The sequence below is a fragment of the Streptomyces sp. NPDC026673 genome, from assembly GCF_040638135.1.
Taxonomy (GTDB): Bacteria; Actinomycetota; Actinomycetes; order Streptomycetales; family Streptomycetaceae; genus Actinacidiphila.
Map to the genome: position 1 here is coordinate 1 of NZ_JBEZXR010000035.1, position 91521 is coordinate 91521.

At 69.6% G+C, this 91521-nt stretch carries 80 protein-coding genes, 2 tRNA genes and 3 pseudogenes; 36 read left to right on the forward strand and 49 right to left on the reverse strand.

The window, feature by feature from the left end; genetic code table 11:
• The first annotated feature begins 280 nt into the window (after nucleotides 1–280).
• The 3 genes from AB0F62_RS23170 (at nucleotide 281) to AB0F62_RS23180 (ending at nucleotide 3912) form a co-directional block, all read left to right on the forward strand.
• Complete coding sequence (locus tag AB0F62_RS23170; protein WP_361802139.1) at nucleotides 281–520, forward strand: hypothetical protein; 240 nt, start codon at nucleotides 281–283, stop codon at nucleotides 518–520.
• 537 nt (nucleotides 521–1057) lie between these two features.
• Nucleotides 1058–3061, forward strand: coding sequence for an LpqB family beta-propeller domain-containing protein (locus AB0F62_RS23175; protein ID WP_361802142.1), 2004 nt, complete (start codon nucleotides 1058–1060; stop codon nucleotides 3059–3061).
• 419 nt (nucleotides 3062–3480) lie between these two features.
• Nucleotides 3481–3912 (forward strand): hypothetical protein, encoded by a 432-nt coding sequence (locus AB0F62_RS23180; protein ID WP_361802145.1) that lies wholly within the window; start codon nucleotides 3481–3483, stop codon nucleotides 3910–3912.
• A gap of 243 nt (nucleotides 3913–4155) precedes the next feature.
• Here AB0F62_RS23180 and AB0F62_RS23185 read toward each other — a convergent pair.
• A tRNA-Ser gene (locus tag AB0F62_RS23185) sits at nucleotides 4156–4225 on the reverse strand.
• Nucleotides 4226–4478: 253 nt separating this feature from the next.
• Nucleotides 4479–5306 carry a hypothetical protein gene (locus AB0F62_RS23190; RefSeq protein WP_361802148.1) on the reverse strand — a complete coding sequence of 276 codons (828 nt, stop codon included), beginning with the start codon at nucleotides 5304–5306 and terminating at the stop codon, nucleotides 4479–4481.
• A 683-nt stretch (nucleotides 5307–5989) separates the two neighbouring features.
• Here AB0F62_RS23190 and AB0F62_RS23195 point away from each other — a divergent pair.
• The 3 genes and pseudogenes from AB0F62_RS23195 to AB0F62_RS23205 form a co-directional block, all read left to right on the forward strand.
• Nucleotides 5990–6682 (forward strand): hypothetical protein, encoded by a 693-nt coding sequence (locus tag AB0F62_RS23195; protein WP_361802151.1) that lies wholly within the window; start codon nucleotides 5990–5992, stop codon nucleotides 6680–6682.
• Between the two features lie 259 nt (nucleotides 6683–6941).
• The gene (locus tag AB0F62_RS23200) at nucleotides 6942–7295 is read left to right on the forward strand and encodes a VOC family protein (protein WP_361802154.1); all 354 of its coding nucleotides are present in this window, start codon (nucleotides 6942–6944) and stop codon (nucleotides 7293–7295) included.
• Nucleotides 7296–7412: 117 nt separating this feature from the next.
• A pseudogene (locus tag AB0F62_RS23205) lies at nucleotides 7413–7907 on the forward strand (site-specific integrase); the annotation flags it as partial.
• Between the two features lie 198 nt (nucleotides 7908–8105).
• Here AB0F62_RS23205 and AB0F62_RS23210 read toward each other — a convergent pair.
• The 8 genes from AB0F62_RS23210 to AB0F62_RS23245 form a co-directional block, all read right to left on the reverse strand.
• Nucleotides 8106–11381, reverse strand: a complete 3276-nt coding sequence (locus tag AB0F62_RS23210; protein WP_361802157.1) for a tetratricopeptide repeat protein — start codon at nucleotides 11379–11381, stop codon at nucleotides 8106–8108.
• Nucleotides 11382–11695: 314 nt separating this feature from the next.
• Complete coding sequence (locus AB0F62_RS23215; RefSeq protein ID WP_361802160.1) at nucleotides 11696–12223, reverse strand: hypothetical protein; 528 nt, start codon at nucleotides 12221–12223, stop codon at nucleotides 11696–11698.
• 123 nt (nucleotides 12224–12346) lie between these two features.
• A complete protein-coding gene (gene fxsT / locus AB0F62_RS23220; RefSeq protein ID WP_361802163.1) occupies nucleotides 12347–14686 on the reverse strand; it encodes an FxSxx-COOH system tetratricopeptide repeat protein in 2340 nt (779 codons plus the stop codon).
• Between the two features lie 235 nt (nucleotides 14687–14921).
• The gene (locus tag AB0F62_RS23225) at nucleotides 14922–16121 is read right to left on the reverse strand and encodes a NaeI family type II restriction endonuclease (protein ID WP_361802166.1); all 1200 of its coding nucleotides are present in this window, start codon (nucleotides 16119–16121) and stop codon (nucleotides 14922–14924) included.
• Nucleotides 16122–16298: 177 nt separating this feature from the next.
• Nucleotides 16299–17393, reverse strand: coding sequence for a DNA cytosine methyltransferase (locus AB0F62_RS23230; RefSeq protein WP_361802169.1), 1095 nt, complete (start codon nucleotides 17391–17393; stop codon nucleotides 16299–16301).
• Nucleotides 17394–17530: 137 nt separating this feature from the next.
• A complete protein-coding gene (locus AB0F62_RS23235) occupies nucleotides 17531–18484 on the reverse strand; it encodes an HNH endonuclease signature motif containing protein (RefSeq protein ID WP_361802172.1) in 954 nt (317 codons plus the stop codon).
• A gap of 437 nt (nucleotides 18485–18921) precedes the next feature.
• Nucleotides 18922–19596 (reverse strand): hypothetical protein, encoded by a 675-nt coding sequence (locus tag AB0F62_RS23240; protein WP_361802175.1) that lies wholly within the window; start codon nucleotides 19594–19596, stop codon nucleotides 18922–18924.
• 96 nt (nucleotides 19597–19692) lie between these two features.
• Nucleotides 19693–20496: a DUF4145 domain-containing protein gene (locus AB0F62_RS23245; protein WP_361802178.1), complete on the reverse strand. Its 804-nt coding sequence runs from the start codon at nucleotides 20494–20496 to the stop codon at nucleotides 19693–19695.
• A 208-nt stretch (nucleotides 20497–20704) separates the two neighbouring features.
• Between AB0F62_RS23245 and AB0F62_RS23250 the strand changes: the two genes are divergently transcribed.
• From AB0F62_RS23250 to AB0F62_RS23265, 4 genes are all read left to right on the forward strand, one after another.
• The gene (locus tag AB0F62_RS23250) at nucleotides 20705–20935 is read left to right on the forward strand and encodes a hypothetical protein (RefSeq protein ID WP_361802181.1); all 231 of its coding nucleotides are present in this window, start codon (nucleotides 20705–20707) and stop codon (nucleotides 20933–20935) included.
• A gap of 254 nt (nucleotides 20936–21189) precedes the next feature.
• Nucleotides 21190–21495 (forward strand): hypothetical protein, encoded by a 306-nt coding sequence (locus tag AB0F62_RS23255; RefSeq protein ID WP_361802184.1) that lies wholly within the window; start codon nucleotides 21190–21192, stop codon nucleotides 21493–21495.
• A complete protein-coding gene (locus tag AB0F62_RS23260; protein WP_361802187.1) occupies nucleotides 21467–22651 on the forward strand; it encodes an XRE family transcriptional regulator in 1185 nt (394 codons plus the stop codon). Before AB0F62_RS23255 ends, AB0F62_RS23260 begins: the two co-directional genes overlap by 29 nt.
• A gap of 211 nt (nucleotides 22652–22862) precedes the next feature.
• Entirely contained in the window at nucleotides 22863–23432 is a 570-nt protein-coding gene (locus AB0F62_RS23265) for a hypothetical protein (RefSeq protein WP_361802190.1), read from the forward strand.
• A gap of 181 nt (nucleotides 23433–23613) precedes the next feature.
• Here AB0F62_RS23265 and AB0F62_RS23270 read toward each other — a convergent pair whose 3' ends face one another.
• The 3 genes from AB0F62_RS23270 to AB0F62_RS23280 all read right to left on the reverse strand — a co-directional run bounded on the left by AB0F62_RS23270 (nucleotide 23614) and on the right by AB0F62_RS23280 (nucleotide 26036).
• The gene (locus tag AB0F62_RS23270; RefSeq protein WP_361802193.1) at nucleotides 23614–24321 is read right to left on the reverse strand and encodes a creatininase family protein; all 708 of its coding nucleotides are present in this window, start codon (nucleotides 24319–24321) and stop codon (nucleotides 23614–23616) included.
• A 19-nt stretch (nucleotides 24322–24340) separates the two neighbouring features.
• Nucleotides 24341–25525, reverse strand: coding sequence for a helix-turn-helix transcriptional regulator (locus tag AB0F62_RS23275; RefSeq protein WP_361802196.1), 1185 nt, complete (start codon nucleotides 25523–25525; stop codon nucleotides 24341–24343).
• Between the two features lie 130 nt (nucleotides 25526–25655).
• Nucleotides 25656–26036 (reverse strand): GntR family transcriptional regulator, encoded by a 381-nt coding sequence (locus AB0F62_RS23280; protein WP_361802199.1) that lies wholly within the window; start codon nucleotides 26034–26036, stop codon nucleotides 25656–25658.
• A gap of 441 nt (nucleotides 26037–26477) precedes the next feature.
• Here AB0F62_RS23280 and AB0F62_RS23285 point away from each other — a divergent pair, with 441 nt between their 5' ends.
• The 12 genes and pseudogenes from AB0F62_RS23285 to AB0F62_RS23340 all read left to right on the forward strand — a co-directional run bounded on the left by AB0F62_RS23285 (nucleotide 26478) and on the right by AB0F62_RS23340 (nucleotide 36857).
• Nucleotides 26478–26777 (forward strand): hypothetical protein, encoded by a 300-nt coding sequence (locus AB0F62_RS23285; RefSeq protein WP_361802202.1) that lies wholly within the window; start codon nucleotides 26478–26480, stop codon nucleotides 26775–26777.
• Complete coding sequence (locus tag AB0F62_RS23290) at nucleotides 26774–27736, forward strand: DUF2637 domain-containing protein (RefSeq protein WP_361802205.1); 963 nt, start codon at nucleotides 26774–26776, stop codon at nucleotides 27734–27736. Before AB0F62_RS23285 ends, AB0F62_RS23290 begins: the two co-directional genes overlap by 4 nt.
• Nucleotides 27733–28212, forward strand: a pseudogene (locus AB0F62_RS23295) (GGDEF domain-containing protein); the annotation flags it as partial. The gene AB0F62_RS23290 and the pseudogene AB0F62_RS23295, both read left to right, overlap by 4 nt.
• Before the next feature lie 202 nt (nucleotides 28213–28414).
• Nucleotides 28415–30664, forward strand: a complete 2250-nt coding sequence (locus AB0F62_RS23300; protein WP_361802208.1) for a cell division protein FtsK — start codon at nucleotides 28415–28417, stop codon at nucleotides 30662–30664.
• Between the two features lie 141 nt (nucleotides 30665–30805).
• Nucleotides 30806–31057, forward strand: a complete 252-nt coding sequence (locus AB0F62_RS23305) for a hypothetical protein (protein WP_361802211.1) — start codon at nucleotides 30806–30808, stop codon at nucleotides 31055–31057.
• Nucleotides 31058–31096: 39 nt separating this feature from the next.
• Entirely contained in the window at nucleotides 31097–31288 is a 192-nt protein-coding gene (locus AB0F62_RS23310; protein WP_361802214.1) for a hypothetical protein, read from the forward strand.
• Between the two features lie 12 nt (nucleotides 31289–31300).
• The gene (locus tag AB0F62_RS23315; protein WP_361802217.1) at nucleotides 31301–31768 is read left to right on the forward strand and encodes a hypothetical protein; all 468 of its coding nucleotides are present in this window, start codon (nucleotides 31301–31303) and stop codon (nucleotides 31766–31768) included.
• A gap of 86 nt (nucleotides 31769–31854) precedes the next feature.
• Nucleotides 31855–32583, forward strand: coding sequence for a DNA methylase (locus tag AB0F62_RS23320; RefSeq protein ID WP_361802220.1), 729 nt, complete (start codon nucleotides 31855–31857; stop codon nucleotides 32581–32583).
• Nucleotides 32580–33473: a bifunctional DNA primase/polymerase gene (locus tag AB0F62_RS23325; RefSeq protein WP_361802222.1), complete on the forward strand. Its 894-nt coding sequence runs from the start codon at nucleotides 32580–32582 to the stop codon at nucleotides 33471–33473. The genes AB0F62_RS23320 and AB0F62_RS23325 overlap by 4 nt, the downstream gene beginning before the upstream one ends.
• Before the next feature lie 355 nt (nucleotides 33474–33828).
• The gene (locus tag AB0F62_RS23330; RefSeq protein ID WP_361802225.1) at nucleotides 33829–34971 is read left to right on the forward strand and encodes a DUF3631 domain-containing protein; all 1143 of its coding nucleotides are present in this window, start codon (nucleotides 33829–33831) and stop codon (nucleotides 34969–34971) included.
• Between the two features lie 222 nt (nucleotides 34972–35193).
• Nucleotides 35194–35382 carry a helix-turn-helix domain-containing protein gene (locus tag AB0F62_RS23335; protein WP_361802228.1) on the forward strand — a complete coding sequence of 63 codons (189 nt, stop codon included), beginning with the start codon at nucleotides 35194–35196 and terminating at the stop codon, nucleotides 35380–35382.
• 59 nt (nucleotides 35383–35441) lie between these two features.
• Nucleotides 35442–36857 carry a site-specific integrase gene (locus AB0F62_RS23340; protein ID WP_361802231.1) on the forward strand — a complete coding sequence of 472 codons (1416 nt, stop codon included), beginning with the start codon at nucleotides 35442–35444 and terminating at the stop codon, nucleotides 36855–36857.
• Nucleotides 36858–36992: 135 nt separating this feature from the next.
• Here the strand turns inward: AB0F62_RS23340 and AB0F62_RS23345 are convergent.
• Nucleotides 36993–37074 (reverse strand) — tRNA-Tyr (locus AB0F62_RS23345).
• A 186-nt stretch (nucleotides 37075–37260) separates the two neighbouring features.
• Between AB0F62_RS23345 and AB0F62_RS23350 the strand changes: the two genes are divergently transcribed.
• From AB0F62_RS23350 to AB0F62_RS23365, 4 genes are all read left to right on the forward strand, one after another.
• Nucleotides 37261–37749: a YajQ family cyclic di-GMP-binding protein gene (locus AB0F62_RS23350; RefSeq protein ID WP_018558836.1), complete on the forward strand. Its 489-nt coding sequence runs from the start codon at nucleotides 37261–37263 to the stop codon at nucleotides 37747–37749.
• Nucleotides 37750–37960: 211 nt separating this feature from the next.
• Entirely contained in the window at nucleotides 37961–39283 is a 1323-nt protein-coding gene (locus AB0F62_RS23355; RefSeq protein ID WP_361802234.1) for a radical SAM protein, read from the forward strand.
• Nucleotides 39284–39736: a flavodoxin family protein gene (locus AB0F62_RS23360; protein WP_361802237.1), complete on the forward strand. Its 453-nt coding sequence runs from the start codon at nucleotides 39284–39286 to the stop codon at nucleotides 39734–39736.
• 73 nt (nucleotides 39737–39809) lie between these two features.
• Complete coding sequence (locus tag AB0F62_RS23365; RefSeq protein WP_361802240.1) at nucleotides 39810–41192, forward strand: FAD-binding oxidoreductase; 1383 nt, start codon at nucleotides 39810–39812, stop codon at nucleotides 41190–41192.
• A 60-nt stretch (nucleotides 41193–41252) separates the two neighbouring features.
• Here the strand turns inward: AB0F62_RS23365 and AB0F62_RS23370 are convergent, their stop codons facing one another.
• The 12 genes from AB0F62_RS23370 to AB0F62_RS23425 form a co-directional block, all read right to left on the reverse strand.
• Nucleotides 41253–41654, reverse strand: coding sequence for a YccF domain-containing protein (locus AB0F62_RS23370; RefSeq protein ID WP_361802243.1), 402 nt, complete (start codon nucleotides 41652–41654; stop codon nucleotides 41253–41255).
• Between the two features lie 143 nt (nucleotides 41655–41797).
• Nucleotides 41798–42658: a zinc metalloprotease HtpX gene (htpX, locus tag AB0F62_RS23375; RefSeq protein ID WP_361802246.1), complete on the reverse strand. Its 861-nt coding sequence runs from the start codon at nucleotides 42656–42658 to the stop codon at nucleotides 41798–41800.
• A 119-nt stretch (nucleotides 42659–42777) separates the two neighbouring features.
• A complete protein-coding gene (locus AB0F62_RS23380) occupies nucleotides 42778–44322 on the reverse strand; it encodes an NADH-quinone oxidoreductase subunit N (protein ID WP_361802249.1) in 1545 nt (514 codons plus the stop codon).
• Nucleotides 44322–45887 (reverse strand): NADH-quinone oxidoreductase subunit M, encoded by a 1566-nt coding sequence (locus AB0F62_RS23385; protein WP_361802252.1) that lies wholly within the window; start codon nucleotides 45885–45887, stop codon nucleotides 44322–44324. The genes AB0F62_RS23380 and AB0F62_RS23385 overlap by 1 nt, the downstream gene beginning before the upstream one ends.
• Nucleotides 45888–45890: 3 nt before the next feature.
• Nucleotides 45891–47894, reverse strand: a complete 2004-nt coding sequence (locus AB0F62_RS23390; RefSeq protein WP_361802255.1) for an NADH-quinone oxidoreductase subunit L — start codon at nucleotides 47892–47894, stop codon at nucleotides 45891–45893.
• Nucleotides 47891–48268, reverse strand: coding sequence for an NADH-quinone oxidoreductase subunit NuoK (gene nuoK / locus AB0F62_RS23395; protein WP_361802258.1), 378 nt, complete (start codon nucleotides 48266–48268; stop codon nucleotides 47891–47893). The genes AB0F62_RS23390 and nuoK (AB0F62_RS23395) overlap by 4 nt, the downstream gene beginning before the upstream one ends.
• A complete protein-coding gene (locus tag AB0F62_RS23400; protein WP_361802261.1) occupies nucleotides 48268–48825 on the reverse strand; it encodes an NADH-quinone oxidoreductase subunit J in 558 nt (185 codons plus the stop codon). The genes nuoK (AB0F62_RS23395) and AB0F62_RS23400 overlap by 1 nt, the downstream gene beginning before the upstream one ends.
• Nucleotides 48822–49400: an NADH-quinone oxidoreductase subunit I gene (locus AB0F62_RS23405; RefSeq protein ID WP_361802264.1), complete on the reverse strand. Its 579-nt coding sequence runs from the start codon at nucleotides 49398–49400 to the stop codon at nucleotides 48822–48824. The genes AB0F62_RS23400 and AB0F62_RS23405 overlap by 4 nt, the downstream gene beginning before the upstream one ends.
• Nucleotides 49400–50362 carry an NADH-quinone oxidoreductase subunit NuoH gene (gene nuoH, locus AB0F62_RS23410; RefSeq protein WP_361802267.1) on the reverse strand — a complete coding sequence of 321 codons (963 nt, stop codon included), beginning with the start codon at nucleotides 50360–50362 and terminating at the stop codon, nucleotides 49400–49402. Before nuoH (AB0F62_RS23410) ends, AB0F62_RS23405 begins: the two co-directional genes overlap by 1 nt.
• The gene (locus tag AB0F62_RS23415; protein ID WP_361802270.1) at nucleotides 50359–51564 is read right to left on the reverse strand and encodes an NADH-quinone oxidoreductase subunit C; all 1206 of its coding nucleotides are present in this window, start codon (nucleotides 51562–51564) and stop codon (nucleotides 50359–50361) included. Before AB0F62_RS23415 ends, nuoH (AB0F62_RS23410) begins: the two co-directional genes overlap by 4 nt.
• Nucleotides 51561–52178: an NADH-quinone oxidoreductase subunit B family protein gene (locus tag AB0F62_RS23420; protein ID WP_361802273.1), complete on the reverse strand. Its 618-nt coding sequence runs from the start codon at nucleotides 52176–52178 to the stop codon at nucleotides 51561–51563. Before AB0F62_RS23420 ends, AB0F62_RS23415 begins: the two co-directional genes overlap by 4 nt.
• Nucleotides 52169–52537, reverse strand: a complete 369-nt coding sequence (locus tag AB0F62_RS23425; RefSeq protein ID WP_018558821.1) for an NADH-quinone oxidoreductase subunit A — start codon at nucleotides 52535–52537, stop codon at nucleotides 52169–52171. The genes AB0F62_RS23420 and AB0F62_RS23425 overlap by 10 nt, the downstream gene beginning before the upstream one ends.
• Before the next feature lie 201 nt (nucleotides 52538–52738).
• Between AB0F62_RS23425 and AB0F62_RS23430 the strand changes: the two genes are divergently transcribed.
• The 5 genes from AB0F62_RS23430 (at nucleotide 52739) to AB0F62_RS23450 (ending at nucleotide 60187) form a co-directional block, all read left to right on the forward strand.
• Nucleotides 52739–53902 (forward strand): sensor domain-containing protein, encoded by a 1164-nt coding sequence (locus AB0F62_RS23430; RefSeq protein ID WP_361802276.1) that lies wholly within the window; start codon nucleotides 52739–52741, stop codon nucleotides 53900–53902.
• Nucleotides 53903–54677: 775 nt separating this feature from the next.
• The gene (locus tag AB0F62_RS23435) at nucleotides 54678–55991 is read left to right on the forward strand and encodes a sensor domain-containing protein (RefSeq protein WP_361802350.1); all 1314 of its coding nucleotides are present in this window, start codon (nucleotides 54678–54680) and stop codon (nucleotides 55989–55991) included.
• Nucleotides 55992–56265: 274 nt separating this feature from the next.
• Nucleotides 56266–56925: a response regulator transcription factor gene (locus AB0F62_RS23440; RefSeq protein ID WP_361802353.1), complete on the forward strand. Its 660-nt coding sequence runs from the start codon at nucleotides 56266–56268 to the stop codon at nucleotides 56923–56925.
• A 258-nt stretch (nucleotides 56926–57183) separates the two neighbouring features.
• Nucleotides 57184–59109, forward strand: a complete 1926-nt coding sequence (locus AB0F62_RS23445) for a 2-oxoacid:acceptor oxidoreductase subunit alpha (protein ID WP_361802279.1) — start codon at nucleotides 57184–57186, stop codon at nucleotides 59107–59109.
• Nucleotides 59102–60187, forward strand: a complete 1086-nt coding sequence (locus AB0F62_RS23450; protein ID WP_361802282.1) for a 2-oxoacid:ferredoxin oxidoreductase subunit beta — start codon at nucleotides 59102–59104, stop codon at nucleotides 60185–60187. Before AB0F62_RS23445 ends, AB0F62_RS23450 begins: the two co-directional genes overlap by 8 nt.
• Before the next feature lie 37 nt (nucleotides 60188–60224).
• On the opposite strand, the gene AB0F62_RS23455 is transcribed toward AB0F62_RS23450, so the two are convergent.
• A complete protein-coding gene (locus tag AB0F62_RS23455) occupies nucleotides 60225–60620 on the reverse strand; it encodes a helix-turn-helix domain-containing protein (protein ID WP_361802285.1) in 396 nt (131 codons plus the stop codon).
• A gap of 105 nt (nucleotides 60621–60725) precedes the next feature.
• Between AB0F62_RS23455 and AB0F62_RS23460 the strand changes: the two genes are divergently transcribed.
• Nucleotides 60726–61583, forward strand: a complete 858-nt coding sequence (locus AB0F62_RS23460) for an SDR family oxidoreductase (RefSeq protein ID WP_361802288.1) — start codon at nucleotides 60726–60728, stop codon at nucleotides 61581–61583.
• 185 nt (nucleotides 61584–61768) lie between these two features.
• Nucleotides 61769–62713: an EamA family transporter RarD gene (gene rarD, locus AB0F62_RS23465; protein ID WP_361802291.1), complete on the forward strand. Its 945-nt coding sequence runs from the start codon at nucleotides 61769–61771 to the stop codon at nucleotides 62711–62713.
• Here the strand turns inward: rarD and AB0F62_RS23470 are convergent.
• Nucleotides 62703–63341, reverse strand: a complete 639-nt coding sequence (locus AB0F62_RS23470) for an ABATE domain-containing protein (RefSeq protein ID WP_361802294.1) — start codon at nucleotides 63339–63341, stop codon at nucleotides 62703–62705. The two genes, rarD and AB0F62_RS23470, sit on opposite strands and share 11 nt — an antisense overlap.
• 65 nt (nucleotides 63342–63406) lie before the next feature.
• Between AB0F62_RS23470 and AB0F62_RS23475 the strand changes: the two genes are divergently transcribed.
• Together AB0F62_RS23475 and AB0F62_RS23480 are read left to right on the forward strand one after the other, a co-directional pair.
• Complete coding sequence (locus AB0F62_RS23475; RefSeq protein WP_361802297.1) at nucleotides 63407–63856, forward strand: VOC family protein; 450 nt, start codon at nucleotides 63407–63409, stop codon at nucleotides 63854–63856.
• Nucleotides 63857–63986: 130 nt separating this feature from the next.
• Complete coding sequence (locus tag AB0F62_RS23480; protein ID WP_361802300.1) at nucleotides 63987–64544, forward strand: NAD(P)H-dependent oxidoreductase; 558 nt, start codon at nucleotides 63987–63989, stop codon at nucleotides 64542–64544.
• 21 nt (nucleotides 64545–64565) lie between these two features.
• On the opposite strand, the gene AB0F62_RS23485 is transcribed toward AB0F62_RS23480, so the two are convergent.
• The 21 genes and pseudogenes from AB0F62_RS23485 to AB0F62_RS23585 all read right to left on the reverse strand — a co-directional run bounded on the left by AB0F62_RS23485 (nucleotide 64566) and on the right by AB0F62_RS23585 (nucleotide 90080).
• Nucleotides 64566–65438: an ABC transporter permease subunit gene (locus tag AB0F62_RS23485; RefSeq protein ID WP_361802303.1), complete on the reverse strand. Its 873-nt coding sequence runs from the start codon at nucleotides 65436–65438 to the stop codon at nucleotides 64566–64568.
• Complete coding sequence (locus AB0F62_RS23490) at nucleotides 65425–66390, reverse strand: ABC transporter ATP-binding protein (protein ID WP_361802306.1); 966 nt, start codon at nucleotides 66388–66390, stop codon at nucleotides 65425–65427. The genes AB0F62_RS23485 and AB0F62_RS23490 overlap by 14 nt, the downstream gene beginning before the upstream one ends.
• Nucleotides 66391–66418: 28 nt before the next feature.
• Nucleotides 66419–67693 (reverse strand): sigma-E factor regulatory protein RseB domain-containing protein, encoded by a 1275-nt coding sequence (locus AB0F62_RS23495; protein ID WP_361802309.1) that lies wholly within the window; start codon nucleotides 67691–67693, stop codon nucleotides 66419–66421.
• 236 nt (nucleotides 67694–67929) lie between these two features.
• Complete coding sequence (locus AB0F62_RS23500) at nucleotides 67930–68916, reverse strand: polyprenyl synthetase family protein (protein ID WP_361802356.1); 987 nt, start codon at nucleotides 68914–68916, stop codon at nucleotides 67930–67932.
• 720 nt (nucleotides 68917–69636) lie between these two features.
• Nucleotides 69637–70851, reverse strand: coding sequence for an FAD-dependent oxidoreductase (locus AB0F62_RS23505; protein WP_361802312.1), 1215 nt, complete (start codon nucleotides 70849–70851; stop codon nucleotides 69637–69639).
• The gene (locus AB0F62_RS23510) at nucleotides 70848–71984 is read right to left on the reverse strand and encodes an ATP-grasp domain-containing protein (RefSeq protein ID WP_361802314.1); all 1137 of its coding nucleotides are present in this window, start codon (nucleotides 71982–71984) and stop codon (nucleotides 70848–70850) included. The genes AB0F62_RS23505 and AB0F62_RS23510 overlap by 4 nt, the downstream gene beginning before the upstream one ends.
• A 419-nt stretch (nucleotides 71985–72403) precedes the next feature.
• Nucleotides 72404–73463 (reverse strand): annotated as a pseudogene (locus AB0F62_RS23515) (NAD(P)/FAD-dependent oxidoreductase).
• A gap of 702 nt (nucleotides 73464–74165) precedes the next feature.
• Complete coding sequence (gene nuoN, locus AB0F62_RS23520) at nucleotides 74166–75818, reverse strand: NADH-quinone oxidoreductase subunit NuoN (RefSeq protein ID WP_361802317.1); 1653 nt, start codon at nucleotides 75816–75818, stop codon at nucleotides 74166–74168.
• Nucleotides 75815–77410 (reverse strand): NADH-quinone oxidoreductase subunit M, encoded by a 1596-nt coding sequence (locus AB0F62_RS23525; RefSeq protein WP_361802320.1) that lies wholly within the window; start codon nucleotides 77408–77410, stop codon nucleotides 75815–75817. The genes nuoN and AB0F62_RS23525 overlap by 4 nt, the downstream gene beginning before the upstream one ends.
• Nucleotides 77410–79308 carry an NADH-quinone oxidoreductase subunit L gene (nuoL, locus tag AB0F62_RS23530; protein WP_361802323.1) on the reverse strand — a complete coding sequence of 633 codons (1899 nt, stop codon included), beginning with the start codon at nucleotides 79306–79308 and terminating at the stop codon, nucleotides 77410–77412. The genes AB0F62_RS23525 and nuoL overlap by 1 nt, the downstream gene beginning before the upstream one ends.
• Before the next feature lie 12 nt (nucleotides 79309–79320).
• Nucleotides 79321–79620 (reverse strand): NADH-quinone oxidoreductase subunit NuoK, encoded by a 300-nt coding sequence (gene nuoK / locus AB0F62_RS23535; protein ID WP_018558801.1) that lies wholly within the window; start codon nucleotides 79618–79620, stop codon nucleotides 79321–79323.
• Nucleotides 79617–80423: an NADH-quinone oxidoreductase subunit J gene (locus AB0F62_RS23540; RefSeq protein WP_361802326.1), complete on the reverse strand. Its 807-nt coding sequence runs from the start codon at nucleotides 80421–80423 to the stop codon at nucleotides 79617–79619. The genes nuoK (AB0F62_RS23535) and AB0F62_RS23540 overlap by 4 nt, the downstream gene beginning before the upstream one ends.
• Nucleotides 80420–81073, reverse strand: coding sequence for an NADH-quinone oxidoreductase subunit NuoI (gene nuoI, locus AB0F62_RS23545; protein WP_361802329.1), 654 nt, complete (start codon nucleotides 81071–81073; stop codon nucleotides 80420–80422). Before nuoI ends, AB0F62_RS23540 begins: the two co-directional genes overlap by 4 nt.
• Complete coding sequence (gene nuoH, locus AB0F62_RS23550) at nucleotides 81066–82388, reverse strand: NADH-quinone oxidoreductase subunit NuoH (RefSeq protein ID WP_361802359.1); 1323 nt, start codon at nucleotides 82386–82388, stop codon at nucleotides 81066–81068. Before nuoH (AB0F62_RS23550) ends, nuoI begins: the two co-directional genes overlap by 8 nt.
• A gap of 11 nt (nucleotides 82389–82399) precedes the next feature.
• The gene (locus tag AB0F62_RS23555; protein WP_361802332.1) at nucleotides 82400–84901 is read right to left on the reverse strand and encodes an NADH-quinone oxidoreductase subunit G; all 2502 of its coding nucleotides are present in this window, start codon (nucleotides 84899–84901) and stop codon (nucleotides 82400–82402) included.
• Complete coding sequence (nuoF, locus tag AB0F62_RS23560) at nucleotides 84898–86229, reverse strand: NADH-quinone oxidoreductase subunit NuoF (RefSeq protein ID WP_361802362.1); 1332 nt, start codon at nucleotides 86227–86229, stop codon at nucleotides 84898–84900. Before nuoF ends, AB0F62_RS23555 begins: the two co-directional genes overlap by 4 nt.
• Nucleotides 86230–86231: 2 nt before the next feature.
• Nucleotides 86232–87059, reverse strand: coding sequence for an NADH-quinone oxidoreductase subunit NuoE (nuoE, locus tag AB0F62_RS23565; RefSeq protein WP_361802365.1), 828 nt, complete (start codon nucleotides 87057–87059; stop codon nucleotides 86232–86234).
• 26 nt (nucleotides 87060–87085) lie between these two features.
• Nucleotides 87086–88420 carry an NADH-quinone oxidoreductase subunit D gene (locus tag AB0F62_RS23570; RefSeq protein ID WP_361802335.1) on the reverse strand — a complete coding sequence of 445 codons (1335 nt, stop codon included), beginning with the start codon at nucleotides 88418–88420 and terminating at the stop codon, nucleotides 87086–87088.
• Nucleotides 88417–89154, reverse strand: a complete 738-nt coding sequence (locus tag AB0F62_RS23575; protein WP_361802338.1) for an NADH-quinone oxidoreductase subunit C — start codon at nucleotides 89152–89154, stop codon at nucleotides 88417–88419. The genes AB0F62_RS23570 and AB0F62_RS23575 overlap by 4 nt, the downstream gene beginning before the upstream one ends.
• Nucleotides 89151–89705 (reverse strand): NADH-quinone oxidoreductase subunit B family protein, encoded by a 555-nt coding sequence (locus AB0F62_RS23580; RefSeq protein WP_361802341.1) that lies wholly within the window; start codon nucleotides 89703–89705, stop codon nucleotides 89151–89153. The genes AB0F62_RS23575 and AB0F62_RS23580 overlap by 4 nt, the downstream gene beginning before the upstream one ends.
• Before the next feature lie 15 nt (nucleotides 89706–89720).
• Nucleotides 89721–90080, reverse strand: a complete 360-nt coding sequence (locus AB0F62_RS23585) for an NADH-quinone oxidoreductase subunit A (RefSeq protein WP_361802344.1) — start codon at nucleotides 90078–90080, stop codon at nucleotides 89721–89723.
• 555 nt (nucleotides 90081–90635) lie between these two features.
• Between AB0F62_RS23585 and AB0F62_RS23590 the strand changes: the two genes are divergently transcribed.
• A complete protein-coding gene (locus AB0F62_RS23590) occupies nucleotides 90636–91418 on the forward strand; it encodes a C40 family peptidase (RefSeq protein ID WP_361802347.1) in 783 nt (260 codons plus the stop codon).
• Nucleotides 91419–91521: the final 103 nt, after the last annotated feature.

The following is a 91521-nucleotide window of genomic DNA, read 5'->3' on the forward strand; positions in this document are numbered from 1 at the left end:
AGCGTAGAGAACTCCATGATCACTTTGGCTCGTGCCTGCTCTACTTCCGGGTGCCTGCCATCAACTCCACACCCGCCTACTGCCGAGCCCTCTAAGCCTCCCGGCTTCCTACCGTGCCTTCATCACCACGGTAGGCAGCGGGGGCGCGGGTCCCTGTTACGGGCTGTTCCGGTTCGGCAGTGACGTATGGGCACGTCAGCAGGCCGACCTCGGAGAACGCTGGGCAGACCTGCTGGCCACTCCGTTCCCCCACACCGACCGCTTCCAGCCGTGGCCCGACGTGACGTCCTGTCCACGGCACGCTCCCGAGGACGAGTACTACGACCCCTGCTGGTTCACCGGCTCACTCGTCCTCGCCGAGATCGGCTGTGCCTCCTACTACCGCCTCGTGGTGACCGGCGACGCCCGCGGACAGGTCTGGTCGGATCACCTCAACTCCGACCAGGGACTCTTCCCCGGACCGGACTTCCACGACTGGTACATGCATTGGCTGGAGAACCCGGGCGCCATCGGCACATGACGCCTTCACCGCTCACAGCGAAGCACGCGTGTCGGCTCTTGCCGGGCCAGGATCGCGAACTTCCCCGGCAAGGGCTGCCGGAGTTGCCGGGGCGGGCCGATGAAGCGATGCAGGCGGCCGAGCACACCTGCGCTTGGATCCGACGGGGGCAGGCGGCTGTTCGCCACCGTGGCAGGCCGCCGCCGTGTCGGGCGCCGTGACGCGATGGTGTCACGCGCCGGCGTTCGGCGTGGAATGTCAGAAGTCGCTCATCAGGCCATCCACTCCTCGTGGTCTCGATGCCGCCCCGACCCCACGGATGAGAACTCGTCCTCGACGCCGGCCACTGCTCCCAACCGCCGTGGCGCTTGGGAGATCGGACTGCCGGCAGGCGGAAAGGGCCGGCCCTCCTCACGCTCTTCGCTCCTGTTCCCCCGCCTTCACAGCCGCCGGGACCTGCACTAATGTGTCGCCGCCGCCGTATGGACGAAGAACACGACGCCGTCCGTGCACCTCGTGGAGAGGTCCGGCGGCCATTCATTGACATGTGGGGGCACATTGAACACATCAACGCGCCGCGGATTCGCGGCGCTCACGACCGTTGCCGCGCTCGCGGCCGGTCTCGTCGCCGGGCTTCCGGGCCAGGCGACCGCCGACACCGCCGGCTGGCCGGCCGTGGAAGGCAAGCTGCTGTACACCGACGTCGGCGGCAACATGTTTCTCGTCAACCCCGACGGGTCCTCACACTCCCAGTTCTACCCGACCGGAAACCAGGGTGCCTGGTCCGCCGACGGCAGCCAGATCGCCTACGTGAACGGCGACTACATGCACACGGAATGGGCCGGCCAGGAAGCAACCGGTTCCAGCATCCCCATGCCGGCGGGCAGCGGCTGGCATCCGGCCGATCCGACGTACTGGTACGGCGGCGGCGACATCGTCTTCACCGCCGCGGGCCGGCTGCGGGTGACCGCGGCCGACGGCACCCGGACCCCCAAGGCCCTGTTCGGCACCGACGTCGACGGCTGCGACTCCAAGCCCAGCGGCGCGGTCAACGGCATGCTGGCCTTCGTGCGCACCGGCACGAGCTGCGCCACCGCCGGCGCCCCGGCCGTGTGGGTCCACAACGGCCGGACCGGGGCGTTCACCAAGCTGGCCGACGACGCAAAGGACCCGAGCATCTCCCCGGACGGCCGGTCGGTGGCCTTCACCCGCTCCGTGGACGGGTACGAGCAGCTGTTCACGGTCAAGACCGACGGCACCGGGCTGACCCAGGTCACCACGGACGCCACCGACCACAACCGGCCCGCCTGGTCGCCGCAGGGCGACCGGATCGCCTACGACAACCCGGACGGCCCGCAGGACGCCCAGGTGTGGATCCACGACCTCGGCACAGGCACGGCCACGCGGGTTTCCCAGGGCGACGGCCTCAATGTGGCCTGGCAGCCGATCAGGGACAACGCGATCTCCCGGGTCTACGGCTCCGACAGCTACGACACCAACATCGCGTCGTCCAAGTGGACGTGGAACACCGTCGGCACGAGCGCGCCCGGCCTGGCCAACGCGGGCGCTGCCGTCCTCATCAGCAAGTCGAGCCCGTCGTACGCCACCACCGCGACCTCGCTGGCCGGCAAGAAGCGCGGACCGGTGCTGATGACCTCCGGCACGTCCCTGGACTCCTCGGTGCAGACCGAGCTGAAGCGCATGCTGCCCAAGGGCAAGACGGTCTACCTGGTCGGCGGCACCGGCATCCTCGGCAGCTCGGTCGCGTCCAAGGTGACCTCGCTCGGCTACGTCGCCAAGCGGCTGTCCGGCACCTCGCGCTACTCCACCTCGGTGGCCGTGGCCAAGACAGTCACCAGCGCGCCGAAGTACGTGTTCCTGGCCACCGGAAACGACTACCACAACGCCCTCGCGGCCAGTGCCGCCGCAGGCTCCATGGGCACCTCGGGGACCGCGGTCGTACTGGTGACCGACGGCTCGACCATGACCGCGTCCGTGTACGGCTACCTCAACAAGTACCGCCCGAGCACGACGAAGATCATCACCGTGGGAGTCGACGCCGAGTCCGCGCTGTCCAAGGCCTACAAGGCGGGCAAGATGCCCAGCTGGCCCAGCAAGTACAGCTACTACCGGGTCGCCGGCAGCACTCCGGAGTCGAACGCCAGTCAGCTCGCCCAACTGTGGTGGTCGCTGCCGTCGAACGCCGCAGTGGCCTCCGTGGACAGCTGGCGCGGCGGGGTTTCCGCGGCATCGGCGATGACCACCTACGGGCCGCTGCTGTGGACCGACGTCACCTCACTGCCGTACGCCACCAAGAACTACCTGATGCGCAGGTCGGCGAGCATGAACCACGTCGCCGTCTTCGGCGGCACAGGCTCGGTCGACGCGGCCGTCCTCGCCAAGATCGGTACCTCGATCAGTGTCGGCAGCCACTACACCTACACCCCGTACTACAAGGGAGCAGCCCCGCAGAGCCTGACCGCGCAGCCGCAGTCCGCCGACGGCAACAAGCCGGCTCCCAGCCCGGACCTTGCCCCATTCCGGATGACGGCCGAGAAGTAGCCCGCCGTGCCTGGGCCGCCCACAGCTGCGGCCCAGGCCATGGCTTGTCCCCCAAGCCGCATCACGGAAGGCGCGTGAACCAACGGTCGGTTGGCCTGTCGGGGACCTGCCGGGAGAAGGCATCCGCCGGGCCGTGCAACCACGCCGGCAAGCAGTCCGCAGGCTGACCCGAGCCTTGTGGCGGGGGTCTACCCATGACGACGAGGGCACTGCAGCGTCCGCCTGAGCCGAAGCCGGGGCACACCTGGGCGCGGCCTGCCGCGTGATCGCCATGCGCTGGTGCGGTAGCTGTCCGGGACCTCCCTATGGCTGGCTGCAGTCGCGGGCCAGAAGGATTGTGGTGATGCTGTCAGGGAGGCGTGGTCTCCTTCGCAGGTGCGTGTGCGTCGGTTAACTGCGCGGACAGGAAGGCGGCAGCCATGACAGCGATGCCCAACGCACAGCAAGGACACGGAGGGCCCGACAGCGGCAAAACGCTCAGCGGCGCGTCCCTGGCCGCCGGGGCCCTGCTGATGCTCAGCGGCCCACTCAGCATCCTCATGGGCGCATCCGGCATCGCACAGGACACCGTGCTCGCCTCCTCGTCCCAGTACGCCTACCGGTTCGACCTGACCACCTGGGGCGTGATCCACCTCGTTGTCGGAGTGGCGCTCGTCATCGCCGGCCTGGGAGTCCTGACCAACCAGAGCTGGGGCCGCGGGGCAGGTGCAGCGGTGGCGGGGATCAGCCTGATCACCCAGTTCATGTTCGTTCCGTACTACCCGGCATGGGCTATCCCCGTGATGGTCCTCGACCTCATCATCGTGTTCGCCCTGACCCGGTTCCATGTCGGAACCAGCGGCGGCCACTGAACCCCAACGGGATCGTTGCCAACACGCATGGGCCAACCTTCTCGGCCGTGACACTGTCTCCCGCACACAGGCCCGGTTCGTTGCGGCAGATGAGAGCCGGGATGCTGGTCCACACGTGGTCCAGAGAAGCTGGTAGAGAGCGTGTCCGAGTGAGACGGCGCGAGACGGCGAACTGATTCGTTCGCGCGCAGCAAAACAGCCCCTGCGCTGCGTTTCCGCAGATCAGGGGCTGTGTTTCCACTGTGGCGGCGCCAGGATTCGAACCTGGGTAGGCTAAGACGACGGATTTACAGTCCGCGTGAGGTAACCCGCCTGGCCTGGTTCTTGTTCGGCCTGCTGCCCATCTGCCCCACCGGCACCCCACCAGCGACTCCGCAGTGACTCGTGACCTCTTGCGATCATCACTGGTGTTCCGTACGGCCCCGCCCGCTACGCCTCGGCCTGGATGCGACCCCACCGACCGCCGCCAAGCTGACCGCCGTGGCGGAACGCGGGCTACGCGGTCTGACGGGGGGCACGCTGACGACGGCCGAGGGCGGCGAGATCCCGACCCTGTGCTGAGGACGTCAGCGCACGTCGACGTAGTCGGCCGCGCTGGTGGCGACGCCGGTCGTGGAGTTGCCGTAGTACACCCAGCGGTAGGAGCCGTCGACCGTGGCGGTGACCGTGGCCTTCAGACCCCCGGTGCTGCTGGTGGTGGCCTTCTTGACCGTCTTGAAGGTGTCGGTGCCCTTGGCGCGGAACTGGAGGCTGACCGTACGGCCGCTGTAGGCGTCGTACTTCTTCGTGCTCCAGTTCGCCCGGGTCACCTTGCCCGTGACCGTGATCGACTTGCCCTTGGTGACCGGCTCCGGCGAGGCGTTGGTGGTGGCCCTGGCCGCGCGCTTGAGCTGGGCGGTCGTGGACCGCGTCTCCAGTTCCCCGGTCTTGAGGCCGCCGTCAGCCTTCCACAGCCGCAGCGAGACGCCGACCTTCCAGGTCGTGGCGTCGCTGTTGGAATCGACGTGCTCCTGGCTCGGGTGCGGGTCGATGTAGAGGTTGCCCTCGCAGCGAGCGTGCTTGGAGTCGATCTCGTAGCAGGTGTAACTGCCCGGCTGGATGAAGTTCTCCCCGGTGTCGGCCGCCGTCTTGATGCTGCCGCGGTAGAGGAAAGGGTAGGCGTCATAGCGGGAGGGGTCGGCGGTGCTGTACCCGGAAGGCAGCGCGATGTTGAAACTGATGGGCGGCTCCACCTCCTTCGACGTGCCGACGACGATCAGCTTGCCGTTGTTGATGACGATCTTCGACACGGTGATACCGGTGTCCGCCGCCTGAGCCGCCGGCGCGTTCAGCGCTGAGAGCCCCAGCGCCCCCACGAGCGTGGCCACCGCGACGGATCGTCTGCCTGTCTTCATTTACACCTCTTCAGGAGGATGCCATTACAAGAGGCGGCAGCCTATCTGACGAGTTCATGACCTCTAGCCCCTGACCGCCCAGCTCACCGCCCCGCAGCCAATCCCTCCCGCAGCTCCTCATACGCCAGCTTCCCCCGCAGCCGTACGCCGACGTTCAGACCAGCCATACTCGCGGGCAACGGTGATCTTGCTGACGAGCAGCGACGGTTCGGCCAGTTCGGCGTCCGCTCACAAGCCCTCTTCCGCGTCAGTCGGCAGGGTGATGGTGCCAGCGGTGGTCTGGCGTCACGGGCCATGGACACCGTTCCAGCGTGGTGCCGGCTTTACAGACCGCGCGGCCCATCGGGTCTGACCTGGTCGTTTCATCTAACGCCGCCGTGCCGTCCCACAGCAGCCCCAGAAATACTGTTCTACGTCGATGGTGACTGCCTTAGTGTGGATCTCTCCCGTCCTACGTGAGCTGTCTTCCACGTTGCCCCCTCTCTTGGCGGCACCTGGGGAAAGCGGGCGAGGTGCGGCGGTCACTGGCGGTCTGGCCACTCGGTGACGCCGCCGGCCGGCGCTTCGGCACGAATTGCGGGATCAGGGATGCCATCGAATGTGGATGCCCGGGACGGGGCATGGGGGTACGACCAGGCATGGGCGTTCGCAGTATCGGAATACGAACCATCGTTGGCGCGAGCGTGACGGCCGCCCTGACGCTCACCACCGCGTGCGGCGGGGGCGGAGAGGGCGACACCGCAGGTCGCAGGACGACATCAGCCGAAGCCGAGAAGAGGCTCAGCCAGCAAGACCTCGACCGCCTGGCACTGAATACACACGAGGTCCCGGGCTACACGGCCAAGGCCGTCACAGGGAAGGGGGCCCCGGTCGACCACGACATGCTCGCGACGTACCGCGCCGTCACACCCGCCACCTGCCGACCGGTCTACGCAGCTGCCGATTTGGGCAGTCTCCACGACTTCTCGGCCAAGGTAGAGGGGGATGTCGTGTCAGACTCCGACGGGCTCGCGCATCACGCGAGCGTCGGTCTGACGTCCTACACCCGCCCCGACGCCCTCAAGGTCATGGCCGAATTGCGCGCCGCGCTCCCCCTCTGCACGACCGCCTCGATGCTCCCGTCCGCATCCCACCCGGGCGCCGGGCTGGGATATTCCGGTACCCGCGGCCGGTCCGCCGGCGATTACGGCGACGACTCCATCGCCTTCGACACGACCCAAGTCATCGCCGAGGCGGGCGGGGGCCCCACGATCCCCCTGACCGTTCTCGTCGTCCGCAAGGGCTCCACCGTCGCCGCCTTTGCGTCCCTCAACCCGACCCAGCCCCCGGTTATCCCCGAGAACATCATCGAAGCTCAGCTGAAGAAGCTGGGGTGACAGTCACTCACACACGCGGCACTAGCCGCGCCGGCCGCAACAGCCACCCGTCGCCGACGTCACCAAGCTGGATCAACTAGGTGAACAGGTGAGGTGGTGTCCCCTGGAGTGGTGTAGCAGCGATCACTTCTCGCGACTTGCTGCTACCACACCGCGCTACTACACCGCTCTGCGGGACACGATCCGCACACCGGACCGGCGGTCGACGGCAGTCACCCCCAGCCCTGGCAGCCAGCCGACCCTGTTTATGCTCACGCCCATGGCACTCGAATGGGAACAGATCATCGTCGACTCCTCCGACCCCATCGCCCTCGGGCGCTGGTGGGCCGAGGCTCTCGGCTGGGTAGTGGTCGACGAATCCGAGGAGATCATCGAGATCCGGCCTGAGCCGGACCAGATGCCGGGGCTGCTCTTCGTTCCTGTCCCCGAGGGCAAGACGTCGAAGAACCGGCTCCACCCCGACTTCCGCCCCGACGACCAGGAGGCCGAGGTCGCCCGGCTGCTCTCCCTCGGTGCCCGGCGCGCCGACACCGTGCAGGCCGAGCAGCACTGGGTGACCCTCCTCGACCCGGAGGGCAACGAATTCTGTGTCCTGGGTGAGCGGAAGAGCTGAGCGGGGCCGGGCAGCCGTTCGGGCCGAGGTGCCGGACGGTTTCGCCCACCCGCAGGTGCCCCAGCAGCTGTTCGCCGACCCGGCTACACCACTACACGGGACATGACCGACCTCGAAGGGTGGGGCACGCTCCACCTGGATGGTTCACGGCCGCGCGTCGGAAGCTCTTGGACCGACTCCGGCACCGCCCATGACGAGCGTGGACTGAAGTGGCGCCCCCGCAAGGACGTGCGGCACGTCCCTATCCCGCCCGGCTTTGTGGTCATGCTCCGCGAGCACCTGGACCCGTACGGCACCACCCCCGACGGCCGCCTGTTCCGGACGGCCCGCGGTGGCCTGATGCAGGAGAGCGGCTACGGGGAGGTCTGGGCGCGGGCCCGCAAGCAGGCGCTGTCACCCGAGCAACAGGCGTCACCTCTGGGCGCCCGCCCGTACGACCTGCGGCACGCCTGCGTCTCTCTGTGGCTGAACTCGGGGGTGGACCCGGTGGAGGTCGCCCGACGCGCCGGCCACACGGTCGCAGTGCTTCTCAAGGTATACGCCAAGTGCTTGGACGGCGCTACGGCCATGGCCAACGCCCGGATCGAGGCCGCGCTGAAGAACTGGGAGTGATCGCCAACCCTGCCCCACACATGCCCCACAAACGCTGGTCAGCACGCGGTTTCGGGAAGTGGGACTAACCAGGCATGTCGGGCACCCCTTCGTCCACAAAAAAGAACCCCCGTTGCGCTGCGTTTCCGCAGGTCAACGGGGGTTTCTCCCAGTGTGGCGGCGCCAGGATTCGAACCTGGGTAGGCTAAGCCGACGGATTTACAGTGGGCCCTTCTCACCCCTGCGACCTGCACTTTCCCCATCCGCTCCCTCGTTGGGGGACGCACGGGGGATAGGGGTCGACTGGGCACTGCCCGCGTGGTGAGCATTGGCGAGCGCGATCCGGACTTTCATCGTGCGAGGGTGCTGCGGACCAAGCGCTCGCTCACAGTCGGCAAGTTTCCGTCTCAATAGGGGAATTGCCCGCTTGCGATCGCCCACCGCTAGGTAGGCTGAAATCAACTCGCTACGCGAGTCGAGAGTAATAGGGTGATGCGACCCCAGGATCTTGGCCGAGTCAGCCAAGACTTTCTTCAGCGGCGGGATCGCTTGCTTGGGAGAGCCAATCGCTCGGTAGGCCCGGGCCAAGCTATATCGCGTGGCAACGGTGACAGGATGTTGGGACCCCAACGTTCTTGCGTGTTCAGCCAATGACACCTCAAACAGGGGGATAGCTCGCTCTAGATCACCCATCTCTTGGTAGGTCAAGGCTAGGTTGCTACGTGCAGCATAGGTGTCCGGATGATCAGTCCCTACGATGCGTTCAAATTCACTGAGCGCCTTCTCGTAAAGGACGGCGGCGCGCTCCAGATCGCTGGCCTCACCGTAGGCGTGGGCCAGATTATTATAGGATGCAATTGTCTTGGGGTGGTCAGGCCCCAGGACGCGTTCGCGATCGGCCAAGGTCTGCTCAAGCACCGGGATTGCCCGTTCTGGATCACCAGCTGCCACATAGGCATTACCCAGGTTATTGCGTGAGGTAAGTGTATCCGGATGCTCTGATCCCGAAATCCGCTCTCGGTCCGACAGAGTTTTTTCATAGAGCGGAATCGCGCGCTCTACATCACCGGATTGACGGTAGGCGTAGGCAATGTTATTCCGCGCCAGGAGCGTCAAAGGATGATCTGACCCCAGAACGCGTTCATAGTCGGCCAACGACTGCTCGAAGAGTGGAATAGCCCGGGTCGACCGTCCGGCTGCTTCGTACGCGTAAGCAACATTGTTCCGCGCCATAAAAGTCTGCAGATCCTCAGGCCCCATTAGCTTCTCATGATCGGCCCAGCACCGCTCAAGAATAGGGATTGCCCGCCTCATGTCGCCTACATTTCTATAGGCCATGCCGAGATTGTTCCGGGACATAAGCGTTCGAGAGTCGTTCGGTCCCAGTACTCGTTCACTAACGACCAACGCTTTCTTCAGTAGCCTGATCGCGCGCCCCCAATCGCCCGCGTCTTGATATGAGACAGCGAGGCTGTTCTGATAAGTCAACGTGTCTGGGGCCTTTGGACCTGAAACTCGATAGGAGTCCGCCAGATTCTGTTCCAGGAGAGGAATCGCCCGCTTCAAGTCACCTGTCGCGTTATAAGCCAGGCCAAGGCTGTTCCGATTGGAGAGCACGGCGACGTCGTCAGTACCCAAGAGCGCTTCTAGCTTTTGGCCACGCCGAAAATATGCGTTTGCGGCACTTGCGGGTTGTCCAGTTTCGTAGTCGTAGCCAGCAACTAGGCCAAGCAGGTTCAGCGACACGGGGGTACCAAGGTGCTCGGTCAGCACACGTGCGTGTGGAATGATCTCGGCTAGCTCGAGATAAGCAGGCTGGTCCCCAGGCTCCATTAGGGCGAGCGTGGCAGCGGAGACTACCTCGCGAATGGTGTCAATTTCGTCCCGTGGGTCGGGTTGCAACGTCAAGGTACGACTCACAAGGGCGTGCAGAAGCCAGGCGCCAGCTGGGTCACCGGTCTGCCGAATTAGAGACCGGCGTTGTGCATGGCTCAATGCACGACGGCTGGTGCGCTCGGCGGTTCGCATGTCGGTCTCAAACATGGCGCCGGTGATAGCGGTCAACAAGCGGCTTGGGATGGGAGCTGACGCCAAGGTGGCAGCTGCACGCAGTACAGTGAGGGCCTCAGCGTCAAGGTGACGCAGGCTTCGTCTAAAAGTGGCGGCGATGTCCGCAGTGTGGTCGGTAGGGACTTGGAGGTAAAGGTCGTCGACAAGTTCCTGAAAGGCGTCACCATGTTGGGTGTCGTCGAGTTCGTTAAGGAGGTCGCTGTAGGTCAATCCTGGCTGGTCTTCCAGGCATCCGCGGGCCAAGTCGGTGGCCAGAGCATGACCGCCGAGCCGGGTAACCAACGCCTGGGCGGCATCCTCTTCCTGTGGGGCAGCGGCCGGGCGAGCGCTGGTCAGGAGTTGGTAGGCCTCATTCGGACTGAGAACATCAAGATCGATCCTAGACAGACCGTAGCCACGCCAACGAGTGGTGAAAAGCGTACGACCTAACGGATGCGGGGCGGCTAGTTCCCGCAGGGTAGCAGGCGTGAGATAGCCAGGTAGATCGTCGACAATCCAGAGACAGGGTTCTTCGGCGATCTCGATGTGTCGGCGTGCGGCTTCGCGGATTTCATCGGGCGCGTGCTGTCCGGGGTCAATACTCAGCGCGCCGGCGACCTGTTGGTAGTGCTGGGCAATTACCTCGTTGTTCAGGGCATCTGCGTCAATCGCAGCCGACCGGCCGGCGGGCTGGGCGCTGGTTGTCTCGGGGGCATGGCTGGCAGCGGCCGTGAACCAGAAGATTCCTCCTGGGTAGAACGATGAGAATCGGCGCGCATACTCTTCGGCTAGCAGGGTCTTGCCCACACCGCCGAGCCCCATGACGACGGCTTGCCCCATGCTCGCCTCATTCTGGGTAGCAGCGTATTCATGTGCATGGAGCTTACTGTGCACATCCCAGAGCTCGGATGCCCGACCAACGAAACGTTCGGACCCAAGATGCTCGTTTGGACGCCACACCGGTCGCAAACTCTGAACGGCTTCGCCGAACGGCCCAGGAGACTCAGTCAGCCGCTCTCGGACTCGCTCGACCAGGGTAGCTACTGCGTCCTCACCGGAGACATCCAAATAGCGGGCGTCGGCCAATTCTACTGGCTGGATATGAGTAGGAGATTGTTCCGGATTCAAGACGGCGATTCGTTTACCTGGCTGCCCTAAAGCTGCGGATACTCGAAAAGCAGTCAACAGCTCCCATTGACAAGCAGGGCGCAACGGATAGGTCTTTGAATAGTAGGCTACGAAGAGACGGGCATTGGACAGAGCTTTGCGAATCGCTGGCGTGATCCCGTCGAACTCATCAATCCGTTGATCGTCCAGGAAGACAGAGAGTCCGGCTGCACGTAGAGCAAAGACCAGAGGAAGAACTCGGTCCCGATCCGCCCGTGCATAGCTGAAGAACACCTCGTCCGACTCATCGTTCAGCATGCCTTGCCTGACGCTTGCCACGCTCCGCCTCCTGATTCGTGATTGCCGGGCACCCAACACTGACGGTCAGTCACAGACGTTTAGAGTAGCGACTCATAGCGCTGCGTTCGGCGGGTTGGGCCTGCGACCGGCTACTCGACAGCACCTCCCCGTCTCCTCCACGAAACCGGCGTTGGCCTCGTCGTGGTGGTCCTCGCCCAGGACACGGCGGCGGGGGGCCAGGGTGACCTCGGTGAGGGTGCGGGCGCCGGCGTGATCACCGGTGTCGCCATGAGCGCGGGCCCGCTCTAGCCCTGGTGGCGGGCTCTCGGGTGAGCGACCGGAGCTCTCTGTCGTCAGTTTTCGGGGACGGCTTCGAGGAGGTTGGGCACACCGCAGGCGGTGGCGAGGAGGTCCGCGTAGGCGGTCAGCGTGGTGCGGGCGTCACGCAACGCGGTGCGGAGCTCTCCGGCCTTGGGCCAGGCCTGTTCGTGTTCGCGGCGGGAGCGGTCGGCGGGGCGGCGGGTCTCCCAGTCCTCCAGGGCGGGGTGCCAGGAGGCCAACAGGGGGCGTAGGCCGTAGTTGAGCATGGCCACGGCCAGGTAGCCGAAGTTGTACTGGCCGTTCTTCTTGGGTTCGGCGACGTCGGGGCCGTACTTGCGCAGGACCTCGCGGGTGGTGTTGAACAGTGAGTACAGGCTGCTGAGCGCTTCTCGCAGCAGCCCTTCGTCCTCGCGGAGCGGCACCACTGAGACGCGGGTGACCAGTTCGACGTACAGCTCCCAGGCCGCGCGCCGTTCGGTGTCATTGGGTTCCCACGTGCCGGCGATCTCCAGCACCTTCAGGTTGAGCTTGACCTCTACGCTCTTCGGCGCCCGCACCATCGTCCACTCCCTCTCCCGACGCCCATAACCTGAAGGATGCGCTCCTCACGGTCACCGTATCGGCAAGATTGCGGACGACGCGGCAACCTCAGAGCCATCAAAGAAATGGAGCCTGACGTGCCTCTATCCGAGGCCGTCCAGCACACGGGCGGTGATCAGGGTGTTGGGGTGGTCGTCGCCCAGGACACGGCGCCGCCGGGCGAGGGTGTCCTCGGCGAGAGTACGGGCCTGTTCGGTCTCGCCGAGCGCGGCCAGGTCGATGGCGAGGTTGTGGGCGGTGGTCAGGGTGTCGGGGTGGTCCTCGCCCAGAACACGGCGCCGCCGGGCGAGGGTGTCCTCGGCGAGAGTACGGGCCTGTTCGGTCTCGCCGAGCTCAGCCAGCCGGATAGCGAGGTTGGATGCGGTGGTCAGGGTGTCGGGGTGGTCCTCGCCCAGAACACGGCGGCGTCGGGTCAGGGTGTCCTCGTTCAGGGTGCGGGCCTGTTCGGTCTCGCCGAGCTCAGCCAGGCAGATAGCGAGGTTGGATGCGGTGGTCAGGGTGTCGGGGTGGTCCTCGCCCAGAACACGGCGGCGCCAGGTCAGAGTGTCCTCAGTGAGGGCGCGGGCGGCGGCGTGGTCGCCGGTGTCCCTGTGGGCGCGGGCCAAGTTGTTGGCGGCCCGCAGGGTGTCGGGGTGGTCGTCGCCGAGGGTGCGGGTCCATGTCTGGTGGAGGTGCTGGAGGCGTTCTAGAACGTTGTGAGGTTGGCCGCGGTCCATCAGGTACCAGCACGCTTGACGAGCCGCGTAGCGTGCTTGGGGGGTGGTGAGGTCGGTGGGGTCGATGGTCAGCAGGTGAGGCAGTAGGTCGGGCCAGCGCGGCCAGGTACTGGGGTCGGCGGCCTGGCCGGGGTAGGCGGCGGCAAGGAGACGGCTGGCATCCTCGGCGGCTTGGGTGTGCTGGTCGGGGGTGAGCTGGTCGCGGAAGACGGCTTGGGTAAGGCGGTGCAGTTGAACGGTGCCGGCGTTGATGCGGGCCAGGCCGTGCCGGTCCAGGGCAGTCAGCACCCGTTGCACTGTGCGGGGGCCGACCAGGATTCGGGTCACGGCGTTGTCGCCGGGGTCGCCGGGTGGGGTGCAGGCGTGGAGGGGGAAGGGGTCGGGGGCGAGGAGTGCGCAGGCGCGGAGTAGGGCGGCGGCGTCGGGGTCCTGGTCGGTCAGGCGCTGGGTGCTGATCCGGATCTGGCCGGCCAGGGAATGCGGATAGTCCAGCGGGGCGCCGTTGTCGGTGGCCTCGGCAGCATTGGCGGCGAGCTGGTACAGGTACTGGTCGACGGTGAACGCGGTCAGTGATTCCGCGGCCTGCACCAAAGCAAGCGGCAGATCCTCCAGCGCTTCCGCGATCCGGTCGGCATCCGTGTCGCTGAGGTCCGGGGTGCGGGCACGCAGCAGAGCGACGGCCTCCGGGCGGGGCAGGGTGTCGACATCGACGGGGACGGCGAGGCCGTGCCAGCGGGGGTTGCGGGACGTGATCAGCACATGCCCCGGCCCGTCGGGCCGATACGGCGCAAGGCCGGCAGGATCTTCGGCGTTGTCGAAGACCAGCAGCCACCGCGACCGCCCCCGCAATTCTCTCTTCAACCCGAGCAGTGCTCCGTCCGCAGGGGTGTCGGGGTGAGCGGCGCCGGTCTCTACCGCGAGGGCGGCGAGCAGGTCGGGGATGAGGACAGGGTCTTCGGCGTTGATCCACCAGGCCAGTTCGTATTCGTTGCTGAAGCGGTGGGCGTATTCGATAGCGAGTTGGGTCTTGCCGACCCCGCCCCGGCCTTTCAAGGCCAGCACCGCCACCGTCCCGGCACCGACCAGCCGCTCCCGAGTTTCGATGAGTGCCTCGTCGCGGCCAGTGAAGCCCGCGTTCCGCCCGGGGATGTTCCACACTCGCGGCAGGGCACTGCCGGGAAGGCGTGGCCCGGTCGCCCCCGCCCGCTGTAGCCTGCCCGCCGTTCCATCCTGTTCCGGAAATCCCGGGCGCGTCGTCGGGACGCCGGTCGGGCCGCGCACCGCGCCCAGCAATGCCTCCCGGGCCGCCGCCTCCCCCCGGCCGAACAGATCCTGGTAGATCAGCGGCCTCAGGATGGGCGGGGCGGTCACCTTCTCGATACGCAGCGGAACCATCTTGTCCTTGGCGGCCAGCACTGCCGTCCACTCCAGGGTGGTGAACCGGTCGGAGTCGAAGTAGGCGGCGGAGAGCAGCGCGACCATCCGGCTGCCCTGTTTCAGGGCGTGGTTCATCCGCAGGATGAAGTTCTCTCCGGCTCCCCAGTGCCAGGTGTCCAACTCGACGTCGTAGCCGGCGTCTGTGAGGTGCCAGGCCGCCCACTCCGCCCACGCTCGATCCGGCGTCGCGTAACTGACGAACAACCGCTTGCCGCCAGCAACTACAGAGCCACCGCTGTCCACGCCGTACCCCCGACCGACCTCACCCATGTGCCACCACCGAGGCTAGAACCACCACCCCCCACCCCGCCCCCACTTCGCCACGCAACACCCCAGCACCGACCAGAGCAGGCGGCGACCGAAAACCGCTCGCCCTGCACATACGGTCCACAACCCGACTCCGAGCGGACGGGCTGGTTTTACAGGGAGCTCCATTCAGTGCTTACAACCTGCGGTGTTCCGTGTGCCGCCCTCTGCCGGGGTCGCCTGGGGGACCAGAGCCTGGTCAAGGGGCCTGCCCATCAATCTTTCGCGTGTCAGGAAGGTCGGGCGCTGGAACGGGCTCAGGACCCAACTGCTCCTTCTCACGAGCGCGCGCCCAGAACTGGCCATCCAGTGAGAACTTCGGTCGCGCGTCGTCAGATGAGACAGGAACGAGGCGGGTGGATATCCACTCGCCCTTGGTCGGTACCGGCAATTCGAGCTTGCGGGCGACGTGTGGGTGTGATCCTTGGTGACCCAGCACGACGATGCCCTTCGGGCGCAGAGCTTTACGGGCGTCGCGGGCGCGCTTCGGCGCGTCGTCCTGCTGGCCGACGGTCAACACGGTCTGTCGGCCAATGAGCCGGTCCGGCACCTCGCGGAATAGCTGGTTCACCCGCTGCTGGCCCGACGAGGGGTAGCGCGGCAGTGATGCAGTGAGAATCCGCTCGCGTGCTTCGGGATCCAGGTGGCGCAGCAGGTTCGTCGGCAGATCCGTCTGGAGCCCACCCCAGAGCCAAAACACCTCGGATTTGGCGCCATCGGAGAGCTTGCGCTTGTTGTCTCGGTTGTATGCACGGACGCGGTCGCCGTTTGCACCCCGCTCCCTCTTCCAGCGCAGGCGCTCATCGGTAATCCGCACTATGCCCGCGGCCCACTGGCTCGTGTCGTCGTTCATCCAGGTCACGACTGCAGCATGGTCGGCACGACCACCCCGCTCGCCGTGGTCGGCGCACAGATACATCTCCATCGGGATCTCCCAGCCGCCGAGATCCTTGGAAAACTTACAGTCGATGTCAAGGCCCGCGATGGACCAGTCGAGGTCTGCGCCGTTGTCGATGGCGAACTCCTTAGTGAGGTTCACCTCGACGGCCGTGCCGAGATACGTCTTCTCGGTCTTCGTCAGGTGCTGGTACGCCCAGCGCCCCGTCCGCTGACCATCGAGCAACTCATCGAGGGAGTCACGGAGCGCCCATCGGAAACGCTCTCGCGCCTCCGGCTGGTCGTAGAACCACTCCACGAACGGGGCAAGGTCATCGGGGGCGTGCTGCGTAGGACCGGACTGGATCCGCCACTCGCGCGGCATCTTGCTCATGGCCTCGCGCGGCGGATCCCAGGTGCGGAAAGAATTGCGGCGCGAATGCTTCGCTGCCAACGCTCGCGACTCCTGCATGCCAGCCTGGGCAGCATCCTGCGGGAACGGCAGACCCTCTTGTATCGTCACGCGCTGAAGTCTGGCAGCAGGCCCTCAGTCGGGGCGGTGGGCGCTGATGGGAGCGTGACCGGATCCTTGCCGTGTCGGGCGATCAGGACGGCCCGCCGACGGGTTTGCGGGGACACCTGCGCCCTGTGACGTAGTGGACAAGGAACCGGACAACGCGCGCCGAGCGCGGAGGCAGGGCTATGCCCCCACCAGCACCTCTCCACTCGGAGTCGGAGCGGGTACGGCCAGCGTCGCCGGACGATGCCAGTGATCGAGCTTCGCCAACAGCTCATCACTCGGGCGAGACCAACCAAAGGCGGCGCTCAAGACGTGCATGGCCAACCGCGGTGGCACGGCGTTCCCGATCTGCTGCCCGATGTCACGTCCTGACCACGGATAGTTGGCAGGGAAAGTCTGAAGACGTCCAGCCTCGTAGTAGTCGAATCGCTTCAGCTCTACGTTTTCAGTGGAAACCACACGATTGCGGAAAATTTTCCCCGTAACGGTGGCCGAAGGCTGGGACGAGGACCGACGCCCGCGCAACTTCGGATCACCACCGGTGCCGTAGTTCGAGATGACTTCGAAGGCCGTCCCTCGGTCGATCACCTTGCCCATGATCTCCCAAGGCTCCAGCTTGGGATCCCCGGCATCGCGCGGCACCCCCTTGCGGTAGGTGCGATGCGTCGGGCCGGGGAGCTTCACGTCGTGCTCGCCCCTGCGCGCAATCAGAACCGCCCTCTTGCGCGTCTGGGGAACGCCGAACGCCTCCGTGTGCAGAAGGCCGTAGTCGACCGAGTACCCCTCGTTGGCCAAGGCTTGGGCGTACGCCGCCCACACGGGAAGCACCGCCGGGACCTGCTCCAAAATGATCGCTTCGTAGGGCTTCTTCACTACGTCGATGGCTTCCAAGATCCATCGAAGGGGCTCCAGCACCAGGCCAGTCCGCTCGTCGTCCAGCTTGGAGAGATCGTTGGCGATCTCGTCTGGATCGTCACGCGCGACCATCCGCTCGACGAAGCCAAGGACATCATCGAGGGCCTTCCGGCCTGCCCCACTCCCTGCGACCGTGAAGGTCTGGCAGGGCGGGCCGCCAGCGAGCACGTCTGCATCGGGGAAATCGGCAGGGCCGAACCTCCGCACGTCGCCCTGAACAGTGCCCAGGCCCGCGGCGTGGCGGGTCTCGCAGGCGTCGGCGTCCCATTCGACGCCGACCACGGGTACCCCCAGTGTCTCGGCAGCCACGTCAACGCCTCCAGGGCCGGCGAACAAGTCGACGATCTTGACTGGCTGCACGCGATCTCCAGAGCGTCAGTGGGCGGGGCCGAGCAGCTGGCACTTGGTAGTGCAGCGCATTGGGAGCGTACCTGTGACCAGTGACAGCACAGGGCTCCTCCGCTGCCTGACGCACGGAAGAGGCCCGTGACGTTCTACTAGTCCCGCAGATCGACCTGATACTCCGGATTGAGCAACTCGTCCTTCGCGCTGGTGCCCATGAGGGCATGCCGCCCCCCGTGGCACTGAATGCAGAGAGTGATCAGATTCTCATCGTCGTTCTGGCCACCCTTATGCACCGGCAGGATGTGATGAATCTGTAGTGAAACGCCTTCTTTAGGTGTCCGCCCACAGTCCTGGCAGGTGCGCTTGTCCCTGTCGAGAATCTTGTAGCGAAGCTTGATCGCTTCCCGCACCCGCGGCGGCCGCATCTCCAGCGTCGGGAGTCTGTACGACCCTGGGGGAAGGGTGGGATCGTCGATGTTGGAGACGATTTGCCAGCCCTGCTCTTCCAGCTCACGCAGACGACGCGGCCACTCGTGGATCTTGGCAACGTAAGCGAGCTGCTCCTTGTCAGCGGGACGAGGGGAGATCGCCTGGAGGTAGTGGAGAAGCCGTGCGCGACCGGCCGCGTCCTTGCCTCCCGGCTTCTTGAGGTTCCGCGCCTCCTTGGCCACCCGCCAGCGATCTGCCAAGTCCTCATCCGGCTCGTCCGCCATCAGCCGGTAGTGGTCATAGTCGAGGTCGTCGCGATTGGCGCCGGACTCGATCGGCCAGCCAGACTCCACCCGGAGTTCCCGGACCCTTCTTGCCCACTCGTAGATGCCCGAGACGCCAGCGAGAGCGTCCCCTGGCACGGGTTCGCCGACCCGGCTAAGCAAGTAGAGGAGTATGGCTTTCTGTCCCGACGTGACGCCGAGACTCTTGTTCACCTCCCCCAGCCCGTCGCGCAAATTGGCGGACCAAGTACCCAGCTCCGCAGCAAACTCCAGCCAAGCATCCCGATCGACGGAGGCATCCTCCGCTCGCTCCAACACCTTCAGGTACTCCGCTGCAGCGCTTCGCATCCTTGAAACCGCCTGTGCAGCGCGTGCCTCGTCACTTGATGGCATGTGGTTTCCCCCCTCGCCTGTTGATCGCTGGCGCAGCGTAGGGTAACGGCCCGCCAGACGTGAAGTGATCGAAGGTCACCACGCAGGGTAAGGTCCGTCGTCGGGGTGTCGATGGTCCTCCGCCCAGAGCCCCGGGGTCACCCCCGTCCGCAGGCTCGGGAAAGCCGCACGCGAACGGGGAAGTGCCCCCGCCGCAATCGGTTGTGGCCCCCGTGCCGCCGAGGCCGTCGCCCCTTGCGTGCGAGCGACACCATGGCCGCTGCCACCTCGGCTCCGGCAGCCGTGCGCGGCGGCCTCACGACAGCCGACAGGGGGTCACCCTGACGGCTCCTCGCGTGGTGTCCTGGCCTCCCGCCGCGTAAGTTGACCAGCGACGACCGTCGATTGCTCCGTCTGGTTGCACTGACACCGGCCCTCGCCGCTTAAGGCGCCACCTGCTAGCACAGCGTGCCGGGGGCATGCCGGACCACAGTCTGGCTTGCCTTGTCCCACACCCAGATCTCCGATCGCTGCCACAGCTCCGGAAGATCCTCGACCTCCTCACAGTACGGGTCCGCATCTGGCCCGAAGCACCGCTCGCCAGTCGATCGGTTAACCCAGTTGCCCGTACCGACCAACGAAGGCCGCCACGCGGCATCTCCAATCAGAATGGCTGCGAGGCCGCCTAGCTTCGCCCCCTCACCACCCGGCCGCAGGGGCAAGCGCCATTCGCGCTCATGCATCCACATCGAGTCTGTGTCTGTACGCACTGCCCAGTGCCCCAACCCGGCCTGCGCGAAGTCCTGGCGCACCTGTGTGGGCACGTAGGCAACAGCACCACCGCCCGCCCCGAGCATCTGCCCGCGAGTAATGACGACGCCCCAAGGAGCGAACCCGCAGACGGTGATCAGATACGCGAGATGCTCAGGGGGGCTCTCGGAGAAACAGACGCATGCCCGGGTAGCACCAAAGGGAGGAAATCCCTTCAGGACGGCGCTCGCGAGGATCGCGTCTAGCCGTTCCTGCGGTTGCAATCGCCGGATCTCTTCAGGCACCGACGCCGGAAATGCTCCGCCCTTGCCCGTGAAGTGAATCAGTTCGTCACTCTGTGCCGGCCCTATCGGACCCAGCACCGGTATATTCCCCAAGGTCCCCACCTGCTGTAAACACTGTTCGCCACGACAGGATACCGCCAGATCTGACCAAGGCGCCCACCCTCACCCTCGACGCTAAAAGGGCGGCATGGGGAGGCTGGTGAACTGACTCGCAGGCATACCCTTGCGAGCGGTAATATCCGCGGCCTTCTTCTTTATCTCATCCCCCGACGTGTCATAAATGTGATGGAGGGTCCGATCAAGGATCTCGACAGCATCCAAAACATCAGACACTTGGACAGCACTCCCATGACTACCGGCATTACCCGTCCACTTGACCGCCAACATAAGATCCGCAGCCTCTGCGAACTCCGACTTCGCCAGCTTGAACCTTTCAATCCTTCCATGCAGGGAAATGTCATAGACCTTTCCGTTGCCACTAGCCCACTTCCTGGGAATGCCATGATGATCCATAAGTGCTTCGATTGCAGAACGAAGTCGATTCGCAGCAGAGCTGGGATCCGCCCAGAGAACTGTCGCCGCAGCCTCGATACGCTCGCGCACCAGCACCGGACAGGAGCCGAAGCTCTCAACTAGAGGAAGTTCGGGCATGAAAAATAGCGGCGAGAGGACGGTCCGATATCCACGCTCGTGCTCTTCGAGATAAACGTTCGTCGTACCGACGATGCGCACCACATCGCACGACTTCTTGTAGCACTGCAGAACGCAGTGGAAGCGCCCGAAGGTCCAGTCAGGCTCCCAATCGTCATGCGAATGCCAGGATTTACTCGTGGCAGCCTCTTCTACAACTAGCGAGCCGGGGATCAGAGATAGCCCGGACCGCTTACACGTGGGACAGGGGATGTGCGGCCATTCGGAAGGATCTTCAGAGAGGCCGTATGCAATTTCCCGGAGATCCCGGACGAAGAGGTTTGCCATGACGCACAGCTTGTCAGTTCCCAGTGGCGTCGCACACAGGTTTCAGTGATCACTTTTCCATACAAAAGTCATCAAATATGCATAACATGCATACCTCCACAAAAGCCATGAACGCGACAGTGAACCACTGCTGCAAGTTTCTTGAGAAAAACTGAAGCGACACGTGTATGGTTGACGCCGAGACGCAAGCATCGGATGGGAGTGATTCATGGACGAAGCAACCCCGGGGTGGGTCCGCGCGCGGTTCGGCGACGACGCCGAGTCGATTCAGGCAGCGGTGTGGAACGCCCTCGCAGACACAGAGGAAGCGGTTCTCGATGTGCACGGAGTCGCACGCTCCAAGAAACGGTTCGCAGCCGGCAGCGCACGCATGACAAACCAGTTGAACGACTGGTCGAGCACATCCTGGCACTGGGCATCGAGGGCACCGAGGTGGTGAAGACTGGATCTTGGTACGAGTTGCCACTGGTCCATGACACTTTGCTGCTGCCGGTCTGCGCGGACGTGGAGGGCGATGAGCCCAGCGACCGATGGCCACTGCGCAACTTGTCCGGGTTGGTACGTGAATTGTTCGCCGCTACGGACTCAACTTCTGCCAGGTGGGTGGCGGACCCCTTTGAGGGGACAGAGCTTCCAGAGCTACAGCTCCGTCGGTCGCTCGCAGACTTGGCATCACGCGACCCTCGCCCCCGCATGGTGCTCATTCTGTTTGAAATGGACCTTTCTGGACTAAAACGTGTGTGGTGGGGTCAAACCGACCTCGTCGATGATGTGGGCACGTTGCGTTGGCTCACTGAACGTTCCCTGCTGACCGCACCACTGGTCACCCCCCTCGTAGGGTTGAACCCTGAGGCGGAGGATGATCGCTTTGACTCTGGCGACCTGCCAGACGTGCCGATGACTGGCCGTAGCGACGCGGAACGCAAACTGGACGTACCGCCGAAGACTGAGAAGGCCGACGAGACAGAGGATGACGCTGCTGAGAGTGATGGGGACTGATCATCCAACGCTTCCCGGGCTCGGGCTAGGCGAGGCTTCACCAAAGGCGATCTGGGAGGGCTTTCACGCCCCCAGGCTTACCCAGGCACGCCATCTTGCAGGACTGACCAAGAAGGAAGTGGCAGAGAGGATTGGTGTCTCCGCTGCTGCAGTAGGTCAATACGAGACGGGGAGCAGTAGACCCCGGCCTGAACTGATCCCCCGCTTGGCTGAGGTGCTAGATGTGCCTCCGCAGTTCTTCCTGGCAGGCCGGCCAATGGGCAAGCTTGACACGTCCATGGCTCACTTCCGTGCCCTACGCTCAACGAGCGGAGCCCAGCGCAACAAGGCGTTGGGCTTCACTGGGCAGGTGTGGGAGTTGACCTATGCACTCGAAAAGCGGGTGCAACTGCCCTTGGTTGATCTGCCTGGGTTCGCCGGCGGGGAGGTTCATCCTGGGGTGGAACTTCCCTCGGAACCCGCTGCCGCCGCACGGGAACTGCGGGGGCGCTGGGGCCTTGGCAGGGGCCCCGCCCGACACCTTGTGCGCCAGATGGAAGCGCATGGCGTCGTAGTCGTCACTCCCCCAGAAGCAGACCAAGGAACGGTTCGGATCGACGCTTTTGCTGCTTCGGGACTGCCAAGGCCCCTGGTAGTGCTGACCCCGAACAGGGCGGATGATGTATATCGTCACCGTTTTAGTGCCGCCCACGAGCTCGGGCACCTGGTGCTGCACTCAGCTTCAACTGGCGACAGTCAGCAAGAGCGAGAAGCCGATGCCTTTGCCGCAGAACTACTCACTCCACGCGCCAGCATTTTGCCACTCCTACCCAAGCGCATGGATATGGCGCGGCTTGCCGATATTTCGCGAACTTGGGGGGTTTCTGTCAAGTCTCTCATTTACCGGTGCCGCGAGGTTGGAATGATCTCCGACGCTACAGCCAGTCGCGCCTATCAGAGATTGAACACTCTTGTGGGGCAGCCGGGATACACCGCAGAGCCGATCAGCGGCTTCCCTGGCGAACAGCCCGTGATGTTGCGCAAGGCATTCGAATTGGCCGAACGCGACCAAGGTTTGAGAATTGTCGATTTGGCGCGCGAGTTGGCCTGGAAGCCAGCGCGAGTCCGAGAGTTGCTGGGGATGCCGGACGCTCGCCCGGTCCTGCGGCTGATCTGATCGGCTGCCGAGCCGACGGAGGGGCCGGGCTTCGGGCAGGCCCCTCCGCCCGGTTCATGTTCGCGTACGAGTCGGTCGCGTCCCTTCAGTCGTTTCTCATGCCGTGGCGCCTGGTGCGGGCTTGGCGGGCCTTCAGACGGACCGGCATGTGCAGCAAGGAAACTTGCCACTCCCCCACCAATGTCTCACTCCGTCCCTACACTCAGGGGCTGTGACCAACGCGCCTCTGCCATCGCTGCCCGCTCTGGAAGTGCTGCTGGAGGTCGCCACGCGTGAGCGCGAAGAGCAGCGCGCACACTTCGATTCGCTGGACACGAAAGCAGGAATCATCCTTGCCTTCGATGGCGTTTTGATTCCGCTGACCTTCAATTTGAACCTCGCATCCCGTATCGGGACGGTGGCGGCAAGTCTAATCAGCGCGTCCTACGCCCTGGCAGCTTACTGGCCGCGCAAATTCCCAGTACTCGAGGTAGATCAGTTACGCAGATATCTCACTTACGATGAGACGACGGCTCGCCTCGTCCTGCACGACACCACCCTTATGATGGTCAAGGAAGCCAGAACGCTCCTGGCTGCGAAAGGTCGAAACCTCAAACGGTCACTAGCCGCCCTGTTCGTAGCAGCATTGATGCTAGGTATTGGTGCGATTCTCACACCGAGTTCTGGAGGAAAGAGTGACGAACCAAAGCCAAAACCCCCAGGCGAATCAGCCTCCCCCGCCTCTGGCAACCCCGGCACCCACGACTCCGCCCCCACCCCCACCTTCTCACGCCGACCCTAACTTGATTGCATACATTGAGAAGAACGACAATAGGCCACTGGAAACGGCGGTCATTGAACCGGCCAGTATCGAAAAGAGGGATTGACTCCTCAGAGTAGTCAACAGTACGGCCAAGGCGGCGCAGTTGGGCAACCTTGGCCGTACTCCGAATTCCAATCACAGAGGCATTGATCCACTCTCGTCAATCGCCCAGGACCCTCATGTGTGCTGCGAAGTCCTCCACCAGACTCGCCAAGACAGCCTTACCCTTCTCGGCTGTGGCCTGGGACGGGAAGCCGATGACGCCTGTCTCGGTGTATGCCCTCATACCCTCGGTGAGGAGGAAGCGGCGTTCCCCTCCGTCGTGGTCGGAGGTCTCGTAGCCGGGGCGGACTAGGGACGGTTCCGCGTGGAGGAGGATGGAGGTTTCGATCTCTCCCGCGTGCATGTCTTCATGCGCGTTTGTGGCGAGGCTGGCGCTCTCGCGGGCACGGTTCCATTCGCCGCTTTGCGGGAAGAGGCTCATGCGCGGCTCGGTGAGGTTGGCTTCCTGGACGATGTTCGACAGAACGTAGTTCCCGCCGTGGGCGTTCACCAGGACGAGCTTGCGGATGCCGGATGCTTCGAGGGACTGAGCGATGTCCGTCACGAGCGCGTGCAGCGTCCGAGCGCTGATGCTGACCGTTCCAGCCCACGTGCCGTGTTCGTGGCTGCACGCGATGGTGATCGGCGGGAGGTGCAGCACGGGGTAAGCCGCGGCAACCTCCCGGGCAATGACGCTGGCGATGGCTGCATCTGTGATGAGCGGCAGGTACGCGCCGTGCTGCTCGAATGACCCGATGGGGAGGACGGCGACTCGCGGGGCCTGGTTCTGGACATCTACGGTGGTGATGGTGGGCAGCAGGTTCACGGCTATCCTCCGGTTCGGCTCAGCTCCCCTTCATAGTGCCCAACGTACGGTTGAGTTCGGCAATCTCCACCAGCTTGCTCCACGGCGCGAGGTAGCCCTGCAACCGCCCGAGTTCGGCCAGGATGCGCGCGGATCCCGTCGTCTGCGCAATGGACACCGCCTGCGAGGCCGCGTTGTATGCCCCCTCCACGTCCTCCATCTGCGCGTAAGCCGTAGCGAGACGGGCGAGGCAGAGCCCGCGGTCACGCTGCTGCTCGGCCGGCCAGCGAGTCAAGCTCTGTTCCAGCGTCTGAACCGCGTCCTCGGGGCGTCCGAGTTGCAGGGCACAGTTCGCTGCCTCCATGTCGATGTACGAGACGGAACAGTACGGCGCGAGGTCGGATCCTTCGCCGGCTGCAGCGTCAGCCAGTGTCCGGGCGTCGTCCAGCGCACGAGCGGATTCGTCAGCGTGCCCAAGCTGCGCATGGGCATATGCACTCGCGCGCAGCGCAACGGCGCGGACCTTCCGCGGGAGCCTTCGGCCCTCTCGTAAGGCTCCGTTGGCCAGCCCCATGGCGTAGCCCGCTTGGCCTGCCTCGCCTGCGATGTTGCTACGCCGCTGGAACACGTACGAACTGAGTGCCGGGTCGTCCAGTTCCGCCGCGTAGTCGAGCGCGCGATTCGTCCAGAGCATCGCAGACCGAGAGTCTCCGGAGTCCTGGTGCAGCCACCCAAGGAACTCGGCGTACCGGGAACCGAGGCGGACGACTTCTTCGCGGCGTGGGCCGGACGCTTCCTTGCAGAGTTCTTCGATCAGCGGGACCTGACTCTGTACAGCGGGGACGAGGAACCGTGGCCCTACAAGGGGTTCAGCCTGCGCATGCTGAACGAACACGGACTTGAGGTAGTCCAGCACTGCCGGGCTCGCTTCGGGCGCCGGTCCCTGCGGGCTTGGCAGCGTCGGCAGAGTCTCAAGCTGGGAAGGGGCTGACTCAAGGGCCATACCCAGGTCTCTGCGGCTGGCTTGGTACACCTCGCAGAACAGCGTCTGGTAGTCGTTCCCGGGCGCCCTTCGGCCGTTCTCGAACATCGAGATCTGAGCTTTCAAGCTGGAGAGAGACGGCAGCGTGATCCCGAGCCGCGCAGCTGCGTCCTCCACAGCCTGTATGAGCTGAGACTGAGTCCAGCCCTGTTGCACACGTGCCTCTTGCAGCTTCGTCTTCATCGCGTTCCCCAGCCGTCAGACGATGCGGGCAGATCCTCATCATGCCAACACACCGTCTGACGTGAGGGGTTAACAGCTAACGGGTCCGGGCTGTTAACCCTGTTCGCTGCGTATCTCGTAGTGGTGCGGCTTACTGGTTCTCGTCAGCGCCGCCGGAGCGGACATCCTCCAGATGTTCGACCCGGCGCCGAAGTTCGGAGAGCTGGGAGGTGACATGAGTCAGCTGGTCTTGCAGTTCGCGGAGTCCCGCAGCCGTTTTGGCGGCTGTGGGCTCACCCTCGCGCGGGTCGATGACGTACGTGCCGCTTCCCGGCCGACCCTCTACCAGGCCGTCGTCCGCAAGCTGCTTGTACGCGCTCTGCACCGTCATGAGCGAGACGTTCAACTCCTTGGCCAGACCCTTGGCCCCGGGGAGGCGGCTCCCCGGCGAGTACAGGCCGTCCGCGAGGTTGTCGCGGAACCGGGCAGCGATCTCCTTGGCGGTCGGGGGTCTCTCCGGCTTCCAGTCCATGCCTAGAGCTTATCCAACCTAGGTAGTTGACCCTTGGTGTGTTGGTGGGGTTGACCCAAGCAAGCTACCTAGGTAGCTTCAATCTCGGGGAAGTTACCTAGGTAGCTTTCACTGTGCCGGTGGGCCCCATGTGTCCACGCACGGGAGCCCTCACGGGGGGTTACCGCACCTACCGGAAGCAACCGTTCCTTGAAAACTGAATGGGGATCATGCCGCTTCTCCTCGGCCAAGTAGGCGGCTACGTGGGCTAACGCCCGCGTGAGGTGTAGCGCAACCAACCTTTCCGCGGCTCCGCTGCTGCGGCCGGTTGCCTCCGCTGTTCGTCTCGTACGAGCAGCGTTGAGGGGAGCCGGAGGAAGTACTTCCGCTCTACGGCGCACGGCCCCGGGGTGCGACCCGGGGCCGTGCTGTGGGCCGTTCCTGGTGAAGGGAGCACGACCCGTGAAAAGTATCGTTGCTGGTCATGTGGCTGTCACTGCCACGGAGTTTGTGGAACTCGCGCTCGGTACCCCGGTGGATTTGTGGCTGGGGGTTGAGGGCGAGAGCGAGATGGAGCGGGCGGCGCGTTTGGCGGCGGCTCGGGACATCCTCGCGGACGACCCGACGCTGCCGGACCGGCTGAGCCAGGTCGCGGCAGATGCGGTCGAGGCGTACGCGCCCGAGCTGCTCGCCGCGGCGGCGTCCCTGCCGCGGGCGACCCCGCGCCGCCGGCCGCGCCGAAACGGGGCGGTGGCGGCATGAGCACCCCGCAGACGGAGCGGCCCGCACTGCCCCCGCTGTCCGGTCCGGAGCGGCTGTTAGTCGCGATGGCGGGGCTGCTGGGCGTGGGGGTCGGCGGTGTGGGGCTGGCGATGTCGTTCGACACCGTGTCCGCGGCTGGAGCCCGGTGGGGCTTCGCCACGCCGGAGATGCTGCCGCTGGCCATCGACCTGGCGATTCCAGTGTTCACCGTGGTCAATCTGCTGCTGACCCGGCTGGACATCGCGCTGAGCTGGGTGCGGTTCGTGCCGTGGGCGCTGACCCTGGTCACCTGCTGGCTCAACATCGCGGCCGGTCATTCGGTGTCGGCGAAGATCGCGCACGGCACGATGCCGCTGCTGTGGGTGGTGCTGTCCGAGGTCGTCGCGCACGTCTACGCGGCGCGGATCGGCGCCGTGACCGGCAGGCGGATGGAGAAGATCCGCCGGTCCCGGTGGCTGCTCGCCCCGGTGAGCACGTTCGTGCTGTGGCGGCGGATGACGCTGTGGGAGATCACCTCATACGGCGATGCCCTGGCCCGGGAGCGGGAGCGGCAGTTGGCCCGCGCGGATCTGCGGGAGCGGCACGGCCGCCGGTGGAGGTCCAAGACGGATCGGCGTACGCGGGTGCTGCTCAGGCTCGGTGAGACGGCTCCGGCCGACACCGACCCGGCCCCCATCCCCGCTGCCGCGGCTGCTGAGCCGGTGGCCGCAAAGTCCGGGCCGAAGCCCGCGCCGCGCAAGCGCCCGGGGAAGCCGGCGTCCAAGCCAGCCCGCCGGAGCGTCGATGACGTGCTGAGCGAGGCCCGCAAGGTGACGGCCGGTTGGCCGGTAGAGCACCTGACGGCCGACCGCATCCGGCAGGCCGTCCAGTGCGGCGCCGCCCACGCCCGTACGGCCCGCGAGGCCCTGCGCGCCGAACGCGAGGGCGGCACGGGTGAGCCGGAGGCGGTGGCCGCATGAGTGCCCTGATTGCCGCCGTGGTGGCCGGTGGTCCGCTGGTGGCCGGGTGGTCGGTGCACCTGTGGTGGCTGCGGCGCAGGCTGGAGTCGGCCCGCCGTGACCCCCTGACCGGCCTGTGGACCCGCGAGGGCTTCGCCCGCCGCACCGCAGTTCTGCTGCGCGACCCGCGGGCGGTGGTGGTCCTCGCCGACGTTGATCACTTCAAGCACGTCAACGACACCCACGGGCACGCCGCCGGGGATGCGCTGCTGCGGGCGACCGCCAGCCGACTCGCCCACTACACCGGACCCACGGGAGTGGCGGGCAGACTCGGGGGCGATGAGTTCGCCGCGGTGGTGATCGACCGGCACGGCATGACAGACGACATGCTCGCCGTGCTCGGATCGGTCCTCGCCCGCCCGGCCGATGGCCTTGACCCGGCGGTACACACCACGGTCTCGCTCGGCTGGGCGAGGGTCGCGGACTTCCCCGGCGATGGCCGCCCGCCGTACCTGCCCGCAGTGCCGCACCGACGCGGGATACGTCATCCCCGGCTCACTCGGCACGTGCGTGCCGTGTGCCTACCCCGAGGAACAGCGCGCCGCCTGAAGGGGCGGAAAGCTCCCGCGGGTCCGACCGCTCAACCTCTCACAGCGTCGGCCGGACCCGCTTCCCCTGCCATTTCTGGAAGGAACCTCAGTGAAGCACGAGGACGAGAACGACTTCTTCAAGCGGCTGGAAGCCGACCTGTCGTCCGACTTCGGCGGTGAGGTGGTGGACCTGGACAAGGCCCGCGCCGCCCGCGAGTCGGCCGTCCCCCGACCCGACTCCCACACCGACGCGTCGGCCGACGCGATGGCCGACCCCCGGGCGTTCGAGTCGGATAACGGGTCGGGGGACGGATCGGATGACGCCGGGCCGACTCCGGTGGACGCTCCGGGGCCCACGGGTCCGGGGCTGATGGACCGGGTCCGGGGGCAGCGTCGGGCGGTCCTGCCGGCGTGGGTGACCTCGCGGCCGGAGTTCGTGAACGCGGCCGGGTGGCTGGCCGGATACGCCGGGCACAGTGCGGCGTTCCACGCGGTGCGCCTGCCCTGGTACGCGGCAGTGCTGACCGCCCGCGCCCCGGTGGGGTTCGCCAAGTTCGTCGGCGCCTCCCTGCGCTGGGTCTCCGACGCGGAAGGCGATCCGCTGCGGCGGGCCGCGGCCCGCCGTGAGGACGCCGGGGAGTACCTGAATCTGTCCCGGCAGCGGGACCGGCGGGTGAAGCTGCGCGGCATCCTGTTCACCCTCGCCGCGATCGTCGGCCCGATCCTGGCGCTCGCGCTGTGGGTACTGGCCCCGACCTGGATCCTCGCCGTGGCCGTCGCAGCACTCGTGACGGTGTTCGGGTTCGCCGGAGCGCCGGCCGACAAGCCCGTCGTCTCCCGCGCCGTGGTCGCCACCGAGGTGGAACGCCTCACCTCCACCGTCGTGGAACGCGCCCTCGGGGCACTCGGGATCGCCGAGGTGAACAAGGCACTCGGCAAGGGCGGCGAGGGCATCCGCTTCCCCGCCCCGATCACCCGGGACGGCCCCGGCTGGCGCGCCGACGTCGACCTGCCCTACGGCGTGACGGTGACCGACATCCTCGACCGCCGGGACCGGCTCGCCTCCGGCCTGCGCCGCCCGCTCGGATGCGTATGGCCCGAGCCCGTCGCCGACGAGCACGCCGGCCGCATGATGCTGTGGGTCGGCGACAAGGCCCTCAACAAGCTACCCCCGGTAGCCGGACCACTGGCCAAGGCCGGCGCAGTGTCGCTGTTCAAGCCGGTCCCGTTCGGCCTTGACCAGCGCGGCCGACCCATCGACATGACGCTGATGTACGACAACATCCTCATCGGCGCCATGCCCGGCATGGGCAAGACGTTCTCCCTGCGCCTGCCGCTGCTCGCCGCCGCGCTGGACCCGCTCGCGGAACTGCTGGTGTGGGAGTTGAAGGGCACCGGCGACCTGGAGCCCCTGGCCAAGGTTGCGGCCGACTACGGCTCCGGGCCGGACGACGCCACCGCCGCGGCGGCGCTGGACTCCATCCGCTACGTCTACGGCGACCTGGAACGCCGCGCCAAGGTGATCAGTTCGCTGCCGAAGGACAAGTGCCCGGAGAACAAGGTCACCCCCGACCTCGCCGCGGTGCGCTCGCTGGGCTTGCATCCGCTGGTCCTGGCGATAGATGAGTGCCAGGAACTGTTCTCCCACCCCGAGTACGGCAAGGAAGCCGGCGCCCTGTGCACCGGCATCATCAAGCGCGGCCGGGCCCTCGGAGTGATCCTGCTGCTGGCCACACAGCGCCCCGACAAGGACAGCCTGCCCACCTCCATCAGCGCGAACGTCGGTACGCGGTTCTGCCTGCGGGTCATGGGCCAGATCGAGAACGACATGATCCTGGGCACCTCCGCCTACAAGAACGGCATCCGGGCGACCACGTTCACCAAGTCCGACAAGGGCATCGGCTACCTCGCCGGAGCCACCGACGACCCGCAGATCGTCCGCACCTACTACCTCGACAACCCCGCCGCCGACCGGATCTGCGACCGGGCCCGCACCGCCCGCAAGAACGCTGGCACCCTCACCGGCCTCGCCGCTGGCCAGGCGCCGGAGCGGCGTGAAGCGGCGGACACCTTGCTGGACGACGTCCTCGCCGTCGTCCCCTCCGGCGAGGCCAAGGTGTGGAACGACGTAGCCGTGGACCGGCTCGCCGAACTGCGACCCGAGCTGTACGGGCCGTGGGGCGAGATGGAGCCGGCCGACAAGGCGAGGCAGCTCACCACTGCGCTCAAGCCCCACGGCGTGTCCACGGGGCAGGTCGCCCGCCGGATCAACGGCAAGACCGTCAATCGGACCGGCTTCGAGCGCGCCCACATCACCGCGGCGATTGCGGAGCGTGACCGGAAGCGGTCCGCGGGCTGAGCGACCGGGACCTCTAGCGCTAGAGCCTCAACCCTCTAGCGCTAGAGGTCCCGCTAGCACCCGGCGCCCTATCTGATCAGGATGCTAGCCGTTAGCGGACCTGCCTGCGAAAACCCCGAAAACCTGCCCTGGAGGCGCCCCGTGACCCTCCCCTTGCTCGCTATCACACTCCTACTGGTCGTCACGCTCGGTTACGCCGGTGTGTGTGCTGCTCAGCCGTTCGCGCGCTGCCGGCACTGCAACGGCTTCGGCTTCGCGACCACCACCGACCGCAAGGGACGGCCCAAGCGCGGCAAGACCTGCCGCCCCTGCAAAGGCCACGGCATCCGCATACGCACCGGACGCCACCTGTACAACCTCGCCCGCTCCATCCACCGCGACGGCACTCGCTGACACCGCCCGCGCACCGCCGATCGATTGGAGACCAGCCCCGTGGTTCTGTCCATATCCGCCGTGCTCCTCTTCGGCCTCGCCGCGTACCTCGCCGTCCGCAGCAAGGCCGCCAACGGCGCCGCCGCCGTCGTGCTGTTCCTGTTCGGGTTCTTCACCGCCGGAACCGGCGCCTACGGCCCCATCCGCAACCTGTGCGCCGCGCTCGCGGCCAGCCTCGCCGACCTTCGCTGAGGAGATTCCGCCATGACGCACCACCGCACACACCCGGCCACGGCGGACGCGGCCGTGGAAGTCCACCAGCCCATACCGCTCACGCCCATGCAGCCCTACGCAGCCCCACTTGTGCCCACCGCATCGGGCGCCGTCCCGGCGGTGCAGAGCGTGCAGCTCCCGGACGGGCGGATCGTCACCGGCTACACCCTCACTCCGCACAGTCCGGCCCCCGAGCCGGAGCGGCGGGCGGGCGCATCGCCGCTCGCGGTGAACGTGGCCCTGACCGGTGTCGGGTTCGCAGCCGTGTGCGGGGGACTGTTCCTGCTGACCTCGTTCATCGCCGCACTCGCGGCCCTGGTCCAGCAGCTCATCATCCTCGCGGCCGTCATCTTCGGTGGCGCCATCGCCGCCCAGGTACTCCGCTCCGGCAAGACCGAGAGCGGGACGACGGTCAACATTCGCAAGGCCGTCTTCAAACGCAACCACTTCCACGGCTGACTACGCCGGAGCGGGCCGCCCCATCTGGCCAAAGACACGCGGCCCGCTCCGTCTCAGTCCCCAACAGAGAACTGGAGATCTCCAGAATGACCCAACCCACCCCCAGTAGGCGAGGCTTAACCCGGCCGCGCCTGCTGGACCTGTTCTCCTGCGCCGGTGGCGCTGCCATGGGCTACCACCGCGCAGGGTTCGACGTGGACGGCGTCGACATCGCCCACCGACCGAACTACCCCTTCCCCTACCACCGGGGCGACGCGTTGGAGCGACTCGCGGCACTCATCGCGTCGGGGGAGATCGAGCGGTACGCGTTCGTCCACGCCTCACCCCCATGCCAGGCCGGATGCGCCCTCACCGTGGGCACCAACGCCTCACAAGGGTGGGGCGGCACCCACGTCGACCTGGTCGCCCCGACGCGGGAACTGTTGAACGCCACCGGCCTGCCGTACGTGATCGAGCAGCCCAACGGCCGCGCCGCCATCCGCAAAGACCTCTCCCTGTGCGGGGAGATGTTCGGGCTCGGAGTCCTGCGTCACCGGAACTTCGAGCTGGGCCGCTGGACCGTGGCGCGGCCAGCCCATCCAAGGCACCGAGGCTTCGTGCGCGGCTACCGCCACGGGGTCTACCGGGACGGCCCCTACGTCGCCCCGTACGGTTCCGGCGGAGGCAAGGCCACTGTCCCGGAGATGCAGGCGGCGATGGGGATCACGTGGACGGACGTCCGCGAGGAACTGACCGAAGCCATCCCGCCCGCCTACACACAGTGGATCGGCCGCACCTACCTCGCGATCGTGGGCGCCGGGGCGGTGGCGGCATGACCACCTTGCTCAATGCCGCGCTGGACACGATGGCGCGGGGCTGGCCCGTCTTCCCGCTCCGTCCCGGACGCAAGGCGCCGGCGCTGCACGGGGAACGTTCCTGCCCCCGCACTGGAGACTGCACGGCCGGGCACATGAAGTGGGAGCAGCGCGCCACCACCGACCCCGACCGCATCCGCGCCGCATGGTCGCAGAGGCCGTTCAACGTCGGCATCGCCACCGGCCCGTCCGGGCTGCTGGTCGTGGACCTGGACACGCTCAAGCCCACAGACGAAGAAGGAACGCCTGACGGCGTAACCGCCTTTGCGGCGCTCTGCGAGCGCGCCGAACAGGTAGCCCCCATCACGCGCACGGTGCGGACTGCGGGAGGCGGCCGGCATCTGTACTTCGCCGCCCCGCAAGGGGCAAGGCTGGGCAACACTGCCGGCGCGCTCGCGCCGAAGATCGATACTCGGGGCTGGGGTGGGTACGTCGTCGGCGCCGGCAGCGCGACGCCACACGGCCTGTACGCGGTCGAGGACGACGCCCCCGTTGCAGTGCTACCCGAATGGCTTCACAACGCTCTGACGCCCCCTCAGGGGCCCGCGGGAACGGCGATCCGGCCAGCGCCCGTCCGCAACGCCACCCGCTGTGCGGCGGTTGCACTCGAACGCGAGACCGCCAGCGTGGCCGCGCGCCACGATGCCGGGCGGCGCAATGACGAACTACTGCGGGCCGCGATCCGCGTCGGCCGGTACGTCGCGCGCGGCGACATCGACCGCACAGCCGTAGAGACGGCGTTTCAGGAGGCAGGCGAGTCGGCGGGACTCACCGCTGCCGAGTGCCGCGCCACGATCCGCAGCGCACTGAACTACTCCCTACGCACAGTCCGCCCCCGGGAGACGGCATGACCACCCCCGGACCCACCCCCCGCCTGAAACGCCTCACCTCCACCCCGAACCAGCCCCGCCCCGCCACACCGGCTGGCAGGCCCGCGGCGGGTGGTGCGCCGAAGGTCGCCGCCGAAGGCGTCCTTCCAACTCTTTGTCCTGACCCGTCGCCCGGCGACGGACGGACCCCCGTGGCGTGGTTGCACGTGTCCGCGCCCACGTCCTGGCGCCGGACCGCGGTCGCCCGGTCCTGGTGCGCCTGCGGATACGACCGCAAAGCCACCGGGAAAGCCGACGTGCTGCGCCTGATCGACGCCCACACCGCGCACCGGGACCCCTGTCCGCTGCGCAACCGAGACCAGAGGAGGAAGGCCGCATGAACGACGGCGCGGCTCTGCTGAGCGAGGTGGAAGCCTTCCACCGCCGGTTCAACGTCTTCCCGCTGGAAGCCGCCTACGTCGCGGTGGTCCTGTGGGACGCGCACGCGCACCTGCTGGACTGCTTCGACGCCACGCCCCGGTTGGCGTTCCTGTCGCCGGAGCCGGCGAGTGGGAAGTCCCGGGCGCTGGAGATCGTGGAGACCCTGGTCCCGTATCCGATGGTCGCGGTCAACGCGTCTGCGTCCGCGCTGTTCCGGGCCGTGTCCGGGCTGAGCGCGCGGCCCACGATCCTGTTCGATGAGATCGACACCGTCTTCGGCCCCAAGGCCGGGGAGAACGAACAGCTGAGGGGATTCCTCAACGCCGGACACCGCCGCTCCGGAGTGATGTACCGGTGCGTGGGCGACGGAGCCAACCAGCAAGTGCAGGAGTTCCCCTCGTTCTGCGCCGTGGCCGTCGCCGGACTCGGCTCGCTGCCGGACACGATCCTGACCCGCTCGGTCATCATCCGGATGCGCCGCCGGGCCCGCAACGAGCGCGTGGAGCCGTTCCGGCAGCGCGTCCACGAGGGCGAGGGACACGCGTTGCGGGACCGCCTCGCCGCGTGGGCCGAAAGCGTCCGAGATCGGGTCGAGGGAGCCTTCCCGCAGATGCCCGAAGGCGTCACCGACCGGCCCGCGGACGTGTGGGAAGCCCTGCTCGCCGTGGCGGACGCGGCCGGCGGGGACTGGCCCAAGCGGGCCCGGGAAGCCTGCGTGGAGCTTGTGAACGCCGCCAAAGTGGACGACAAGGGCAGCACCGGCATCCGGCTGCTCACCGATCTGCGGGACCAGGTGTTCAACGGCATCGACCGCCTGCCCACCGTCGCCGTCCTGGACCGGCTCCACAGCCTCGAAGAGGCGCCGTGGGCGGACATGGCCGGCAAGCCTCTCGATGCCCGTGGGCTGTCCCGGATGCTGCGCGAGTACATGACCGGCGACAACACCCCCATCGCCGCACGCAACATCAAGGCCGGCGGCAACGTCATGAAGGGCTACTACGCCACCGACCTCCACGACGCGTGGCAGCGCTACTGCCCACCCCCCTCTGGAAGTCCGCTACTTCCGCTACCTCCGCTACCGCGCAGGTCAGAGGCCTAGATCAGGTAGCGGATAGCCCTCCCTCATCCGCTACCGCGCCGCTCCATCCGCTACCCGCCCCGGCCACGCAGCCCAGGGCCGGTAGCGGCTCTATCCGCTACCGCTACCCCTATCCGCTACTTCGATCATGCCCCTGACCAGGGTGGTAGCGGAGGTAGCGGAAGTAGCGGATCTGGCAGGAAGGGGGCCGACGACGGCCCACACACCCGAAGGAGTGCCTTCATGGCCCGCCCACCCGTACTCAAGCTCCCCGAAGTCCTCGAAGAGATCGGCATGAGCCGCGCCGCCTTCTACCGGATGCGCGCCCGCGGCCAGGCACCGCGCCTCATCAAGTTGCCCAACGGCCAGATCCGCTGCCGTCGCACGGATCTCGACACGTGGTGGGCGACCTACGAGCTGAACGCCCACTGATCAATCCGCAGGGCCCGCCGGAGGCAACCGGCGGGCCCTACTTCTGGCATCGGAGATCCATGAAACTGACGTACGACGTGCGCATTTACGCGCTGGAGATCCGTTCGGACCGGCCCAAGCCATACCGGTTGCGCTGGCTTGTGGGTACGAAGAAGCACTCCAAGAGCTACACGCTCAAGGCTCAGGCAGACGGGCGACGCTCGGAGTTGATGAGCGCCGTACGTTCAGGCGATCAGTTCGATGAAGAATCCGGCCTGCCGGTATCGGAGCTGCGGGCGCAGCGCGGTTCAGTCACCTGGTATCAGCACGCCCGTGACTACGTGGACCGCAAGTGGGACCTGGCGCCCGCCAAGTCGCGCAAGTCGTACGCCGATGCCCTGGCCACGATCACGCCCGCCCTCGTGAAGACGCGCACCGGCATGCCGGAGCAATCCGCCCTGCGACGTGCCCTCTACGGCTGGGCTTTCAACCGGAACCGGTGGGCTGAGACCCCGCCCAAGGAGATCACGGACGCCCTGGCATGGATGGAGCGCCACTCACTGCCCATATCTGCGCTGGAAGATCCGGCGACTCTCCGGCAGGCATTGGACGCTCTGGGGAAGAAGCTGGACGGCAAGCCGGCCGCCGCACGTACCGCCCGCCGCAAGCGAGCGTGCCTGAGCGACGTCCTGGGCTTTGCCGTGGAGGCGCAGTACTTCACCATGCCGGTCAATCCCCTCGCCGCCGTGAAGTGGACGGCGCCGAAGACCGTGGAAGACGTGGACCCCGAGGCCGTCGCCAATCCCCGGCAAGTGCGGTCTCTCTTGTCCGGAGTCCGGGAACAGGGCCAGCGAGGGGAACTCCTGGAAGCGTTCTTCGGGTGCCTCTACTACGCCGCCATGCGCCCAGCAGAGGCAGCGGCGCTGACCCGGGACCGATGCCACCTGCCGGAGACCGGATGGGGTGTCCTGACCCTGCGGAGGGGCGTCGTGCGGGCGGGCCGCGGCTGGACGCGCGACGGGAAGGCGCATGAGGCCCGGCACCTGAAAGCTCGCGCCGAACAGGACTCCCGTCCTGTGCCCATCCCTCCGCACTTCGTCGCGATGCTCCGAGCCCACCTCGACCGGCACGGCACCGCCCCGGACGGCCGGCTGTTCCGCACGGCACGCGGTGGGCTGCTGCAAGAGAGCGGCTACGGAGACGTGTGGGCCAAGGCGAGGGCCGCGGCGCTCTCGCAGGAGGAAGTGGCGTCTCCCCTCGCCCGGCGTCCGTATGACCTTCGCCATGCCGGGGTGTCGTTCTGGCTCAGCTCGGGAGTGGACCCGATGGAGTGCGCACGGAGGGCTGGCCACAGCCTTGCCGTCCTTCTCCGGGTCTACGCCAAGGTGCTGGCGCACACCCGGGAGCGAGCCAATGAGCGCATCGACGCGGCGCTCAGGGAGTGGCACACGCCAGAGCCTCCGTCCCCCGGGGGACACCTGGGGGACACGCCCTGATCAGGGGTGCCACTCACCCGAGACAGGGCGAGACAAAGCCACTGTTTTCGGTTCTCGTTCGGTAGGGCTGGAAGCGGCACGAAAAAAGCCCCTCTGAGCAGCGTTTCTGCTGGTCAGAGGGGCTTTTCGCTCCTGTGGCGGCGCCAGGATTCGAACCTGGGTAGGCTAAGCCGACGGATTTACAGTCCGCTCCCATTGGCCACTCGGGCACACCGCCTGGGAAGTGTCTCCGCGGGCCGCTTGCGCGGTCCCCGTGGCGACGTCGTAAACAATACCCGATGCGCGGGGGTGCTCCGCCACCCAATTGATCAGCGCTTCGGGCGGGTCCGGTGGCTAGGCTTGCGGGGGCGGCCCGGAGGCGGGTCGCGGACCTTACGGATCAGAGCCAAGGAGCCAACAGAAGATGGCCGACTCCAGTTTCGACATCGTCTCGAAGGTCGAGCGGCAGGAGGTCGACAACGCCCTCAACCAGGCCGCGAAGGAGATCTCGCAGCGCTACGACTTCAAGAACGTCGGCGCGTCGATCTCGTGGTCCGGGGACAAGATCCTGATGCAGGCCAACTCGGAGGAGCGGGTCAAGGCCATCCTGGACGTCTTCGAGACCAAGCTGGTCAAGCGGGGCATCTCGCTGAAGTCGCTGGACGCGGGCGAGCCCCAGCTGTCCGGCAAGGAGTACAAGATCTTCGCGACCATCGAGGAGGGCATCTCCCAGGAGAACGCCAAGAAGGTCGCCAAGATCATCCGCGATGAGGGGCCCAAGGGCATCAAGGCGCAGGTGCAGGGCGAGGAGCTGCGCGTGACCTCGAAGAGCCGGGACGACCTGCAGGCCGTCATCGCGCTGCTGAAGGGCAAGGACCTCGACTTCGCGCTGCAGTTCGTGAACTACCGCTAGCGCGGACTTGCCGGAGGTCCCGGTCGGGAGGAGGCGACCGGGGCCTTTGTCGTGCGCCGACGCGCCGCCGCCCCGCGCGGAGGGGGCGCATTCGGAGGGTGCCGCCCGGGAACGTGCCGCAGGTGCGTAGTGTCTTCCTGTTAGGTCTCCTCGGGGACGCCCCGCTCGCCGGCGGCGGACCCGGGGCAGTGTCTCGAGGATGGAGCCGGGCATGCAGAGCCGCACCGCTTTGGTCGAGGACCTGATGAGCCGCTTCCCGCACGTCCCGCGCGAAGCGGTCATCAAGGAAGACCTGCTGCGCGGCGGGATCGCCTTCGACGAGTCCGCGCTCAGCGGCGGCGAGGGCGGGGACGTCAAACCGAAGTCCTACTTCATCTTCTCCTTCGACCACCGCACCCTCCCCGAGTTGGGCGCCGCCGCGCTGAACCGCCCGCCGGAGGAGATCGTGCTGACCGGCGGGCCGTACGACCTGCGCCGCACGGTCGTGTCGGTGCGGGTGAACCCGGCCTCGCCGTACCGCGTGCGCGCGGGCGGGCGCGGTGTGCTCGGCCTCTACCTCGACGGGGTGCGCATCGCGGACGTCGGTCTGCCGCCGATGCCCGACTACTACCGGCACACCCTGGAGAACGGGAAGTCGGTGATGGAGGTCGCGCCGACGATCCAGTGGGGCTACCTCATCTATCTGACGGTCTTCCGCGTGTGCCAGTACTTCGGCGCCAAGGAGGAGTGCCAGTACTGCGACATCAATCACAACTGGCGTCAGCACAAGGCGGCCGGCCGGCCCTACACGGGCGTGAAGCCGGTCGAGGAGGTGCTGGAGGCCCTGGAGATCATCGACAAGTACGACGAGGCGAAGACCTCCACCGCGTACACCCTCACCGGCGGGGCGATCACCTCCAAGGTCGCCGGGCGGGACGAGGCGGACTTCTACGGCCACTACGCGAAGGCCATCGAGGAGCGCTTCCCCGGCCGCTGGATCGGCAAGGTCGTCGCGCAAGCGCTGCCCAAGGAGGACGTGCAGCGCTTCAAGGACTACGGCGTGCAGATCTACCACCCCAACTACGAGGTGTGGGACCGCCGCCTGTTCGAGCTCTACTGCCCCGGCAAGGAGCGCTACGTCGGCCGCGACGAGTGGCACCGCCGCATCCTGGACTCCGCCGAGATCTTCGGTCCGCGCAATGTGATCCCGAACTTCGTGGCGGGCGTGGAGATGGCCGAGCCCTTCGGCTTCACCAGTGTCGGCGAGGCGATCGACTCCACCGCCGAGGGCCTGCGCTTCTTCATGTCGCAGGGCATCACCCCGCGCTTCACCACCTGGTGCCCCGAGCCGACGACGCCGCTCGGCAAGGCGAACCCGGAGGGGGCGCCGCTGGAGTACCACATCCGGCTGCTGGACGTGTACCGCGCGACGCTGGAGGAGTACGGGCTCAGCTCGCCGCCCGGCTACGGCCCGGCCGGCCCCGGCAACGCGGTCTTCTCGGTGAGCTCCTTCATGGACAGCCTGCCCGCGTCGGCGCCTGTCGGAGTGAGCTGAGTGCCGACCCTGCTGATCGTGCATCACACGCCGTCGCCGAATCTGCAGGCGATGTTCGAGGCGGTGGTCGCCGGCGCGACCACGGACGAGATCGAGGGCGTGGACGTCGTGCGGCGGCCCGCCCTCGCGGCGACCGCCTCCGACGTGCTCGCGGCGGACGGCTACCTGCTGGGCACGACGGCGAACCTCGGCTACATGTCCGGGGCGCTCAAGCACTTCTTCGACCAGGTCTACTACCCGTGCCTGGACGCCACGCGCGGCCGTCCGTTCGGCTATTACGTGCACGGCGGCAACGACGTCACGGGCACCGTCCGCGGCATCGAGGCGATCACGACGGGGCTGGGCTGGACGCGGGCCGCGGCCGCCGTGACGGTCACCGGCGAGCCTTCCAAGCCGGACCTGGAGGCCTGCTGGGAGCTCGGCGCGGCCCTGGCGGCCGGGCTGGCGGACTGACCGCGCGGGCCCGGCGCCGACGTGCCGGGCCCAGACCCCCGTCCTACCGTGGAGGTGGAGAGAGGGGGCACCGATGGCACCCCATGTCCTGGACGGCGCGGCCCTGGACGCGTTGCGGTCCGGCTTCGCGGGGGAGGTGGTCGTCCCCGGCGACCCGTCGTACGACGAGACCCGCACGCTCTTCAACGCGATGATCGACCGTCGGCCGTCGCTGATCGCGCTCTGCGAGACGGTCGACGACGTCGCCGCGGCGATCCGCTTCGGCCGTGACCGCGGCCTGGAGATCGCCGTGCGCGGGGGCGGGCACAGCGTCGCCGGCATGTCCCTGACCGACGGCGGGGTCGTCGTGGACCTGCGGCGCATGCACGCCGTGGTCGTCGACCCGCGGGCCCGCACGGCGCGGGTCGGCGGCGGCGCCACGATGAGCCACCTGGACCGGGCGACCCAGCCGTACGAGCTGGCCACGACCGGGGGCCGGGTGTCCACCACGGGGGTGGGCGGTTTCGCCCTCGGGGGCGGATCGGGCTGGCTGGAGCGCAAGTTCGGGCCGGCCTGCGACAGCCTGGTGGAAGCCGAGCTGGTCACCGCGGACGGCACCTTGGTGCGCGCCGCCGAGAACGAGGATCCGGAGCTGTTCTGGGCGCTGCACGGGGGCGGCGGCAACTTCGGCGTCGCGACCTCGCTGACGCTGCGGCTGCACCCGCTGCCCGCATTCACCATGGCCCTGCTGCTGTGGCCGGCGGAGGCCGGTCCCGAGGTGCTGCGCACCTACCGCACCCTGCTCGCCTCCGCGCCGGACGAGGTGGGCGGCGCCATGCTCTTCCTGACCGGGCCGCCGGAGGAGTTCGTGCCGGAGCACCTGGTGGGCGCGCTCGCCTGCGCGGTCCTGGTCACGTACGCGGGCACCGAGGCCGGGGCGCGCGAGGTGCTCGAGCCGCTGCTCGCGCTCGGCCCCGAGGGCCGGCTGGTCATGGAGCTGCCGTACGCGGATCTGCAGTCCATGCTCGACGACCCGCCCGGCTACCGGAACTACTGGTCGGCGGAGTATCTGGACCACTTCCCCGACGAGGCCGTGGACCGCTTCTGCGCCCGTGCCCGGGACATGGTCGTCCCCTCCCCCTCCCAGCAAGTGCTGTTCCCCGCGGGCGGCGCCGTGGCGCGGGCCCCCGCCGACTACCCCATCCCGTGGCGCCGGTCGCCGTGGGTCGTCCACCCGTTCGGCCTGTGGGCCGACCCGGCGGACGACCGGCGGGCCCGGCAGTGGGCGCACGACATCCGGGACGACATGCGGCAGTGGTCCTCCGGCGCGGTCTACCTGAACTTCATCGGCGACGAGGGCTCGGGGCGTGTGGTCGCCGGCCTCGGCGCGCACAACCTGGGGCGCCTGGCCCGGGTGAAGACCGCGTACGACCCGGACAACGTCTTCCGGCTCAACCACAACATCGAGCCGGGCTGAGCCCGGACCGGCGGCGGGGCCCGGCGGGCGGGCCCAGTGTGGATCTCGGCGGGCGGCGGTTCAGCGGGTGGCGTACGGGGCCTCGACGGGGACGATTTCACGCCCGAGCGGCACCAGGGAGATCGGCACCATCTTGAAGTTCGCGATGCCGAACGGGATGCCGATGATCGTCAGGCAGAAGCCGATGCCCGCCAGCACATGGCCGATGGCGAGCCAGATCCCCGCGAAGATCAGCCAGATGATGTTGCCGAGCAGCGACCCGACTCCCGCGTCGCGGCGTTCCACCGTGGTGCGCCCGAAGGGCCACAGCACGTAGTTGGCGATCCTCAGGGACGCGATCCCCCAGGGGATGGTGATGATGAAGATGAACATCAGCAGCCCCAGCAGGGCGTAGCCGATGGCCATCCACAGCCCCCAGATGATCAGCCACACGACGTTCAGGACGAGGTTGACCGCCTTCATTGCCTCAGCCTCCCACGCGCCGGGGACCCCCGCCTGTCCGGAGGCCGGTACCGTCGGTCCGTCACTCGTCCCCTGTGGATCCCCTACCCGCGAACGGCGCCCCGCGCACTCGGCGCGCCGTTCCTCCCGCCGTTCCCGGGAGGTCAGCGGCGGTAGCCGGCCATCTCCTCGAGGCGGGTGATGCGTTCGGCCATGGGGGGGTGGGTCGAGAAGAGCTTGGACGCGTCGCCGGGCCGGAACGGATTGGCGATCATCAGATGGCTGGTGGTCTCCAGCCGGGGCTCCGGCGGCAGCGGTGCGCGCTTGGTGCCCGCGTCCAGCTTGCGCAGCGCCGAGGCGAGGGCGAGGGGGTCGCCGGTGAGGCGGGCGCCGGAGGCGTCGGCCTCGTACTCGCGGGAGCGGCTGACGGCGAGCTGGATCAGGGACGCCGCGACGGGGCCGAGGATCATCATCAGGAGCAGGCCGAGCAGGCCCGGGCCCTCGTCGTCGTCGGAGCGGCCGATGGGGATCAGCCAGGCGAAGTTCACCAGGAACATCACCACGGAGGCCAGGGCCCCGGCGACCGAGGAGATGAGGATGTCGCGGTTGTAGACGTGGCTGAGCTCGTGGCCGATGACACCGCGCAGTTCGCGTTCGTCGAGCAGACGCAGGATGCCCTCGGTGCAGCAGACGGCGGCGTTGCGCGGGTTGCGGCCGGTGGCGAAGGCGTTGGGGGCCTCGGTCGGGGAGATGTAGAGCCGGGGCATGGGCTGCCGGGCGGCGGTGGAGAGCTCGCGCACCATCCGGTACAGCGCCGGTGCCTCGAACTCGCTGACCGGGCGGGCGCGCATGGAGCGCAGCGCGATCTTGTCGCTGTTCCAGTACGCGTAGGCGTTGGTGCCGAGGGCGACGACGAGCGCGACGATCAATCCCGTACGGCCGAAGAAGCTGCCGATGATCAGGATGAGAGCCGACATTCCGCCCAGGAGCGCGGCGGTCTTCAGGCCGTTGTGCCGGCGGTGCACGGTACACCCTCCAAGTTGTGCATCAGGAGGACTTTCTCTCCTCGTTCAAGGAGAACCTCCTGTAGGGGGCAACGCCACCGGAGGGGCGTTAGTTCCCTTGTGCACCTTCCACCGGGCGCTCAGAGCAGGGTGCCGGAGGCGAAGCGGAGGATGAGCTGGGGTGCGCCGGACAGGGCGATCCCGACGATGGCGGTGAGCGCGATGGCGGCGCTGAGCGGGCGCGGCGGGCGCAGGGCGGCGGCCTTGTCCGCGCCGGTCCACTCGGTGCCGGTCTCCTCGGTGCCGGTCGGCTCCGTGGCGGGCTTCGCGTACAGCAGGGCCGTCCAGCGCAGGTAGTAGACGAGCGCGATGACGACGTTGACGGCCATCACGGCGGCCAGCCAGCCGAGGTCCGCGTCGACCGCCGAGGAGAAGACGGCGACCTTGGCGAACAGGCCGATGAACCCCGGCGGCAGACCGGCCAGGCAGAGCAGGAAGAAGGCCATGGCCGCCGCGGCGAAGGGGTGGCCGGTGTGGAGTCCGCGGTAGTCGCCGAGCCGGTTCTGCGGCGCGGTGCGGGCGACGAGCGCGGCGACGCCGAAGGCGCCGAGGTTCACGGCGCCGTACATCAGGGCGTACGCCAGGGTGGTGCCGACCTGGCGGTCGGGGTCGGTGTACGCGGCGGCGGCGATCGGGACCAGGAGGTAGCCCGCCTGGCCGATGGACGACCAGGCCAGCAGGCGTACCGCGCTGCGCGGGCGGTCGGGCCGCTGCACCAGCGCGGCGACGTTGCCGACGGTCATGGTGAGGGCCGCCAGGACGGCGACAGCGGGGCCCCAGACGTGCGCGTACGGCCGGAAGGCGACGACCGTGACGAGGATGAGGCCGGCGAACCCGGCGGCCTTGCCGACGACCGACAGGTAGCCGGCGACGGGGAGCGGGGCGCCGGTGTAGGTGTCGGGGACCCAGAAGTGGAAGGGCGCGACGGCGAGCTTGAAGGCGAAGCCGACGACGGTGAGGGCGGCTCCGGCGGCGGCGAGGGTGTCCAGGCGCGGGTCGACGCCCTCGAGCCCCTTGGCCATGGCACCGAGGTGGAGGGTGCCGGTGGCGGCGTAGACGAAGCTGACGCCCAGAAGGGTGACGGCGGTCGCGGCGACGGAGGACAGGAAGAACTTCAGGGCCGCCTCGCTCGACAGCCGGTCGCCGCGGCGCAGGCCGACGAGGGCGAACGCGGGGAGGGTGGTGACCTCCAGGGCGATCACCAGGGTCGCCAGGTCCCGGGAGGCGGGCAGCAGCGCGGCGCCGGAGGCCGAGGACAGCAGCAGGAACCAGAACTCGCCGGCCGGCAGCTCGTCGAGGGTGTGCACGGACAGCAGCGCGGCGATCAGCGCTCCGGCCAGCACCAGCAGTTGCACGACGAGCGTGAAGTGGTCGGCTACATAGGAGCAGTCGGCCGGGCTGCCGACGAGGCAGAAGGTGGTGCGGTCGCCGTCGAGCAGCGGAAGCAGACTGAGCCCGGCCAGGACCAGGCCGCCGAGGGTGACCCAGGCGAGCGGCCGCTTGCGGCCGTCGGGCAGGAAGAGGTCGGCGACGAGTACGACGAGCGCGGCCGCCGCGACGATGGCGGGCGGGGCGATCGCGACCCAGTCGACCGACTGGACGACGGAGGTGGCGAGGGTGCTCATCAGCTGCCTCCGAGCAGGGTGCGCACGGCCGGGTCGGTGAGGCCGAGCAGGGCGGCGGGCCACAGGCCGGCGAGGACGGTGAGGACGACCAGCGGGGTCCAGGCCGCGAACTCGTAGCCCTTGACGTCGGCGAGCGCCGGCGCGGCGTGGACGGTGTCGCGCTCGCCCATGCAGACGCGGCGCACGACGACGAGGAGGTACGCGGCGGTGAGCAGGGTGCCGAAGGCGGCGATCGCGGTGAAGGCCAGGTAGGCGCCGCGGTCAAGCCCTGGGGCGGGCTTGAACGAGCCGAACATGGCGAGCATCTCGCCCCAGAAGCCGGCCAGGCCCGGCAGGCCGAGGGAGGCGACGGCCGCGAAGGCGAGCAGCCCGCCCATGCGGGGGGCCTTGCCGTACAGCGCGGCGCCGGTCTGTCCGGCGAGGGTGTCCAGGTCGGTGGAGCCGTAGCGGTCCTTGAGCGCGCCGACCAGGAAGAAGAGCAGGCCCGTGATCAGGCCGTGGGCGATGTTGGCGAACAGCGCGCCGTTGACGCCGGTGGGGGTCAGGGTGGCGATGCCGAGCAGGACGAAGCCCATGTGGCCGACCGAGCTGTACGCGATGAGCCGCTTGAGGTCGCCGCCGGCGCCGCGGCGGGCCAGGGCCAGGCAGGCCAGCGACCCGTAGACGATGCCGACGACCGCGAAGGCGGCCAGGTAGGGCGCGAAGGTCTGCATGCCCTCGGGGGCGGCCGGCAGCAGGATCCGCACGAAGCCGTACGTGCCCATCTTGAGGAGCACGCCCGCCAGGAGCACCGAGCCGACGGTGGGGGCGGCGGTGTGGGCGTCGGGGAGCCAGCTGTGCAGGGGCCACATCGGGGCCTTGACGGCGAGGCCGAGGCCGATGGAGAGGACCGCGATCAGTTGCGTGGAGTGACCGAGTGACGACCCGTTGTCAGTGGCGAGTGCCACCATGTCGAATGTGCCCGCCTCGAGCCCGACGAGGAGGAGGCCGAGCAGCATGATCACGGAGCCGAGGAGGGTGTAGAGGATGAACCGGAGGGCGGCCTTCTCCCGGTTCTCACCGCCCCAGCGGGCGATGAGGAAGTACATCGGGATGAGGACCATCTCGAAGGCGAGGAAGAAGAGCAGCAGGTCGAGCACGGCGAAGGTGGCCAGCGTGCCCGTCTCGAGGAAGAGGAGGAGCGCGACGAACGCCTTCGGCGAGGGGCCCGCGGGCATCTTGAAGTAGCTGTAGAGCGCGCAGAGGAAGCTCAGCAGCGCGGTCAGGACGAAGAGGGGGAGGCTGATGCCGTCGATGCCGAGGTGGATGCGGATGCCGAGCGCCGGGATCCAGCTGATGTCGGTGCTCGCCTGCATCGTGGCGGGGTGGTCGTGGTCGAAGCCCGCGGCGAGGACGATGCTCAGGACGAGGACGAGACCGGTGACGGTCACGCCGTGGCGGAGCACGGCCTGGTCGGGGTTCCTGCCCTTCAGACCGGGCGGGGGCGGCAGCAGGGCGCCTGCGGCGCCGAGCAGCGGCAGGACGACGGCGGCCGCGAGGACGTACTGGAGGACGGTGTCGTTCACGGCTCACGCTCCGACGGCGACGAGGACGGCGAGGATCACGGAGCCGGCCAGCAGCACGCTGATATAGGTCTGCACATTGCCCGTCTGGGTGCGGCGCACGACCGCGCCGAGCAGCCGGGGCAGGCCTCCCGCGCCGCGTACGTAGGTCTCCACGACCTCGCGGTCGAGGAAGCGGACGAGGCCGGCCGCGGCGAGCACGGGGCGGACGAAGAGCGCCGAGTACAGGGCGTCGAGGCGGAAGCCGTGTGAGGCCGGGCCGAAGAGCGGCCCGAGCAGCAGGCGTCCGGGGTCGGCGGGGTCCTGGGCGGCGGCGATGTCCCCGTAGACCTGCTCGTGGGTCTGCAGCGCCGCGGCCTCGGTGAGCGCGGGCTCCTCGTCGGTCGCCCCGGTGGTGACGAGCGCCCCGATCGGGGTGCGGCGGCGGGCCGCGGCGGCCTGCCAGGCGCCGTAGGTGGCGAGGATGCCGACCACGGCGAGGCCGACACCGAGGATCGAGGTCACCAGGGTCGGGGTGAGCGCGTTGCCGTCCAGCCAGGAGGGGAGGTCGAAGACCTTCGGGACGAGGGAGATCGCGCCGAAGGCGATGGTCGGGATCGCCAGCACCCACAGCACGACGGTCATGACCGCGGGCTCCTTGCCGTGCGCCTCGGGGGCGGCGGCGCCCTGGCCGCGGAAGGCGAGGAGGAACAGGCGGGTGGCGTAGCCGGCGGTGAGGACGGCGGTGATCAGCGCGGCGACCAGGACGAGCCAGCCGACGGCCGCCGGGACGCCCTCGGCGTGGCCGGCGGAGGCGTGCTCGGCCGCCCGCAGCACGGACTCCTTGGAGAAGAAGCCGGAGAAGGGGGGAATCGCGGCCAGGGCGGCCAGGGCGATGCCCATGGTCCACATGGCGTCGGGGACGCGCTTGCCGAGGTCGCCCATGCGGGACATCGCGGCCAGCGAGTTGGTGCCGGCGGCGTGGATGACGACGCCGGCGGCGAGGAAGAGGAGGGCCTTGAACGCACCGTGCGAGACGAGGTGGAACACGGCGGCACTGCGGTCGCCGACGGCGAGGGCGGCGGCCATGTAGCCGAGCTGGCCGATCGTCGAGTAGGCGAGGACGCGTTTGATGTCGTCCTGGGCGAGCGCGGCGAGGCCGGAGCCGATCATGGTGGCGGCGGCCATCACACCGAGCACCGCGAGGGTGACGGTGGATGCCTCGAAGACCGGCAGCAGCCGGGCGACGAGGTAGATGCCGGCCGCGACCATCGTGGCGGCGTGGATCAGCGCGGACACCGGGGTGGGGCCGGCCATCGCGTCGGGCAGCCAGGTGTGCAGCGGGAACTGCGCGGACTTGCCGGCCACGCCGGCGAGCAGCAGCAGGCCGACGACGGTCGGGTGCGTGAGGTCGCCGTGGGTGGCCGCGGTGAGGATGCCGTTGATCCGGAACGTCCCGGCGTCGGCGGCGAGCGCGAAGACGCCGATCAGGAAGGGGACGTCACCGAGTTTGGTGACCAGGAACGCCTTGAGGGAGGCGGACCGGGCGACCTCGGTCTCCCAGTAGTGGCCGACCAGGAAGTAAGAGCAGATGCCCATGATCTCCCAGCCGACCAGCAGCACCATCAGGTCGCCGGTGTAGACGACCAGGAACATGGCGGCGGTGAAGAGCGAGACCAGGGCGGAGTAGGAGGCGTAGCGGGGGTCGTCGCGCAGATAGCCCGTGGAGTAGAGCTGCACGCAGGTGGCGACCAGGCCGACGAGCACGGCGATGAGCACCGAGAAGCCGTCGAGGTGGAGGGCGAGGTCGATGGGGACCGAGCCGGTCGGCGTCAGACGGGTGGCGGCGTCGGTGGCCGGGCCGCTGCCCTGCCGTGCGGCGACGATCGCGGCCAGCACGAAGGCGGTCGCGGTGGGCAGTACGGCCAGCGGCCGGACGAAGCCGGGGGCGGTGCGGCCGAGCAGCAGACCGCCGACGGCGCCGAGGAAGGGAAGGAGGGGGACGAGGACGGCGAGGGTCGTCAGGGTCACGCTGCGGCCTCGGCCTTCTCTTCGGGTGCGGAGGGCCCGGCCCCTTCGCCCTGCGGGTCGTGCGGCTCGTGGTCGGCGAGGTCGGTGAGGCGGTCGATGTCCGAGGTGCCCCGGTTGCGGTACACGAGCAGGACGACGGCGAGGCCGATGCCGATCTCGGCGGCGGCGATGACGATGACGAACAGCGTCAGCGCCTGTCCGGCGTGGAGGGTGTCGCGGAGCCAGACGTCGAAGGCGACCAGGTTGAGGTTGACCGCGTTCAGCATCAGCTCGACCGACATCAGGACGAGGATCGCGTTGCGCCGGGCGAGGACGCCGTACAGGCCGACGGAGAACAGAAGGGCGGCGAGGACGGCGGGATAGGCGAGATGCATCAGCGCTCCCCCGGCTGCTGACGGGACTGCTTGCGGGACAGGACGATCGCACCGACGAGCGCGGCGAGCAGGAGCACGGACAGCGCCTCGAACGGCAGCACCCAGTGCCGGAAGAGGATCTGCCCGGTGACCTTGGTGGAGCCCTGTGCGGCGCCGTCCACGTCGATCCAGGTGGCCCGGAAGGCGTCCACCACGACCCACACCAGCGTGCCGGCGGCGGCGACGGCCACGGCCAGGGCGGCGATCCGGTTGCCCGAATCCGCGTCCGGGGAACGGCCGATGGGCGCCCTGGTGAGCATCAGCCCGAACAGGACGAGGACGACGACGGAGCCCACGTAGATCAGTACCTGCACCCAGGCGATGAATTCGGCGGTGAGGAGGAGGTACTCGACGGCGACACCGCCGAGCGCGACCACCAGCCAGAGGGCCGCGTGCACCAGCTGCTTGGTGGTGACGCTGACGACGGCGGCGGCGAGGGTCGCCACGCCGACGAGGACGAAGACGATCTCGACGCCGGTCGGGGACAGGAACCCGGGGTGCGTTGCGGCGAGGCTCACGCGTCGCCCCCCGGCTGCTCGTGGTCGGCGCCGGCCGCGGCGGTGGCCGCAGCGGCGGCAGCGGCGGCCTTCTCGGCGGCCTTGCGGGCGGCGCCGAGCTCCTTGGGCTCCTCGGCGCCGGGGTCGAGCGGCGGCGGGGTGGGCACCGTCCACATCCACTCGCGCAGCTTGTCGCGCTCATGGGTGAGATCGAGGATGTCGGTCTCCGCGTACTCGAACTCCGGCGACCAGAACAGGGCGTCGAAGGGGCACACCTCGATGCAGATGCCGCAGTACATGCAGAGCGAGAAGTCGATGGCGAAGCGGTCCAGCACGTTGCGGCTTCGCTCGCGGCCGCCGGGGGTGGTGGCGGGCACCGTCTCCTTGTGGGAGTCGATGTAGATGCACCAGTCGGGGCACTCGCGGGCGCACAGCATGCAGACCGTGCAGTTCTCCTCGAACAGCGCGATCACGCCGCGGGAGCGCGGCGGAAGTTCGGGCTGCACGTCCGGGTACTGCGCGGTGTGCGAGCGCCGGGTCATCGTGCGCAGGGTGACGGCGAGGCCCTTGGCCAGGCCGGAACCGGGGATGCCCATCAGGAGATCACCACCTTCACCACGCCGGTGAGCGCGATCTGGGCCAGGGCGAGCGGGATGAGGACGGTCCAGGCGAATTTCTGCAACTGGTCCTCGCGCAACCGGGGATAGGTGACCCGGAGCCAGATGACGACGAAGGCCAGGGCCCCCGCCTTGAGCAGCGTCCACAGCCAGCCGAGGCTGTCCGACCACGGGCCGTGCCAGCCACCGAGGAAGAGGACGGTGGTCAGCCCGCACAGCACGACGATGCCGGCGTACTCGGCGAGCAGGAACAGCGCGAAGCGCATGCCCGTGTACTCGGTGAAGGCACCGAAGATGATCTCCGAGTCGGCGACGGGCATGTCGAACGGCGGGCGCTGGAGCTCGGCGAGGCCGGCGGTGAAGAACACCACGGCGCCGATCAGCTGCCACGGCGTCCACCACCACGCGTAGGCGTCGACGATGCCGGGCAGCGAGAGCGTGCCCGCCGCCATGGCGACGGACGCGGCGGCCAGCAGCATCGGCAGCTCGTACGACATCAGCTGCGCGGCGGTGCGCAGGCCGCCCAGAAGGGAGAACTTGTTGGCGGAGGCCCAGCCCGCCATGAGCGAGCCGAGGACCCCGACGCCCATCACGGCGAGCACGAAGAACAGGCCCGCGTCGATGTCCTGGCCCACGAAACCGCCGGGGCCGACCGGGATCGCGACGATGGCGAGCAGGTACGGCAGCAGGGCGACGACGGGCGCGAGCTGGAAGACCTTCCGGTCCGCGTCGGCCGGGACCACGTCCTCCTTCTGCGCGAACTTCACGCCGTCGGCGACGAGCTGGGCCCAGCCGTGGAAGCCGCCGGCGTACATCGGGCCGAGCCGGCCCTGCATGTGCGCCATGACCTTGTGCTCGGTCTGGCCGACGACCAGCGGCAGGACGAGGAAGGCGACGAGCACTGCGAGCAGCCGGAGGATCACTTCGAGGGCGTCGCTCACGGTGTGCTGCCTCCTTCTGCGTCGTCGTCATCCGGGGTCTGCGTCGGGGTGCCGGGGGCGTCGCGGTCGGCGGTCCGCGCGGGTTCGCCGTCCGGCCCCTCGGCCGGTGCGGATCCGTCCCCGTCCGCGGGCTGCCCTGCGGGCGGTCGGCCGGGGTCGGGCTGCGCGGTCGCCTCGGGCCGTTCCGTCGCTTCGGGCTGCGCGGCCGTGGGAGCCTCGGCCGCGGCGGGCGGCTGCCCGCCCGTGGCCGGCGACGATCCGGCGGGCGCCGCCTGGGCGTCGGCGGGCTTCTCAGGGGGCGTCGCTCCGGCGGAGGGCCGCGCCTGCGGGGCCGCGCTTGTGTCGCGGGGGACGTCCCAGGGGGCGTCCGGGGTCCGCTTGCGCGGGGTGTCGGGGGCGGCCGCCTGGCTGGCGGAGCCGTCGCTCGCCGAGCGGCTGCGACGCGCGGCCCCGACCCCGGGGGTCGCGGCGGGGGCCGCGCCCGGAGCGGCGGCCTGGCCGGCGGAGCCCTCCGTGACGCTGCGGGTGCGCCGGGCGGGGCGGTCCGCGGCCGCGCCCGCGGCACCGGCCGCACCGGCCGCGCGCGGGGTGCGGGCGGGACGGGCCGGGGCGGGCGGGAGCTGGCCCTTGAGCGGACCCCAGTCGTTGGGGTCGGGCACACCGGGGGGAAGCATCTGGCGGCGCTTCGGCCCGCCGTGTTCGGACTCCCCCGGCTCCTTGGCGCCGGGCCACGCCTTCGCCACCCGAGCCGCCAGGACGAAGTCCTTGCGCAGCGGATGCCCCTCGAAGCCCTCGGGCAGCAGCAGCGGCACCAGGTGCGGGTGGCCGGTGAAGTCGACGCCGAACATCTCGTACGTCTCGCGCTCGTGCCAGGCGGCGCCCGCGTAGACGCCGACGGCGGTCGGCAGCGCCGCGGCCTCGTGCGGGACGGTCGTACGAATCATCAGGCGCCGCACCGAGCCGACCGAGGGGGCGGCGACGTGGGCGCAGACGCGGAAGCCGGTGCCGGGTTCGTCGACGGCGCTCAGCCAGTCGAAGAAGGTGCAGCCGAGGGTGTCGCGGGCGGCCCGAAGGGCGTCGATCCAGGCGGCGGCGGGGACGTCGACGGTCAGCAGGCCGTACGCCTCCTCCGCCGTGGCCTCCGTGCCGAAGACCTCGGCGACGGCGTCCGGCTCCGGGAGCCGGTCGAAGGGCGTGGTCACTTCGCGGCCTCCCCGGGCGGCGGCGGGGCCTGGACGAGGCCGCTGCGCAGCGCGGCGGTGGACGCGCGGGGGGTGTCCCCGTCGGCGTAGCGCTCGCCGAGCGACTCGCGGGCGATCTTCTCCTGAAGCTTGAGGATGCCCTGCAGCAGCGCCTCGGGCCGCGGCGGGCAGCCGGGCACGTAGACGTCGACGGGGATGATCTGGTCGACGCCCTTGGTCACCGAGTACGAGTCCCAGTAGGGGCCGCCGCAGTTGGAGCAGGCGCCGAAGGAGATGACGTACTTCGGCTCGGGCATCTGCTCGTACAGGCGCTTCACGGCCGGGGCCATCTTGTCGGTCACCGTGCCGGAGACGATCATGAGGTCGGCCTGGCGCGGGCCGGGCGCGAAGGGGATCACACCGAGCCGGATGAAGTCGTGCCGGGCCATGGAGGCGGCGATGAACTCGATGGCGCAGCAGGCGAGGCCGAAGTTGAAGACCCACAGGCTGTAGCGGCGGCCCCAGTTCAGGACCACCTTCATCGGCTCGGGTGCCAGCCGCGCGAGCGTACCGAGGCGGCGCGGCTCCGGCAGGTACTCGGGAGTGCTCACATCGGTCACATCGGTCACGTCCATTCCAGGACGCCCTTCTTCCAGGCGTAGAGCAGGCCGACGGCGAGGAAGCCGAGGAAGACGAACATCTCCACCAGCGTCGTGCCGCCGTACCCCTCGGCGGCGAAGACCGTCGCCCAGGGGAAGAGGAAGATCGCGTCGACCGCGAAGATCACGTACAGGAAGGAGTAGACGTAGTAGCGGATCTGGGTGTGCGCCCAGCCCTCGCCGACGGGGTCGACGCCGCACTCGTACGTGAGCATCTTCTCCTGCGTCGGCACGACGGGCCGCAGCAGCCGGCCGGCCCCGAAGGCCACCGTGACGAAGAGCACCCCGAGCACCGCGACCAGCCCGACGACCGAGTAGCCGTGGAAGTAGTCCACGTCCGTCCGCCCCTCGTTTCTCGTCGTAAGCGCGTTGTCCAGCGATCCGGCGGATCTTTAGACGATCTGTACGAACGGAGTCTAGGCCCTGCCTCCCTGAGCGGAACCACCCGTCCTGACCGGTGGTACGGATAACCCCACCTTGTCCCGGCAGGCGCACCCCATGGCGGTGGCCGCCCGGTGCCCGGCAGGCTTGGCCCCATGACCATCAACTCCCAGCGCGGGGAAGCTCCCCCGCTGCCGCCGGCGCGGTTCGCCTTCGACGCGGTGACGTGGAAGGAGATCGCGTATCTGCTGGCGAACCTGCCCGTGGACCTCGTGGGCTTCGTCTACGTCGTCGTCGTGCTGTACCTCGGCATCGGGCTGTCGGTGACCGTCGTCGGCCTGCCGCTGCTGGCACTGGGGCTGGCGGGGTGCAGGCTGCTGGGGCGCCTGGAGCGGGGGCGGGCGCGCGGCATGCTCGGGGTGGCCGTGGACGAGCCCCGGTCGCTGGTGCCGGGGCGGATGGGCTTCTTCCCCTGGCTCTGGACCTCGCTGAAGGACCCGGTGGGATGGCGGCACGCGCTGTACTTCTTCGCGCGGCTGCCGTGGGGGATCGCGACCTTCACCGTCGTCCTGACCTCGCTGTTCGTGGCGTGGCCGGTGCTGCCGTTCATCGCGCGGGGGCTGGCGAACGCGGACCGCGCGATGGTCCGCGGCCTGCTGTCGCCCTCCGACGAGCTGGAACGGCGGATCGCCGAACTGGAGTCGGATCGCGGCACGGTGGTGGACACCGCCGCCGCCGACCTGCGCCGCATCGAACGTGATCTGCACGACGGGGCCCAGGCGCGGCTGGTGGCGCTCGCGATGGACCTGGGCCTGGCGAAGGAGAAGCTGCAGGAGGACCCGGAGGCGGCGGCGAGGATGGTCGGCGACGCCCACGGCGAGGTGAAGCTCGCCCTGCAGGAACTGCGCGACCTGGCCCGCGGCATCCACCCGGCGGTGCTCACCGACCGCGGCCTCGACGCCGCGCTGTCCTCGGTGGCCGCCCGGTGCACGGTGCCGGTCCGGGTCCAGGTGGACCTGGCGAGCCGGCCGGCGCCGGCGATCGAGGGCATCGCGTACTTCACCGTCTCGGAGCTGCTGCAGAACATCAGCAAGCACAGCGGGGCGCACCGGGCCGTCGTCGAGCTGTGGCGCTCGGACGGCCGGCTGATGATCCAGGTCCGCGACGACGGGCGGGGCGGCGCGAGCGCGTCGGGCGGCAGCGGGCTGGGCGGACTGGCCGAGCGGCTGGACTCGGTGGACGGCCTGCTGGTGATCGACTCCCCGGCCGGCGGCCCGACCACGGTGACGGCCGAACTGCCCTGGCGGGACCGCGCCTGAGGCGCCGCGCGTACGCGGGGAACGGTCGGTGCCCTCCCGGGAGTCCCGGGAGGGCACCGACCCGGCCTCATGTGGTCAGGCGGTGAGTTCGGCCCGCTTCAGCGGGGTGGTGGCGGGCCCGGGCCCGCTGGTACCGCGCTCGGCATCGCGATCCTCGGTTCGCTCCCGACCGGCGGCTCCGTCCGTGAGATGCCCGTCGACCCCCGAGCAGGCGGGTCACCGCATCGCCGGCGCGCCGGCCTTCGCCCAGGGGGAGGCAGAGGCCTGGTCCGCGTCGCGCGGGAGGCTCTCACCGCCTCGATGGCGACCACTTTCACCATCGGCACGATCGGCGTCCTCGCCGCCACCCTCCTGGCCAAGCTGCTGGACGGTGCCGTCCTGGGTCGAGCCGGCGCCGGCCGCCGTCGGCACGGCCAGGCCCGCACCGAGCCCGAGCGGGCCCCTGACGTCGCGGTGCCGGGACAGGGCCGGCGGACCCACCGGCGCGGAGACGAGCGCGGCGGCGACGGCCGGGGAACGCGCCCCCGAAGGGCGGCGGGCCCGACGAGCATCACCTTGCGGCGGCCGAACCGTTCGGCGAGGCTCGACCGGCCGGCATCGCGGCTCCCGCGCCGGGGCGTGCCCGCCTCGGCCGAGGTTCGCCGCACTTCGGGGGTGGGGTTTTCCCCAGGTCCAAGACGCCGATCCGCACCATGGGCCGGAACGCCGCGGCGGACGAGGCTGGAGGCATCACCTGGCGGGACGCAGAGGGACGACGAAGAGGACGGACGTGACCATGGCATACGGTTTCCCGGAGCCGCGAGAGCACCGGCTGCCCGCGGCGCTGCGCGCGCCGTTCGAGGCCCGCACCTGGCGCGAGTTCCTGTATCTGCTGCTGAATCTGCCGATGGGCGTCATCGGCTTCGTCTTCACCGTGACGATGCTGTCGCTCGGCGCGGGCCTGCTGGTCACCTTCCTCGGGCTGCCCGTGCTCGCCCTGATGCTGGCCGGCTGCCGGGGCCTGGGCGTCGTGGAGCGCGAGCGGGCCCGCCAGTGCCTGCGCATCGACGTGGCGGCGCCCGCGCCGCTGCGCCGGCGGCCCGGCCAGGGCCTCATGTCCTGGCTCGGCGGCCAGCTGACCAGCGGCGCCTCCTGGCGGCACGTCCTGTACTTGTTCCTGCACTTCCCGTGGGGAGTGTTCACCTTCTCCGTGGCGATCTCCTTCTTCACCTACGGCTGGGGGCTCTTCACCTATCCGCTGTGGCAGTGGGTCTTCCCCGCCTACACCGACCAGCCCGGGCTCCAGCTCTACGGGGACGGCAGCGGCAACGGCTGGTGGCTCGACTCGCCCTTCGAGGTGGCCATGACCTCCGTGCTGGGGCTGCTGCTGGTGCTGGCCACCCCCTGGCTGATCCGGGGCATGGCGCACGTGGACCGGGGCCTGGTCGCCGGACTGCTGGGGGCGTCGCGGCTGGCGACCCGGGTGTCGGAGCTGGAGTCGGACCGGGGCACGGTGGTGGACACCGCCGCCGCCGACCTGCGCCGCATCGAGCGCGATCTGCACGACGGGGCCCAGGCGCGGCTCGTGGCGCTCGCCATGGACCTGGGCCTGGCGAAGGAGAAGCTGCAGGAGGACCCGAAGGCGGCCGCCACGATGGTCGAGGAGGCGCACGGCGAGGTGAAGCTCGCCCTGCGGGAACTGCGCGACCTGGCCCGCGGCATCCACCCGGCGGTGCTCACCGACCGCGGCCTCGACGCCGCACTGTCCTCCCTGGCGGCCCGGTGCGCCGTACCGGTCGGCGTGAGCGTGGACCTGCCCGGGCGGCCGGTGCCGGCGATCGAGGGCATCGCGTACTTCACCGTCTCGGAGCTGCTGCAGAACATCAGCAAGCACAGCGGCGCCTCGCGTGCCACGGTCGACCTGTGGCGCTCCGGGGACCGGCTGATGATCCACGTCGTCGACAACGGGCGCGGCGGCGCCTCCACCGCCCACGGCTCGGGCCTGGCCGGGCTGGCCGAGCGGCTGGGCGCGGTGGACGGCGTGCTCGCGGTGGACTCCCCCGCCGGCGGCCCGACCACCGTCGCCGCCGAGCTGCCCTGGCGGACCTGAGCCCGCAGGGGGCCGCGAGGCCCCGGGCGCGTCGAGGACGTCGGGAACCCCGAGAGCCAGAAACAGCCGAAGAACCAGAAGAAACCGAACAACCGGAAGAACCGGAAGAACCGGAAAGACCGGAAGAACCGAACGGACGCGGAACCGCTCCCCTCGGTCCCTCCCCCGCACTCCGCCCGGGCGGCAACGCCGTGTGCCGGCCGCCGGAAGCTGGAATGCTGGGGAGGGACACGTCGTCGTCGACACGGGGGAGCCGGTAGCGGTGGAGGACAGAGTGCGGGTGGTCATCGCCGAGGACTCGGTGCTGCTGAGGGAGGGACTGACCCGCCTGCTGACCGACCGCGGGCACGAGGTCGTCGCCGGGGTCGGCGACGCCGAGGCCCTGCTGAAGGTGATCGGCGAGCTGGCCGCCGAGGGCGCGGTGCCCGACGTGGTCGTGGCCGACGTGCGGATGCCGCCGACCCACACGGACGAGGGCGTGCGCGCGGCGGTGCGGCTGCGCCGCGACCACCCGAGTCTGGGCGTGCTGGTGCTCTCGCAATACGTGGAGGAGCGGTACGCCACCGAGCTGCTGGCCGGCAGTTCCCGCGGGGTCGGGTATCTGCTCAAGGACCGGGTAGCCGATGTCCGGGAGTTCGTGGACGCGGTCGTGCGGGTGGCCGGCGGCGGTACCGCCCTGGACCCGGAGGTGGTCGCGCAGCTGCTCGGACGCAGCCGCAAGCAGGACGTGCTGGCCGGCCTCACACCGCGGGAGCGGGAGGTGCTCGGACTGATGGCCGAGGGGCGGACGAACTCCGCGATCGCCAAGCAGCTGGTGGTGAGCGACGGAGCGGTGGAGAAGCACGTCAGCAACATCTTCCTGAAGCTGGGGCTGGCGCCCAGCGAGGGCGACCACCGGCGCGTCCTGGCCGTGCTCACCTATCTCAACTCCTGACCCGCTGACGTACTGTCAGAGGGGGTCGGGAAGGCGCAGAACCGAAGCGGCGCCGTCAGGCGTCCCGAATGGAGGAAGAAGGCATCACGGGCTCCGGGGGGCGGCGACCGTGACCCATCAGGGCACAAAGGGAGCTCAGCGCGGCGCTCACGATGCGGGAAGACCCGGGAAGGCCACCCTTACCCACGTACGATGGCGCGTGGGACACAAGGTCACGGCCCCGGTCGTGAGCCGCCGCCTCGAAGGAGGTCCGATTCAGTGACCAGCCAGGTCAGCAGCCCGACAACCCCCGATCATCCCGTTCTGGGAGAGCAGCGGAAACCGGCCAAGGAGACCAGGAAGCTCGATCGGGTGGTGATCCGCTTCGCCGGGGACTCCGGCGACGGCATGCAGCTCACGGGAGATCGGTTCACCTCGGAAACGGCGTCGTTCGGCAACGATCTCTCCACCCTGCCGAACTTCCCGGCCGAGATCCGGGCTCCGGCAGGCACCCTGCCGGGCGTCTCGAGTTTCCAGCTGCACTTCGCCGACCACGACATCCTCACCCCGGGTGACGCCCCGAACGTCCTGGTCGCGATGAACCCGGCGGCACTGAAGGCGAACATCGGCGACCTGCCGCGCGGCGCGGAGGTCATCGTCAACACGGACGAGTTCACCTCCCGCGCGATGACCAAGGTCGGCTACGACGCGTCCCCCCTGGAGGACGGTTCGCTCTCCGCCTACGCGGTGCACCCGGTGCCGCTGACCACCCTGACGGTCGAGGCGCTCAAGGAGTACCCGCTGTCCCGCAAGGAGGCCGAGCGCAGCAAGAACATGTTCGCGCTCGGGCTGCTGTCGTGGATGTACCACCGGCCCACCGAGGGCACCGAGGACTTCCTGCGCAAGAAGTTCGCGAAGAAGCCCGAGCTGGCCGAGGCGAACGTCGCCGCCTTCCGTGCCGGCTGGAACTTCGGCGAGACCACCGAGGACTTCGCGGTCAGCTACGAGGTGGCCCCGGCCGAGGCGGCCTTCCCGGCCGGCACCTACCGCAACATGTCGGGGAACCTGGCGCTGTCGTACGGCCTGATCACCGCGGCCCGGCAGGCGGACCTGCCGCTCTTCCTGGGCTCGTACCCGATCACCCCCGCCTCGGACATCCTGCACGAGCTGAGCCGGCACAAGAACTTCGGCGTGCGCACCTTCCAGGCCGAGGACGAGATCGCCGGCATCGGCGCCGCGCTGGGCGCGGCCTTCGGCGGCTCGCTGGCCGTCACCACCACCTCCGGACCCGGCGTGGCGCTGAAGTCGGAGACGATCGGCCTCGCGGTCTCGCTGGAGCTGCCGCTGCTGATCGTCGACATCCAGCGCGGCGGCCCCTCGACGGGACTGCCGACCAAGACCGAGCAGGCCGACCTGCTCCAGGCGATGTACGGGCGCAACGGCGAGGCCCCGGTCCCGATCGTGGCGCCGAGCACCCCGGGCGACTGCTTCTACGCGGCGCTCGAGGCGGCCCGCATCGCGCTGACCTACCGCACCCCGGTCTTCCTGCTCTCCGACGGCTACCTGGCCAACGGCTCCGAGCCGTGGCGGGTCCCCGACCTGGACGAGCTGCCCGACCTGCGGGTGCAGTTCGCGACGACGCCCAACCACGTCGCCGAGGACGGCACCGAGGAGTTCTGGCCTTACCTGCGCGACCCGGAGACCCTGGCCCGTCCCTGGGCGGTGCCGGGGACCCCCGGTCTGGAGCACCGGATCGGCGGCATCGAGAAGCAGGACGGCACGGGCAACATCTCGTACGACCCTGCCAACCACGACCTGATGGTGCGCACCCGGCAGGCCAAGGTCGACGGCATCGAGGTGCCGGACGTCACCGTGGACGACCCAAGCGGTCAGGCGAGCACCCTCGTCATCGGCTGGGGTTCGACGTACGGGCCGATCACGGCCGCCGTACGGCGCATCAGGGGCGCAGGGGGCGCGGTCGCGCAGGCGCATCTGCGCCATCTGAACCCCTTCCCGAGGAATCTGGGAGAGGTCCTCAAGCGTTATCAGAAGGTGGTGGTCCCGGAGATGAACCTCGGCCAGCTCGCCCACCTGCTGCGGGCGAAGTATCTGGTCGACGCCCGCTCCCACACCCAGGTCACCGGCCTGCCCTTCAAGGCCGAGCAACTCGCTGCCGCCATCCAGGAGGAGAGCGCAGATGTCTGAGGCTCCTGCCATCGACCACCCGACGCCCGGGCTGCCGGCGCTGTCCCTGGTCCCCAAGGCCGACGCCAAGCAGTCCATGAAGGACTTCAAGTCGGATCAGGAAGTGCGCTGGTGCCCCGGGTGCGGTGACTACGCGGTCCTCGCCGCGGTCCAGGGCTTCATGCCCGAACTGGGCCTGGCCCGGGAGAACATCGTCTTCGTCTCCGGTATCGGCTGCTCCTCCCGCTTCCCGTACTACATGAACACCTACGGGATGCACTCCATCCACGGCCGCGCCCCGGCCATCGCGACCGGCCTCGCCGGCTCGCGGCGCGACCTGTCGGTGTGGGTCGTCACGGGGGACGGCGACGCGCTGTCCATCGGCGGCAACCACCTGATCCACGCGCTGCGGCGCAATGTGAACCTGAAGATCCTGCTCTTCAACAACCGGATCTACGGGCTGACGAAGGGGCAGTACAGCCCGACCTCCGAACTCGGCAAGATCACCAAGTCGACGCCGATGGGCTCGCTGGACGCGCCCTTCAATCCGGTCTCGCTGGCGCTCGGCGCGGAGGCGTCCTTCGTGGCGCGCACGGTCGACTCCGACCGCAAGCACCTCACCGGCGTGCTGCGGGCCGCCGCGGCCCACCCGGGCACCGCCTTCGTCGAGATCTACCAGAACTGCAACATCTTCAACGACGGCGCCTTCGAGGTGCTGAAGGACCGGACGTCCGCCGAGAACGCGGTGATCCGGCTGGAGCACGGCGAGCAGATCCGGTTCGGCTCCGACAACAGCAAGGGCGTCGTCCGCGACCGGGCCACCGGCGATCTGAAGGTGGTCGACGTCGACGCGTCCAACGAGGGCGACGTCCTGGTGCACGACGCGCACGCCGCGTCCCCCATCACGGCCTTCGCCCTGTCCAGACTCGCCGACCCCGACACACTGCACCAGACGCCGATCGGCGTGTTCCGCAGCGTCGAGCGGCCGGTCTACGACGCCTTGATGTCGGAGCAGTTGGAGCAGGCCGTCGAGCAGCACGGCAAGGGCGACCTCGCCGCCCTGCTGGCCGGCAACGACACATGGACGGTCGTCGGCTGACGCGGCGCATCCGCTCTCCGGGGCCCGGGCCTGACGATCAGGCCCGGGCCCCGTCGTATGCCCGGCGGGCCGCCGCCACCCGCTCCGTACGGGCCTCGGCCCAGCGGGCCAGGCCCCACACCTGGTCGGCGGCCTCCTTGCCGAGCGGGGTGAGGGAGTAGTCGACGCGTGGCGGGATGACGGGGTACGCCTCGCGGTGCACGAAGCCGTCGCGCTCCAGGGTCTGCAGGGTCTGGGCGAGCATCTTCTCGCTGACCCCGCCGACCGTACGGCGGAGCTCGCTGAAGCGCAGGGTGCCGTCGATCAGCGCGGCGAGCACCAGGACGCCCCAGCGGCTGGTGACGTGTTCGAGGATCACGCGTGAGGGGCAGTTCCGCGCGTTCACATCAGGGGGCGTCTGCGACACCTCGGCGAGCTCGTCCCTTACGTCCATGCCACTAGCTTACTTTGAAGTGGGTACTTTCTAGAAGTTAGTACCCGCTCTAGGGTTAGTAAGGTCATCACCAACGGGGACAACAGGGACTGGAGTGAACCCGCCATGAGCATCGTCGTCACCGGAGCCACCGGACAGCTGGGCCGCCTGGTCGTGGACCGGCTGCTGGCCGAGGTCCCGGCCGACCGGGTCGCCGCCGTCGTACGCGACGCGGACAAGGCCGCCGCCATCGCCGCCCGGGGCGTGGAGCTGCGGGTGGCGGACTACAACGCGCCCGCGAGCCTGAAGGACGCCTTCCGGGCGGGCGACGTCGTGCTGCTGATCTCCGGCAGCGAGGTCGGGCAGCGCACGGCCCAGCACACCGCCGTGATCGAGGCCGCCAAGGAGGCGGGCGTCGCGAGGCTCGTCTACACCGGCGTCCTCGGGGGACCGGCCGCCGACTTCCGGCTTGCCGAGGAGCACCAGGCCACCGAGCGGGTCCTGCTGGACTCCGGGCTGACCTACACGCTGCTGCGCAACGGCTGGTACACCGAGAACTACACCGCGCAGATCCCCGTCCAGTTGGAGCACGGCGTCGTCGGCAGCGCGGGCGAGGGCCGGATCGGCTCCGCCACCCGCGAGGACTACGCGGCGGCCGCGGCCGCCGTGCTGACCGGCGAGGGGCACGAGAATGCGGTCTACGAGCTCAGCGGGGACCACGCCTGGACGATGGCCGAGTACGCCGCCGAGCTGGCCCGGCAGTCCGGCCGCCCGGTCGCGTACACGGACCTGCCCGCCGACGCCTTCCTGGCGGTGCTGACCGGCGCCGGGCTGCCCGAGCCGGTGGCCTCGATCTACGTCGACGTGGACGTCGCCGGCACCTCCCGCGGCCTCCTCGAGGGCGGCGGCGGCGACCTCGCCCGGCTGATCGGACGTCCCACCACCCCGCTCGCGGCCACGATCGCGGCGGCGCTCAAGGGCTGACCCGCCGCCCTCCCGACGGCGAGGTCCTCGCGGCGGATCCCCTCCGGCCACGAGGACCTCGTCCCGCGCCGGCCCCCCTCCGGAGGCGCGGCGGAGGTGTCATGACCGTCATGCGATACGCAGATGACGGAAGGACGCCCCGCGCGCTACCTTCGAGCGGTCGGCCAGCGCCCCGGGAGGATCGAGTGAACGAGCAGCGTGCCGGTCTGCTGTACGGATTCGCCGCCTACGGGCTCTGGGGGCTCTTCCCCCTCTACTGGCCGCTCCTCGAACCCTCCGGCGCCGGCGAGATCCTCGCCCACCGGATGGTCTGGTCGCTGGCCGTGGTCTCCCTCGTCCTGCTGGTGATGCGCCGCTGGGCGTGGGTCCCCGAACTCCTGCGGCAGCCGCGCCGGCTCGGGCTGCTGGCTCTGGCGGCGACCGTCATATCCGTGAACTGGGGCCTGTACATCTGGGGCGTCAACAGCGGGCACGTCGTCGAGACCTCGCTGGGCTACTTCATCAACCCGCTGGTCACCATCGCCCTCGGCGTCCTCGTCCTGCACGAGCGGCTGCGCCCCGCGCAGTGGGCCGCCGTCGGCGTCGGCACCGCCGCCGTCCTCGTGCTGACCCTGGGCTACGGGCGGCTTCCCTGGATCGCCCTCACCCTGGCCTGCTCCTTCGCCACGTACGGCTTCATCAAGAAGAAGGTCGGCATGGGCGGCCTGGAGTCGCTCGCCGCCGAGACGGCCCTGCAGTTCCTGCCGGCCCTCGGCTACCTGGTCTTCCTCGGCAGCCACGGCGACGCCACCTTCGCCTCGCACGGCGCGGGCCACACCGCCCTGCTCGCCGCGTGCGGCGTCGTCACCGCGGTGCCGCTGATCTGCTTCGGCGCCTCGGCCATCCGCATCCCGCTGAGCATGCTGGGGCTGCTGCAGTACCTGGCACCGGTCTTCCAGTTCGGGCTCGGACTGCTCTGGTTCCACGAGGAGATGCCGGCCGAGCGCTGGGCCGGCTTCGCCCTGGTCTGGCTCGCCCTGGCCCTGCTGACCTGGGACGCGCTGCGCGCCGCCCGGCGCGGCCGGATCGCCGTGCGCGACGCCGCCGCGGTGCCCGGCGAGGCGGCGCCGCGCGGGGCGGTCACGGGCTGAGGCGGACGGGCGGTTCGCCTTGCGGCGCCTCGCGCGCGTCCCTGCGGGAGCGGTGGGCGCGGACCTTGTGTCGGTTGCCGCAGTGCTCCATCGAGCACCAGCGGCGCCGACCGGGGCGTGAGGTGTCCACGAAGACCAGGTGGCAGTCCCGCGCGGAGCATTCGCGGACGCGGTCGGCGTAGGGGCCGGAGAAGAGGTCGACCGCGTCGCGGGCCACGGCCGCCAGGATCTGGGTGCCGGAGACCGGGGTGCGCCAGGCACGGCCGCCGTCGGGGGCGAGCCGGGCGGCGGGCGGACGCCAGGCGGCCGCCTCGTTGAGGACGAGGAGGTCCGGGGCGGGAAGCGGCTCGCCGTGGGCGCGGGCGACCGCGATGTGCCAGAGCGCGTCCCGGAGGTAGCGGGCCGCGGCGACGTCCTCGGCGGAGATCGCGAGACCGCCGGGGCCGGGACGCAGCCGGGAGGCCACCGCCCAGCGGGCGAGGTCGGCGGGCTCGTGCAGGACCTCGTGGCGGGCGTAGGCGCCGGGGCCGCCGGTGGGCAGCAGCTCCAGGCCGAGCGCGCCGGGATCGAAGCGGTAGGCGACCCCTTCGGGTGAATGGAGGACCAGACCGATTGCGGGCTCCGTCATGTAACCAATATAACTGGTTACAGAGCGGCCGAAGGCCGGTCGGGGTGCCAACGAGGGGGCAGGGCATGGCAGTTCACTGGAAGCTCGTGATCGACGCGGCGGATCCGCACCGGCAGGCCGATTTCTGGGCCGCGGCCCTCGACTACACGGTCGAGGACCACAGCGTGCTGATCGAGAAGCTGCTGGGGTTCGGCGCCGTGACGGAGGAGTTCCTGACCGAGTCGCACGGCAGGAAGGCCTGGAGGGATCTGGCCGCCGTGCGCCATCCCGAGGATCCGTACGACGAGGAGAAGGGCTCGGGCCTCGGCCGGCGCATCCTCTTCCAGCGGGTGCCCGAGGCCAAGGCGGCGAAGAACCGGCTGCACATCGACCTCCATCCGGGCGCCGGGCGGCTCGACGAGGAAGTGGCGCGGCTGGAGGGGCTGGGGGCGAAGGTGCTCCGGCGGATAGCGGAGCCCTCCGGCACATGGGTCACCATGGCCGATCCGGAGGGGAACGAGTTCGACGTCGAGTAGCCGTGCGACCGCGACAGCGGGCGGGTCGCGCGGGGGCGGCACCCCCGGCGACCCGCCTTGACGGCGAGGCGGGCGCGGTGAAAATATCTCCATGCATACGCAACTAATGCATGCGCAAGGAGATGACGGGGTGTCGGACTCAGAGCGGACCTTCCTGTTCCTGGTGGGAAGCAGCCGCGCCGACGGCAATACGGAGACCTTGGCGCGCCGCGCCGCCGAACAGCTCCCGCCCGCGGTGCGCCGGCGCTGGATCCGGCTGAAGGACCTGCCGTTGCCGCTCTTCGCGGACGAGCGGCACAACGGCGACGGAAGCTACCCTCCGCCGGCCGGGCACGCGGCGACGCTGCTGGAGGCCACCTTGGAGGCCACGGACCTCGTCGTCGTGTCACCGCTCTACTGGTACAGCGTCTCGACCAGCACCAAGCTCTACCTGGACCACTGGTCGGGCTGGATGCGGGTGCCGGGAGTGGACTTCCTGGAGCGGATGCGCGGCAAGACCCTGTGGTCGGTGACCGTGCTCGGGGGGCAGGATCCGGCGACGGCCGCCCCGCTGGTGGGAACGCTGCGCCACACCGCCGCCTACGCGGGGATGCGTTGGGGCGGGGCGCTGCTGGGCAACGGCACGAGGCCTGGTGACGTCCTGCGCGACACCGCGGCGCTCAGCCGGGCGAAGACCTTCTTCGGCTGACCGCTCCTGGGACGGGGACGGTCAGGCCGTGACGTCGCGGGTGGTGAAGCGGGCCCAGGCCGCGGAGCCGAACACGGCGACGTAGAGGGCCTGAAGCAGGAAGTTGCTGCGCATGTCGTCCCAGTAGACGGGATCGCGGACGAGATCGGCGAAGCTCAGCCAGTAGTGGGGGAAGAGGTAGGGCTGGACGGCGTGCAGCTGGGGGATGGTGTCCACGATCTGCACGGTGATCAGCAGGCCGACGGTGGTGGCCATCGCGGCGATGCCGCTGTTGGTGAGCGTGGAGATGAACAGGCCGAGCGCGGCGATGCCGGTGAGCGACCCCGCCACCACCAGGGCGACCAGCAGGGCGCGCAGCAGGCCCTCGGAGAAGGAGACCGTCGTCCCCGACAGCAGGGTGACGTCGCCGAGCGGGAAGAGCAGCGCCCCGGTCACCAGGGCCGAGATGGCGACCACCAGGGTGCCGATCAGGCAGAAGGCCAGGACGGAGGCGTATTTGGACAGCAGCAGACGGGTGCGCCCTGCCGGGGCGACCAGCAGATAGCGCAGGGTGCCGGCGTTGGCCTCTCCCGCGATGGCGTCGCCCGCGATGACGCCGATGGCCATGGGGAGGAAGAAGGGCAGGGTGGCGGCGAGCGAGGCGAAGACCAGGAAGAGACCGTTGTTGGTGATCAGTGCGACGAAGGCCGGGCCGTCGCCGCCCCCGCCGCCGGCCGAGCCGCCGTCGCCGGTCTCGATCCGCACCGCGATCCCGATGAGTACCGGGACCCCGGCCAGAACGGCCAGCAGCGCCAGCGTGCGCCAGCGGCGCAGCACGGTGACCAGCTCGCTGCGGAACAGACCGAGCGACCGGATCGGCCACACCGTCCTGGTCAGGGTGTCAGCCTGCGACATCGAAGCCCTCTCCGGTCAGCGCGACGAACGCGTCCTCCAGTGAAGCCCGTTCGGCACCGAAGCCACGGACGCGCACTCCGGCGCCGACCAGCGCGGCATTGAGGTCGGCGAGGTCGGGGAACGCCTGGGGGTCCTGCGGTAGCTCCCCGGTGACCCGGTCGCCGTCGGCGGTCAGGCCGGTGACCCCCTGCTCCTTCAGGACGCGCAGCGCCTCGGCCGGGTCGGGAGTGGTGACCACGAGGCGTCCGGCGGAGGACAGCGCCTCCACGGGGCCCTGGGTGATCAGTCTGCCGCGGGACATCACGGCGGCATGGGTGCAGACCTGTTCGATCTCGTCGAGCAGATGGGAGGAGAGGAAGACCGTGGTGCCGTCCGCCGCCAGCTCCCGCACGAGCGAACGGATCTCCCGCATGCCCTGCGGGTCCAGGCCGTTGGTGGGCTCGTCGAGCACCAGAAGTTCGCGGGGCCGCAGCAGCGCGGCGGCCAGGCCGAGCCGCTGCTTCATGCCGAGCGAGTAGGCGCGCGCCTTCTTGCCCGCGGCGGCGGCCAGCCCGACCCGCTCCAGCGCCGCGCCGACCCGGGCCCGTCGGTCGCGTGGGTCGGCGGTCGGGTCGGCGGCGTCGAAGCGCAGCAGGTTGTCCCGCCCCGAGAGGAAGCCGTAGAGGGCGGGGCCCTCGATCAGCGCGCCCACGCGCGGCAGGACGCTGCGCACCGAGCGCGGCATCGGCTCGCCGAGCACCCGGGCCGTGCCGGAGGTCGGCTCGATGAGCCCCATGAGCATGCGGATCGTCGTCGTCTTCCCGGAGCCGTTGGGCCCCAGGAAGCCGAAGACGCTGCCGCGGGGCACGGCAAGGTCGAGGCCGTCGACGGCGAGCTGTCCGCCGCGGTATCTCTTGGTGAGTCCGATCGCGGAGATCGCGTGCTCACCGGCGGCGGCGGACGGCTCCTCCATCGGCACTCCTTCGCTCGGGGACGGCGCCCTACTCCGCGGCCGCGTTCGCGGCCCTGATCAGGGCGTCCTGGTTCACGGTGCCCACATAGACCTTGCCGCTGTCGGTGATCAGCGCGTTGACCAGGCGGGTACTGATGACGGTGCCGGTGCCGAAGTCGCCCTTGACGTCCTTGCCGAAGGACTCGAGCGGCGACTTGCCACCGAAGCCCGGGGCCTTGCCCCCGCCGTCGGACGGGTCGGCGTTCAGCGCGTCCTTCGGCAGCTTCAGCTCGGCGATCGAGTCCCAGCCCTTGCCGAGGACGCCCAGGCCCTCCAGACCGTCGAGGCCGCCGAACTCCTCGTGCAGGCCGCGGCCGTCCCGCGCCGGCTTCTCGTCCGCCTTCCCGTCCGCCTTCTCACCGGCCTTCTCACCGGCCTTCTCCGTCGTCACCTCGGCGCCCTTGGGCGGGGTGAAGTCGAAGGTCGAGGCGGCGGGCTTGGCGAAGTCGACCTTCGTGAAGGCGACATCGACGATGGCCTTGCCGCCGCCCTTCGGGGCGAGGGTGAACTTCAGCGGCACACCCGTGTCGGCGTCCACACCGATCCGGATCGCCCCGATGGTGGAATCGGCGGCCTTGGGCCTGACCACCAGCTGGTAGGCATCCCGCCCGGCGATGCGCGCGGTGCCGTCCACGGAGACGGTGGAGGTGTCGTCGACCGCGTCGAGGATCTTCTCGGCGGCCTCCTGCGGGGTGGCCGGCCAGCCCTCGGGCAGTTCGCGCTCGCCCTTGGCCTTGTCCCGCGCCTCCTGAGGGAGGCCGGTCAGGTGGTAGGCCCGGTTGCTGCCGCTGTCGTAGGCCCAGACCTCGTCGCCGTTGTGGATGAGGCTGTACTCGGCGGCGCGCTCGACGATCGACACCTTCTGCCGCTGCGGGCCGTCGGCCGCGACGCGCAGGGTGTGGGAGCCGGCCAGCAGCCGCGTCAGCTGCTCCTTCGGATCGGCCGAGCCGCCGCCTCCGCCCCCGCCGCCCCCACCGAACGGCCCCCCGCCGCCCGTGGCGCCGGTCAGCAGGGCCGGCAGGCCGAAGTCGGTGGTGATGCGGACCGAGCCGGAGAGCGTCTCGGTGTCCGAGGCCGCGACCTTCGCGATCAGCTCCTCGGCGGTGATCCTGGGCAGATCGGGGCTGCCCGCGTTCGCGAGCGCCGGTACGAGCCCGATGGTCGCCGCGGCGACTCCGGCCGCCGCGACCGGGACCGCGTAACGTATCGCCTTGGGCCGGCGCCGGGGCTCCCGGTCGTCGTCCATGGGCTGGATGGGTGCCATTACGTCCCTACCTCCGTTGTCAACGGCGGGTTCCCGTCAGCGTCGCACTCGTCCACCTCGGGCCATTGTCACCCGATCCGCCGTGTGGTGGTGCCTCTTATCCCATCAATCCGGCCACTCGGGCGCATCGCCCGCCGGGATCAACTCGGCGTACACCTCAGGGATGACGGTCCCTGACAAGGGTTCAGGGCGGAAGCCGCCTCCCGGCGGCCTCCCGTGCGGCGCTCAGGCGGCGCTCAGCCCGCGCGGTGCACCACGGCGTCGCAGAGCCCCTCCAGGGCCTGCTTCGACGCGCAGTCCGGAAGCGGCGCCAGCAGGGCCCGCGCCTCGTCCGCGTACCGCACGGTGTCGCGCCGGGCCTGCTCCAGCGCCGGGTGGGCGCGCAGCAGTGCGAGCGCCTCGGCGTGCCGGCGGTCGTCCGTCAGATCGCCGTCCAGCAGTTCGCACAGCCGCCGGTCGTCCGCAGAGGCGAACCCGTTGGCCTTGGCCACGGCCGTACGGAGATGCAGCACCGGCAGGGTCGGCACGCCCTCACGCAGGTCCGTGCCGGGCGTCTTGCCCGACTCGTGCGAGTCGCTGGCGATGTCCAGCACGTCGTCGGCGAGCTGGAACGCGGTGCCGACGCGCTCGCCGTACTGGGTCATGATGTCGATCACCGTCTCGTCGGCGCCGGACATCATCGCGCCGAAACGGCACGAGACGGCGATCAGCGAGCTCGTCTTTCCGGCGATGACTTCCAGGTAGTGGTCGATCGGGTCGCGTCCGTCGCGCGGGCCGACGGTCTCCAGGATCTGCCCGGTGACCAGTCGCTCGAAGGCCTCGGCCTGGATGCGTACGGCCTCCGGCCCGAGGTCGGCCAGTATGTGCGAGGCCTTGGAGAACAGGAAGTCGCCGGTCAGTACGGCAACAGAGTTGTCCCAGCGGGCGTTGGCGCTCGGCACGCCGCGCCGCACCTCGGCCTCGTCCATGACGTCGTCGTGGTACAGCGTCGCCAGGTGCGTCAGTTCCACCACCACGGCCGACGGCACGATGCCCGGCGCGTGCGGGTCACCGAACTGCGCGGCCAGCAGCGCCAGCAGCGGGCGGAACCGCTTGCCGCCGGCGGTCACCAGATGACGGGCCGCCTCTGTGATGAAGGGCACATCGCTCTTGGTGGCCTCCAGGATGCCTGCCTCGACGGCCGACAGCCCGGCCCGGACATCGGCCTCGAGGCCCTCGTCCATTACGCTCAGCCCGAAGGGCCCGACGACGGTCGTCACCTGGGATTCTCCTGTCGCTGAGATCGCTTCCGCGGCTTGTGGCATGGCGCTGCACTACACCGGCAGAGTAACCGGTCGCCTCTCGATCACTGCGAGGGCATGGCCCCCTCAGGCCACTACGCCCGGTTTTGCCCGCGTGTACGGCCGCTCTCTCCCCGGACGCCACCCGCCGGGAACGCCCTCCCCGGCCCCGGACCACCCCCTCCGGTACGCCGCGGAGAGCGCCTCTCCTGTCGCGCCTTCCCCGCCGCCCACGCCCCATGCGTGGCCATCGGTCCGGCTCCACGGGGCACGGTGCGCACGCCAGTTCGCCCCCTGGCCCCGCACGAGATCGGGCTCGCTTCCACCGACCCATTCGGTGAAAGCGAGCCCGATCCCGGGGAATCACCCGCGGACGCGGGTCACGGCAGGCGCGCCACCCACGGAGGGGGGCGTGGCGGCCGGCCGTCTCTACGCGCGGACGGCGACGAGACCGGGACCCCCGACCAACCGGCCCCGCTCCGGACCCCGAACCCCGGCCGTCCCCCCACCCGCGGAGCGCAGACCGGCCGAGGCTCCCGCCCTCCCCGTCCGCAGCCCGCATCGGTGCGCCCGAAGGGCGCGAGACGGCGGCACAGCCGCACACCGGCAGGCCCCCCACGCAGCGCGGGCCCCCAGCCGCCCGAACAACCCGGCCCCTCTCCCCTACCCCCTCCCCCCGTACGCCTTCGTCACCGCCGCCGCCAGCCGGGGCGAGGCCCACTCCGTGCCGCACACGAAGCGCAGTACCGGGCCGAAGGTGGCCGCCGCGGGCAGTCCGGTGAAGTAGATCCCCGGTACGGAGGAGCAGAAGTCGGCGCCCAGCCGGGGCGAGCCGCCGGTACGGGCCAGTTCGGCGCGCAGTTCGGGGCCGAGGAACTCCAGCGCCTCCAGGTCCACGCGGTAGCCCGTGGCGGCCATGACGTGGTCGGCCGAGAACTCGGCAGCGCGGCCGCCGGGTGCGGCGGTGGACAGCACGACCCTGCCGTCCTCGTCGAGGCGGGCGCTGCGCGGCGCGTGGCCCGAGCTGACGGTGACCTTGCCCTCGAAACGCTCGCGCAGCCACCAGGCGCCCAGGGGCCCCAGCACCCGGCGGACGAGGTACAGCCGCAACGGCGCGGGCAGGCCGCGGAAGTACTGGGCGTGGTAACTGAAGGCGTACAGGGACCAGGCCCGCCCGAAGGGCGACTCGGGCCGCAGCCGGGGCTGGCGGTCCGGCGGGGCGCCGAACCCGACGGCGGTCCGGCCGCGGGCCAGTACTCGCACCGTCGCGCCCGCCTCGGCGAGCAGGGCCGCGCTCTCCAGGGCGGACTGCCCGGCGCCTACGACGATCACCTCGCGCCCGGCGAGCCGGCCCAGGTCGGTGTGCTGGGAGCTGTGCGAGACGGGCCCGGCGGCGGACGGCCCGTCAGAGGTGACTCCGCGCAGCTCGCGCGGCGTGTACGCGAAGCCGTGCAGCCCGCTGGCGACGACGACCGCCCGGGCCCGGAACTGCTCGCCGGAGTCCAGCTTGAGCTCGAAACCGCCGCTCGCCGCACGGTCCACGGACACGACCCTGACCTGCTCCAGGTCGGGGACGAGCCGCTCCTGGAACCACCGGCCGTAGCGGACGAAGGTCTCGGCGGGGATCAGGTCCCAGTCGGTGACCAGGGGACGCTCCCCGACGTCGCGGCAGAAGTCGCGCAGGGTGTGGCCGGGGCGGGCCGCGGAGATGTCGGAGGCGGCGGGGGTGGACTTCAGCACCATGCCCGAGGGCATGTTCTCGCGCCAGCTGACCATCGGGTCGCCGAAGGTGCGCACGGGCACGCCTCGTTCGCGCAGGTGCGCGGCGGTGGACAGGCCGTACGGGCCGGCGCCGATCACGGCAACGGGCGTCGTCATGAGTGTTCCCTTCGCATCGCGGTTCGACGTCGTGACCGGTGCATCTGCAGGAGGTGTCGGGCGCCCGGCCGGACGAAGCGGGCGAGCATGGTGACGAACGGTTTGAGGTCGTCGGCCGCCAGCCAGGCCAGTTCGGTGCCGGTGGCGCGGGCGGGCGCGTGCGGGGTCGTGTAGCCGCTGCGGCGGTAGGCGAGGAGCGCGGGGAGGTCGATGTTCTCGACGACGAAGCGGCGGCCCTCCCTCTGCCCGGCGCGGGGGATCTCCCGTCCGGTCAGGTCGAGGTGCTGCGCGCGGACGACGTCGATCCCGGCCGCGGATTCGAAGAGCCGGAACTGTGCGCCCATGCGCGGATTGAAGTCCAGCAGTTTGTAGCGGCCGTCGCGGCGGTCGTAGCGCCAGTCGAGATCCGCGATGCCCTGGAATCCGATGCTCTTGCAGAACTGGGATGCCATTGCGGCGAGTTCCGGATTGTCCACGACATAGGCGCAGGCGGTCATTCCCGCGTGCGGCGGCCAGGAACGCACCTTGACCCCGGTGAACATCACCGGCTCCGTCGCGCCCGCGCCGAAGTAGGCGTGCACGATCCAGTCCTCGGCCTCCTCGCGCGGCAGGTACTCCTGCAGGACCACCCCGGGCCTCGGCCCCCAGCCGCGGGCCAGCTCCAGCAGTTCCTGCGCGTCCTCGATACGCGTGGTGCCGGGCACGGCGGGCGTGCGGCGCCGCTCGAAGGCCTCGCGGTTCTTGGCGACCACCGGAAAGCGGGCGCCCGCCGCGAACTTCTCGACGTCCTCGTAGGAGTCGGGGAAGGCGGCCTGCGGCGACGGCACCCCGTACCGCGCGCACAGTTCGTGCAGGCCCTGCTTGCTGGCCAGGCGCCGGGACAGTCCGGGGTCGTCGGTGCGCGGGAAGAGGAAGAACTCGGTCAGTTCGCCGGCGTGCTCGGCGATGAGCACGGCCGCCTCCTCGTCGGTCGGGATCAGCACCGTGGGGCGGCCGATCCGGCGGCCGATCCGGCGCAGCCCCTCCACCAGGCGTTCCGCCGGCTCCAGTCCGGTGGTCGGCCAGACGAACCGTCCGCGCAGATAGCGGGAGGCGGCGGCGGGCGTACGGCGGTCCTCGGTAACGGCGTACATGGGAACGCCCAGTCTCCCCAGGCTGCGGATCGCCCCCACGCCACCGTGATGCAGCGGATAATGTCCGATCTTCACGATCAGCCCCGGTACGGCAGGGTCGACCGCGAACGCGGATCTCACCACGTAATCCCCCCAATGATCACGGTATTCATCGGCCCCTCCCGACCGTGACCTGAAAGGAAGCTAAGCCCGAATTGACCCCCACTGCAAGACTTTTCCGGACATTGCGAACTCTTTAGACAATCGAGAAGAGTTGTTCACCGAGCCCGAAGTGGCCGAATTCGCCGCGCTGTCGAGGACGGGCCCAGGTCGGAAAGGCGGGCTCGGAAAGCCGGTTGGCTCGATCCCGACGCGGCGGCGTTGGCGGCGGCGGGGCGGCTCCGGTCCGCGGGCCGCCCCGCGCCGCCACCCGCGGGGCCTCAGAACCCGTGGCGGCGGTCTCCGAGGACCCGTGCGCACACCGCAGCCTCGGCGCGCGCGGAGAAGGCCTCCAACGGGGTCGCACGGCGAGCGGCGACCGCGCGGCGGGTCTCGTCGGCGATCAGGTCGGCGTTGATCGCCGTACCCGCGCGCACACCCGCCGCGGCGGCGCCGACGACCTGGTCGAAGAGGCCGGTGGCATTGCCCGCCACCCACACGCCGGGCACATCGGTCGCGCCGGCCGGATCCGCGGCGACGCGGCTGCCGACGGCGTGGCCGCCCGCCTCCTGCTCCTCCGTCCGCAGCCCGAGGCCATCGAGGCCGTCGGTGCGCGCGACCAACCGGGGGGGGTGACGACCAGGGCCCGGACGGGGATGACGCGGCCCCCGTCCAGGACGACCCCGCCGAGCCGGTCGTCCGCCACCTCCAGGCCGGTGACCCTGCCGTCGACCACCGCGACACCCCGGGCGGCCAGTTGCTCGTACCCCTCGTCGGTGGGCTCGGGCCCGGTGTGCAGGAAGAGCGTCACGTCCGCGCTCCACTGCCGCCACAGCAGGGCCGTGTGCACCGCGAGCGGCCCGGTCGCCAGGACGCCGATGGGACGGTCGCGCACCTCCCAGCCGTGGCAGTACGGGCAGTGCAGCACCTCGCGCCCCCGGCGCCCGGCGAGCCCCGGGACGCCGGGGAGCTCGTCGGTCAGGCCCGTCGCCACCAGCAGCCGGGCGGCGCGGAAGGCCGCCCCGTCGGCGAGGACGACCCGGAAGCCCCCGCGGGCCGGCGTTCCGCGGCGGCCACGGAGCCCTCCCGGAAGACGCCCCCGTAGCCGGCGACCTCCGCACGGGCCGCGGCCGGCAGCTCGGCGGGCGGGGTGCCCTCACGGGCCGGGTAGCCGTGGACGCCGGCCGCCGGTGCGTTGCGCGGGCGCCCCGCGTCGATCACCAGGACCGGGCGGCGGGCCCGCGCCAGGGTGAGCGCGCCGCCGAGCCCCGCCGCGCCGCCGCCGATGACCACCACGTCGTAGGCGCCCCCGTCCACCGCGGCCGCCCCCTCGTTCGTCATGCCGTTCGTCATGTCGCGTACCTCCGTTCCGTGGCGATGGTCCGGCCGTTCTCGCGGGTTCGACAAAGCCTCATGCCTAAACGGCAACGAGGGCACCGCCCCGGGAGGCGCACGGCGCCGCCTCGGCGCGGGCCGGCGAGGCAGCGCATTCAGGGCACCCCTTGTCGCGGCCGGCCCGGGCGCACCCGCCGCCGCTCGGGCGGAACCGCGGATGCGGCCGGACGAAGCCGCCCGGCGCGCGCCGCCCACCGGTGACCGACGCGTGCGTCCGAGGCCCGTCAGACGGCACGGACGGACCTTCGCGACGCCCTCCCGGTATCCGGGCGCTCCGCACGCCTGTCGGCGGCTCCTGCCACCCTCCAAGACCCGGGCCCGGGCCCGGGCCCGCGTCGGCGGCCGGGCACGTGCCAGGCACGCGGCAGGGCCGCGACCGGCCCGGAGTGGCCGCGGCCGACCCGCTCGCATCTGGCTCCGCGTGCCGACGCCGTCGCCGAGGCCACCGGCCCCGGCATCCCCACCCCGTCCGGCTTCACCACACCAAACCCCGAGCAGGCCGCAGCCCGGCCCGGCCGCGGGTTTCCGACCCCTTCAGGGCGCGGGGCGAGCGGATGCGCGTACGGCCCGCCCGAGCGCCGACCGGGTCCACACAGCGGCGCGCCCCGCGACCGGAGAACCGGTCGCGGGGCGCGGAGGCCGCCGGGGTCAGCGGACGAAGACACCCGCCTGGCTCGCGAGGTCCAGGAAGTACTGCGGCGCGACGCCCAGCACGAGGGTGACCGCGACACCGAGCGCGATGGCCGTGGACGTCAGCGGCGAGGGCACGGCGACGGAGGGGCCGTCGGCCTTGGGCTCGCTGAAGAACATCAGCACGATGACCCGGATGTAGAAGAAGGCCGCGATGGCGGACGACACCACACCGACGATGACCAGCGGCATCGCACCGCCCTGCGCGGCCGCGCTGAAGACCGCGAACTTCCCGGCGAAGCCCGAGGTCAGCGGGATGCCGGCGAAGGCGAGCAGGAAGACCGCGAAGACCGCTGCCACCAGCGGGGAGCGCCGCCCCAGACCCGCCCAGCGCGACAGGTGCGTGGCCTCCCCGCCGGCGTCGCGCACCAGCGTGACGACCGCGAAGGCGCCCAGCGTCACGAAGGAGTACGCCGCCAGGTAGAAGAGCACCGAGGAGACGCCCTCCGGCGTGGTCGCGATGACACCGGCCAGGATGAAGCCGGCGTGCGCGATCGAGGAGTACGCGAGCAGGCGCTTCACGTCGGTCTGGGTGACCGCCACGATCGCGCCGACCAGCATCGTGAGGATCGCGACGCCCCACAACACCGGCCGCCAGTCCCAGCGCAGTTCCGGCAGGACCACGTAGAGCAGCCGCAGCAGCGCGCCGAAGGCGGCGACCTTGGTGGCCGCGGCCATGAAGCCGGTGACCGGGGTCGGCGCGCCCTCGTAGACGTCCGGCGTCCACATGTGGAACGGCACGGCGCCCACCTTGAACAGCAGCCCCATGCCGACCAGCGCGGCGCCGATCAGCAGCAGCGCGTCGTTGCCCGCCGAGTCGGCCAGCGCCGGGGTGAGCTTGGCGGTGCCGTCGACGACCGAGGCGATGCCCGAGTACGAGACGGTGCCCGCGTAGCCGTACAGCAGGGCGATGCCGAAGAGCAGGAAGGCGGAGGAGAAGGCGCCCAGCAGGAAGTACTTGACCGCCGCCTCCTGCGACATCAGGCGCCGGCGCCGGGCCAGCGCGCAGAGCAGGTAGAGCGGGAGGGAGAAGACCTCCAGGGCGATGAAGAGCGTCAGCAGGTCGTTGGCCGCCGGGAAGATCAGCATGCCGCCGATGGCGAACATCAGCAGCGGGAAGACCTCGGTGGTGGTGAAGCCGGCCTTGACGGCGTCCTTCTCCTGGTCGCTGCCGGGTACGGCGGAGCCCTGCGCGGCGAAGGAGTCGACGTGCCGGCCGTGCGCCTTGGGGTCGAGCCGGCGTTCGGCGAAGGTGAACACCCCGACCAGGCCCACCAGCAGGATCGTGCCCTGCAGGAAGAGGGCCGGGCCGTCGACCGCGACCGCGCCCATGGCGGCGATGTGCGCCTTGGTCGTCGCGTAGCCGCCCGCCGCGAGCGCCACGACCGCGGCGAAGGCGGCGGCCATGCCGACGACCGCGAGGCCGACCTGACCGGTGTAGCGGAAGCGCCGCGGCAGGAAAGCCTCGATGAGGATGCCGAGGATGGCCACACCGAAGACGATCAGGACCGGGGCGAGCTGGGCATACTCGATCTTCGGCGCGGTGATCTTGTCGGCGGCGAGCGGTGCCGCCGTTGTCCACAGGCTGTGGACAGCAACTGTGCTGCTCACTTGGATGCCTCCAGCGCCGGCTTGGGGTCGGTCTTGTGCACGTCGGAGAGCGTCTGCCCGACCGCCGGGTTGACGACGTCGGTCAGCGGCTTCGGGTAGACGCCGAGCAGGAGCAGCAGCGCGATCAGCGGCGCCACGACGGCGAGTTCCCGGACCTTCAGGTCGGGCATGCCCTCGACCCCGGCCTTCACCGGGCCGGTCATCGTCCGCTGGTAGAGGACGAGGACGTACAGCGCGGCGAGGACGATGCCGGCGGTGGCGACGATCCCGACGGCCGGGTAGCGGCTGAACGTCCCGACGAGGACGAGGAACTCGCTGACGAAGGGCGCGAGCCCCGGCAGCGACAGGGTGGCCAGTCCGCCGATCAGGAAGGTGCCGGCCAGCACCGGGGCCACCTTCTGCACCCCGCCATAGGAGGCGATGAGCCGGGAGCCGCGGCGGGAGATCAGGAAGCCCGCGACCAGCATCAGCGCGGCGGTGGAGATGCCGTGGTTGACCATGTACAGCGTCGCGCCGCCCTGGCCCTGGGAGGTCATCGCGAAGATGCCCAGGATGATGAAGCCGAAGTGGGAGATGGACGCGTAGGCCACCAGCCGCTTGATGTCGCGCTGGCCGACGGCGAGCAGGGCGCCGTAGATGATGCTGATCAGCGCCAGCACCAGGATCACCGGCGTCGCCCACTTGCTGGCCTCGGGGAAGAGCTGGAGGCAGAAGCGGAGCATCGCGAAGGTGCCGACCTTGTCGACGACCGCGGTGATCAGCACGGCGACCGGCGCCGTGGCCTCGCCCATGGCGTTGGGCAGCCAGGTGTGCAGCGGGAACAGCGGGGCCTTGACCGCGAACGCGAAGAAGAAGCCCAGGAACAGGGCGCGTTCGGCGGTCTCGGACATCTCGAGCTTGCCGGCCGCCCGGGCCTGGAGGATCTCCTGGAGGGAGAAGGTGCCCTGGCCGAGCTGGTCGGCGGTGACGGCGTAGAGCCCGATGACCGCGGCCAGCATGATGAGCCCGCCGGCCAGGTTGTAGAGCAGGAACTTCACCGCCGCGTAGGACCGCTGGCGGGCCGCCTCCTCCTCGCCGTGCTCGTGGGCACGGTCCCCGAAGCCGCCGATGAGGAAGTACATCGGGATGAGCATGGCCTCGAAGAAGATGTAGAAGAGGAAGACGTCCGTGGCCTCGAAGGAGATGATCACCATCGCCTCGACCAGCAGGATCAACGCGAAGAAGCCCTGGGTGGGCCGCCAGCGGCGGTTGGGGTTCTTCTCCTCCAGAGGGTCGGCGTCGTGCCAGCCCGCCGCGATGATGAACGGGATGAGCAGCGCGGTCAGCCCGATGAGCGCGACGGCGATGCCGTCCACGCCGAGTTCGTACCGGACCCCGAAGTCGGCGATCCAGGCGTGGGACTCGGTGAGCTGGTAGCGGTCGCCGCCCGGGTCGAAGCGGACGAACACGATCGCGGCCAGCACGAGGGTCGCCAGCGAGACGCCCAGGGCCAGCCACTTCGCGGCCCCGCGCCGGCCCGCCGGAACGGCGGCCGTGGCGATCGCACCCAGCGCCGGCAGCCCGGCGGTCAGGGTGAGCAGGGGGACGGACATCAGGCAACACCCCTCATCAGCAGCGTCGCGGCGACCAGCACCGCGGTGCCCGCCAGCATCGACACGGCGTAGCTGCGCACATAACCGTTCTGGAGACGGCGCATCCGGCCGGAGAGGCCGCCGACGGCGGCCGCGGTGCCGTTGACGGCGCCGTCCACGCCCTTGTGGTCCAGGTAGACCAGGCCGCGGGTGAGGTACTCGCCGGGCAGCACCAGGGCGACGTGGTTGAAGTCGTCCTGGAGCAGGTCGCGCCGGGCGGCGCGGGTGAGCAGGCTGCCGCGCGGGGCGACCACCGGGACCGGGCGGCGTCCGTACATGGCCCAGGCCAGGCCCACGCCGAGCACCATCACCAGCATCGTGGCGCCGGTGACGGCCGCGGCACCCATCGGCGGGTGGGCCTCCTCGAAGCTGGTGACCGGCTCCAGCCACTTCACGAAGGCCTCGTTCCAGCTGAACAGGAAGCCGGCGAAGACCGAGCCGAAGGCCAGGACGACCATGGGGATCGTCATCGACTTCGGGGACTCGTGCGGGTGCGGCTCGTGGCCCTCGGCGTCCGGCTCCCAGCGCTTCTCGCCGAAGAAGGTCATCAGCATCACGCGGGTCATGTAGAACGCGGTGATCCCCGCGCCCAGCAGGGCCGCGCCGCCGAGGATCCAGCCCTCGGTGCCGCCCTTGGCGAAGGCGGCCTCGATGATCTTGTCCTTGGAGAAGAAGCCGGACAGGCCGGGGAAGCCGATGATCGCGAGGTAGCCGAGCCCGAAGGTGACGAAGGTGACCGGCATGTACTTCCGCAGGCCCCCGTACTTCCGCATGTCCACCTCGTCGTTCATGCCGTGCATGACCGATCCGGCGCCGAGGAAGAGCCCGGCCTTGAAGAAGCCGTGGGTGACCAGGTGCATGATCGCGAAGACGTAGCCGATCGGGCCGAGGCCCGCGGCCATCACCATGTAGCCGATCTGCGACATCGTCGAGCCGGCCAGCGCCTTCTTGATGTCGTCCTTCGCGCAACCGACGATCGCACCGAAGAGGAGGGTGACCGCGCCGACCGTCACCACGGCCACCTGGGCGGTGGGCGCGGCGTCGAAGATCGCGCCGGAACGGGTGATCAGGTAGACGCCCGCCGTCACCATCGTCGCCGCGTGGATCAGGGCCGAGACCGGGGTCGGGCCCTCCATCGCGTCGCCGAGCCAGGACTGCAGCGGGACCTGGGCCGACTTGCCGCAGGCGGCGAGCAGCAGCATCAGGCCGATGCCGGTCAGGACGCCCTCGCTCGCCCCGTCCACCGCGCCGAGGACCGGCCCGAAGGTGAAGGTGCCGAAGGTGGTGAACATCAGCATGATCGCGATCGACAGGCCGACGTCGCCGACGCGGTTGACGATGAAGGCCTTCTTGGCCGCGGTCGCGGCGCTGGGCTTGTGCTGCCAGAAGCCGATCAGCAGGTACGAGGCGAGGCCCACGCCCTCCCAGCCGACGTACAGCAGCAGGTAGTTGTCGGCGAGGACCAGCAGGAGCATCGCCGCGAGGAAGAGGTTGAGGTAGCCGAAGAAGCGGCGGCGCCGCTCGTCGTGCTCCATGTAGCCGATCGAGTAGATGTGGATGAGCGTGCCCACACCGGTGATCAGCAGGGCGAAGGTCATCGACAGCTGGTCGAGCTGGAACGCCACGTCCGCGTGGAAGCCGCCCACCGAGATCCAGGTGAAGGCGGTCGAGTGCAGCGCGCGGTCCTCGCCGCTGCGGCCGAGCATGTCGAAGAAGAGCACCGCCGCGACGACGAAGGACGACCCCGCGAGCACGGTGCCGATCCAGTGGCCCGTACGGTCCAGCCTCCGTCCGCCGGTGAGCAGCACACCGGCGCCCAGCAGCGGCAGGAGGACGAGCCATCCGATCAAGTAGTCCACTGTCGCTACCCCTTAGAGCTTCATCAGGCTGGCGTCGTCGACCGAGGCCGAGTGGCGGGAGCGGAAGATCGTCACGATGATCGCCAGGCCCACGACGACCTCCGCGGCGGCGACGACCATCGTGAAGAAGGCGATGATCTGGCCGTCGAGGTTGCCGTGCATGCGGGAGAAGGTGACGAACGCCAGGTTGGCGGCGTTCAGCATCAGCTCGACGCACATGAAGACGATGATCGCGTTGCGCCGGATCAGCACCCCGGCCGCGCCGATGGTGAACAGCAGCGCCGACAGGTACAGGTAGTTGACCGGATTCACTTCGACGCCTCCTCGGAGCGCTGTTCCAGCTCGGCGACCTTGGCGACCGCCTCCGCGGACACGTCCCGGAACTGGCCGCGGCCGCGCAGCGTCGGGCTGACGCTGAGCTCCGAGACCGTGCCGTCCGGCAGCAGGCCGGGGACGTCGACCGCGTTGTTGCGGGCGTAGACGCCGGGCGCGGGGAGCGGGGTGAGCTGCTTGCCCTCGCGCACGCGCCGCTCGGCGAGTTCGCGCTGGGTGGCGCGGGCCTCGGTGCGCTCGCGGTGGGTGAGGACCATCGCACCGACGGCGGCGGTGATCAGCAGCGCGCCGGTGATCTCGAAGGCCCACACGTACTTGGTGAAGATCAGGGAGGCCAGTCCCTCGACGTTGCCGCCGGCGTTGGCCCGGCCGATCCCCTCGAAGTTCTTGATCGACGCGTTGGCGATGCCGGCGATGAGCAGGACCCCGAAGCCGATGCCGGCTCCGGCGGCGAGCCAGCGCTGTCCCTTCAGCGTCTCCTTCAGCGAGTCGGCGGCGGTGATGCCGACCAGCATGACGACGAAGAGGAAGAGCATCATGATCGCGCCGGTGTAGACGACGATCTGGACGACGCCGAGGAAGTACGCGCCCTGGGCGAGATAGAAGACCGCCAGGACGATCATCGTCCCGGCGAGCGACAGCGCGCTGTGCACGGCCTTCTTCATGAGCACGGTCGCGAGCGCGCCGAGCACCGCGACGGTGCCCAGCACCCAGAACTGGACCGCCTCCCCGGTGGAGGTGGTGTAAGCGGCCAGCGTCGTCAGCGTGGTCACGCCGTTCATGCCTCGCCTCCCGTTCCCGCCGGAGCGGTACCGCCGGCCGCGGGAACCTCGGCGGCCCGGCCGTCCCGGTCGTCCTCGCCCCGGACCGTCTCGTCGGGCTTCTCGCCCTTGGAGACCGCGACCTGACGCTCGGTGCCGGGAGCCGCGTGCGTCACCGCGCCGCGGTAGTAGTCGCCCTCGTCCATGCCGGGGAAGATCGCGTGCGGGGAGTCGACCATGCCCTCCTCCAGGCCCGCGAGCAGCTGCTCCTTGGTGAAGATCAGCGACTCGCGGCTGCTGTCGGCGAGCTCGTACTCGTTGGTCATCGTCAGCGCCCGGGTCGGGCAGGCCTCGATGCACAGACCGCACAGGATGCAGCGGGCGTAGTTGATCTGGTAGACGCGGCCGTAGCGCTCACCCGGCGAGTAGCGCTCCTCGTCGGTGTTGTCGGCGCCCTCGACATAGATGGCGTCGGCGGGGCAGGCCCAGGCGCACAGCTCGCAGCCGACGCACTTCTCCAGCCCGTCCGGGTGCCGGTTGAGCTGGTGGCGGCCGTGGAACCGCGGCGCCGTGGGCTTCTTCTCCTCGGGGTACTGCTCGGTCAGCCGCTTCTTGAACATGGCCTTGAAGGTCACGCCGAAGCCCGCGACCGGGCCCAGGAACTCAGGCATCGTCGGCCTCCTTGCCTACGAGTTGACGCTCCGCGCGGGACGGCCGCCGCGGGACGGGCGGCAGCTCCTGGCCGGGCAGCGGCGGCACGGGGTACCCGCCCGCCATGGGGTCGAACGGCTCCTGCGGCCCGGCCTGTTCGGCCGCCTCCTTCGCCTTCTCGCCGCGGTCGCGGAAGACGTCGAAGACCAGCGAGACCAGCAGCAGCAGGACGACGCCCCCGCCGACGTAGAGCACGATCGACTGGAAGTCGTAGTTCTCGTTGCGCAGCGCCCGGACGGTGGCGACCAGCATCAGCCACACCATCGAGACCGGGATCAGGACCTTCCAGCCCAGCTTCATCAGCTGGTCGTAGCGGACACGGGGCAGCGTGCCGCGGAGCCAGATGAAGAGGAAGAGCAGCAACTGCACCTTGACCACGAACCACAGCAGCGGCCACCAGCCGTGGTTGGCGCCCTCCCAGAAGGTGCTGATCGGCCACGGTGCCCGCCAGCCGCCCAGGAAGAGGGTGGTCGCCACCGCCGAGACGGTCACCATGTTCACGTACTCGGCGAGCATGAAGAGCGCGAACTTGATCGACGAGTACTCGGTGTTGAAGCCGCCGACCAGGTCGCCCTCGGACTCGGGCATGTCGAAGGGGGCGCGGTTGGTCTCGCCGACCATCGTGCCGATGTAGATGATGAAGGAGACCGGCAGCAGCAGGATGTACCAGCGGTCCTGCTGCTGCGCGACGATCTGCGAGGTCGACATCGAGCCGGAGTAGAGGAAGACCGACGCGAAGGCGACGCCCATCGCGATCTCGTACGAGATCATCTGCGCGCAGGAGCGCAGTCCGCCGAGGAGCGGGTAGGTCGAGCCGGACGACCAGCCGGCCAGCACGATGCCGTAGATGCCGACCGACGCGGTGGCCAGGATGTAGAGGATGCCGATCGGCAGGTCGGTGAGCTGCATCGGCGTGCGGTGGCCGAAGATCGAGATCTCGTTGTCCGCCGGACCGAAGGGGATCACCGCGATCGCCATGAAGGCCGGGATGGCCGCCACGATCGGGGCCAGCACGTACACCACCGTGTCGGCCTTCTTGACGATCAGGTCTTCCTTGAGCATCAGCTTGATGCCGTCGGCGAGCGACTGGAGCATGCCCCAGGGGCCGTGCCGGTTGGGGCCGATGCGCAGCTGCATCCACGCGACGACCTTGCGCTCCCACACGATGGAGAAGAGCACGGTCAGCATCAGGAAGGCGAAGCAGAAGACCGCCTTGATGGCGACCAGCCACCACGGGTCCCGCCCGAACATGGACAGGTCCTCGGCGGCGAGCATCGTCAGTCCCGTCACGGGGTCACCTCCGGTGCGGCAGCGGCGTCCACGGCGGCCGGGGCGATCCGGACGACCTGGCCGGGCAGGGCGCCCGTGTCCGAGGCGACTCCCCCGCCGACCGAGTTGAGGGGCACCCACACGACCCGGTCGGCCATCGCCGTCACCTGCAGCGGCAGCCGGACCGAGCCCAGCGGGCCGGTCACGTCGACCGGCTCGCCGTCGGCGACGCCGATCTCCCGCGCGGTGGCCGCCGACAGGCGGGCGACCGCCGGGTGGCGGGTGCCGGCGAGGGCGTCGTCGCCCTGCTGCAGCAGCCCCTGGTCGAGCAGCAGCCGGTGGCCCGCGAGGACCGCCTCGCCGCTGCCCGGCTTCGGCAGCGCCCGGCCGGTCTCCTCCGGGGCCGCGGCGCGCGGGCCCTCGTAGGGGGCGAGCCGGGACAGCTCGGCGCGGGCGGCGCGGACGTCGGCCAGACCGAGGGAGACGTCCATCGCGTCGGCGAGCATGGTCAGCACCCTGGCGTCCGGGTACTGGTGGCGCTGGACCTGCTGGCCCGGCTTGATCGCGGCCTCGAAGAGCCGGACTCGTCCTTCCCAGTTGAGGAAGGTGCCGGCCTTCTCGGCGACCGCGGCGACCGGCAGGACGACGTCGGCGCGGTCGGTGACCTCGCCGGGCCGCTGCTCCAGGCTGACCACGAAGCCCGCCGCGTCCAGGGCCTCACGGGCCTTGGCCGGGTCGGGCAGGTCGGCCGGCTCGACGCCGCCGACCAGCAACGCGCCGAGCTCGCCGCTCGCCGCCGCCTCCAGGATGCGGCCGGTGTCGCGGCCGTGCCGGGACGGGAGCGTGGTCACGCCCCACACCCCGGCGACCTCGTCACGGGCGAGCGGGTCGGTGACCTGACGGCCGCCGGGCAGCAGCCCGGGCAGGGCGCCCGCCTCGACCGCGCCGCGCTCGCCCGCCCGGCGCGGGATCCACGCCGGCCGGGCGCCGGTCGCCTGCGCGAAGCGGATCACCGCGGTCAGGGCGCCGGGGACGGCGGCCAGCCGTTCACCGACCAGCACGACCGCGCCCTCGGCGCGCAGCGCCTCGTGGGCGGCGAGGCCGTTCCCGTCCAGACCGACGCCACTGGCCAGGGCGTCCAGCCACTCGGTCTCGGTGCCGGGCGCGGCCGGCAGCAGCGTGCCGCCCGCCTTCTCCAGTCCCCAGGTGGCGAACGGAGCCAGCGCGAAGGTGCGCTGCTTGTGCTTGCGCCAGGCCTTGCGCAGTCGCAGGAAGACGCCGGGCGCCTCCTCCTCGGCCTCCAGCCCGGCCAGCAGGACGGCGGGGGCCCGCTCCAGCAGGGCGTAGGTGACGCCGTCGCCGGACAGGTCCCGGCCGCGACCGGCCACGGCGGCCGCCAGGAAGTCGGCCTCCTCCGCGGAGTGGGCGCGGGCCCGGAAGTCGACGTCGTTGGTGTCGAGGACGACGCGGGCGAACTTCGCGTAGGCGTACGCGTCCTCGACGGTGAGCCGGCCACCGGTCAGCACGCCCGTGCGGCCGCGGGCCGCCGCGAGACCGCGGGCCGCGGCCTCCAGGGCCTCGGGCCAGCTCGCGGGCTCCAGTTCACCGCTGTCGGCGTTGCGCACCAGCGGGGTGGTGAGCCGCTCGGGGCGCTGCGCGTAGCGGAAGCCGAAGCGGCCCTTGTCGCAGATCCACTCCTCGTTGACCTCGGGGTCGTCCTGCGCGAGCCGGCGCATGACCTTGCCGCGCCGGTGGTCGGTACGGGTGGCGCAGCCGCCCGCGCAGTGCTCGCAGACGCTCGGCGAGGAGACCAGGTCGAACGGGCGGGAGCGGAAGCGGTAGGCGGCCGAGGTCAGGGCGCCGACCGGGCAGATCTGGATGGTGTTGCCGGAGAAGTAGGACTGGAAGGGGTCGCCCTCGCCGGTGCCGACCTGCTGCAGCGCGCCGCGCTCCAGCAGCTCGATCATCGGGTCGCCCGCGATCTGGTTCGAGAAGCGGGTGCAGCGGGCGCACAGTACGCAGCGCTCGCGGTCCAGCAGCACCTGGGTGGAGATCGGGACCGGCTTCTCGTAGGTCCGCTTGCGGCCCTCGAAGCGGGTGTCGGCCTGTCCGGCGGACATCGCCTGGTTCTGCAGCGGGCACTCGCCGCCCTTGTCGCAGACGGGGCAGTCCAGCGGGTGGTTGATGAGCAGCAGCTCCATCACCCCTCGCTGGGCCTTCTCCGCGACGTCGGAGGTGAGTTGCGTCCTGACGACCATCCCGTCGGTGCAGGTGATGGTGCAGGACGCCATCGGCTTGCGCTGGCCCTCGACCTCGACGATGCACTGGCGGCAGGCGCCCGCGGGGTCGAGGAGGGGGTGGTCGCAGAAGCGCGGGATCTCGATGCCGATCAGTTCGGCGGCACGGATCACCAGGGTGCCCTTGGGCACGGAGATCTCGACGCCGTCGATGCTGACGGACACCAGGTCCTCGGGCGGCACCGCCGCCTCACCGGAGGCGGCGTTGGTCGTGACGGTCACGCGTTCACCTCCAGGTGAGACTTGTCGGCCCAGACCGTGGACTTGGACGGGTCGAAGGGGCAGCCGCGGCCCTCCAGGTGCTCCACGTACTCGTCGCGGAAGTACTGGAGGGAGGAGAAGATCGGGCTGGCCGCTCCGTCGCCGAGGGCGCAGAAGGACTTGCCGTTGATGTTGTCGGCGATGTCGGCGAGCTTGTCGAGGTCCGCCAGGGTGCCCTTTCCGCCCTCGATGTCGCGCAGCAACTGGACGAGCCAGTACGTGCCCTCGCGGCAGGGGGTGCACTTGCCGCAGGACTCGTGGGCGTAGAACTCGGTCCAGCGGGTGACGGCCCGCACCACGCAGGTCGTCTCGTCGAAGCACTGCAGCGCCTTGGTGCCGAGCATGGAGCCGGCGGCACCGACGCCCTCGTAGTCCAGCGGGACGTCGAGGTGCTCGTCGGTGAACATCGGGGTCGAGGAGCCCCCCGGAGTCCAGAACTTGAGCTTGTGGCCGGGCCGCATCCCGCCGCTGAGGCTGAGCAGCTGGCGCAGCGTGACACCGAGCGGGGCCTCGTACTGGCCGGGGTTGGCGACATGGCCGCTGAGCGAGTAGAGCGTGAAGCCCGGGGACTTCTCGGTCCCCATGGAGCGGAACCACTCCTTGCCCTTGTGCAGGATCGACGGCACCGAGGCGATGGACTCCACGTTGTTCACGACGGTCGGGCACGCGTACAGGCCCTCGACCGCCGGGAAGGGCGGGCGCAGCCGGGGCTGGCCGCGGCGTCCCTCGAGGGAGTCGAGCAGCGCGGTCTCCTCGCCGCAGATGTACGCGCCCGCGCCGGCGTGCACGGTCAGCTCCAGGTCGAAGCCGGTGCCCAGGATGTTCTTGCCGAGCAGGCCGGCCTCGTACGCCTCGGCCACCGCGTGGTGCAGCCGCCGCAGCACGGGGACGACCTCACCGCGCAGGTAGATGAAGGCGTGCCGGGAGCGGATCGCGTGGCAGGCGATCGCCATGCCCTCGATCAGCGAGTGCGGGTTGGCGAAGAGCAGCGGGATGTCCTTGCAGGTCCCGGGCTCCGACTCGTCCGCGTTGACGACGAGGTAGTGCGGCTTGCCGTCGCCCTGCGGGATGAACTGCCACTTCATCCCGGTGGGGAAGCCGGCGCCGCCGCGGCCGCGCAGGCCCGACTCCTTGACCAGGGCGATCACGTCGTCCGGGGGCATGGCGAGCGCCTTGCGCAGGCCCTCGTAGCCCTCGTGCCGGCGGTACGTCTTGAGCGTCCAGGACTGCGGGTCGTCCCAGAAGGCCGAGAGAACGGGCGACAGCACCTTCTCCGCCGAGTCGACCATGGTCACCGCTCCTCCTCGCCTTCCGTCGGGCGCTCCTGCGTGACCGGGCCCGCCGGGTGCTCCGGGTCCGAGACCGCGGAGTCCAGTGGGGCGTCGTGGGAGCTGGGGTGAGCCGCGGGCTTCTCGTCCTGCGGCGGGGCGGAGGGCTGGCGGGGCACGCCCGCGCCGGTGCCCGGGAGGGACTCGCCGCGGGCGAGCCGCAGGCCCGCCAGCGAGGCGGGGCCGGCGCCGCCGCTCGCCTCGACGGCGCCGGGGCGCTCGTCGGGGAACCCGGCGAGGATCCGGGACGTCTCCTTGTACGAGCAGAGGGGAGCGCCGCGGGTGGGCTCGACGGTGCGGCCGGCGCGGAGCTCGTCGACGAGCCGCTTGGCCGACTCGGGGTCCTGGTTGTCGAAGAACTCCCAGTTGACCATCACCACGGGGGCGAAGTCGCACGCCGCGTTGCACTCGATGTGCTCCAGCGTGACCTTGCCGTCCTCGGTCGTCTCGCCGTTCTCCACGCCGAGGTGGCGCTTCAGCTCGTCGAAGATCGCGTCGCCGCCCATGACCGCGCACAGGGTGTTGGTGCAGACCCCCACCTGGTACTCGCCGGACGGCTTGCGCCGGTACATCGAGTAGAAGGTGGACACCGCGGTGACCTCGGCCGTGGTCAGCCCCAGCTGCTCGGCGCAGAAGCGCACGCCGGTGCGGGAGACGTAGCCCTCCTCCGCCTGCACCAGGTGCAGCAGCGGCAGCAGCGCGCTGCGGCTGTCGGGGTAGCGGCCGATGACGACCGCCGCGTCCGCGTCCAGGCGTTGCCGCACGTCGGCCGGGTAGTCCGGCGCGGGCATCGCGGGGATGCCGAGTGATACCTCTGTCACCGGTCGACGCCTCCCATCACGGGGTCGATGGACGCCACCGCGACGATGACGTCGGCGACCTGGCCGCCCTCGCACATCGCCGCCATGGTCTGCAGGTTGGTGAAGGACGGGTCGCGGAAGTGGACGCGGAAGGGGCGGGTGCCCCCGTCGCTGACCACGTGGACGCCGAGTTCGCCCTTGGACGACTCGACCGCGACGTACGCCTGGCCGGCCGGGACCCGGAAGCCCTCGGTCACCAGCTTGAAGTGGTGGATCAGGGCCTCCATGGAGGTGCCCATGATCTTCTTGATGTGGTCGAGCGAGTTGCCGAGCCCGTCCGGGCCGAGCGCGAGCTGCGCGGGCCAGGCGATCTTCTTGTCGGCGACCATGACCGGGCCGGGCTGCAGCCGGTCCAGGCACTGCTCGACGATGTCCAGCGACTGCCGCATCTCCTCCAGGCGGAGCAGGAACCGCCCGTAGGAGTCGCAGGTGTCGACGGTCGGGACCTCGAACTCGTAGTTCTCGTAACCGCAGTACGGCTGGGACTTGCGCAGGTCGTGCGGCAGGCCGGCGGAGCGCAGGATCGGGCCGGTGGCACCGAGCGCCATGCAGCCGGCCAGGTCCAGGTAGCCCACGTCCTGCATGCGGGCCTTGAAGATCGGGTTGCCGGTCGCGAGCTTGTCGTACTCGGGGAGGTTCTTGCGGAACTTCTTCACGAACTCGCGGACCTGGTCCACGGCGCCGGGCGGCAGGTCCTGGGCGAGGCCGCCGGGACGGATGTACGCGTGGTTCATCCGCAGGCCGGTGATCAGCTCGTAGATGTCCAGGATCATCTCGCGGTCGCGGAACCCGTAGATCATGATCGTGGTGGCGCCGAGCTCCATGCCGCCGGTCGCGATCGCCACCAGGTGCGAGGAGATCCGGTTGAGCTCCATCAGCATCACGCGGATGACGGAGGCCCGGTCCGGCACCGCGTCGGTGATGCCGAGCAGCTTCTCCACCGCCAGGCAGTACGCCGTCTCGTTGAAGAACGGCGTGAGGTAGTCCATGCGCGTCACGAACGTGGACCCCTGGGTCCAGGTCCGGAACTCCATGTTCTTCTCGATGCCGGTGTGGAGGTAGCCGATGCCGCAGCGGGCCTCGGTGACCGTCTCGCCGTCGATCTCCAGGATCAGCCGGAGCACGCCGTGGGTGGACGGGTGCTGCGGGCCCATGTTGACGACGATGCGCTCGTCGTCGGCCTTGCCGACGGTCTCGGACAGTTCGTCCCAGTCGCCGCCGGTGACCGTGAAGACCCGGCCCTCGGTGGTCTCCCGCTCCGATGCCTGCTGGGGTGCGTGGTGAGTGCTCACGAGTACGACCTCCGCTGGTCCGGAGCCGGGATCTGGGCGCCCTTGTATTCGACGGGGATGCCGCCGAGGGGGTAGTCCTTGCGCTGCGGGTGGCCCTGCCAGTCGTCCGGCATCATGATCCGCATCAGCGCGGGGTGGCCGTCGAAGACGATCCCGAAGAAGTCGTAGGTCTCCCGCTCGTGCCAGTCGTTGGTCGGGTAGACCTCGACGAGCGACGGGATGTGCCGGTCCGCGTCGGAGACGCTCACCTCCAGCCGGATCAGCCGGTTGTGGGTGATCGAGCGCAGGTGGTAGACGGCGTGCAGCTCGCGGCCCTTGTCCTCGGGGAAGTGGACCCCGCTCACGCCCGTGCACAGCTCGAAGCGCAGCGCCGGGTCGTCGCGCAGCGTCCTGGCGACCCGGGGCAGGTGCTCGCCGGCGATGTGGAAGGTGATCTCGCCGCGGTCCACGACGACCTTCTCGATCGCGTTGTCCGGGACGAGTCCCTGCTCCTCCAGGGCGCCCTCCAGCTCGTCGGCGACCTCGTCGAACCAGCCGCCGTACGGACGGTTCGCCGCGCCCGGGAGCCGCACGGTGCGCACCAGACCGCCGTAGCCGGAGGTGTCGCCGCCGTTGCGGGCACCGAACATGCCGCGCTGGACTCGGATCGCCTCGCCGTGGTCGCCGCGCTGGCCGGGCAGGTTGGCCGCGTTGACGTCCTTGTCCGGGTTCGGGGTGTCCGGGGAATCCGTCATCGGAGGAGCCCCTTCATCTCAATGGTCGGCAGCGCCTTCAGCGCCGCCTCCTCCGCCTCGCGCGCGGCCTCTTCGCGGTTCACGCCGAGCTTGCTGTGCTGGATCTTCTGGTGGAGCTTGAGGATGGCGTCCATCAGCATTTCGGGACGGGGCGGACATCCGGGGAGATAAATGTCAACAGGCACCACATGGTCAACACCCTGCACAATTGCGTAGTTGTTGAACATCCCGCCGCTCGATGCGCAGACCCCCATCGAGATCACCCACTTGGGGTTCGGCATCTGGTCGTAGACCTGGCGCAGGACGGGCGCCATCTTCTGGCTCACCCGGCCGGCCACGATCATCAGGTCCGCCTGGCGCGGGGACCCGCGGAAGACCTCCATGCCGAAGCGGGCCAGGTCGTACCGCCCGGCCCCGGTCGTCATCATCTCGATGGCGCAGCAGGCGAGGCCGAACGTGGCCGGGAAGACCGAGGCCTTCCGCACCCAGCCGGCCGCCGTCTCCACCGAGGTGAGCAGGAATCCGCTCGGCAGCTTCTCTTCAATACCCATGGCTATTCTCCGCCCCTAGTCCCATTCCAGGCCGCCACGACGCCATACGTAGGCGTAGGCGACGAAGACGGTGAGCACGAAGAGGAGCATCTCCACGAGCCCGAAGATCCCCAGGGCGTCGAAGGTGACGGCCCAGGGATAGAGGAAGACGATCTCGATGTCGAAGACGATGAAGAGCATCGCCGTCAGGTAGTACTTGATCGGGAAACGGCCACCCCCGGCCGGCTGCGGAGTCGGCTCGATGCCGCACTCATACGCCTCCAACTTGGCCCGGTTGTACCGTTTTGGGCCGATGATGGAGGCCATGAAAACGGAGAAGATCGCGAAGCCGGCCGCGAGGCCGCCCAGCACGAGGATGGGCGCGTAGGCATTCACGTCCCCGCTCCTTCCAGTCGACGATGACTGATGACGGACCGTGCCTGGGAATGTGCCCTACGCCACCTAGATCCTCTCTATGTGAGGCAGTTCACAAGCCCGGGCTGCCCGCATCCTATGCCTCCTGGTCTGTGATCTGCGACACGGGGTTCACTCTGGGCTTTGTGATCTCTGCCACCCGGCGAACGATCATGAACGGGGATGAGCAGTGATCTTCTCACTCAGGAATCTCAAACGATCACCAGAAGTCACATTTTCCTGTGTTTCCGCTGGTGGAAGGGGGTGTCGCGTTATCAGGAGCCGAGAGCTCAAGGCAAATTGGAGCTGGACCGGAGGCCGTGATAGCGCCACGCCACTCGTGCGGGTGGGCCGCGGAACGTCGTGCTGACAGCGGCCGGAGGCACGTGAACGCGTGCACGAGGATTTGGAATTGGATGTCCCGATAGTCCCGAATAAGGAAGATCGAAAAGGGGACAATACCACTGCCTCAGAGCCAACTGTGGCGCATCACACTTTTGTTGAACGGAACCGACCTGGCCTGATACCCAAGTCTTCATGTCCCTTCAGACCTCGCATATACGCCGCCGGCGACGCGCCTCGCAGAGCCCCAACTGGGTGCGCCGCGCAGGAGTCGCCGGCGGCGTCATCGGAACGCTCGCCCTGACCGGAATGTCGTCTTCGGCGAACGCCGAGCCCTCGGCCGCCGACCCGGCGACCACGGGGAGCATCCCCGTCATCCCCGCCCTCTCCACCACCGTCACCGCCGCGGAGGCCGCTGACGCCATCGACGAGACCGTCGTCGAGCAGCAGCTGGACGCCGCCCGCGCGGAGGCGCGCACCGAGGCCATGAAGGCCGCCCAGAAGAAGAAGGCCGCCGCCGACGCGCGCGACCGCGCCGCGGCCAAGGCCGCCAAGGCACGCGAGACCGCGACCGCGTCGCGCTCCGCCGGGCGTACCGCACTGGCCCCCTCCTCCAGCGCGACGGGCAGCGTCGCCTCCGTCATAGGCTTCCTGAAGGCCCAGGTCGGCAAGCCGTACGTCTACGGCGCCACGGGCCCCAGCGCATACGACTGCTCCGGTCTCACCCAGGCCGCCTTCCGCACCATCGGCGTCGAGCTCCCGCGCACCTCGCAGGCGCAGTCGACCTTCGGCACCCAGATCTCCGTGAGCGCGGTCCAGCCGGGCGACCTCGTCTTCTGGGGCGGTGTCGGCTCCGCCTACCACGTGGCCGTCTACATCGGCGGCGGGCAGTACCTGGACGCGGCGAACCCCAGCAAGGGCGTCGTCATCCAGCAGATGTCCAACTACATGCCGACGTCCGCCGTTCGCGTGCTCTGATCACGCGCCCCCGTCCCCACGGAGGCCGCCGGCCCGCACCGGGCCGGCGAAGTTCTTGTGCCGGCTCAGCTCGTGCAGGATGTCCGAGGCGGGGGTGATCGGG

What these genes read in the sequence shown, in the direction of transcription:
- AB0F62_RS23180 (WP_361802145.1), top strand. Translation starts at nt 3,481, where the DNA reads ATGACAGCGATGCCCAACGCACAGCAAGGACACGGAGGGCCCGACAGC.
- AB0F62_RS23190 (WP_361802148.1), bottom strand. Translation starts at nt 5,306, where the DNA reads ATGAAGACAGGCAGACGATCCGTCGCGGTGGCCACGCTCGTGGGGGCG.
- AB0F62_RS23200 (WP_361802154.1), top strand. Translation starts at nt 6,942, where the DNA reads ATGGCACTCGAATGGGAACAGATCATCGTCGACTCCTCCGACCCCATC.
- AB0F62_RS23215 (WP_361802160.1), bottom strand. Translation starts at nt 12,223, where the DNA reads ATGGTGCGGGCGCCGAAGAGCGTAGAGGTCAAGCTCAACCTGAAGGTG.
- fxsT (WP_361802163.1), bottom strand. Translation starts at nt 14,686, where the DNA reads ATGGGTGAGGTCGGTCGGGGGTACGGCGTGGACAGCGGTGGCTCTGTA.
- AB0F62_RS23235 (WP_361802172.1), bottom strand. Translation starts at nt 18,484, where the DNA reads ATGCCATCAAGTGACGAGGCACGCGCTGCACAGGCGGTTTCAAGGATG.
- AB0F62_RS23245 (WP_361802178.1), bottom strand. Translation starts at nt 20,496, where the DNA reads ATGGCAAACCTCTTCGTCCGGGATCTCCGGGAAATTGCATACGGCCTC.
- AB0F62_RS23250 (WP_361802181.1), top strand. Translation starts at nt 20,705, where the DNA reads ATGGACGAAGCAACCCCGGGGTGGGTCCGCGCGCGGTTCGGCGACGAC.
- AB0F62_RS23255 (WP_361802184.1), top strand. Translation starts at nt 21,190, where the DNA reads ATGGTGCTCATTCTGTTTGAAATGGACCTTTCTGGACTAAAACGTGTG.
- AB0F62_RS23260 (WP_361802187.1), top strand. Translation starts at nt 21,467, where the DNA reads ATGACGCTGCTGAGAGTGATGGGGACTGATCATCCAACGCTTCCCGGG.
- AB0F62_RS23275 (WP_361802196.1), bottom strand. Translation starts at nt 25,525, where the DNA reads ATGAAGACGAAGCTGCAAGAGGCACGTGTGCAACAGGGCTGGACTCAG.
- AB0F62_RS23280 (WP_361802199.1), bottom strand. Translation starts at nt 26,036, where the DNA reads ATGGACTGGAAGCCGGAGAGACCCCCGACCGCCAAGGAGATCGCTGCC.
- AB0F62_RS23290 (WP_361802205.1), top strand. Translation starts at nt 26,774, where the DNA reads ATGAGCACCCCGCAGACGGAGCGGCCCGCACTGCCCCCGCTGTCCGGT.
- AB0F62_RS23315 (WP_361802217.1), top strand. Translation starts at nt 31,301, where the DNA reads ATGACGCACCACCGCACACACCCGGCCACGGCGGACGCGGCCGTGGAA.
- AB0F62_RS23320 (WP_361802220.1), top strand. Translation starts at nt 31,855, where the DNA reads ATGACCCAACCCACCCCCAGTAGGCGAGGCTTAACCCGGCCGCGCCTG.
- AB0F62_RS23325 (WP_361802222.1), top strand. Translation starts at nt 32,580, where the DNA reads ATGACCACCTTGCTCAATGCCGCGCTGGACACGATGGCGCGGGGCTGG.
- AB0F62_RS23330 (WP_361802225.1), top strand. Translation starts at nt 33,829, where the DNA reads ATGAACGACGGCGCGGCTCTGCTGAGCGAGGTGGAAGCCTTCCACCGC.
- AB0F62_RS23335 (WP_361802228.1), top strand. Translation starts at nt 35,194, where the DNA reads ATGGCCCGCCCACCCGTACTCAAGCTCCCCGAAGTCCTCGAAGAGATC.
- AB0F62_RS23340 (WP_361802231.1), top strand. Translation starts at nt 35,442, where the DNA reads ATGAAACTGACGTACGACGTGCGCATTTACGCGCTGGAGATCCGTTCG.
- AB0F62_RS23350 (WP_018558836.1), top strand. Translation starts at nt 37,261, where the DNA reads ATGGCCGACTCCAGTTTCGACATCGTCTCGAAGGTCGAGCGGCAGGAG.
- AB0F62_RS23355 (WP_361802234.1), top strand. Translation starts at nt 37,961, where the DNA reads ATGCAGAGCCGCACCGCTTTGGTCGAGGACCTGATGAGCCGCTTCCCG.
- AB0F62_RS23365 (WP_361802240.1), top strand. Translation starts at nt 39,810, where the DNA reads ATGGCACCCCATGTCCTGGACGGCGCGGCCCTGGACGCGTTGCGGTCC.
- AB0F62_RS23370 (WP_361802243.1), bottom strand. Translation starts at nt 41,654, where the DNA reads ATGAAGGCGGTCAACCTCGTCCTGAACGTCGTGTGGCTGATCATCTGG.
- AB0F62_RS23380 (WP_361802249.1), bottom strand. Translation starts at nt 44,322, where the DNA reads ATGAGCACCCTCGCCACCTCCGTCGTCCAGTCGGTCGACTGGGTCGCG.
- nuoK (WP_361802258.1), bottom strand. Translation starts at nt 48,268, where the DNA reads ATGCATCTCGCCTATCCCGCCGTCCTCGCCGCCCTTCTGTTCTCCGTC.
- AB0F62_RS23405 (WP_361802264.1), bottom strand. Translation starts at nt 49,400, where the DNA reads ATGGGCATCCCCGGTTCCGGCCTGGCCAAGGGCCTCGCCGTCACCCTG.
- AB0F62_RS23420 (WP_361802273.1), bottom strand. Translation starts at nt 52,178, where the DNA reads ATGGACGTGACCGATGTGACCGATGTGAGCACTCCCGAGTACCTGCCG.
- AB0F62_RS23430 (WP_361802276.1), top strand. Translation starts at nt 52,739, where the DNA reads ATGACCATCAACTCCCAGCGCGGGGAAGCTCCCCCGCTGCCGCCGGCG.
- AB0F62_RS23435 (WP_361802350.1), top strand. Translation starts at nt 54,678, where the DNA reads ATGGCATACGGTTTCCCGGAGCCGCGAGAGCACCGGCTGCCCGCGGCG.
- AB0F62_RS23450 (WP_361802282.1), top strand. Translation starts at nt 59,102, where the DNA reads ATGTCTGAGGCTCCTGCCATCGACCACCCGACGCCCGGGCTGCCGGCG.
- AB0F62_RS23455 (WP_361802285.1), bottom strand. Translation starts at nt 60,620, where the DNA reads ATGGACGTAAGGGACGAGCTCGCCGAGGTGTCGCAGACGCCCCCTGAT.
- AB0F62_RS23460 (WP_361802288.1), top strand. Translation starts at nt 60,726, where the DNA reads ATGAGCATCGTCGTCACCGGAGCCACCGGACAGCTGGGCCGCCTGGTC.
- AB0F62_RS23470 (WP_361802294.1), bottom strand. Translation starts at nt 63,341, where the DNA reads ATGACGGAGCCCGCAATCGGTCTGGTCCTCCATTCACCCGAAGGGGTC.
- AB0F62_RS23475 (WP_361802297.1), top strand. Translation starts at nt 63,407, where the DNA reads ATGGCAGTTCACTGGAAGCTCGTGATCGACGCGGCGGATCCGCACCGG.
- AB0F62_RS23485 (WP_361802303.1), bottom strand. Translation starts at nt 65,438, where the DNA reads ATGTCGCAGGCTGACACCCTGACCAGGACGGTGTGGCCGATCCGGTCG.
- AB0F62_RS23490 (WP_361802306.1), bottom strand. Translation starts at nt 66,390, where the DNA reads ATGGAGGAGCCGTCCGCCGCCGCCGGTGAGCACGCGATCTCCGCGATC.
- AB0F62_RS23495 (WP_361802309.1), bottom strand. Translation starts at nt 67,693, where the DNA reads ATGGCACCCATCCAGCCCATGGACGACGACCGGGAGCCCCGGCGCCGG.
- AB0F62_RS23500 (WP_361802356.1), bottom strand. Translation starts at nt 68,916, where the DNA reads ATGGACGAGGGCCTCGAGGCCGATGTCCGGGCCGGGCTGTCGGCCGTC.
- AB0F62_RS23505 (WP_361802312.1), bottom strand. Translation starts at nt 70,851, where the DNA reads ATGACGACGCCCGTTGCCGTGATCGGCGCCGGCCCGTACGGCCTGTCC.
- AB0F62_RS23510 (WP_361802314.1), bottom strand. Translation starts at nt 71,984, where the DNA reads ATGTACGCCGTTACCGAGGACCGCCGTACGCCCGCCGCCGCCTCCCGC.
- AB0F62_RS23525 (WP_361802320.1), bottom strand. Translation starts at nt 77,410, where the DNA reads ATGTCCGTCCCCCTGCTCACCCTGACCGCCGGGCTGCCGGCGCTGGGT.
- AB0F62_RS23540 (WP_361802326.1), bottom strand. Translation starts at nt 80,423, where the DNA reads ATGAACGGCGTGACCACGCTGACGACGCTGGCCGCTTACACCACCTCC.
- nuoI (WP_361802329.1), bottom strand. Translation starts at nt 81,073, where the DNA reads ATGCCTGAGTTCCTGGGCCCGGTCGCGGGCTTCGGCGTGACCTTCAAG.
- nuoH (WP_361802359.1), bottom strand. Translation starts at nt 82,388, where the DNA reads ATGCTCGCCGCCGAGGACCTGTCCATGTTCGGGCGGGACCCGTGGTGG.
- nuoF (WP_361802362.1), bottom strand. Translation starts at nt 86,229, where the DNA reads ATGGTCGACTCGGCGGAGAAGGTGCTGTCGCCCGTTCTCTCGGCCTTC.
- nuoE (WP_361802365.1), bottom strand. Translation starts at nt 87,059, where the DNA reads ATGCCCGCGCCGGACTACCCGGCCGACGTGCGGCAACGCCTGGACGCG.
- AB0F62_RS23575 (WP_361802338.1), bottom strand. Translation starts at nt 89,154, where the DNA reads ATGACGGATTCCCCGGACACCCCGAACCCGGACAAGGACGTCAACGCG.
- AB0F62_RS23580 (WP_361802341.1), bottom strand. Translation starts at nt 89,705, where the DNA reads ATGGGTATTGAAGAGAAGCTGCCGAGCGGATTCCTGCTCACCTCGGTG.
- AB0F62_RS23590 (WP_361802347.1), top strand. Translation starts at nt 90,636, where the DNA reads ATGTCCCTTCAGACCTCGCATATACGCCGCCGGCGACGCGCCTCGCAG.